We start from the raw sequence: 115343 nt of genomic DNA, 5'->3' as shown, positions 1-115343 counted from the left end.
GCGCAGAAAGGCGATTACCTGGAGTTTTTTGCCGAAATCGATCTGCTGTGTGCGCTCTCGACCTGTCCGGGCGGTGACTTGTCGCTGGCCATGTGGGGGCCGGATGCGCAGGATCCGCTAAGCGTGTGTCGCCCGCTCGGGGTGGAGATTTATCGGTTGGAGGATTCGTTGCTTGAGGGCTGGAGCCAGCCGGAACGCGCGGCCTATAAAGGACTGCATGGCCTGCACATTGCGAAGGCCGATTGGGAGTAACCGCAACGACACCCACCTGTAGCAGCTGGCGAAGCCTGCGTTCGGCTGCGAAGCAGTCGTAATGTCAGCGAACGCGGTACGTCAGGTCGACCGCGTTAACAGGATTTGCGACTGCTGCGCAGCCGAACGCAGGCTTCGCCAGCTGCTACAGGTGAGCCGTCTGGCGATGTTTGTTTTAGCGGTCCTGCGCATCCTTGGCATCCGCTTGCGCGTTGCGTTCAGCGACGCGTTTGCGTTGCTCCTCGGTCAGTTCGACCTTGTTGGCGGTGTCACGCAACATCATCAAACCACCAACGATCGAGCCGATTGCAACGACCAGAATCAACCAGGCATACCAGGGCATAGGGCTCTCCTTGAGGGCAGGCCGATTGGCGGATTTCGCCAATCGATCGTGCATACCACTTTGAGCGATTAATTTTCGCAGTGGTTCCATTCTATGCCTGATCTGACAGCCGCACTTCGCCTGTTTATAGCCCGGTCAGCATCGAGTCCGCCGGTGCATCGGCACGCAGTTGCGCCGTCAGCATGAAGTACACGAACCCCACCGCCATGAAGCCCAGGAAAATCACCCCGATCAGCGTGTTGAACCAGGCCATCGCCACCAGGCAGACCACCGCCAGCACCAATGCAATGAGCGGCACCAACGGATAACACGGCGCGCGAAAGGTGCGCTCCAGATTCGGTTCGGTTTTACGCAGTTTGAACAGGCTGAGCATGCTCATGATGTACATCACGATCGCCCCGAAGACCGCTATCGTGATCATCGCCGCCGTCAGCGTCATGCCGCCGAGGTTGATCAAACCATCGCTATAAATCGCGGCGATGCCGATCACGCCACCGGCGATGATTGCCCGGTGCGGAGTCTGAAAGCGTGACAGCTTGGCCAGCGACGTCGGCAGGTAACCGGCCCGGGCAAGGGCGAAGAACTGCCGCGAGTAGCCAAGGATGATCCCGTGAAAACTCGCCACCAGACCGAACAGTCCGATCCACACCAGCATGTGCAACCAGCCCGAGCTTTCGCCGACCACAGCTTTCATCGCTTGCGGCAGCGGGTCGTTGATGTTCGACAAAGTGCGCCAGTCCCCGACGCCGCCGGCAAAGAACATCACGCCCATCGCCAGCAAAACCAGCGTCAGAATGCCGCTGATGTAGGCCTTCGGAATGGTGCGTTTCGGATCCTTGGCTTCTTCGGCGGCCATGGCGGCGCCTTCGATGGCCAGGAAGAACCAGATGGCGAAGGGAATCGCCGCGAACATCCCAGCAATCGCCGGGGCGCCGAATACATCGGAACCCGCCCAGCCATTCAGTGCGAAATTGCTGAAGCTGAACGCCGGGGCAACCACGCCCATGAACACCAGCAGTTCGGCCACTGCGAGTACGCAGACCACCAATTCGAAGGTCTCCGCCAGTTTTACCCCGAGGATGTTCAGGCCCATGAACACGATGTAGGCACCGACCGCTGCGTGTTTCGGGTCGAGTGCGGGGAATTGCACGTTGAGGTACGCACCGATGGCCAAGGCAATGGCCGGCGGGGCGAAGACAAATTCAATCAGTGTCGCCAGACCCGCGATCAATCCGCCTTTCTCGCCAAAGGCGCGGCGGCTGTAGGCAAAGGGACCGCCAGCGTGAGGAATCGCGGTGGTCAGTTCGGTGAAACTGAAGATGAAGCAGGTGTACATGGTGGCGACCATGAAGGACGTCACCAGAAAACCGAGTGTGCCTGCCACGCCCCAGCCGTAACTCCAGCCGAAGTATTCACCGGAAATCACCAGCCCGACCGCAATGCCCCACAGGTGCAGCGTGCCCAGCGTGGGTTTGAGTTGTGTGTTCATGCGTTGCTCCCTGAACGGATTGGAAAGCTCGGGGGAGGGCGTTTGCAGTGGGCGTGCCAGTGTTGTGATGGCGGTCGTAAAGTGCAGAAAGACGTCGTATCGGGGATGTTTGCCACCGAATGACCGTTTTTTGTGCGCCAGTTGGGGGCAGTGGTGTCTGTTATGCCGCCATCGCGAGCAAGCTCGCTCCCACAATGGACAGCGTCGTCACGACCAACGCATTCCAAATGTGGGAGCGAGCTTGCTCGCGATGAACGCCACAAAACCAAGCTGTAACGAAGCCATAAACCCACTCTTTACGCTTTCTTTATGCACAGCCAACACCCTCGATCTCGTTCCTTTACAGCCTTCCTTCCGACAATGACTCCACACGCGGCAATACGCCGTAACACGGAGAACTTCCATGAGCGTTCTGGACGGGGTGTCACTGCTACTGGCAGTGGGGCTGTTCATTTATCTGTTGGTTGCGCTGTTGCGCGCGGACCGGAACTAGGAGCGGCTATGCACAGTTATGACTATTGGCTGATCCTCGCCTTCTTCGCCCTGGTGCTGATTCCGGCACCGTTTCTGGGGCGCTTCTATTACAAGGTGATGGAAGGCCAGCGCACCTGGCTGACACCGATCCTCGGCCCGGTAGAGCGTGGATGTTATCGGGTGGCCGGCGTTGATCCGCAGGCCGAACAGAGCTGGCAGAAATACACCCTGGCCTTGCTCGCCTTCAACCTCGCTGGCTTTTTGCTGTTGTTCGCGATCCTGCTGTTTCAGGATTACTTGCCGCTGAACCCGCAAAACCTGCCGGGTCAGGAGTGGACGCAAGCGTTCAATACTGCCGTCAGCTTCATGACCAATACCAACTGGCAGTCCTACAGCGGCGAAGCGACCCTGAGCTACCTGAGTCAGATGGTCGGCCTCACCGTGCAAAACTTCGTCAGCGCCGCCACCGGCCTCGCCGTTTTGGTAGCCCTGTGTCGCGGTATTGGTCGCAAGTCGAGCAAGACCCTCGGCAACTTCTGGGTCGACATGACCCGCGCTACCCTCTACGGCTTGCTGCCGTTGTGCCTGCTGCTGGCGCTGTATCTGGTCTGGCAGGGCGTGCCGCAAACCTTCGCGCACTACGTGAATGCGGTGACGATGCAAGGCGTCGATCAGGTGATCCCGCTGGGCCCGGCTGCTAGTCAGATTGCGATCAAGCAACTGGGCACCAATGGCGGCGGCTTCTTTGGCGTCAACTCGGCGCACCCGTTCGAGAACCCGACGGCGTGGAGCAACCTGTTTGAAGTCGGCTCGATCATTCTGATCCCGGTGGCGCTGGTGTTCACCTTCGGCCACTACGTGAAAGACCTTCGTCAGAGCCGCGCGATCATCGCCTGCATGCTGGCGCTGTTCCTGATCGGCGGCGCGACGTCGCTGTGGGCTGAATATCAACCGAACCCGACCCTGAACAATGTCGCCGTCGAACAGACCGCGCCGCTGGAAGGCAAGGAAGCACGCTTCGGCACCACCGCCACGGTGCTGTGGTCGGTGACCACCACGGCGGCGTCCAACGGTTCGGTCAACGGCATGCACGACAGCCTCAACCCGCTGAGCGGGATGGTCGCGCTGGTCAACATGATGGTCGGCGAAGTGATTTTCGGCGGCGTCGGTGCCGGGCTCTACGGCATGTTGCTCAACGTGTTGATCGCGGTGTTCCTCGCCGGCCTGATGATCGGCCGCACCCCGGAATACCTTGGTAAGAAACTGCAAGCCAAGGAAGTCCAATTGCTGGTGGTGACCTTGCTGGTAATGCCGGTCGGTGTGCTGGTGCTCGGCGCGATTGCCGCCAGCCTGCCAGGCCCGGTCGCGGCGGTGAGCAACCCCGGTCCTCACGGTTTCAGCCAGTTGCTTTATGCCTACACCTCGGCCAGCGCCAACAACGGTTCGGCATTCGGTGGCTTCGGTGCCAACACCGCGTTCCACAACCTGATGCTGGGTCTGGGCATGTTGATCGGTCGCTTCGGTTACATCCTCCCGGTACTGGCGTTGGCCGGCAGCCTGGCGATGAAGAAAGCCGCGCCGATCGGCCAGAACAGCTTCCCGACCCATGGCCCGCTGTTCGTGACCTTGCTGACCGTGACCATTTTGCTGGTGGGTGGTTTGACCTTCCTGCCGACATTGGCGCTGGGTCCGATTGCCGAACATCTGAGTATGGGCTTCTAAGGAATCCATCATGAATATGCCTGTAAGCAAAACCGTCGTCGCCAAGGCGCCGGAACAACCGAAAACCGCGATCTCGGCGCTCTGGCGTCCGGCGCTGGTGCAAGCCTTCGTCAAGCTCGACCCTCGGCAATTGCAGCGTGCGCCGGTGATGCTGGTGGTCGAACTGACCGCGATCCTGACCACCGTGCTGTGCTTCATTCCCGACAGCAGCGTGCCGACTTTTGTCGCCGCGCAAATCGCCTTGTGGTTGTGGTTCACCGTGCTGTTCGCCAACTTCGCCGAAGCACTGGCCGAAGGTCGCGGCAAGGCTCGCGCTGACAGCCTCAAGGCCGGTAGTGAAGGCCTGAGCGCTCGGCGCAAAACCAGCACCGGCGCCTTTCAAGTGGTGCCGGCCACCAGCCTGCGCAAGGGCGATGTGGTCCGCGTTGAAGCAGGGGAAATGATCCCCGGTGACGGCGAGGTGATCGAAGGTATTGCAGCGGTCAACGAAGCGGCGATTACCGGTGAATCCGCGCCGGTGATTCGTGAATCCGGCGGCGACCGTTCGGCCGTCACCGGCAACACACGATTGGTGTCCGACTGGCTGTTGGTGCGCATCACCGCCAACCCGGGCGAGTCGACACTGGACCGCATGATCGCCCTGGTCGAAGGCGCCAAACGCCAGAAAACCCCGAACGAAGTGGCGCTCGACATCCTGCTGATCGGCCTGACTCTGATCTTCCTGCTGGTGGTCGTTACCCTGCAACCGTTCGCCCACTTCGCCAACGGCAGCCTGCCGCTGGTGTTCTTGGTGGCGTTATTGGTCACGCTGATTCCGACCACCATTGGCGGTCTGTTGTCGGCCATCGGTATCGCCGGGATGGACCGTCTGGTGCGCCTGAATGTGATCGCCAAATCCGGTCGTGCGGTGGAAGCGGCGGGGGATGTACATGTCCTGCTGCTGGACAAGACCGGCACCATCACCTTCGGTAACCGTCGTTGCACCGCGGTTTATCCGGCACCTGGCGTCACCGCCAAGGAACTCGCCGAGGGAGCGTTGTTCGCCTCGCTGGCCGATGACACGGCTGAAGGTAAATCCATCGTCGAGTACCTGCGCGGCACTCAGCCACAACCTGAGCCGGCGACCGAGTTGCTGACCTCCGTACCGTTCAGCGCCGAGACGCGTCTGTCTGGTGTCGACTATCAGGGCCGTGTTTATCGCAAAGGCGCGGTGGATTCGTTGCTGGCCTTCGTTGGCCTGAAGCGCGCCGATCTGGCCGCGCCGCTGTCCCGGGAAATCGACAAGATCGCCCAGAGCGGCGGCACCCCGTTGCTGGTATGTGCCGATGGGAAATTACTCGGCGTGATCCACCTCAAAGACGTGGTCAAGCCTGGCATCCGCGAGCGTTTCGCCGAGCTGCGCAAACTGGGCATCCGCACCGTCATGGTGACCGGTGACAACCCGTTGACCGCTGCAGCGATTGCGGCTGAAGCAGGCGTCGATGACGTGCTGGCTGAAGCCACACCGGAGAAAAAACTGGCGCGCATTCGCCACGAGCAGAATGACGGTCGCCTGGTCGCCATGTGCGGTGACGGCGCCAACGACGCCCCGGCCCTGGCCCAGGCGGACGTGGGCATGGCGATGAACGACGGCACGCAAGCGGCACGTGAGGCGGCGAACATGGTCGACCTCGACAGCGATCCGACCAAGCTGCTGGACGTGGTGCAGATTGGTAAAGAATTGCTAGTGACCCGTGGTGCGCTGACGACCTTTTCCATCGCCAACGACGTGGCCAAATACTTCGCGATCCTGCCGGCGCTGTTCGCCTCGATCTACCCGCAACTGGGCGTGCTGAACGTCATGCACCTGAGCAGTCCGCAGAGCGCGATTCTGTCGGCGATTGTGTTCAACGCCTTGATTATTGTGGTGCTGATCCCGCTGGCATTGCGCGGTGTGCGCGTGCAGGCGGCGAGTGCGGCGGCGTTGCTGCGACGCAATCTGTTGATCTATGGATTGGGCGGGATTGTGGTGCCGTTTGTGGGGATCAAGGCGATCGATATGTTGCTGACCGCATTGCATCTGGTTTGACGTTCTATCGGGTGACGCGGGCTCTGTGGCGAGGGGATTTATCGGAACGCCGCATCGCCCCGTTCGAGTGCGAAGCAGTCGCCAACCCGATACATGCGGTGCGCCAGAAAAAATGAAGTTGCAGGTTTTGGGGCTGCTGCGCAGCCCAACGGGGATAAATCCCCTCGCCACAGGGTTTGGTGGCGAACTCCAGACCTGAGTTATTTACTGAGTTCGAGGATTTTGAAATGTCCACAATGATACGTCCGGCCCTGAGCCTGCTTGTCCTGATGACCCTGATCACCGGCGTCGCCTACCCACTAGTCGTCACCGGTGTCGCCCAGGTCGCATTCCCCGATCAAGCCAATGGCAGCCTGGTCCACGATGCCGACGGCAAGGTCCGTGGCTCGTCGCTGATTGCCCAGGATTTCGTCGGCGACGCCTGGTTCCATCCACGGCCATCGGCCGGTGCCTTTGCCACCGTGTCGAGCAGTGCCAGCAACCTCTCGCCGAGCAACCCGGCCCTGGCCACTCGGGTGATCGACGATGCCAACAAACTGCTGGTGCCGGGCCAGGGTCCGGTGCCATTGGCGATGGTCACCACCTCCGGCAGCGGCCTCGATCCACACTTGCCACCGGCCGCGATTGCCTATCAACTGGCGCGTGTTGCGGCCGCGCGCAATTTGCCGGTGGCAACCCTTCAACAATTGATGGATGCGCACATCGAGAAGCCGCTCGTTGGCCCGCCGGTGGTGAATGTGCTGGCGTTGAACATCGCGCTGGAAAACCTGTAGATCGGTGGTGCTGCCATCGCGAGCAGGCTCACTCCCACAGGGGGATGCATTCCAAAATGTGGGAGCGAGCCTGCTCGCGATTACGGCAGAACAGTCACCCCATCAACATCTGAATGAAAGAGATCCCCGAACATGAGTGACTCCGGCCGCGCCGACGCGCTGTTAGCAGACCTGCCTCGGGATGGCCGTGGCCGGCTCAAGGTTTTTCTCGGCGCCGCGCCCGGTGTCGGCAAGACCTACGCCATGCTGCAAGCGGCCCACACCCAACTGCGTCAGGGCGTGAAAGTCATCGCCGGCGTGGTCGAAACCCACGGTCGCGCCGAGACCGAAGCGCTGCTCGGCGGCTTGCCGCAGCAGCCGTTGGTGCGCTCGGAATACCGTGGCGTGATGCTCGAAGAAATGGACCTCGACGGCCTGCTCGCAGCCAAACCGAAACTGGTGCTGGTGGACGAACTGGCCCACAGCAACGCCCCCGGCAGTCGCCACACCAAACGCTGGCAAGACATTCAGGAACTGCTCGCCGCAGGCATCGACGTGTTCACCACGGTCAACGTCCAGCACCTGGAAAGTCTTAACGACAAAGTGCGTGGCATCACGGGTGTGCAGGTCCGCGAAACCCTGCCGGACTGGGTGCTGCAAGAAGCCTACGAACTGCTGTTGATCGACCTGCCACCGCGCGAGCTGCTCGAGCGCCTGCGCGACGGCAAGGTCTACGTGCCGGAGCAGGCGAGGGCGGCCATCGACGCCTTCTTCACCCAGACCAACCTCACGGCCCTGCGGGAACTGGCGATGCAAACCGCCGCCGCTCAGGTCGATGATGATTTGGCCCAGGGCTATCGCCAGCTCGGCCAAGCGGCGCCGGCGGTACGCGGTCGCCTGTTGGTCGGCGTCGATGGCGATGCACAGGCCGAGCGTCTGGTGCGTCACGCCAGTCGAGTCGCCCAGCGTCGGCATTTACCGTGGAGCCTGGTGCATGTGGACAACGGCAGCGTGCGTGACGAGCAGTCACGGCTGCGTCTGCAAAGTGCCCAGCAATTGGCCGAACGCCTCGGCGGCGAAGTGGTGCTGCTGCGCGCTGGCGAGGTGGCGAAAACGCTGATTCAGCACGCTGCCGAACGCCGCGCGAGTCTGGTGTTGGTGGGGCCGTCCCGGCGGCGTTTGCATCGACGATTGTTCGGCGGCGGTCTGGCGTCACGTTTGCTGCGCGATGCGCGCGGGCTGGAAATCAACGTCCTCGACAGCGATCAAGAACAGCATCAGCCGCGTCAGCGTTCGGCGCAGGCATTGGTGTGGTTCGACTACGCGCTGGCGTTGGTGGCGACGGTGCTCGCCAGTGCATTGGCCTGGGCGGTGGCAAGTGTCTTGCCGCTGCCCAATATCTCGCTGGTGTTCCTCGCCGCGGTGTTGCTGGTGGCGGTGCGCAGCAGCCTCGGCCCTGCGTTGGCCTGTGCAGCGCTGTCGTTTCTGACCTATGACTTTCTGTTCATTCCGCCGAATTTCTCGTTCGCCATCCAACGCGAAGAAGATGTGCTGACCTTGCTGTTCTTCCTGCTGATGGCGGCGCTCACCGGTAATCTCGCGGCCCGGCAGCGTCGGCAATTACAGGCGCTGCGCGACACCCAGGAAGAGACCACAGAACTGCTCGACCTGTCGCGCAAACTCACCGCTGCCACCGACCGCCAGGCGGTGGTCAGCGCAGCGGCTCAGCACCTCAATGGCTGGAGTGATCTGCAACTCTGCCTGCTCAATCGCGACGGCCAGGGCGACTGGAAAGTCGAAACCGGTGGCCCGCTGGAGTTTTCCGAAGCCGAGCGCGCGGCTGCCGATTGGGCGTGGCAACACGATCAACCGGCCGGCGCGGGCACCGGCACGCTGCCGTTCGGGCGTTGGTGGTGGTGGCCGTTGTCGGTGGAAGACGGGCCGCTGGCATTGCTCGGTGTGTGTGCCAAAGAGGGCCAGACCTTGAGCGGTCAGCGTCGGCGTTTGTTGACCGCGCTGAGCCAACCGCTGGCCCAGGCGCTGGCGCGTGCGCAATTGGCCGAAGACCTGGAAGCCGCTCGGCTGCACGGCGAAACCGAGCAACTGCGCAGTGCCTTGCTGGCCTCGGTGTCCCACGATCTGCGCACGCCGCTGACCTCCATGCGCGGCAGCATCGACAGCCTGTTGGCCCTCGGTGAGGCGATCCCGCTGGAGGATCGCCGCGAACTGCTCGAAGGCACTCGCGATGAAGCCGAGCGCCTTGATCGCTACATTCAAAACCTGCTGGACATGACCCGACTCGGACACGGCGCGCTGAAGCTGGCGCGGGACTGGGTGTCGCCGGCCGACATCGTTGGTAGTTCGCTCAATCGTCTGCGCGCCGTGCTGGCGCCGTTGCAGGTGACCACCGAAGTGCCGCCGCAATTGCCGCTGCTTTACGTCCACGCCGCGCTGATCGAACAGGCGCTGGTCAACGTGCTCGAAAACGCGGCGCGGTTTTCACCGTCTCACGGTCGCCTGCAATTGCGCGCCGGAGCCGACGACAGCGAGCTGTTTTTTTCGGTGAGCGATGAAGGACCGGGGATTCCGCAGGAAGAGCGGGCGAAGATTTTCGACATGTTCTACACCGCCGCGCGCGGTGATCGTGGCGGGCAAGGCACCGGGCTGGGGCTGGCGATCTGTCAGGGCATGGTCGGTGCTCACGGCGGGCGAATCAGCGTTGCCGATGGCATCGAAGGGCGGGGCACCTGCATCACCTTGCACCTGCCGTTGCAGGCTCAGCCGGCCTTTGAAAATTAAGAGCCGAAAGTGAAGCCTGATTGCGCTTGCGCTACTCTCTTGCCACTTCTTTGTGTTGATGTGAATTCATGAGCCAGACCGCGACCATTTTGGTTATCGACGACGAACCGCAGATCCGCAAATTTCTGCGTATCAGCCTTGTTTCCCAGGGCTACAAAGTGCTCGAAGCCGGCACCGGCACCGAAGGCCTGGCCCAGGCTGCGCTGAATAAGCCGGACTTGCTGGTGCTCGACCTCGGCCTGCCGGACATGGACGGCCAGCAAGTGCTGCGCGAGTTTCGCGAGTGGTCGACGGTGCCGGTGCTGGTGCTCTCGGTGCGCGCCAGTGAAGGGCAGAAAGTCGAAGCGCTCGATGGCGGCGCCAACGACTACGTGACCAAACCGTTTGGTATTCAGGAATTTCTTGCACGCGTTCGTGCCTTGTTGCGTCAGGCGCCGGCGGGAGAAGCGCAACCCGCGGCGCTGACGTTCGGCCCGTTGACCGTCGACCTGGCTTATCGCCGAGTGTTGCTCGACGGCACCGAAGTCGCGCTGACCCGCAAGGAATACGCGGTACTGGCACAACTGGCGCGGCATCCGGGGCGGGTCATCACCCAGCAGCAACTGCTCAAGGACATCTGGGGGCCGACCCATACCGAGGACACTCACTATTTGCGGATTGTAGTCGGGCACCTGCGCCAGAAACTGGCGGATGACCCGACGCAGCCGCGGTTTATCGTCACCGAGGCTGGGGTCGGGTATCGGTTGTTGAGTGAGGGTGGCCTTTAGTTCTGAGTTGTCTTCACTGGCCCTATCGCGAGCAAGCTCGCTCCCACAATTGATCTTTGATGGACACAAAATTTGTGTATCACCTAAAACCACTGTGGGAGCGAGCTTGCTCGCGATGAGGCCAGTTGCTGCACTCGAGAACCTCAGGAATCCCGCTCATTCTCATACCGATCCATCGTATCCCGCGCAATCTCCCGCCCCAGCGCGATCAGCTCCGGTGCCTTGTAAAACTCGAAAAACCGGCACACTCGCTTTGGCACGTTGATCAAAACATCCGGCGGATAACCGGCGATCTTGTACTGCGCCAATGAGGTTTGCATCACCTCGAAACTCTGGTTGATCAGGTCCAGCAAAGAAGCTGGGCCGACGTTGTCGATGATGACCGAGCCGGTCGCCGACTTCGGCGCGCCTTCGCGTTCAGGGGCGGCGGCCGGTTGCTGGGCTTCGGGTTCTGCGGATTCGATCCACGGGTTGATCTCGGCCGCTTCTGCCATCAACGCTTCCTTTTCCAGCCGCAGCAATTGTTCCGCCTGTTTGCGGCGGAACGGCAATTTTGAACCGAGCGAGTTGATCAGGCTGTCGAAGCGGGTCTTGAACGCCGCCGGGCGCTGGATCACCGGCAGTTGATAGTGGCGCTGGTTGGTGGAGTTGAGGTTGACCGCGATGATCAGGTCGCAATGACTCGACACCACCGGCACGATCGGCAAAGGGTTGAGGATACCGCCGTCCACCAGCATGCGGTTACCCTGCATCACCGGGGTGAACAGGCTGGGAATCGCCGCCGAGGCGCGCATGGCCTGGTGCAGGCAGCCTTCCTGGAACCAGATTTCCTGTTGGTTGGTCAGGTCGGTGGCTACCGCTGTGTAAGGGATGCGCAAGTCTTCAATATTGATCTCGCCGACGATCTTGCGGATTTGTCCGAAAACCTTTTCCCCGCGAATCGCACCCAGACGAAAACTGACGTCCACCAGACGCAACACGTCGAGGTAATCCAGGCTTTCGATCCAGTTGCGATATTCGTCGAGTTTGCCGGCGGCATAGACTCCGCCGACCACCGCGCCCATGGAACATCCGGCGATGCAAGCGATGTCGTAGCCACGCCGTTCGATCTCTTCAATGACCCCGATATGGGCATAGCCCCTGGCTCCACCTGAGCCCAGCACCAGCGCGACACGCTTTTTCATGAATCGCCCTCGTCTGACAAGGTTCAACAATGCACCCATCGAGGGGCGCGCTTCAATCGCTAAGGTCGTTACGCGAGGCGAGGGCGTCGTTTTTTCGACACTCTTTGGCGGCAGATGGGTATTCTCGCGAACGCTAGAATTTCCGAGGCGGTGCCAAGGCACTTTTCACGCGTCAGACCGTCTTAACTGCACGGATTGTTTACCTATCTTTGAGGTGTGAGTAATGAAAGCCTGGATCTGTGTGCCTTTGATTGCCCTGGCACTTGCCGGTTGCGCCGGCAAAACCGCTTACCGTGACAGCTGCGGCAGCGGGCTTGATGCGGCGTGGCATGAACTGGATCTGGCCAAGGCCGAAGGTTTCGCCGGGACCGTCAGCTACTCCAAGGCCCTATCGCTATTGACGGCGGCCAAGACTCAGCAGCAATTCGAAGGGTTCGAAGGTTGCGCCAAGAAGGCCGAGAAGGCGCGTTTCTATATTCGTGAATCGCGTGCCGGCCGTTGAGGCATGATGTAGGCATTAGCGGCAATTCGATTCCGGGAGCAAGCGATGTCTACCTTGGTTGATCGGTTGGTGGCTCATGTCCTGGGCCTGGAAGTTCGGTTGCTGGTCTGTCAGGCACGCTTGAGTGCGTGCACTGACCCTGAAGCGCTGCACGATCTGCGTACCACGGTTCGCCGTTTACGCAGTCTGCTGCGGCCATTGCGCGGCTTGCCCGGGGTCGAACAGCTGGAAGCGGCGGCGTCCCGGGTCGGCGACTTGACCACGCCGTTGCGCGATCGCGAAGTGCTGGCGGCGTACCTGCTCGAGCATGATCAGCCGGAGGCTGCCCAGCGGCGTATGACGCAGATGGCCGAGGCTTACCCGGCGGTCGCGACGAGTCCTGAAGTGGCGCAGTTGCTGATGATCCTCGACGCTTTTCCGCGTTTTCTGCGGGCCTCCCAACGTCAGCGGTTGCTCAAGGGCTTGCGTCAGTGCATCGAAAAACGTTTGGCCAAACAGTGGGAGAAACTCGACAAAGCCCTGCACGATCCGGCACATGATCGCCACCGTTTGCGCCTGCTGATCAAGCGCGTGCGCTATGGCATCGAAGCCTATCCCGAACTGGATCGACTGCCGAAAGCGGCGATGCCGCGCTTGAAGTCCGCGCAAGGTGCCTTGGGCGATTGGCATGATTGCTTGCAATGGCTGGCCATAGCTGAGCAGGAAGCCGATTTGCAGCCCTGCGTCGCCGCCTGGAAAACTGCCATGGCCAAGGCAGAAGGCCGCGCCGACCGCGTCCTCGACAAACTCAGCGCTACCTGTTTCAAATCCTGAAACTATCTCGGCAGCTCCTACGTAGAGCATGTGGATCCGGCTTATCTGTCAGTCAATTTGGCAGGAATAAGCGCTGTGCCATCCCCGCAGGCTGGTTAAGATCCTTCATCCTTTTCCCGCTCTGAGGTTTTCATGCGCTTTTCCGATCTGCTCGACGCTGTCCGCAGCCAGCCGCTCGAGCTGTCAATCCCGGCCGAATGGGCTCAGGGGCGTGCCAGTTTCGGTGGCCTGGTGGCCGCTTTGCAGTACGAAGCCATGCGCGCAAAAGTCCCGGCGGATCGTTCGGTGCGCTCGCTGGCGATCACCTTTGTCGGCCCGGTCGAGCCAGAAGTACCGGTCAGCTTCGAAGTCGATGTATTGCGCGAAGGCAAAGCGGTCAGCCAGGTGCTGGGTCGGGCGATGCAGAAGGGCCAGGTGGTGACGTTGGTCCAGGGCAGCTTCGGCGCCTCGCGACCGTCGGAAGTGGCGGTGATCGCCGAACCGGCGCCCGAGATGAAGCACTGGGACGATTGCCAGGAATTGCCTTACATCAAAGGCGTGACTCCAGAGTTCATGCGGCATCTGGCGATGCGCTGGAGCGTCGGCGGTCTGCCGTTCACCGGCAACAAATCCCGCGAGATGGGAGGCTGGGTGCGCTTGCGTGGGGACGTGAAGGAAGAGGCCGTCAGCGAGTCGCATATCCTCGCGCTGGTCGACGCTTGGCCTCCGGCACTGTTGCCGCACCTGAAAAAACCGGCGATGGGCAGCACGCTGACCTGGACCATTGAATTCGTCCAGCCGTTGCTTGAACTGAGCACGCTGGACTGGTGCAAATACCTCGTTGAAATCGAACATGCCGCTGACGGCTACGGCCATGCGGCCGCGAAATTGTGGAACGCGGACGGTCAATTGATTGCCATGAGTCGGCAGACGGTGACGATTTTCGCCTGATCAGTGACGACGGTGGCGCTCACGCCAGGCGCGCCACCAGCCGCCGCTCAGGAAGAACCGTGGGAAAGTCAGAAACTGCTCGACCAGCAAGCGCGACATGGCATCTTTGCGATCACTGAATGGCTCGGAGGCTTGCGCCTCCAGGCTGTGACCGTGGCGTTGCAGGCCGAGGGCGGCGAACAGGCCGATGACGCCAATCGCGACATTCGCGAAACTCAGACTGAACACTCCCGAGACAATCAGCAGAAACGCCACGATGAACAGCGGCACGGCAATCAGGTGCAGCACCAGATTGGTCGGGTGCTGGTGATTGTTCGGGTACGCTCGCCATTGCCAGGCGGGGAGGTTGGGGTGACGTTTGCCCATGATGGTAATCCTTGGTTCGTTGAGGCTCGTGAACAAAGAATAGGCCGGCCCAAACCAGTCGGCGAATCAAGGCTGGCTATCGGAGTGATAGGTGGCATGGTCAATATTGATGTTGAACAGGCCCTTACAGCTTCAGTTGCCCGATAGCCTTGCTCAATTCCCCCGCCAATGCCGCCAGCTCATTGCTGGTCGTCGCCGACTCCACGGTCTGCTGCACGGTGTTCTCGGTCACATCCCGAATGCTCACCACTGCCCGATTCATCTCTTCGGCCACGTGGCTCTGCTGCTCGGCCGCCACCGCGATCTGCGTATTGCTTTCGCGCATCTGTGCCACGGCGCTGGTGATTTCCGCCAACGCTGCGCCGGCCTCCTGAGCCTGCTGCACGCAATCGTCGGCCTTGAACGAGCTTTCCTGCATGAAATCCACCGCGTCCCGAGTCCCGGCCTGTAATGCAGAAACCATGATCGTGATCTCGTCAGTGGAGGTCTGCACACGTTTGGCCAGGTTGCGCACTTCATCAGCGACCACCGCAAAACCGCGACCCATTTCACCGGCACGGGCCGCTTCAATCGCTGCGTTCAGCGCCAGCAGATTGGTCTGCTCGGCGATGCTGTGAATCACACTGACCACGCCGTTGATCTTCTGACTGTCCTCGGCCAGACGCTGAATCATCTCGGCAGTCTGTTGCACCCCGCTGGACAGGCCGGCAATCGACTTCTGCACCCGACTGACCACTTCCTGCCCGCTGCCGGCCAAGGTGTCGGCGGTTTGCGAGAGGTCGCGGGTGGCGCCGGCGTGCTGGGCAATGTGATAGACCGTGGCGGTCATTTCGTTGATCGCCGTGGCGGCCTGATCGGTTTCGCTTTGCTGGCCGAGCATGCCGTGACGCACCTCGTTCATGCTCGACGCCAGCCGCGCCGCGCCGACATCCAGTTGCCGGGCGGTGCTGGCGACGGTGTTGACCACTCGCTGGTAACCGGCCTGCATGGCGTTGAAGGCATTGGCCATCTGCCCGACTTCGTCAGTGCAGGCCAGCGGCACGCGGGCCGACAGGTCACCGGTTTTCTCGACGTGGAGCATCACGTCCTTCAACGTATTGAGCTGGCTGAGCAGGAAGCGGATCAACAACTGCGAAGCGCCGAGCATCGCCAGCATCAGGATCGCCACCGCCAAGGCGTAGTTGGGAAAGCGCTCGCCAAATACCTGGGTCAGGCTCGGGCCATAGGCAATCACCGCGACCTGGTTACCATCGGTGCGCGTAAACACTTCGGCGCCCATCAATGGGTTGTCGCCGAACAGCGGCATCGCATTGATCCCGACCCAGCCGTTGGTATCGGCCAGTTCCAGTACCGGTTGCCCGTTCAGCAACGGTGCCTGCCCGCGACTGAAAGTCAGCACGTTATCGGCTTTGGGGAGCGGTTGCCCGGCGGGCCAGGCGTTGAGCAGTCGCGCCTGGGCTTGTGCCGATGCCTGATAAGCATGGCTGCGGGCCTGTTGTTCGAGCTGCACGGCGTACGACACCAGCAGCAAGGTCGTGATGAAGGCGACGGCGTTGACCGCCCAGAATTTGTATTTCAGCGAGATGTTGCTAAGCCAGGCACCCATGGAGGTCTTCTCTGATAGCGGAAACAGTTTTGGCAAGGTGCCAGTATTGTGCCGCTACTCAGGGGGCTGGATCTTGATGTGGGTCAACAATCCCGGCCAGGCTCGCGCGCAGGAATTGCGGGGCGTAATGCGCTATCCTTCGCGCCTTCAAAATTCCCTCGCTACAGGATTCCGCCCCATGAAAGCCGCACTCGTCGAACTCATCAGCAAAATCAGCTCCGGGTGCATGAGCGATGACGAAATCCTGAAAGTCGCTGACGACGCGGCCCAGGCCTACGCCGATCCCGAGGCTTTTCTGACGGCCAATCCGGATATCAACTACGACGAAACGTTCCCGATTCCACTGGGCGAGTGGGTCGTCGTCGGCAGTTTGCCAGAGACCGTGCTGTTCCAGGCCGACACCTATGTGGATCTGTTCGCCCAGATCGTTTCCTCGTTCGGACCCGGCGTTGATTTCAATATCAAACCCAAGCAACTGGCCAAGACTGAAGCCCTGACCGCGCTCAATCGCATTCAGGTGCAGATGGGCAGCATGAACAAGGAAAACGGCGGTTACACGCTGATGAACTTCAGTCAGTTACTCGACGACGAACTGCAAGTGGTGTTGGTCTACGGCAACGACGTGCCGCGCGTACTCGAGTTGTGCGCCAAAGTCGGCATCGCTGCCGCACCCTCGCTGGAAGCCCTGAAAATTGCCGTCCACGTTTAAAAAACGGAACCCTCGCAAGGCCCGGCTATCCTAAGAGTGCAAACCACTCTTTGGGAGCGTCACCATGGGTTCCACGTTCAACGGTCTGATTGGCCTGATTATTCTTGCCCTGGACATCTGGGCAATCATCAACGTGCTCAAAAGTGGCGCCGATACCGGGATGAAAATCATCTGGGTGCTGCTGATCCTGCTGCTGCCGGTGCTGGGCCTGATCATCTGGGCCATTGCCGGGCCACGGGGCAATGTAAGGATTTGACAGACCGCTGGACGGTTCGACCTGTCATGTTCCGCAACGTAGAATGCGCGCCTTACCCGGGGCAATCGAGCTGATCGATTGGCCATCATGGGCGGGTAACCGTCCGTTGCCACCCGCATTCATCGGAGCACTTCCCATGAGCAACACCCCGACCAGCGAGTACCTGGAAACCCTCTACGAAGGCTACGGCCAGCGTTTTCGCATGGAAAAACTGCTGCACGAAGTGCACACCGAACACCAGCACCTGGTGATTTTCGAGAACTCGCGCATGGGCCGCGTCATGGCGCTTGATGGCGTGATCCAGACCACCGAAGCCGACGAATTCATCTACCACGAGATGTTGACCCACGTGCCGATCCTGGCGCACGGCACCGCCAAGCGCGTGCTGATCATCGGTGGCGGCGACGGCGGCATGCTGCGTGAAGTGGCCAAGCACCGCAGCATCGAGCACATCACCATGGTCGAGATCGACGGCACCGTGGTCGACATGTGCAAGGAATTCCTGCCAAACCACTCCAAAGGTGCGTTCGATGATCCACGCCTGAACCTGGTGATCGACGACGGCATGCGTTTCGTCGCCACCACCACCGAAAAATTCGACGTGATCATTTCCGACTCCACCGACCCGATCGGCCCGGGCGAAGTGCTGTTCTCGGAAAACTTCTACCAGGCCTGCCGTCGCTGCCTGAACGAAGGCGGCATCCTGGTGACCCAGAACGGCACGCCGTTCATGCAAATCGAAGAAGTCAAAACCACCGCCGGGCGCCTGCGCAGCCTGTTCCCGGACTGGCACTTCTATCAGGCAGCCGTGCCGACCTACATCGGCGGCGCCATGACCTTCGCCTGGGGCGCGACCAATACCGCCTATCGCAAACTGTCCCGCGAAACCCTGCAGCAGCGCTTCGCCGGCAGCGGCATCATCACCCGCTACTACAACCCGGAAATCCACATCGGCGCGTTCGCCTTACCGCAATACGTCCTGCAGGCTGTGAACAAGCCTAGCAACGACTGATATCGAGCAAGCCAGAAAGGGCCCTCTCAGGTTGTGTGAAAACATACCGGAGATGGCCCTTTTTTCATGCTTCACTTATAGAAGGTCCGGTTGAACGATTGGCCGGGGAAGAATGTCGAGATACATGTAAGCCCATCCATGGGTTTTATCGAGGAGGCACCTGATGCAAAAGTGGAAAGTCACTTTCGTTGATGATCACGGTGAACAAGTTGACGAGGTGTTCGAGAGCGATGAATGCCCGAACAACGAGCAAGCCGCGAAGCTCATTCGCGCCCGGTGTTTGCCTGTGGCTGCCGAACTGGACCTCAACGATCTGGAAGGGCGCACCGATGATCCGACTGTCAAAAGTCTGAAGACCCAGTACAGCATTGAAATCCTCAGCATCACGCCAATCTGAACATCTCCTGTCACATTCCTAACCAGGCCTTGGCAGCGGCTCTGTCTTGGCGCTACTCTGCAATCGAGATCAGCGAACGGATCGCTAAGGTCTGGTCTTGTCAGCTACATGCTTGCTTCCCACCGGCAACGTTGTTGCCGTATCGCTCGCCCCATTCGGTTGCGAGTGCCGGGAATACGGAAAGTCTATCCATCAGTCTGAGGGGGACGTTTCATGAGCACAGCCTATCAAGAAGACATCAGCACCAGCGTCTTGCGCCGCATGAAAGAAGGCGGCTTCGACTTTTCACGATTCCATCCCATCGAGTTCTACGCCATTTTCCCGGACGAGGAGCGGGCGCGCAGGGCGGCAGGGCATTACTGTGGTGAATCCTTGAATGCACAAATCAGCGTGCGCGACGACGGCGCGTGGTACCTGGAACTGAGCAAAGTGATGTACGCCACCTATGACGGTATCGGCGACTTTGAGCAGGATTTCGAGGCGGTGGTCGAGCCTTTGGGTGGCATCATCGAAGGATGGGGCGTCAAGCAGGAGGTACGAGGGCGACTCGCATAACTTATGAACAGTGACAACACTCAGCAACGGCTGACCTCAGGGTTGGCCGTTTTCGTTTTCGCGGTTTGAAAAGGCTTGATCGTGTTTTTGATTCATAACGTTTCAGTAACGCAAAAAAAAGCCGCCTAAACAGGCGGCTAAAGGGAAGTTCGTCAAGATTTTCAGCGAATGCGCGGATTATCCGCGGCAACTCCCGGGCAGTGAAATCAACTCTGGCTATGCTGGTGATAGGGGACAACATTGCTTCGCAATGAAGCGGGGGCGATCAGGTGGGGGCATTTACCGCACAGGATTGGTGCGGTGCGTGAAGTGCGATTATCCAACTGATTGATATCAAAGCGTTTATGCCGATGGCACGGGCTTTGCGAAGCCCAGATGTCCGGGTGACAAGGAGTACGGCATGATCCGCACCTATTTTGATGAGATGTACGATGCCGGCGGCCAGGTCCGCCCGCATTATCGGGAGTTTGCCCGTTGGCTGGCCGAAACGCCTGACGAGCTTTTGGCACAACGGCGACGCGAGGCCGATCTGTTATTTCATCGCGCCGGGATTACGTTCACGCTCTATGGTGATGAGCAAGGGACAGAGCGCCTGATTCCCTTCGACACCATCCCCCGCAGCATTCCCGCCAGTGAATGGCGAGTTGTCGAGCGCGGCTGCATTCAGCGGGTCAAGGCGTTGAACATGTTCCTCGCCGACCTCTATCACGAGCAGCGCATTATCAAGGCCGGCATCATTCCGGCCGAGCAAGTGCTGGCCAACGAGCAGTACCAGTTGGCGATGCAAGGGCTGGATTTGCACCGCGATATCTATTCCCACATCTCCGGGGTCGATCTGGTGCGCGATGGCGACGGCACGTACTACGTGCTTGAAGACAATCTTCGTACACCGAGCGGCGTCAGCTACATGCTGGAAGACCGCAAGATGATGATGCGGTTGTTCCCCGAGTTGTTCGCGGCCCAGCGCATTGCCCCTATCGACCACTATCCGAACCTGTTGCTCGATACCCTGAAAAGCTCCAGCCCGATTGATAACCCGAGCGTGGTGGTACTGACGCCGGGTCGTTTCAACAGCGCGTTCTTTGAACATGCGTTTCTGGCGCGGGAAATGGGCGTTGAACTGGTGGAAGGCGCGGACCTGTTCGTGCGGGATGACAAGGTGTTCATGCGCACCACGGACGGGCCGAAAGCCGTCGACGTGATCTACCGTCGCCTCGACGATGCGTTCCTCGATCCTCTGGCGTTCAACCCGGACTCGATGCTTGGCGTTCCAGGGCTGCTGTCGTCGTACCGCTCCGGCAATGTCGTGCTGGCGAATGCCATCGGCACCGGGGTCGCGGACGACAAGTCGGTGTATCCATTCGTCACGGACATGATCCGTTTCTACCTGGATGAAGAGCCGATTCTGAAGAATGTGCCGACGTGGCAGTGTCGTAATCCCTCTGAACTGTCCCACGTACTGGCCAATCTTCCGGAACTGGTGGTCAAGGAAACCCAGGGCTCCGGCGGTTACGGAATGCTGGTAGGGCCGGCGGCGACGGCCGCGGAAATCGAGTCTTTCCGGGCGCGGATCAAAGCCAAGCCTCACGCGTATATCGCGCAACCGACGTTGTCCCTGTCGACCTGTCCGACCTTTGTCGAAAACGGCATCGCTCCACGCCACATCGACCTGCGTCCGTTTGTATTGTCTGGCCGCGAAACCCGGGTTGTGCCCGGCGGTTTGACCCGTGTTGCCCTGCGCGAAGGCTCCCTGGTGGTGAATTCATCCCAGGGCGGTGGAACCAAGGACACCTGGGTGGTCGAGGATTGAAGGAAGCCTGCCATGTTAAGTAGAACTGCCTCGGATTTGTATTGGATGTCGCGTTACCTGGAGCGGGCGGAAAACCTCGCACGGATGCTCGACATCAGTTATTCGCTGTCGCTGATGCCACAGGATGGCCGTGGTGACGGCCTGCATGAACTCGCCATGCCGTTGTTGATCACCGGCACCCTGGAGGATTACCTGGAACGCCACGGCGAATTGCACGCCGAGCGGCTGCTGCATTTCTTCGCGCTGGACGCGGCCAACCCGGCGAGCATCTACAGCTGCCTCGGCGCCGCGCGGGCCAGTGCTCATGCGGTGCGTGGCCGAATCACCGCCGACATGTGGGAAAACATCAATGCCACCTGGTTGGAAATCCGCGGGATAGCTGATCAAGGCTTGAGTCGCTACGGCATGAGCCGATTCTGCGAGTGGATCAAGGAACGTTCCCACCTGTTCCGCGGCGCGTCCTACGGCACCATCATGCGTAACGACGCGTTCCGCTTCATTCGCCTGGGGACGTTTATCGAACGGGCTGACAACACGTTGCGCCTGCTGGATGCCCGCTACGAAATGGCCGGCGATCAGGCAGAGGCGGTCAGTGATGGCACCGCTCACGCGTATTACCAGTGGAGTGCTTTGCTACGGGCGTTGTCCTCGTTCGAGGCCTACACCGAGATCTACCGCGATGCGCCCGGCGCCCGGCATGTGGCTGAGTTGCTGTTGCTGCGAGCTGACGTTCCGCGCTCATTGCGAGCCTGCACTGAAGAAATCGACCAGATCCTTGCCCAATTGCCGGGGGCCAACGGCCGTCCCGCGCAACGCCTGGCCGCGGAAATTGACGCACGCCTGCGCTACACCGGCATCACCGAAATTCTCGACGAAGGCCTGCACGCCTGGCTGACCGAGTTCATCCCGCTGGTGCGCCAGTTGGGTAACGCCATACACAGTTCCTACCTGGAGGCTGCATGAGACTTTCCATTAGCCACGAGACCACCTATCACTACGAAGATCAGGTGCGGGCGAGCATCCAGTACCTGCGACTGACACCCCACGACAGCGAGCGCCAGCACGTACTCAGCTGGCAGCTCGACCTGCCGCGCCCGGTGCGCGCGCAACTCGATCCGTTCGGCAACATCCTGCACGTGCTGACTATGGATGAGCCCCACGAGGCGATCATCATCGGCGCCCGGGGCCAGGTGGACATCGACGAATTGCGTGAGGCGGAACATGAGAGCCAGTCGGCGCTGCCGTTCCTGCGCTTCACGCGCCTGACCGAAGCCGACGAAGCCCTGCGTGCGTTCGCCGAGAAAGAATGCAAGCAGCGCCGGGATCGCACGGCGTTGATCGACTTGATGCATGGCCTGAACCAGCACATGACCTACACGCCGGGCTCCACCGAAGTGGACACCAGCGCCGCCCAGGCCTTCTCCGGGCGTTCGGGCGTCTGTCAGGATCACACCCACGCCTTTCTCGCCTGTGCCCGCAGCCTGGGCATCCCGTCGCGTTATGTGTCGGGCTATTTGTACAGCGAGAACAGCGAACACCTGGCCAGTCACGCCTGGGCGGAAGCCTGGCTCGATGACGCCTGGTACAGCTTTGACGTGACCAATGAATTGGCGCGGCCCGAGCGTCATCTGAAACTGGCGGTGGGCCTGGATTACCTGGATGCCTGCCCGGTGCGTGGCATGCGGCGTGGCGGTGGGTGCGAGCAGATGCATGCGAAGGTGTTTGTGTCGCCGACACCCATGCCGATTATCTCAGTCCAACAGCAATAATCCGGAACACCACAAAACCCTGTGGGTGATTCTATGTTGCAGGGTTGCCCTGCAACATAGAATCACCCTCAGGGTAATGGGTGTCAGGGCTTAACTTTTCGCCCTGCCATATGCTTCAAATACTCCACTAACCTCTCCAGATCCCCATCCGGCAACACTGCCGCCGTAAACCCCGGCATCTTCGCCTGTGGCCACTGGCGCAAGCTCTGCGGATCACGAATGTAGCGCTTGAGGAAATCCGCGCCGAAATACTCGGTCGGGTTAAACGGAATATTCAGGTCTGGCCCAAACTGCGCATCCCCGGCGCCGTTCAATCGATGGCACGCCAGGCAATTTTTCTGAAACAGCGCAAAGCCCTTGTTCACCGGATCGTCAGCCTTCAACGCCGGATCGGGTAGCAGGGCAGGGAAGCGCTCGGCCACCGGTGCCAAGCGCTTGATGCTGGCCACTTGAAAGGGCCATTGTTCGGGGCTGATGTCGCCGGCCTGCGGATCGGTCCAGACCAGATAGAACGGCCCTGCGCCGGGTTTGCCTTCCGACAGCGGTGGCCACGGCTTGGCGGGTTCTTCAATCGCCAGCCATGCACGCGCACCCTGGGTGTTGAGCAATGGCGCAGCTGACAGTTCTGCGGCAAAACCATCCAGGGCTACCGCCTGTAAATGGTCTTCAGGCTTGATGCCCGTCAACAACGCAGCCACCGGAACTGCGCGATAGCTCATGTCCCGTTTGTAGGAAACGTCGTTGCTGATGGTGATGGTCTGAGCCTGAGGATGTTTGAGCAATTCCTCGGTCTGCCAGGTGCGACTGCTCGCGCCGAGCTCAAGGTTCAGCTGTGCGGCAGACAGAGGCGTGCTGAGCAGCAAGGCCCCGAACAAAATGAGCGTTTTCAAGTGATCGCCGTCCATGTCGTGGAAGTACCGCAAAGATTGGCACACCCACGATGGCCCGGGTAGCGAGCCAGTCACATTTTTAGAGGGCGATATAAAACCTGGCGCCGTATTTTTTAATGACCGACTAGCCGATCACCTTGGTCAGGTTCGGCAAAATCAACAACAGCGTAGTGGCGAAAAGAATGAGCCCGGCTTGACGTACTTTCGATTGTTTGAACATGGCTTGACCGCCTTTATTGTTATTTCCTGATGCCTGCCTGCATTTCTCCATGACGGCAGAGCGTTGCACTTCCTGTTTGACGAGCGCCTCGGCAAAACCCGACGACAACTTCGTACAAGTTCACCTTAGAGCCCGCGTCACGCTTGGTTTAGATCCATTTCGTATGGACTTCACATAAATTGCTCTTAAAAGGACATGAGGCCTAATGCCAGCTTCTTGGGCGCCCGTTTGCTAGACAGCTTGGTGTCCTGAATCGGTTAATCCGGTATTTGCCTACCGTCCGTCTGAGCGTGACCGTCAACGTCTGTGAGCACTGCGGTCATTGAATCCAGGGCCGCTCGGCCTAAGGTGGGAACTCTGAATTTACTCCCCTGCCCAGGTTCGAGAACGTCATGACCCAAGCTTTGATTTTCGACGCGTTACGCACGCCCCGCGGCAAAGGCAAGGCCAATGGCGCCTTGCACAGCGTCAAACCGGTGAACCTGGTAGCCGGGCTGCTCACGGCGCTGCAACAGCGCACGTCTCTCGATACCAGCCAGGTCGACGATGTGGTACTTGGCTGCGTGACGCCCATCGGCGACCAGGGTTCCAACATCGCCAAAACCGCGACCCAGGTGGCGGATTGGGACGTCAGCGTGGCGGGTTTGCAGATCAACCGCTTCTGCGCCTCGGGGCTGGAGGCGGTGAACCTCGGCGCGATGAAGGTGCGCTCCGGCTTCGAAGACCTGGTGGTGGTCGGCGGTGTCGAGTCCATGTCCCGTGTGCCGATGGGCAGCGATGGCGGCGCCTGGGCACAGGACCCGGAAACCAGTTTTCACAGCCATTTCGCCCCTCAAGGCGTGGGCGCTGACCTGATCGCCACGATCGAGGGCTTTAGCCGTCAGGACGTCGATGCCTATGCGCTGCACTCCCAGCAAAAGGCTGCGCGGGCAAGGGCTGACGGTTCGTTCAACAAATCGCTGGTGCCGGTGCAGGACCAGAACGGCATCATTCTGCTCGATCATGATGAATTCATCCGCGCCGGATCGACCATGGAAGGCTTGGGTAAGCTCAAGCCGAGTTTCGAGATGATTGGGCAAATGGGCTTCGATGCCACCGCGCTTCGGGTCTACAGCCATGTTGAGCGGATCAACCACGTGCACACGGCGGGTAACAGTTCCGGGATCGTCGATGGTGCGGCGCTGATGCTGATCGGTTCCGAAGCCAAGGGCCGGGCGCTGGGTTTGCAACCGCGGGCGCGAATCGTCGCCACGGCGGTCACCAGCACCGACCCGACCATCATGCTCACCGGCCCCGCGCCGGCTACCCGCAAGGCACTGGCCAAGGCCGGGCTGCGGGTTGAAGACATCGACTTGTTCGAGGTCAACGAAGCCTTCGCCTCGGTAGTGCTGAAATTCATCAAGGACATGGCGATCGACCCGGACAAGGTCAACGTCAACGGCGGCTCCATCGCCATGGGTCACCCGCTGGGCGCCACCGGCTGCGCGATCCTCGGCACGCTGCTCGACGAACTGGAAACCCGGCGCCTGCGTTATGGCCTCGCGACGCTGTGTGTCGGCGGCGGCATGGGCATTGCCACCATCATCGAACGCCTCTGAGCCCCGACTTCAAGGAAACCTTCCATGACCGCAGCCATCCGTTACGAAAAAGGTCAGGACCAGATCGTGGTCCTGACTATCGACATGCCGGGCCAGAGCGCCAACACCATGAACGCGGACTACCGCGAAGCCATGGCCGCGTGTGTCGCCAGACTCGTTGCCGACAAAGACACCCTCGCCGGCGTGATCATCACCTCGGCCAAGAAAACCTTCTTCGCCGGCGGCGACCTCAATGAACTGATCAAGGTCGGCAAGCCTGAAGCCAAAGCCTTCTATGACATGGTGCTGACGCTCAAAGGGCAGCTGCGCACCCTGGAAACCCTCGGCAAACCGGTGGTCGCCGCGATCAACGGCGCCGCGTTGGGCGGCGGTTGGGAAATCTGCCTGGCGTGCCATCACCGGGTTGCGCTGGACGATTCTTCGGTGCAACTCGGCTTGCCGGAAGTGACCCTCGGCCTGCTGCCGGGCGGCGGCGGGGTGGTGCGCATGGTGCGGATGCTCGGTATTGAAAAAGCCTTGCCGTACCTGCTTGAGGGCAAGAAAGTCCGGCCGCAGCAAGCGTTGCGGGCAGGTTTGATTGATGAGTTGGCGGCGGACCGTGATGAACTGCTGGCCAAGGCTCGCGCCTGGATTATCGCCAATCCTTCGGTTGTGCAGCGCTGGGACGTGAAGGGTTACCAGATTCCCGGTGGAACGCCGTCGAACCCGAACGTCGCGCAAATGCTGGCCATCGCGCCGTCGATCCTGCGCAGCAAAACCCAGGGCTGCCTGCCCGCGCCAGAGAAAATTCTCTGCGCCGCGGTGGAAGGTGCTCAGGTCGATTTCGACACTGCGCACCTGATCGAAACCCGTTACTTCACTGAATTAACCACCGGCCAGGTGTCGAAAAACCTGATCGGCACATTCTGGTTCCAGCTCAACGAAATCAATGCCGGCGGCTCGCGGCCCCAGGGCTTTGCACCTTATGTGACGCGTCGCGTGGGTGTGCTGGGCGCAGGCATGATGGGCGCCGGAATCGCCTTTGTCAGCGCGTCTGCCGGCATCGACGTGGTGCTCAAAGACATCAATCTTGCGGCCGCACAGAAGGGCAAGGCTCATTCGGCGGCACTGCTGGACAAGAAGGTTGCGCGTGGCCAATTGAGCGCCGATCAGCGCGATGCAACGCTGGCGCGAATTCACCCCACTGAAAGCGACGCCGACCTGGCCGGTTGTGATCTGATCATTGAAGCGGTGTTTGAAGATCGCGAGCTGAAAGCCAAGGTCTCTTCGGCGGCGCAAAAAGTCGTTGGCCCGGATGCGGTGATTGCTTCCAACACGTCGACCTTGCCAATCAGCGGCCTCGCGACCGCCGTGCCGGATCAGAGCAAGTTCCTCGGCCTGCATTTCTTCAGCCCCGTGGAGAAAATGCCTTTGGTTGAAATCATCAAAGGCGCCCACACCAGCAACGAAACCCTCGCTCGTGGGTTCGATTTCGTTCTGCAAATCAAGAAAACGCCGATTGTGGTCAACGACAGTCGCGGTTTCTTCACCTCGCGGGTGTTCGGCACATTCACCAACGAAGGTATCGCCATGCTGGGTGAAGGCGTGAGTGCGCCGATGATCGAGACCGAGGCGCGCAAGGCCGGCATGCCGATCGGACCTCTGGCGATTTCCGACGAAGTTTCCCTCAGCTTGATGAGCCATATCCGCCAGCAAACCGCCAAAGACCTGCAAGCAGAAGGGAAACTGCTGATTGAGCACCCAGCGTTCGCCGTGATTGACTTGCTGCTCAACGAATACAAGCGTCCGGGCAAGGCTGCGGGTGGTGGTTTCTACGATTATCCGGCCCGTGGGCAAAAGCATCTGTGGCCAGAGCTGAAAAGCCGTTTCGAGAAGGCTGACGGGCAGATTTCGCCGAAGGACGTGCGTGATCGACTGCTGTTCGTGCAAGCCATCGAAACCGTGCGCTGTGTGGAGGAGGGGGTGTTGACCTCGACGGCGGACGCCAACGTCGGCTCGATCTTCGGGATCGGCTTCGCCGTCTGGACCGGCGGCGCGCTGCAATTCATCAATCAGTACGGCGTGAAAGATTTCGTCGCCCGCGCCCAGTACCTGGCGGAGCAGTATGGCGAGCGATTCGCACCCCCGGCGCTATTGCTGGAGAAAGCGGCAAAAGGGGAGGCGTTCTAGGGGACGGGTGACGCATTCCGGGGCTTGCCTTGCCACTGTGTTTCAAGGCAGGCTCAGGGGTGTGCATTATTCCCATCAAGTGTCAGGTATTTTTTATGTCGTTACGCATCTGCATTCTGGAAACCGACATCCTGCGTCCGGAACTGGTCGATCAATATCAGGGTTATGGGCAGATGTTCCAGCGCCTGTTTTCGCAGCAACCCATCGCTGCCGAGTTCACCGTGTACAACGTGATGCAGGGCGAATATCCCGGTGATGAGCTGACGTTCGATGCCTACCTGGTCACCGGCAGCAAGGCCGATTCCTTCGGCACCGACCCGTGGATTGAAACCCTCAGGACTTACCTGCTGACCCGCTACAAGCGCGGCGACAAACTGCTGGGCGTGTGCTTCGGCCATCAACTGTTGGCGCTGCTGCTGGGTGGCAAGAGTGAACGCGCGACCCAAGGCTGGGGCGTCGGCACCCACAACTACAAACTCGCCGCCAAGGCGCCGTGGATGAGCCCGGTGAGGGAAGAGCTGACCTTGTTGATCAGCCATCAGGACCAGGTCACCGCGCTCCCGGAAAACGCCACGGTCATCGCTTCCAGCGATTTCTGCCCGTTTGCCGCGTACCACATCAACGATCAGGTGCTGTGCTTCCAGGGGCATCCGGAGTTCATTCACGATTACTCGCGCGCGTTGTTGGATATTCGTCAGGAAGCGCTGGGCGAGCAGATTTATTCGAAAGGTATGGCGAGCCTTGAGCACGAGCATCACGGCGCTACCGTTGCGGAGTGGATGATGCGGTTTGTGGCGCACAAGCCTGAAGCTGGGGCGGTTTAAAAGATAAAAGCTTCGCGAGCAAGCCCGCTCCCACAGTGGATCTCCGGTGTTGCAGAGATCATTGTGGGAGCGGGCTTGCTCGCGGATGTCACAGGCACCTCGGTAATGGCTACAACCACCCCGATTTCTTGAAGCTCGCCCACAAAGCCACACACCCCACCGTAATAAATCCCACCACCCCGAAATACCCGTATTGCCACGTCAACTCCGGCATGTTCTCGAAGTTCATCCCGTAGATCCCGGCCACCGCCGTCGGGAACGCCAGAATCGCCGCCCACGCCGCGAATTTACGCTGCACCACGCTTTGGCGTGACGCCTCCAGCAATACCCCGACCTCGATGGTCTGACTGGCAATGTCTGCCAGGGTTGTCAGGTCTTCCATCTGTCGCGTGACATGAATTTGCACATCGCGGAAATACGGTCGCATGTTCTTGTCGATGAATGGAAAGCTCAGTTTCTGCAATTCCTCACCGATCTCCACCATCGGCGCCGCATACCGACGCAAGCGTAATACATCGCGGCGCAGGCTGTGGAGCTTCTGGATGTCGTGTTCATTCAGGTGCCCACACAGCACGTTGCTCTCCAGCGCATCGATCTCTGCATGGATCGCTTCGCCCATTGGCTGGTAGTTTTCAATCACGAAATCGAGGATGGCATAGAGTACGAAATCTTCCCCGTGCTCCAGCAACAGCGGACGCGCCTCACAGCGCTGTCGGACATAGGCGTAGGACGCTGAATGACCATTGCGTGCGGTAATGATGTAACCCTTGCCGGCGAAGATATGAGTTTCGATAAACTCCAGTTTGCCTTCATTGCGGATCGGCGAGTACGTGACGATGAACAGCGCGTCGCCAAAAGTTTCCAGTTTCGGTCGACTGTGTTTTTCCAGGGCGTCTTCAATGGCCAGTTCGTGCAGGTTGAACTGGCGTTGCAGATTGAACAGCTCTTGAGCGTTCGGCTCTTCGAGGCCGATCCAGACAAAGTGGCCGGGCTTTGCGGCCCAGGCAGCGCCTTCGTCGAGGGTGATATTGGTGACTTTCTTACCGGCGCTATAAACCGCAGCAGCAACAACTCTACCCATGATAGTGATTCACTTCTTATTGGCAGCTTTCTATTAGCAAAGATGGCAGTGGCAGGCAGTGTCCAGCTTAGCCCTGTCTGCTGCTTGAGAGTCAGTGAAATCTGTTGAGTTCGCAGGCACAAGCTCGCAGGCAAAAGAAAACCCGCACAAGGCGGGTTTCTTTTACGCGGCTTGTAGTTGCCGATCCATCGAAGCGATGCACTCGCGCATCTGCTCGCGGCACTGGGTAATCAGCAGCGGCATGTCATCCAGGCTCAATCCAGCCGTAGGAATCGCCGGTAACGAGCGGATCAGAATCTTCCCACTGCGCCAACGGTTCAATCGCATGTGTTTAACGTAACTGCTGACACACACCGGAACAATCGGCACCCCGGCGGCAATGGCCATTTGAAAGGCGCCTTTCTTGAACGGCAGCAACTCTTCGCCCAGGTTGCGCGTGCCTTCCGGGAAGACCCAGATCGAAGTGTCTTCATTCTGCAGCGTGTGAGTAGTGGTCAGCATCGACTGGCGCGCTTTCTGCGCATTGCCGCGATCGATCAGCACATTGCCCGCCAGCCAGAACAACTGACCAAACAGCGGCACCCACTTCAGACTCTTTTTGCCAATACACACGGTGCGGCGGGGCACCACGTTGCCGAACACAAACAGATCGTAGTTGGACTGGTGGTTGGCGATGATCACGCAGCTTTCGGGTTTATCCATCAGCGGTCCGACGTCGGCCTTCACCCGCAGACGCAAAATGCACATCGCCGGCCATGCATAAAGACGCGCGCACAAACGGCTGTTGTCCGGATTGAACGGTCGGCACAAGCCGAGAATCACTCCAAGTACACCGGCCAGAATAAAGTGCAGGCCCATCAATAACATACGAAACACAAACAGCATTTACAGGCCCCACCGGGACAAAAGGTGGCGCAGTGTACGGATGTGCACTGTTTTCGGCAATTACCACTATAGAGGTGGGAGATGGACGATGTTTGAGCACATGTTTCCGACTTATGGGTCAGACGTGATCTAGAGCGGTTGTAGGCTTTTCAACGGAGCGCGTAAGAAAAAGCCCGACACGACGGTCGGGCTTTTCGTTGCGGCACGTTTGGGTTTAAACCAAAAAATCCTGATCCTGGATGATCGCGTTGTCCAGCCTCTCCAGCAGCGCCTTGCGCACTTTGAGTTTGGTGTTCTTGTGAGCGGTCATGTTGATCTTCTTCAACTGACGAGCGGCCGCCAGCGCCGCGCCTTGCAGCTCTTCGGCCGACACCACCAGATCGAGGAAACCGGCATCCACGGCGCTTTGCGGATTAAACATCTCAGCGTTGATCACTGAGCGATGGAATGCCGACTTGCGCAGACGATCACGGGCCAGCTCGATACCGGCGTGGTGCATGGTCATGCCGATCTGCACTTCGTTCAGACCAATGCTGAACGGACCATCGACACCAATGCGGTAATCCACCGACAACAGCAGGAACGCACCCTTGGCCACCGCATGCCCAGGGCACGCGACGATCACCGGGAACGGGTGCGCCAACAGACGACGAGCCAGCGTCGAACCGGCAGTCACCAGCGCCACGGCTTCTTTAGGGCCGGAGGTCATCACCTTCAAGTCATAACCGCCCGACAGCATCCCGGGCGTACCGGTAATGATCACCACCGCACGATCAGTCACCGCCTGATCCAGCGCGGCGTTAAACGCAGCAATCACGTCCGGAGAGATGGCGTTGACCTTGCCATTGCTCAAGGTCAGGGTCGCGATACCGTCTTCGAGATGGTAGGAAATCAACTCACTCATGACGCTATTCCTTTCAATAAAGTTGGGCAGACGTTACCCACCGCCGTAGGCGAGGTAAAGCGCCGTGACTGACTGCCCAGTCACCCTTTCCCCGCCCGGCAAGCGTCGCCCGCCACGCCAGCCGCGCATTGCCCTCTATATAGAAGAGGGCGCGAAGCCGGAGATTGGCGGGTTTGCCATGGGCTGGAACCTGCTCGAACGACTAAAACGCTAAGCGCATGAAAATTCTGCAAAAAAAGTTTGCCATCAGAAAAGCTTTCGACTACATTAGCGCGCCTCGACAGACAGAACATGTTTGACGAGATACGGTGAAGTGTCCGAGTGGCTTAAGGAGCACGCCTGGAAAGTGTGTATACAAGAAATTGTATCGAGAGTTCGAATCTCTCCTTCACCGCCAAATTCGATGTAACCAAAACCCCTGATTTCGAAAGAAGTCAGGGGTTTTGTGGTTTCTGGCGTCTGGATTTTGTGGATGGCAATGTTATTGACCCAAGCCCATCGGCGAAGACGCTTCCGAAATTCATGTAGGACGGGTGATAGGCATGTGGGAAGTAATGCTGGAAAGTCAGGTTGTTGGGTGCTTCCATAGGTTTTAGCACCTGACACGAGCCGTTTCGTGAGGGGTATTCGCTTTGCGCCTTTAGGGGACACAATGACTCAACGGGCAAGGCACATGACGCGGCCCATTATCTGGACGGACGAACGCACGTAATTCAGGAATTCACCATGGAACAGGCAGAACTGGAAAGGGTTCATGTGGAGATCGTCAAGCTGATGGTTGAGCAGCGCAAGCTGAACGCCGAGGCCGGGAAGATGACCTGTGAAACTTTTTGGTAGCCGGTGGCTTTGGCGACTGGGTTGATTGGCACGGTGGCTACTGTCACAACTGTGTTCAAGCTGCTCTAACCTGTTGGACCGCCCTAAGCCCCTCGAATGGAATCGACACAATGTCTCACCCTCGCGCCGCTTCCTGCCGCATGGCTATTTCCCTCACTGTCGTGTTGATGAGTACTGTCTCCTTATTCGCCACCGCATCTACAACTAAGACTTTCCCCGATGCCATAGCCAGCGACCCCGAAAAACCAGGCTGGATGGTCCATTGGCACCCCGTCTGCTGACGGCGGCTTGAACACGGGCTTGCTTGACCTGGCACGGTTTGGCGAGATGTTGCGTAATGACGGCCAGTTCACGGTCAGCAAATCGTGCCCGAAGCGGTGGTTGACGACCTCCGTCGCGGTGGCGACATGAAGGCATTCGCCCAGGCGGGTTACGATTTGTTGAAGGGATGGAACTACCGTTCGATGTGGTGGGTGACCAACAAAGAGGGCGGAGCCTTCATGGCGCGCGGGGTCCACGGGCAACGCATTTATGTCGACCCGAAAGCCGAGATGGTGATTGTTCGCTACGCCTCCCATCCGGTCGCCAGTAACTCGGCTAACGATCCGGTCACCTTGCCGGCGTTTGATGCGTTGGCTCAACACCTGTCCAGGTTGCCTTGAGTAATTATCCCCGGGCCATGAAGAAGGAAATTTAATGATCACCACCACAACCCACACCATCGAAGGCCGACAAATCACCGCCTATCTGGACATCGTCAGTGCCGAGTCGGTGCAGGGCGTCAACGTTATCCGAGATATGTTCGCCGGGATGCGGGATTTTTTCGGTGGGCGCTCTCAGACATTGGAGCGGGCGTTGAAGGAGGCGCGGATTCAGGCAACCGACGAGTTGAAGGAACGGGCGCGGGCACTTCAAGCTGATGCGGTGGTGGGGCTTGATTATGAAATCAGCATGCCGGCCGGGAAGGGTGGGATGGTGGTGGTGTTTGTGACCGGGACGGCGGTCAAGTTGAGGTGAATGTGTTACGAGGCCGTTCGTCGGGGACGCAATAATCTGAACTACAAGTCCGGTAATGACTGACTAGTCTCAAAAGCGTTGAAGGTCGATATTTTTCAGGCAAATAGGGCTTGCCGGTGTCGACCCTTTTTTGAGAGGGGAAAGGTATGGCTGATTCGTATATCGAAGACGACGGATCTGAGTTTTCGATCAACAATTGCGTGCAGTGTGGTCAAGCGGAGTATATGCCGGGCTTTGGTGAAAACCGGGTCCAGGTCGCCAAATTGAAATCCAAGTTGCCCCGGACCGAAAAGGCGAATTTCTTGCCCAAGAGGATGCCGCCTTCCAGGAAGTAACCGTCAACCGGACAGCCCCCGCCATTGAGCGGGGTTTTCATTTTCACAAGGTCGGCTGTCGGGATTTGGACTACAGATACACAGCCCGCTGTTAGCGATTTCTTTCACAAACTTTTCACACCCACCTACGTAGGCTCAACTCATCCGTTAGAAAGCAGTACCTGGCCCGTTCCCCAGCGGGCTTTTTTTTGCCTGTCATAAAACCTTTTCTAAAAACGCTGTCCAACCGTCGCCTATTGCGAGGTTGTACCCGTGCGTGTCTGGACTTTGTCTCCTCAAAAGCATTCAATCTCGCCCCTTTCGTTACCCCTTTTTTTGAGGTTCTTGTCATGCGTTTAACACTGCCTGCTTTGGTTCTGGGGCTTTTGGTCGCTCAAGGTGCGATGGCTGCGGGTGATGGCACTGCCGCGATCGGTGGTGGTTTGGGTGGCGCGCTGGGTAATGTGGTCGGCCAGAGCATGGGCGGCAGCACCGGTGCAGCGATTGGTGCTGGTGTAGCGGGCGCGGCCGGCAGTGCTGTTGCCGCACGCAAAGGCAGCCGCACTAAAGCAGCCATTGGTGGTGGTGTCGGCGCGGCCGGCGGTTCGATCATCGGCAACAGCTTGGGCGGCAGGACCGGTTCCACCATCGGTGCAGGCTTGGGCGGCGCATTGGGCGGCGGCGTGGGCAGCAACCTGGCCAAAGGTCACAAGCGTCACTGATCCTGATCGATCAGCTCAAAAAGCCCGGCTTGATGCCGGGCTTTTCGTATCTTTATATTTCTGCTCCACGCTCTTTGACTCTTCCGCTGTCCAACGATCAGCGCTGGTGTGATGAAAAAGGTAGACTCACGCCATCCGTAACGCGTTCTCTTACCCCCGATACGGAATTTAGAGGTTCATATCATGCGTTTGACATTGTCCACGTTGGTTCTGGGACTTTTGGTCGCTCAAGGTGCAATGGCCGCCGGTGACGGCACCGCTGCAGTTGGCGGTGGTATTGGCGGTGCGCTAGGTAACGTGGTCGGCCAGCAAATGGGCGGCAGCACAGGTGCAGCGATTGGCGCCGGTGTAGGCGGTGCGGCAGGTAGCGCGGTCGGCGCGAAAAAAGGCAGTCGCACAGAAGCGGCTATTGGTGGTGGTTTGGGGTCGGCCGGTGGCTCGGTGATCGGCAATAGCCTCGGTGGTTCTACCGGTTCGACCATTGGCGCAGGCCTGGGCGGCGCGGCGGGTGGGGCAGTGGGCAACAACCTGGGCAGCGACAGCGGCAGTTCGCACTCCGGTAGCGGCTACAATCATAAGCATAAAAACAAGCACAAGAACAAACATCACTGATTCAACATCGAACAACACCAGAAACCCGGCCAAGCGCCGGGTTTTTCGTTTCTGGGGGTAGGACATTGGAACGTTTGGTCGTGGGCCGCCTCGAACTTCATACACTCTAGAACGTTGTGAGGCATGCCATGACTCCTGAAACAGAAGGCAAGGAAGAAAAAGGCCCGAGCGGGCTTCCGTTCATTAACGATCCAGGAAACGAAGACCCAGGCTCCCTGATGGATGACGCAACGGTGCCGCTCAATGATTCCGATGATGCGGGCGACGTCGGAAATATCGAGTTCGAAGACGAGGAAGAGGACGAAGATTGACCCTGCTGTGGGACGGACTCGACCGATCGTCTCTCTGATCGAACGCAATGCATTGCGCAATCCTCGAAACTTCAGGGCCTGCTTTTCAGGCCCCACGAGAGGTGCTTTATGAACGCTGATCCGAAAGACGCCGACATCGACGATACCCCTGAATATCCATTGCCCTCACCGACCGATTCCCTGAGTCGCGATCAACGTCCGCCTGATGATGATGCTGGTGTGGAGCAAGTGCCGAGCGACGATGTGAAGCGCTCTGATGTGGAAGCAGACCTGGAAGATCCAGACAATACCGGGGATGGTCGTTCGGGGGGCCGAGTTTAGGTAGATGTATATGAGTCGATGCGTAGTCGTTAATGCGATATCCATGCCCAACTCATTGCTGGGCTTTTGGAAAGCGTTATTTTTTTTGTGCCTGGCACCCCATGCTAGTGCGCTAGCCGACCAAGTTAAGGGGGCGGAGAATAAACCAATTTATTCTGCCAACGAAGTGACCCAGTGATTGTAAAAATCCCTTTGTTGTTGAATGTCATGTGTGATGTCGTTTTCTTCGTAGTCAAAAATGTTGACCACATCTTCATTTTCAGCCGGTTTCCCCATCTGAAGTTCATACGCAACTACGCCGCCAGACATTTGAGATGACATACGTGAAGGATAAACATTGAGTTTGGCGCCTTTGCATAGAAATTTTACTTCTGGAAAATCTGCCCGCAACAGTCCAAGACATGCGTAAAGATCATGGCCTGTGTATGTTCTTCTTAAGCCGTTTTCCATTATGAAAGTTAAGGTTCGCTTTTGCCGGTCGCATTCGATAGTGGCTTTTTTAGTGACTCCGTGGGTGTTGATAGATATTTCTATTATTTTCATGATTACTTCCTGTACGGGTTAGGGGTTGAGTAGCCCTTATAACTACCATCGGCGTTGACGGGGGTAACGCCGATGATGTCGTGGCTGTCTATTCCTCCTGGGAACGCGATTTCAACCTCCTTGCGGTGAGGCGAAATCATGCCGAGCCTTCTATTCACATCTATTCCGCGAATATTTTTTATTACATAGACGAAGCCATCATCAAAACCGTATCCCGTTGCGAACTTTATGGCCTCCTTTTCCGAGGTCGAAGTACTGACAAAAAAACTGGGTGGGCTTCGGTTGTCCAAGGCATGCAAGTAGAGATCCATGCTGTCTCCCAAGGGCTCAAACCCCGTTTCAAAAATCTCCCAGTCTTCTCGGGAGTCTCCGCGGTACAAATACCGATTTATTGGTTTCGTGGATGGAGCGCCGGGCTCCCCCTCATCAACCCCCGTCTTCCCAGTCGGATCCTCATCCCCAAACGATGGCCTCTTACACCCATCCCCCCCAGGACACTCACTCAACCCCAGCGGATCAACCCACCCCGTCGGGTTCCGTGTGTACTGATACCCGTTTAATCCACCCGCCAACCTACTCGGATCCGGCGTCAAATACCGTCCAACATCCGGATTGTAGTAGCGATGCCGGTTGTAATGCAGACCAGTCTCCGCATCGAAATACTGCCCCTGAAACCTCAACGGCTGATCAAGCACCTGATGGGTGTCGCGGTTGAGGCGAGTCAGGCGGCCATAGGCTGTGTATCGGGCGGCCCAGATGATGTCGCCGCTGTAGTCGGTGAGTTCTTGCGGTGTGCCGAGGTGATCGAGTTGGTAGTAGAACGGGCAAGCCTTGTGCGGGCCTTTGCCGTCGAGCATGGCCAGTGGGCGAGAGCTGCCCGGTTCGTAGACGTAGCTGCGGTAATGCTCGCGGCTGCTTTCGGCGACGAGGTGATCGCCCTGCCAGAAGAACTCGGTGGTTTTGCCGTCGACGGTTTTGCTGATGCGGCGGCCGAAGGCGTCGTAGCGGTAGGTCGTCTGGCTGCCGTTGGGCAGGGTGGCGCCGATCAGCCGATGTTGGCAGTCGTAGCGATACTCGGTGACGAGTTTTTGCTCGGTGCCGCGGCGTTCGCGGATCAGGTTGCCGAAGGCGTCGTAATCGTAATGGCGGTCGCCTTGCATCAGCAGGCGGTTGCCTTTGACGGTGGACGGGCCGGCACGATCCTGCATCAGCAGGTTGCCCGCCGGGTCGTGGGCGAAACTTTCCGGTTGTTGATCGCGGGAGTGCCGGACGCGGATCAGGCGGTCGAGTGGATCGTATTGATAACTGCGTTGGCCGTGTCGGGTGTCGGCAATGTAGTCGAGGTTGCCGTTGGCGCTGTAGGCATAGTCGCGGCGATACAGCGCTTGGTGCTGTTGACTGACAGCGTGGGCCTTCAATCGGCCCTGATCGTCGTAGGCATATTCGCTGAGCAGCTGCCCCTGCTGGCGTTGCTGCTCGCGACCGAAGGCAAATTGGTGACTGGTAAGCCGCGCACCGTTGAGGTCGATGGCCGTCAGCGCGCCGCCCTTGGTGTGGTGGTAATCGAGTTTGCTGTTGTCCGGCAGGCGCAGGCGACGGAGCTGACCGCAGGCGTCGTAGCCATAACGCAACGTGCCCCAGCCTTGGTGTTCGGTGATCAGTCGGTCCTGCCGGTCGTATTCGAACTCCAGCGGGTGATCGTGGCCGTCGTTGACGCTGACCAACCGGCCGAGGCTGTCGTAGTGGTATTGAACCTTCATGCCATCGGGCAGGGTCTTGACCAGCAAGCGCCCGGCCGAATCCCGCTGATAACCCGTCACCAGCTGCGAACCGTCCCCACCGAACTCGGTTTTCTCCAGCAACTGGCCGTTGAGGTCGTAGGCATACGCCGTGCGCTGCCCGTCGAAACCGGTTTCCTGTCGGATCAATCCGCTGGACGTGTAGTCCAGGAGATATTTTTCGCCGGATTCGTTTTCGATCTCGGTGAGTAACAGCTGCGCGTTGTCGTAGCGGTACTTCAGCTGGGAGCCGTCGGCATTGAGGCGGCGGCTGACCAGGTGCAGGTCGTCGACGTATTCGTAGCGGGTGATGCGACCCAGTTCATCCCGTTCGGCGGTGATCTTGCCGTAGGCGTTGTAGCTGAAGGCGCGGCTGGCGCCTGTAGGAAGCGTGGTCTGGATCAGTCGTCCAACGGCATCCCATTGGTACTGGGTAACGGCGCCGTGTTCGTCCTGACGGGTAATCTGCCGCCCCAACGCATCGTAGGAAAACCGCCGCACACCACCATCCGGCAGCGTTTCCTCAACCAATTGCCCCAAGGCGTTCCAGACAAACACATGCCGGCTGTTGTCCGGGTAGCGGATCGACAGCAGCTGCCCTTTTTCGTCGTAGTGATAGTGGCTGACATGACCGTCAGGATCGGTCGCTTCCGTGATGTCACCCTGGGCGTTGCGCTGATATTTCCACACGGCTTTGCCGCGAAACCGTGCGTGCAGGAAACCGTTGCGGTACTCGTAGGCCGTCGGTTCGTCTTCCGGCGGAATCAGCGCGATAAGCCGTCCGATTTCGTCGTAACGGTATTCAGTGACGGCGCCGAGCGGATCCTGCTCAGCAAGCAACCGGCCTTTATCGTCGTAGGCCTTGAGGTGTTCGCCGCCGTCCAGCCCGACCTTGCGCACCAGTCGCGCCTGGTCGTCATGGACGTAAACCTCTTCACTGCCGTCGGCGTTATTAACCACCACACTGCCGTAGTCGTCCCAGACATAACGCGTGTCCATCTGCGAAAACGACGCCCAATGGCGGACACATCGGGCAGCCTTGCCGGACCTTTCCCACTCCCAGAAGAAACTCGCCCCACCGGCCAGTTGCCGCTGCAGAATCACGTGCTGATCGTCGTAGTCGTAGCGTTCGCTTTCGCCGGCGGCATTGGTCGCCTCGATCAAGCGATGACGAGCGTCGTAGCGGTAGGCGACCAGTGTTTGCTCGGTACGCCAGGCGTCTTCCAGGGTGTCGGCCGGATGAAAACGCTGATACTCGACGGCGACCATGTGCCGGCGCTCATAGCGCAATAGAAGGGAGCGCCCTGCGCCGTTATCGAGGCGCTTGATCCTGTCAGACGTGTCCCGCTGCACCGTCAGCCGATTGCCATAGGCATCGCTGATCGCCGTCAGACGTCCTGCACGAAAGTGGAAAAAGCGCGATTTTTCGCCAGCCAGGGCGAGGATCAGCTCTTCCGGTTCGTCACCTAGATAAATCGCTGCCCGCGACAGGCTGTTGTGAATCGTCGGGCGCTCGATATTCGGTAGCGGAAAGGTCGTACGACGGTTTTCGTGGTCGATCCAGATGACGGTGTCGCCGTCGATTTCCAGTCGATGGGCGAGGGAATGACTCCAGCCGAATCCGAGCCCGCAATCGATCTCCACTGCACTGGTGCGATAGAGCCGGGTGAAGTCGAACGGCAAAATCCCGTCGAGTGAACCGTCGGTCAGCGTCAGCAGTTCCTCGCCGGTGACCATCGATACCGGACAGCCATTGGTACAGGTCAACGGTCCGCAATCGGCGCTGTCACCGTTGGGGTTTTTCGCTTGATCCGGGGCGTCGTCGCGATGTTCCTGCCTGCCAATTCTGGTCATGGCTTCAGACTTGTCGCGAGCAATGGCCACCGGATTCTTCACCAACAAAACCGGCGCAACCCCCGCTGTGATTTGCAACGACACGGCTGGCGCAGGTTTGATCGGTGCATTCCGGGCATTGACCATCAGCGGTTTGAGCGCGCCAGCGTGGACTGTCAGGTCAGACTTGGCGGTGAGTTCAGCCAATCGCAAACTGGCGGCCGCCAGCCATTGCCGGGACTGCAGGTACTTGATCCTGGACAGCACCTTCTCACTCAGACGCAATTCCAGTCCCGCAGGACCGGTGAGGCACATGAGTAGGAAACCGATCAATATCTCCGTACGGATTTCCGCCACGACCTCGGCGATGTACTGCGGCGGCAGCATCCTCAGCCAACTGGTGAACGCCGCGAGATGAATGAACATCAACGGCTCGTCGCTCAGCATCAACAACACATTGGCGATGGTCTCCGCCGAAGCGTTCAGCAGCGTTTCAAGCTCGGATTGGGTCAGGTATTCAAGGAGTTTTTCGCTGTTGGCCTGCAGGTCAGCGATCAGGGCGTAAATCTGTTTTACGTCATCCCACAAACCGTTCAGCGAGTTCTCGAAACCGCGCCAATCGGCCTGTTGCAGGATGCCGTAGCGCTTGATGAAACTGGCCTGGGAGAACCCGGCCCACACGGGTTCGAACTCGGTCGTCCACTCGTTGCGCAACCAACCTTCCAGCTCGCCGATGATTCCCTTATAGGAGGCATAAAGTGCTTTGACGTGATCCGCGGACACATCGGGAAAGAAGGTGATGCGATAACGCTGGCCGCGCTGGCAACCGGGGATTTCCAGGATGCCGCTGGGGCCGATTTCGTCGTAGATCGGCTCGCCAAATGTCTGTTCACCCGCCACATCGGAAAGCAAAGGTTCAAGCATCACCGGCGTATTGCCGATCGGCACGAAACGCGCAGCCTCGAACATATGCACCAGGGTCAACGGACCGCTGGCCTGGCACGCGGCGACTGTCGCACTGACAGGCGTGGTCGAATGCTTCGGCGCGCTTAGACGGACTTCGTTGCCGACCTTGAACACTTGCTCGACATCCAGTGCCCTACCGGTCCAGAAGCTTTCAGCCCAGGCGTCGTAGTCATTCAGGCAGAGCCGAAAGTCATCGAGCAGCGCTTCGACATTAGGCTGCTCAGGGTCCATGGCGGCGACCACCAGCAGCCCGATGGTGTTGTTCAAGGCCAGGAGGTTGTCAGGTATGAACATTCGCAGTCCCTCGCGCGGATCAATTCAGAGCGCGAGACTTTGCGGGGGATTGGCGGGGAAAGAAGTCGGGAAAGTAAGTGTTTGGTGTAGGGGAAATCGCTAAATGACGGAAAGCACTCAGGCATTGCCCGTTGCCCTATGCCTGCCGCGCTCGCTATGCTGCTGAATCCTTTAATCAATCGCGGACCCGGCCGTACCTGAGCCGCCTCTGGGATGTCATTAGAAAACGGATCAGATGCGATGAATGCACCGCTGAATGAATTCGGCCCGATCAAGGCCGTGATTTTCGATATGGACGGCTTGTTGCTGGACACTGAGGGCATTTACACCGAAGTCACGTCCATGATTGCCGCGCGTTACGGTCGGGTCTTCGACTGGAGCGTCAAACAGAACATCATCGGCCGTGGCGCGGGTGATCTGGCGCGATATGTGGTCGAGGCGCTGGACCTGCCGATCACCGCCGAAGAGTTCCTGGTGATCCGCGAACCGCTGATGCGCGAGCGTTTTCCTACAGCACTGGCAATGCCTGGCGCACAGGAGTTGGTTCGGCATCTGAAGGCCAATAACATTCCGATCGCGGTGGGCACCAGTTCTTCGCGTCAGTCGTTCGGACAGAAAACCACCTTGCACCGCGACTGGTTCGCGCTGTTCGATTTCATCGTGACGGCTGATGATCCGGAAGTCGGCGCGGCCAAACCGGCGCCGGACATCTTCCTCACGGCCGCGCGGCGCCTGGGTGTCGCGCCTGAGGATTGTCTGGTGTTCGAGGATTCGCCGTTCGGTGTCACGGCGGCGAAAGCGGCGGGGATGACCGCGATTGCGATACCGGATGCGGCGATGGCTGACGAAAAGTACGCGCACGCCGATGGCATTCTTCGTACGCTGAAAGCGTTCAAGCCGAGTGCTTGCGGTTTGCCGGCGCTCGAGTGGGCTTAAATCTGCACAGATAAAAACGCCGGCAACCTGATCAGGGTTGCCGGCGTTTTTTTATGCGTGATTCAGAACATCAGGCACCGAAACCACCGTCGATGGTCAGGCTGGCGCCGGTGATGTAGCCGGCTTCGGGGCCGACGAGGTAGGCGACGAAGCTGGCGATTTCTTCCGCTTTGCCGTAACGACCCACCGCCATCAACGGGATCAGGCTATCGGCGAAGTCGCCACTGGCCGGGTTCATGTCAGTGTCGACCGGGCCCGGCTGCACGTTGTTGATGGTGATGCCGCGCGGGCCGAGGTCGCGAGCCAGGCCTTTGGTCAGGCCGACCAGCGCCGACTTGCTCATGGCGTACGGGCCGCCACCGGCAAAGGGCATGCGGTCGGCGTTGGTGCTGCCGATGTTGATGATGCGACCGCCTTCGGTCATGTGTTTGGCTGCGGCCTGGGTGGCGATAAATACGCTGCGCACGTTGATCGCGAGAGTCTGGTCGAAGTCTTCGAGTTTGAAATCTTCCAGCGGTGCAACGGCCAGCACGCCGGCGTTGTTGACCAGAATGTCCAGGCGACCAAAGGCTTTTACGGTGGCGGTCACGGCGTTGCGAATGGCCTCGGCGTCGGCGCTGTCAGCCTTGATGGCGAGGGCTTTGCCGCCGTTACCGGTGATGCTGTTTTGCAATTCTTCGGCTTTGGCCGTGGAGCTGACGTAGGTGAAGGCGACTGTCGCGCCTTCAGCAGCCAGGCGTTTGACAATGGCTGCGCCGATACCGCGGGATCCGCCTTGAATCAAAGCCACTTTGCCGCTGAGGTTCTGAGTAGTCATATCGATCTCCAAAGTCCCGAGGCGAGATGTCTCGGTTGATGGAGCCTAGTATCGATTCAGGATTGCCGGCTGTGTAGACGGTAATTGCGATAGTCTGTGTAAACCAAAAGTTTATAGTGGCGCTTATGGAAACCTTCAGCAGTATCGAATGCTTTGTGCGCAGTGCAGAGGTCGGCAGCTTCGCCGAAGCCGCGCGCCGTCTGAGTCTGACCCCGGCGGCGGTGGGCAAGAGTGTTGCCAAGCTTGAGGCGCGACTGGGTGTGCGGCTGTTTCAGCGCAGCACTCGCAGCCTGACGCTCACTGAGGCGGGTCATCGGTTTCTCGGCGAAGTGAGTTCCAGTCTTCACACGATCCAGAATGCCGTGGCCAATTTGGCCAGCGCCGAGGGGCTACCAGCGGGGACGTTGAAGGTCAGCATGGGCACGGTGTTCGGGCGTTTGTACATCGTGCCGTTGCTCGGGGAGTTTCTGCGGCGCTTTCCGGCGATCAACCCGGATTGGCATTTCGATAATCGTCAGGTCGATCTGATTGCTCAGGGTTTCGATGCGGCGATTGGTGGGGGATTCGAGCTGCCGCAGGGGGTGGTGGCGCGCAAGCTGACGCCGGCGCATCGGGTGTTGGTCGCGTCAGCCGACTATCTTGCAGGGCGTGAGGTGATTGCCGAGCCCGATGATCTCAAACATCATGATGGCATCCTGATTCGATCGCCACAGACAGGTCGTGTGCGTTCCTGGCAATTGACCAGTCGCACCCAGCAACACAGCCCGCTGATGCTCAAGGCGCGGATGACCATGAGCGATTCGGAGGCTGCCTGCGCCACGGCCGCCCAAGGGTTGGGCATTGCGCTGGTGAGCATGCCGTTTGCCGTGGGCTATCTGGAGGCCGGGACCTTGCAGCGGGTGCTACCGGACTGGTATGTCGACGACGGCAACATTTCGATCTACTACGCGGAGCACAAATTGTTGCCGGGCAAGACCCGGGCGTTTGTGGATTTCATCATTGAGCAATTTGCGGAGCAGGGATTGGGGCAGCGGTTTAGTGCGGTTTTAGCCAGCTTCAAAACCGAGGAGCGGCCATCGCGAGCAAGCTCGCTCCCACATTGGATCTGAGGCGTTCACAAATCCCCTGTGGGAGCGAGCTTGCTCGCGATGAACGATGACGCGGTCTACCTGCCAAACCGCGCCGGCCAGCCAATAACTTTCTTCGGCCGCGGCGTCGCATAAGTCCGTACCTTGGACGTCGACAACCCCAACCGCACCAACGACTCGGCGATGGTCACCGCCGCCGTCACACCATCCACCACCGGCACGCCAGTGCGCCGGCGAATCTGTTCATCCAGCCCGGCCATGCCGCCGCAGCCCAGGCAAATCACCTCGGCCTTGTCTTCAAGCACGGCCAATTCCGCCTGACGAATAATTGCCTCCAACGCACGCTCAGGATCGGATTCCAGTTCCAGCACCGCCAAGCCACTGGCCCGCACAGACGCGCAACGGTCCCAGAGTCCGGACAGCTTGAGGCGATCCTCGATCAGTGGGACGGTGCGGTCCAGCGTGGTGACCACCGAGTAGGCATGGCCGAGGAACATTGCCGTGCTGGCCGCCGCATCGGTGATGTCCACCACCGGCACGTTGAGCAACTCCTGCAAACCCTCGCGGCCGTGTTCACCGTAACCGGCCTGGATCACGGCATCGAAGGGTTGGTCGTAGGACATCACCCGGTCCATCACCGCGATAGCGGCCAGGTAACTTTCGAAATTGCCTTCGATGGAGTCAGCACCGAAGTAGGGCGTCAGGCCGATGATTTCCGTGCCTGGCGCGGCCACGGACTGAGCCGAACGGGCGATGGCCTGGGTGATGGACTCGGTGGTGTTGACGTTGACCACGAGAATTCGCATGGGAAGTCCTTATAGCGGGTGGTTCTGCGGCCCGACGGTGCCGGGCCACCGGATTAATGGCTGACGTTATCGACGGCGATGGCTTCACCGCTGACGTCTGCGTAATGAGGCTGCCGTTTGGCGATGATCAGGTAGAGCATCCCGGCAATCCCGGCACCAATCAGCCAGGAGAAGGGCGATACGCTGTCGAAGCCCGGTACCAGCGCCAGGACGATGGCGATCAGCGCGGCAGGAATGAACGCCGCGACGGCGCGTAAATTGACTCCGCGGCTGTAGTAATAAGCGCCGTTAGGGTCTTCGCTGTACAACTGCGGCACGTTGACCTGACCTTTTCGTACGAGCCAGTAGTCGACCATGATCACCCCGTACAAAGGGCCGAGCAGGGCGCCGAGGCCGGACAGGAAATACACGATCACCAGGGGGCTGTTGTAGAGGTTCCACGGCAGGATCAGCACCGCGATGGTCGCGCTGATCAGGCCGGCGCGGCGAAACGTCAGGTATTTGGGCGCCAGGTTGCTCAGTACGAAGGCCGGGGCGACGAAGTTGGCCATGATGTTCACCGCCACGGTGACGATCAGGAACGCCAGGCAACCGAGCACCAGAAAGAAGGTGTTGGGAATCGAGGCGATGATCTCGGTCGGGCTTTCGATAATCCGGCCATTGATCTGAAATTGCGCGCCACAGAGCAGGACGGTGATGCTGGCGAACACCAGAATATTCACCGGCAGGCCCCAGAAATTGCCGACCTTGATGGTCTTGCGGCACGGCGAAGAACGGGCGAAGTCGCAGAAGTTGAGGATCAGCGTGCCGTAGATCGACAGCCACAACGCACCACCGGCAAAGATGTTGCGCCACATCTCGCCGCCGGTCAGAGGTTCGCGGATCGACCAGGCGATGGTCGCGTTGGCCTGAAAGTACATCCATGCGGCGAGGGCGGCGACGGTCAGCAGAATCACCGGCCCGGCAAACGCCTCGTAACGCCGCACCATCTCCATGCCATAGGCGAGAATCGCCAGTTGCACGAACCAGATCGCCACGAAGCACACCCAGCCCAGGCTCGATAGACCGAGGATCGAGTTGTGGTCGTAGTCGGCGAAGCCGGGATGCACCGCGGTCAGCAGTACGCGAAAGACCACTGAAGCCAGGTAGGTCTGAATCCCGAACCAGGCGATGGCGATAACGGCACGAATCAACGCAGGAATTTGCGCCCCGTGAATGCCGAAACTGATCCGGCTGATGACAGGAAACGGCACGCCGGTCTTTTGCCCCATGTAGCCGGAGAGGTTCATGAAGCAATACACCAACGCCGCACCGATCCCCAAGGACAGCAGGATTTGCCAGCCGCCCAGTCCGAGCGCATACAGCCCGATGGCGAAGGAGTAATTTGCGATGTTGTGAACGTCGTTGGTCCACAGGGCGAAGATGCTGTAGCGGCCCCAGCGTCGACCTTCGGCCTTGGTCGGCGCCAGGTCCTTGTTGTGCAGGCGAGGGCTGAGTACGACGGGTTCTTCAAGCGTTTGGTCGTGAGGGGTTGAAGTGGGTGGGAAGGAGGGCAGATCCAGCGCGATGTTGTTATTGGAGAGGCTAGTACGCATTCCGGCAGGCTCCGAGCTTGGCGTCGCGATGACTGTGCATGAGCGTTGGCTCGACAAATCTTCGTCGCGGGCAGTCAGCATCATTGGTTACGGGGCATCTGCAGCCTGTACGGGATAGGGCGCTTCAGGCTTGCGGATCTAAAGTGTGTGTATGTTTTGATTTGATTGTATACAAAACATGTATGCACTTAAGCCAGATCCATGCCACTCAACGATCTATGGATTTCGCCACTAATTTCGTTTTGTTATCTATTGGCGATAAGTGACTGAAATGAAAACGATATAAATTGACTGTTTGAACAGGTATTTTTTTCAGTGGGATTTGTACAAAGGATCGACTGAGGAAGTCTGGGCGGGGGCGTGTAACTTTTTGGGGCGCTGAAATAAAAAGTGCACACACAAATGGCACCTATGGTGACATTCGTGTGTACACATTTATTGAGACGGTTTTTAAGCCTTGGATTTGCTGATGATATTGCCCGCATGCAGACCGCATTCTTTCTGCGTCGCTTCTTCCCACCACCAACGACCTTCGCGCTCGTGCTGGTTCGGCAACACCGGACGGGTGCAGGGCTCGCAGCCGATGCTGATGAACCCGCGTTCGTGCAGGCTGTTGTACGGCAGCTCCAGCATGCGGATGTAGCCCCAGATCTCTTCACTGGTCATTTGCGCCAGCGGGTTGAATTTGTACAGGGTACGTTCCGGGGTGGAGAACGCGGTGTCGATTTCCAGCACCGCGACGGCGCTGCGAGTTCCAGGACTCTGATCCCGACGCTGACCGGTGGCCCAGGCCGTCACACCCGAGAGCTTGCGACGTAGTGGCTCGATCTTGCGGATGCCGCAGCATTCGCCATGGCCGTCCTTGTAGAAACTGAACAGGCCTTTTTCCTTCACGAAAGGTTCGAGCTTGGTGTAGTCCGGCGACACCAGTTCGATATCGATCTTGTAGTGCTCACGCACCTGATCGATGAAGCGATAGGTCTCGGGGTGCAAGCGGCCAGTGTCGAGGCTGAACACCTTGACGTTCTTGTTCAGCTTCCAGGCCATGTCTACGAGCACCACGTCTTCGGCGCCGCTGAAAGATATCCACAGGTCATCGCCAAACTCGGCGAACGCGAGTTTCAGGATGTCCTGGGCGGATTTGTTGGCATAGGTCGTGGCGAGTTCCACGACATCGAACGATGGGCTCATCAGGGCGGCTTCCTACAGGTCAGTGGCGCTGGGCGCTCTATATGTGGCTGATGGTAACAAAATCCTGCAGCCGCTGGCGCGCCCTCTGCGTTGCACCGGCCAGCCTGAGTCGCTAGAGTTCGGCAGTCCTTTTGCTCGCTCGACTCAATAATCAATACAAATGGGAGTGTCTTGTGGAAATTGCTTGTCTGGATCTTGAAGGTGTACTGGTCCCTGAAATCTGGATCGCCTTCGCCGAAAAAACCGGGATCGAGTCCCTGAGGGCTACCACCCGGGATATTCCCGACTACGACGTGCTGATGAAGCAGCGTCTGCGGATTCTCGACGAGCACGGCTTGAAACTCACCGACATCCAGGAAGTGATCGCCACGCTGAAGCCGCTGGATGGCGCCATCGAGTTCGTCAATTGGCTGCGTGAACGCTTTCAGGTGGTGATTCTGTCGGACACGTTCTACGAGTTCTCCCAGCCGTTGATGCGTCAACTGGGCTTCCCGACCTTGCTCTGCCATCGTCTGATTACTGACGATTCCGGTCGGGTGACGAGCTATCAATTGCGTCAGAAAGATCCCAAGCGCCAGTCGGTTTTGGCCTTCAAGAGCCTTTACTACCGGGTGATCGCGGCGGGGGATTCCTACAACGACACCACGATGTTGGGTGAGGCAGATGCAGGGATTCTGTTCCATGCGCCGGACAATGTGATTCGCGAGTTTCCGCAGTTCCCGGCGGTGCATAGTTTTGAAGAGCTGAAGCAGGAATTCATCAAGGCTTCGAATCGGGCGTTGAGTTTGTAGTCGTCTGGGAGGACGTCATCGCGAGCAAGCTCGCTCCCACAGGGATCGGTGATCACCTGTGGGCGCGAGCTTGCTCCGGGCGGCGTTCCGACGATGCTTTTAAAGGCTCTGCAAGGTATCGAGCAGTACTTTTACCTTGGTAATCGATTCCTGATACTCGGCCTGCCACTCGGAATCCGCGACGATCCCGCCACCGCCCCAGCAACACACCTGCCCATCCTTGACCAGCAAACTGCGAATCGCGATGGAACTGTCCATCTCGCCGCGCACGTCCAGATACAACAAAGACCCGCAGTACAACCCCCGACGCGTTGGCTCCAGCTCGTCGATGATCTGCATCGCGCGAATTTTCGGCGCGCCGGTAATCGAGCCGCCAGGGAAGCTGCCAGCGATCAGGTCCAGCGCGTCCCGGTCATCCGCCAGTTCTCCGGTGACACTGCTCACCAAGTGATGCACGTTCGGGTAGCTTTCCAGGCTGAACAACTCCGGCACCCGCACCGAACCGATACGGCACGTACGGCCGAGGTCGTTGCGCAGCAGGTCAACGATCATCAGGTTTTCCGCGCGGTCTTTGGGGCTGGCCAGCAGTTCGGCGGCGTTTGCCGCATCTTCGGCAGCGGTCAGTCCGCGAGGGCGGGTGCCTTTGATCGGGCGGGTTTCCACATGGCGTTCGCTGACTTTGACGAAGCGTTCTGGCGACAGACTCAGCACCGCACCGCCGTCGGGCAGACTCTGAAAACCGGAAAACGGCGTCGGACACGCCGCCCGCAGCGCGCAATAGGCAGCCCACGGATCGCCTTGGCACTGAGTGCGGAAACGCTGGGCGAAATTGACCTGATAGCAGTCACCGGCCTGGATGTAGTGCTGAATGCGTTCGAGCGCGTGGCGATACTCGTCAGCGCTCAGGTCGGCCTTCATCGGGGCTTTCAGCTTGAAAGGCTCGACCGCTAGAACCGGAGGTTCATTGAATAGTGCGATCAGACGCTGACGTTCGCTGTCGATCAGCGACGGGTGGAAGACCAACTGACTTGTACTCAGTTGGTGATCGCTGATCAGTGCCCAGTCGTACAGTCCGAAACGTGCGTCGGGCAATTGCAGATCGTCCTGCGCCTGACTCGGCAGGTTTTCCAGATGCCGACCGAAGTCGTAGCTCAGGTAACCGATGAGGCCACCCGCGAAGGGCAGGTCAACAGGCACTGTCGCTTCACCGAGTCGTGTCAGATTGTCGCGAAGGCGTTGCAGGAAATCGCCGCCACTTTCGTCAGGCAATACGGCTAACTGCTCCAGCGGCCAGGCACTGAGCAGGTCATAACGTCCACGCTCGGCACTCGGCCGGCCACTGTCGAGCAGCACGGCACCGGGGGCATGACGAATCGCCGCGAAGTACTCGGCGGGGTTGGCGCGATAGGGGAGCGGGTGTACGGAACAGGTCAACATGGGCGGGGCAGATCAGCCATCGAGGCGGGGGGGCGATTGTAATCCCCTCGGGGAATTGCTCCTAGAGGGGATGTCGGGGATCAGCCTTCAACCGCAGGAATATGCCCAAACATCTCCTGAACAAACTCCACCCGTTCCCGCACGGTCTCGGTAATCCCGCGAGCCTTCAACTCTTCCAGCCGCGCCTCGACCGCATGGGTGCGCAACGTCAGCCCGCAATCATTGGCAATCTGAATGTTCAACCCCGGCCGGGCGTTGAGCTCAAGAATCAGCGGCCCTTTCTCCTGGTCCAGCACCATGTCGACACCGATGTAACCCAGCCCGCACAGCTCGTAGCAGCCGGCGGCAAGCTTCATGAAACCGTCCCAGTAGGGCAGTTGCACGCCATCCACCGCGTTAGTGGTGTCGGGGTGTTTGGTGATGATGTTGTTCAGCCAGGTGCCGCGCAACGTCTGCCCGGTCGCGAGGTCGACGCCGACGCCGATGGCACCCTGGTGCAGGTTGGCCTTGCCGCCGGACTGGCGCGTCGGCAGGCGCAGCATGGCCATCACTGGGTAGCCCATCAGCACAATGATGCGGATGTCCGGCACGCCTTCGTAGCTGATGCTTTTGAAGATCTGGTCCGGGATCACCCGGTATTCGATCAGCGCCCGGTCGCGATGCCCGCCCAGGGAATACAGGCCGGTGAGAATGCTCGAGATATGGTGCTCGAGTTCCTCATGGTCGATGATCTTGCCGGACACTGTGCGATAGCGGCCCTCGAACCGGTCGGCAACCACAATGATGCCGTCGCCGCCCGCGCCTTGGGCCGGTTTGATCACGAAGTCATTGCGCCCGCCGATGATTTTTTCGAGGTTGTCGATTTCTTTTTCGGTGGAGATCACGCCATACATTTCCGGCACATGAATGCCGGCGGCGATGGCGCGTTCCTTGGTGATGATCTTGTCATCAACGATCGGGTACAGACTGCGCTTGTTGTACTTGAGCACATAATCCGCGTTACGCCGATTGATCCCCATGATCCCCCGGGCTTCCAGGGCCTTCCAGGTCTTCCAGAAACCGAACATTACGAATCAGCCTTGAGGAACGCCTTGAAACGCACCAGTTCGGTCAGGCGGTAGCCGCGATAGCGACCCATGGCCAGCATGAAGCCCACCAGAATCAGCAGGATCGCCGGGAAGGTAAACACGAAGTAAATCAGCTCTGGCACGGTCATGATCAGGTGCGCCACAGACGCAGCGAACAGCGTACCGATCGCCACTTTCATGGCATGGCCGGAACCGCGTTCTTCCCAGGTAATCGACAGGCGTTCGATGGTCATGGTCAGAATCACCATCGGGAACAGCGCTACCGACAACCCGCGTTCCAGGCCGAGTTTATGGCTGAGCAGGCTGATCGTCGCGATCAGCACCACCACGAAGGTCAGTACCACTGACAGCCTCGGCAGCATTTGCAGCTTCAAGTGTTCAAGGTAGGAACGCAGCGACAGGCCCAACGCCGTGATGATCGTAAACAGCACGATGCCGAAACCGAGCTGGGTTTCCCGGAACGCCAGGGCGATCAGCACCGGAGTAAAGGTGCCGAGGGTCTGAATGCCGATCAGGTTGCGCACGATCAGGATCACCAATACGCCGATCGGGATCATTACCATGATCATGAAGGTCTGCTGGGTTTGCAGCGGCAGGCCGTACAACGAGTATTCAAGGAAGTTGGCGTCGGAGTTTTCGTCGGTCAGTTTGGCCAGACGAATGGCATTCATTTCGCTGTTATTCAGGCTGAAAGTCACGTTGGCCTTCTTGCCACCATCGACCGTGATCAGGTTTTCATCGCCGGTCCACCACAGCAGGCGGTCGGTCGGCAGGCCCTGTTCGCCGGTTTCCGGGTTGAAGTACAGCCAGTCGGTACCGTTGAAGCTGCGCAGCCAGAGTTCAGGTATTTGCGGTTGGTCGGCCACCAGGCGAATGGTGTGGACCTTTTCGACCGGCACGTGGGCGATGGACAGTACCAGCTCGACGATTTTGGCTTTGCTCGCAGTGGACGGATCGCCACCCAACAGCAGTTTCACATTGTCGTCGTTAAGGTTGTTGACGCGCTTGATGGCTTCGCCGATGAAGGTTTCGACGTCAGCCGAATGCTGGCGGATCGGCGCGAGCAGGGCTTCGGCAGCGATTTTTTCCGGGCCTTCGACGGCGATGCTGTCGCGGAAGGTCGGACCTTTGATCTTGGATTTTTCGCCGGTGTAACGCTTGGTCAGCACCAGACGGTAATAAAGGGTCTGGTTGCCCTTGGCCCGACGCGCCGACCAGGTGACCTTGCGGTTGCCGTCGACCCGATTCACGGCTACGCCGTAATTGTTGGAGATGAAGCTCTCGTTGAGGCTGACGTAATCGCGGCTCAGCGGCGGCACGAACATCTGAATCTTGACCGGGTCCTTGGCACTGGCGACGAACTCGACCTTGGCGTCGATGTTCCACAAGTCGTCGGTGGCGTCTTCGGTCACGGGAATGCCGAGCACGAAGATTTGATAGGCCGTAACTGAAATGCCCAGCACCACCAGAATGGCGATCAGGAATTTCAGGTGAAGGGTAAGAGAGCGCATTGGAATTACTCTGCGGTATGAGCGTCGGTGGCGCAGGCGGGTTTGCCAGCTGCGTATTTAAGACTGGGGTCGACCAGCGCATCGAAGCGTTTCAGCGCTTCGGAGCCGATCAGGAGCGGGTATTGGAAGGCGCTGCGGTCGGTTAGGTTCACTTCGATGCTGCGTAAAGCCGAACCCATGCAGATATCCAGCTCGATCACCGGACGGGCGGTGTACTTCTTGCCTGCTTCCGGGTCGTAGTCGCCGGCCCTGCGCTTGATCTTGCTGACACGGGCCAGTGGCCGTTCGATTGGATGCGAATGCGCGGCGTCGATGGCCAGGTAAAAACGCACCCAGGACTCGCCATTGCGTTTGAAGCGTTTGATGTCACGGGCGCTCAAGGACGCGGTTTTCGCCCCGGTGTCGAGTTTGGCGGCGACCTCCAGGTTGATACCGTCCAGGGAGGCGTACTCATTGAGGCCGTACACGGTCTTTTCCCCTGCCGCGGCTACACCTGGCAGGCAAAGAAGATAAAGGAAAGTGGGGAAGGGCTTGAGTCTCATAAATCCTGGTGCGCAGCGGTCCGTACTTCGATTCAAGGCCCTGGCATCGCTGCGCAAGCTCCCACGTATGCCTATCAACTATTTATGACAAGCAGTGCAGATGTCACAAACAAATGCGGCCGGCATTCTAGCACGGTGGTTTTATGGTGCCAGCGCCGGGAGGCGGCTATAAACAGAAGGCTGCATTGTTCTGGTGCAGTCGGTTATTAGACGATTGTCGACAATACCTATTTATCCTTTGACTAAAAGGTCCTTATTCGCTAGTTTTTGCGGCATCAGCTTTAAAGGTGTCGACAATATGCTGGATCAACTCGATCCCCCGGTCATTGCCCAAGACGATTCGGAGACACTTTCCGAGAACGTCTTCCGGCGCATTCAGGCGGCCATCGTCAAGGGCGAGATCGCCCCGGGTAGCAAGATCTCCGAGCCCGAACTGGCGCGCACCTATGGCATCAGCCGCGGGCCGCTGCGTGAGGCGATCCACCGGCTGGAAGGCCAGCGCCTGCTGGTTCGCGTGCCGCACGTCGGGGCGCGGGTGGTTTCGTTGAGCCACGCGGAGTTGCTGGAACTCTACGAAATCCGCGAATCCCTCGAAGGCATGGCCTGCCGTCTGGCGGCCGAGCGCATGACCCTCGAAGAAATCGACGAGCTTCGCCGGGTCCTCGAAACCCATGAGCGCGATGCGGCGTTTCAGGCCGGTGTCGGCTACTACCAGCAGGAAGGCGATTTCGACTTCCATTACCGAATCATCCAGGGCAGCGGCAACCGCACCCTGACGCAGATGCTCTGCGGCGAGCTCTATCAACTGGTGCGCATGTACCGCATCCAGTTTTCCACCACGCCCAATCGTCCGCGTCAGGCCTTTGCCGAGCACCACCGAATTCTCGACGCCATCGCCGACCGTGACGGTGAACTGGCCGAGTTGTTGATGCGCCGTCACATCGGCGCCTCCAAACGCAATATCGCCCGTCACTACCAGGACGGCGCTAACCCGACAGCCACTGAACGAGGTGAGTCATGAGTTTGAACAAGAGCACTCCAGGCCAGCGTTTCCGCGATGCGGTCGCCAGCGAGCATCCCCTGCAAGTCGTCGGCGCGATCAACGCCAACCATGCGCTGCTGGCCAAGCGCGCCGGTTTCAAGGCTATTTATCTGTCGGGTGGCGGGGTGGCTGCCGGCTCCCTCGGCGTGCCGGACCTGGGCATCACCGGTCTGGATGACGTGCTGACCGACGTGCGCCGCATCACTGATGTCTGCGACCTGCCGCTGTTGGTGGACGTGGACACCGGTTTCGGTTCCTCGGCGTTCAACGTCGCGCGTACCGTCAAGTCGATGATCAAGTTCGGGGCGGCGGCGATTCACATCGAAGACCAGGTCGGCGCCAAGCGCTGCGGTCACCGTCCTAATAAAGAGATCGTGTCCCTGCAGGAAATGGTCGACCGCATCAAGGCTGCCGTCGATGCGCGCACCGATGACAGCTTCGTGATCATGGCCCGCACTGACGCCCTCGCAGTGGAAGGTCTGGAATCCGCTTTGGATCGCGCCGCCGCGTGCATCGAGGCCGGCGCCGACATGATCTTCCCGGAAGCCATCACCGAACTGGACATGTACAAGCTGTTCGCCAGCCGCGTGAAAGCGCCGATCCTGGCCAACATCACTGAATTCGGCGCGACGCCGCTGTACACCACCGAGCAGCTTGCCGCCGCCGATGTGTCGCTGGTGCTGTACCCGCTGTCGGCGTTCCGCGCGATGAACAAAGCCGCAGAAAACGTCTACACCGCGATCCGCCGCGATGGCACGCAACAGAACGTCATCGACACCATGCAGACCCGCATGGAGCTTTACGATCGCATCGACTACCACACCTTCGAGCAGAAGCTCGATGCGTTGTTTGCGGCGAAGAAATAAAGATCAAGAGATCGCAGCCTCGTTTCACTCGACAGCTCCTACAGATTCCCTAATAAATTCAAGATTGGAGACAGCAATGGCCGAAGCAAAAGTACTCAGTGGCGCCGGGCTCCGTGGCCAGGTTGCCGGGCAAACCGCACTGTCCACCGTGGGCCAGTCGGGCGCAGGCCTGACCTATCGTGGCTACGACGTTCGCGAACTGGCGGCTGACGCACAATTCGAAGAAGTGGCCTACCTGCTGCTGTACGGCGAACTGCCGACCAAAACCCAACTCGCCGCTTACATCAGCAAACTGGGCAAGTTGCGCGACCTGCCGCAAGCGCTGAAAGAAGTGCTGGAGCGCATCCCCGCCGACGCCCACCCGATGGACGTGATGCGCTCCGGTTGCTCGTTCCTGGGCAACATCGAGCCGGAGAAAGACTTCTGCGAACAACACGACGTGACTGACCGTTTGCTCGCCGCGTTCCCGGCGATCATGTGCTACTGGTATCGCTTCAGCCATAACGGCAAACGCATCAGTTGCGTGAGCGACGAACAAACCATCGGTGGCCACTTCCTACACCTGCTGCACGACAAGAAGCCTAGCGAGTTGCACGTCAAAGTGATGAACGTTTCGCTGATCCTCTACGCGGAGCACGAGTTCAACGCCTCGACGTTCACCGCACGGGTTTGCGCCTCGACCCTGTCGGACATGTATTCCTGCGTCACGGCCGCCATTGGCTCGCTGCGTGGTCCGCTGCACGGCGGCGCCAACGAAGCGGCGATGGAAATGATCGAGCGCTTCTCGTCGCCAGAAGAGGCGGTCGAGGGCACCCTCGGCATGCTGGCGCGCAAGGACAAGATCATGGGCTTCGGCCACGCGATCTATAAGGACAACGATCCGCGCAACGAGGTGATCAAGGGCTGGTCGAAAAAACTCGCTGACGAAGTGGGCGACACCGTGTTGTTCCCGGTTTCCGAAGCCATCGACAAGACCATGTGGGAACAGAAGAAGCTGTTCCCGAACGCCGACTTCTACCACGCGTCGACGTACCACTTCATGGGTATCCCGACCAAGTTGTTCACACCGATTTTCGTCTGCTCGCGCCTGACCGGCTGGGCGGCGCACGTGTTCGAGCAACGTGCCAACAACCGCATCATCCGTCCGAGCGCCGAGTACGTCGGCGTCGAACAGCGCAAGTTCGTGCCAATCGAACAACGCTGAATGGTGGGGATGCTGGCGCAGGGATCTGAATAAACAAAGATCCCTGTGGGAGCGAGCTTGCTCGCGATAGCGGTGGGTCAGTCGACTTCAATGTCGGATGTGACTCAGTCATCGCGAGCAAGCTCGCTCCCACAGTGGAGTGTGTTTACTTCAGGTCCGTGCCAGGCCCCACCCTTTTGAAATTACCGTGACCGAGTCCTGACGATGAACACTGAATTCCGTAAACCGCTGCCCGGCAGCCATCTGGATTACTTCGACGTCCGTGCGGCTGTCGAAGCCATCCAGCCTGGCGCCTACGACACTCTGCCGTACACCTCCCGCGTGCTGGCGGAAAACCTGGTGCGTCGCTGCGACCCGGCCACGCTCACCGAATCCCTGAAGCAATTCATCGAGCGCAAACGCGACCTCGACTTCCCGTGGTTCCCGGCCCGTGTGGTGTGCCACGACATTCTCGGCCAGACCGCTTTGGTCGACCTCGCCGGTCTGCGCGACGCCATCGCCCTGCAAGGTGGCGACCCGGCGCAAGTGAACCCGGTGGTGCCGACGCAATTGATCGTCGACCACTCCCTGGCCGTCGAGCGCGGTGGCTTCGATCCGGAGGCGTTCGAGAAGAACCGCGCCATCGAAGACCGTCGCAACGAAGACCGTTTCCACTTCATCAACTGGACCAAAAAAGCCTTCAAGAACGTTGATGTGATCCCGCCGGGTAACGGGATCATGCACCAGATCAACCTGGAGAAAATGTCTCCGGTGATCCAGGTGCGCGACGGCGTGGCGTTCCCCGACACCTGCGTCGGTACCGACAGCCACACCCCGCACGTCGATGCGTTGGGCGTGATCGCCATCGGTGTTGGTGGCCTGGAAGCTGAAAGCGTGATGCTTGGCCGCGCGTCGTGGATGCGTCTGCCGGAAAGCGTCGGCGTCGAATTGACGGGCAAGCTGCAACCGGGCATCACCGCCACCGACATGGTGCTGGCGCTGACCGAGTTCCTGCGTCAGCAAAAAGTCGTCGGTGCGTGGCTGGAGTTCTTTGGCGAAGGCGCCTCCGCGTTGACTCTTGGTGACCGTGCGACCATCTCCAACATGGCCCCGGAATACGGCGCCACCGCCGCGATGTTCTACATCGACCAGCAAACCATCGACTACCTCAAGCTCACCGGCCGCGAAGACGAGCAGGTGCAGTTGGTCGAGAGTTACGCCAAGACCACGGGCCTGTGGGCTGATAGCCTGAAAGGCGCGCAATACGAGCGCGGGTTGACCTTCAACCTGTCCTCGGTGGTGCGCAACATGGCTGGCCCGAGCAACCCGCATGCCCGCGTCGCCACCTCGGATCTCGCGGCTCAAGGCATTTCCGGTCAGTGGACCGAAGTGCCCGGCCAAATGCCGGATGGCGCGGTGATCATCGCCGCCATCACCAGTTGCACCAACACCAGCAACCCGCGCAACGTCATCGCCGCCGGCCTGCTGGCGCGCAATGCCAACAAGCTCGGCCTGACCCGCAAACCGTGGGTCAAGTCGTCCCTGGCGCCGGGTTCGAAAACCGTGGCGCTGTACCTCGACGAGGCCGGCCTCACCAGCGAACTGGAGCAACTCGGTTTCGGCATCGTCGCCTTCGCTTGCACGACGTGCAACGGCATGTCCGGCGCGCTGGATCCGGCGATTCAGCAAGAGATCATCGACCGCGACCTCTACGCCACTGCCGTGTTGTCCGGCAACCGCAACTTTGACGGGCGGATTCACCCTTACGCCAAGAACGCCTTCCTCGCGTCGCCGCCGCTGGTGGTCGCTTACGCCATCGCCGGCACCATCCGTTTCGACATCGAAAAAGATGTGCTGGGTGTGGTCGACGGCAAAGAAATCCGCCTGAAAGACATCTGGCCGAGCGACGAAGAAATCGACGCGGTGGTGAAAGCGTCGGTCAAGCCGGAGCAGTTCCGTCAGGTCTACATCCCGATGTTCGCCATCCACGAAGACACCGGCCCGAAAGTGACGCCGCTGTACGACTGGCGCGAGATGAGCACCTACATCCGCCGTCCACCGTACTGGGAAGGCGCGCTGGCCGGGGCTCGCCCGCTCAAGGGCATGCGCCCGCTGGCGGTGCTGCCGGACAACATCACCACCGATCACCTGTCGCCGTCGAACGCGATCATGCTCGACAGCGCTGCCGGTGAATACCTGGCGAAAATGGGCTTGCCGGAAGAGGACTTCAACTCTTACGCGACCCACCGCGGTGACCACCTGACTGCACAGCGCGCCACCTTCGCCAACCCGAAACTGTTCAACGAAATGGTTCAGGAAAACGGCAAGGTCAAACAGGGTTCGCTGACCCGCGTCGAGCCGGAAGGCAAAGTAATGCGCATGTGGGAAGCCATCGAAACCTACATGGAACGCAAGCAGCCGCTGATCATCATTGCCGGCGCCGACTACGGTCAGGGTTCGTCCCGCGACTGGGCAGCCAAAGGTGTGCGTCTGGCGGGTGTGGAAGCGATTGCCGCTGAAGGTTTCGAGCGCATTCACCGCACCAACCTTGTGGGCATGGGCGTGTTGCCGCTGGAGTTCAAACCGGGCACCGACCGTCACACGCTGAACATCGACGGCAGTGAAACCTACGACGTCATCGGCGAACGCACCCCGCGCGCCGAACTGACGCTGGTGATCAACCGCAAGAACGGCGAACGCGTCGAAGTGCCGGTGACCTGCCGTCTCGACACCGCCGAAGAAGTGTCGATCTACGAGGCTGGCGGCGTGTTGCAGCGTTTCGCTCAGGACTTCCTGGAATCGGCCGTCGCCGTTTAAAACTTAGAGCCACAGGGGATTTCGAATCCCCTGTTGGCCAATAGAGGAATGACATGGCTCACGCACCTCAAATCAAAATCCCCGCCACCTACATGCGTGGCGGCACCAGTAAAGGCGTGTTCTTCAGCCTGCAAGACCTGCCCGAAGCGGCACAGATTCCCGGCCCGGCTCGGGACGCCTTGTTGCTGCGCGTGATCGGCAGCCCTGATCCATACGACAAGCAAATCGACGGCATGGGCGGCGCGACCTCCAGCACCAGCAAAACCGTGATCTTGTCGAAAAGCATCAAGGCCGATCACGACGTCGATTACCTGTTCGGTCAGGTGTCCATCGACAAGCCTTTCGTCGACTGGAGCGGCAACTGCGGCAACCTGTCGGCAGCGGTCGGTTCGTTCGCCATCAGCAATGGTTTGGTGGACGCCAGCCGTATCCCGCAGAACGGCGTTGCCGTGGTTCGGGTGTGGCAGGCCAACATCGGCAAGACCATCATCGCCCACGTGCCGATCACCAACGGTGAAGTGCAGGAAACCGGCGATTTCGAGCTCGACGGCGTGACCTTTCCGGCCGCTGAAGTGCAGGTCGAATTCATGGACCCGGCAGCGGAAGAAGAGGGCGGCAGTGGTTCGATGTTCCCTACCGGCAATTTGGTGGATGACCTCGAAGTACCCGGCGTCGGGACTTTCAAGGCGACCATGATCAATGCCGGTATTCCGACGATTTTCGTCAATGCCGAAGACATCGGTTACACCGGCACCGAGCTGCAAGGTGCGATCAACAGCGATCCGAAAGCGTTGCTGATGTTTGAAACCATTCGGGCTTACGGCGCATTGCGCATGGGCCTGATCAAGGATCTGGACGAAGCGGCCAAGCGTCAGCACACGCCTAAGGTGGCCTTTGTGGCCAAGCCTTCGGACTACGTTGCTTCGAGTGGCAAAGCAATTGCGGCGGGCGATGTCGATCTGCTGGTGCGAGCGCTGTCCATGGGCAAGTTGCACCACGCGATGATGGGCACGGCGGCGGTGGCGATTGGTACGGCGGCGGCGATTTCCGGCACGTTGGTGAATCTTGCAGCGGGCGGTATCGAACGCAATGCCGTGCGCTTCGGGCATCCGTCCGGCACCTTGCGCGTGGGTGCTGAAGCCAGCCAGGTCAACGGCGAGTGGACTGTGAACAAGGCCATCATGAGCCGCAGTGCGCGGGTGTTGATGGAAGGTTACGTCCGCGTTCCGGGTGATTCTTTCTGAAGAAACACAAAACCCTGTGGGAGCAAGCTCGCTCCCACAGGTGACCGCGTTCCAAAATAAGAAAGTAGTAACTGACTGAGATTGCCCCCTGAACCGAGGTCCCATCAACGAACCACTTCAAGAGTGAATCGAACATGAGCACCAACGTCGACCAGAACAACCGCCCCGACTACGACACGGTCCTGCAGGACATTGCCGACTACGTCCTCAACTTCAAGATCCAATCCGTCGAAGCCTTCGACACCGCCCGCAACTGCCTGATGGACACGTTGGGCTGTGGCCTGCTGGCCCTGCGCTTTCCCGAATGCACCAAACACCTTGGCCCGATCGTCGAAGGCACCGTCGTCCCGTTCGGCGCGCGCGTCCCCGGCACCAGTTATCGCCTCGACCCGGTCAAGGCGGCGTGGGACATCGGCTGCATCGTTCGCTGGCTCGACTACAACGACACCTGGCTCGCCGCCGAATGGGGCCATCCGTCCGATAATCTCGGTGGCATTCTCGCGGTGGCCGATCACCTGTCGCAAAAACGCCTGGCCAATGGCGACGCGCCGCTGACCGTTCGCGCGGTACTCGAAGCCATGATCATGGCCCACGAGATTCAAGGCGTGATCGCGCTGGAAAACTCCTTCAATCGTGTAGGCCTTGATCACGTCATCCTGGTGAAAGTCGCCTCGACCGCTGTCACCGCCAAGCTGATGGGCGCCAATCGCGAGCAATTGTTGTCGGCGTTGTCTCACGCCTTCGCCGACGGACAGGCGCTGCGCACTTACCGTCATGCGCCGAATGCCGGATCGCGTAAATCCTGGGCGGCTGGCGACGCGTCCAGCCGTGGCGTGCGTCTGGCAGACATCGCAATGCGTGGCGAGATGGGCATCCCCGGCGTACTGACAGCCAAACAATGGGGTTTCTACGACGTGCTGTTCAGCCACACCAACAACGACCTGGCGCTCAAGCCCGAAGATAAACGCGCGTTTAGCTTCTCCCGACCATACGGTAGCTACGTGATGGAAAACGTGCTGTTCAAAATCAGCTTCCCGGCCGAATTTCACGCACAAACGGCCTGCGAAGCGGCCGTGACGTTGCATCCGCAAGTCAGAAATCGTCTGCACGAAATCGACAAAATCGTCATCACCACCCACGAATCGGCGATCCGCATCATCTCCAAAGTCGGACCGCTGGCCAATGCTGCGGACCGTGACCATTGCATCCAGTACATGACGGCCGTGCCGCTGGCGTTCGGCAATCTGGTGGCCGAGCAGTACGAAGACGACTTCCACGCGGCGCACCCGATCATCGATGTGCTGCGCGAAAAAATGGTCATCGTCGAAGACCCACGCTACACCCGCGAGTACCTGGAGGCCGACAAACGCTCCATCGCCAATGCGATACAGGTGTTCTTCAAAGACGGCTCCAGCACCGAAAACGTGTTGGTGGAGTACCCGATCGGCCATCGCCGTCGCCGCACCGACGGCATTCCGCTGCTGGAAGACAAGTTCAAGGCGAACCTGGCGACGCGATTCACCGCCCAGCGATGCGCCGAGATCTTTGCGTTGTGCAAGGATCAGGTTGCCCTTGAAGCAATACCGGTCAACCGTTTCATGGACTTGTTTGTCATCTAAGCCACTTTTCCACAGGCAATTTGGAGATCGCAAACCCCGTCAGCAAAATCGCCGAGTACATCATCAGTTCCTGGGACAAGGTTTGCCCCTCGTACCAGGCACCGATGATGACCGCGAACACCGGAAAAATGATGAACACAAACGACAGAATGATCGGGCTCAGCCGCTTGAGCAGCAGGAAGTAAACGATAAACCCGCCCACCGATGCCACCAGCCCCAGATAGAGCAGGGCGCTCCACGATCGCGCGGTGATGGCATCGAACACCGGTGCTTCGACACTCAATCCGGCGACAAACAGCATCAGCCCGGCGATGCCAATGGGCAGCGTGTTGTAGGTGATGACGCTGATCGCCGTACCGTGTTTTTTCGTCACCACGTAACACAGCGCATGCATCACCGCGGCGCAGAGAATTGCCAACACCCCGAACAACTCGGCATGGTCCAGATGCAGCCCTTGGCTGCGGATGATCATGAACAGGCTGCCGAAACCGATGGCGATGCCGAGTACTTGCGAGGGGTAGATTTTCTCCCGCAGAAACAGCGCGGAAAACAGCAGGATGAACACCGGCATGCAGCTGAACAGTAGCGCTGTCAGACCGGATGAAACGTGCATTTCCCCGTAGTTGAGCAAGTAGTACGGCAGGCTGAAATACGACAGCGTGACAAAGACAAAGAACCAACGGCTTTCCCTGGGAAACAGCAGCGGCTCACGACGTATCAGGGCGAAACCGAGAAACAGCGGGAAGGCGATGAGGAACCGCAGGCCGGCAGCGGTCAGCGGCGGCACGCTTTCAACGGCAATCTTGATCCCGAGCCACGTGGTGCCCCAGCTCAGGCACACGATCAGGAACAGCGCGCTGGTGATCAGGGCGGCCAGCCAGGGTTTTGCAGTATTTGAAGGCGCGCTGACGGCAATGGACATGATCGAGCTCCTGTTATTGTCGGAATTGACCTTCATCTGCAAAAGGTCTATCCCTGATTGAACCTGTTTCAAGCACGCTATTCGGGGTTGTAATGACTGTCAAAACAAGTATTGCCATGGTGTCAATCCTGCGCGACGTCCTCGCAAACGGTCTGGGGGTTAAATACAAACGCCTCGCCAACGCGATCGAAAAAGGCATCGCTGAAGGGCTGATCGAGCCCGGCTGCAAATTGCCGCCTCATCGGTTGCTGGCGGATAGCCTTGGCGTGACCATCGGTACCATCAGCCGCGCTTACGGTGAGCTCGAACGTGTGGGGTTGGTGGTCGCGCGCGTAGGAGACGGCACGTATGTGCGTCAGCGCGGGATGGAACGACCGCGGGACGGTGGCTTTCGCAATGTCAGCGATGAACCTCGGGCGTTTTTTGACATGAGCCGCAATCAGCCGATTCCGGGGCAGGAAGCGCTTTTTTTAAGTCAGAGCCTGCAAGCGTTGTCCCTTGATCCTGAGGCGTTGCAACACATCAGTGGCTACACCGTCGATGTCGGTTTGTCACGCTATCGTGCGGCGGGCGCGCACTGGCTCAGGCATGAAGAGTTTGTCCCGAACGCCGAGCAGATCGTTTGCGTGAACGGCGGCCAGCACGGTCTGTTGTGTGCCTTGATGGGGTTGCTCAAGGCGGGCGATACGTTGGTGACGGAGCACCTGACCTACCCGGGGTTGATCAGCGTCGCACGCCAGCTCGGGATAAAACTCATCGGCGTTGGGATGGATGATGAAGGACTGATGCCCGATGCCCTGGATGAGGTTTGCCGCAACCATCGTGTGTCGGCGCTGTATTGCACACCGACGATCCAGAATCCTACGGCTGCAGTGATGTCCGTCGCACGGCGGGAAGCGATTGCAGAGATCTGTCGGCAGCACAATCTGTTGATCTTTGAAGACGAAGCCCACGCGGTATTGGCTCTACAGCGACCGTTACCCTTGAGCCATTTCGCCCCGGAGCGCTCGGTGCTGATCGGCAGCCTGAGCAAGGCGGTGTCGGCAGGTTTGCGGGTCGGTTACCTGCATGCGCCGCAACCGTTGATCGGACGCTTGAGCGCAGCCGTGCGCGGGACGTGCTGGATGGCCAGCCCGTTGTCGCTGGAGGTGGCGAGTCTGTGGATAGAAAGCGGCATTGCCGAGCAGTTGCTGGGCCAGCAGATTGCCGAGATCGGTCGACGCAAGGCGTTGGTGAGGGGTGTGCTGGAGGGCTTGGCGTACAAAACCCATCCCAATAGCCCGCACTTCTGGATCGAAGTGCCCGAGCCGTGGCGGGCCTCGCAGATTGCGGAGGAGCTCAAGGCCAATAATTATCTGGTGGCTACTGCCGAGATGTTTGCGGTCGGGCACGGGGCGGTGCCGCAGTTCATCAGGGCGAGTGTGTGTAATTCGGCGGGGGATGACAGGTTGTTGCTGAGAGGATTTGAAGCGTTGGCCGGGGCACTCGCAGAGACTGCGTAATCGTTCATCGCGAGCAGGCTCACTCCTACAGGGGACTTCTGTCGTTCACAAATGTTGTGTCCACTGAAGATCCCTTGTGGGAGTGAGCCTGCTCGCGATGACGGTAGAACAGGCGCTAAAGAACTACTTGAATCGCCGCTCCACGCCTTTCTCCACCAGAATCTTCGCCGAAATCTCTTCCACCGAAAAATGCGTGGAATTGATGTGCGGAATGTTCTCGCGGCGGAACAGATTCTCCACCTCGCGCACTTCGAATTCGCACTGGGCGTAGCTCGAATAGCGGCTGTTGGGCTTGCGCTCGTTGCGGATCGCGGTGAGGCGATCCGGGTCGATGGTCAGGCCGAACAGCTTGTGCTGGTGGGCGCGCAGGGTGGCAGGCAGTTGCAGGCGTTCCATGTCGTCTTCGGTCAGCGGGTAGTTGGCCGCGCGGATGCCGAATTGCATGGCCATGTACAGGCACGTCGGCGTCTTACCACAACGCGACACGCCCACTAGGATCAGGTCCGCCTTGTCGTAATAATGCGTGCGCGCACCGTCGTCGTTGTCGAGTGCGAAGTTCACCGCCTCGATGCGTTCCATGTAATTGGAGTTGCTGCCAATCGAGTGGGATTTGCCGACGGTGTAGGAAGAATGCTCGGTCAGTTCCTGTTCGAGAGGCGCCAGGAAGGTCGAGAAAATGTCGATCATGAAACCATTGGACGTTGCGAGGATCTCACGGATGTCCTGATTGACAATGGTGTCGAAGATGATCGGCCGAAAGCCGTCGGTTTCGGCGGCTTTGTTGATTTGTTGTACCATGGCACGCGCTTTATCCACGTTGTCGATGTAGGGCCGCGTGAATTTGCTGAAGGTAATGTTTTCGAACTGCGCCAGGAGGCTTTGGCCTAGGGTCTCGGCTGTGATGCCGGTGCCATCGGAGATAAAGAAAGCAGATCGTTTCATTTGCACCTTGGGCCTTAAGCTAGTGACGAATCTTGGATATGATAGGCGCGATTTGCCGGCCGCCAGTGGCCCGCATTCTCACTTATTTTCCAGGTCCAGGCCATACAGCTGGCAAACGCTCCTTTGAGCCGCCGGCTTCTGAGCTTTTCCAACACAGTTAGTGGAGAGATCACCTTGGTAGAGTACGTAGTTTCCCTCGATAAGCTCGGCGTCCATGATGTAGAGCACGTAGGGGGCAAGAACGCATCCCTGGGCGAGATGATCAGTAACCTTGCAGGTGCCGGTGTATCGGTGCCCGGTGGCTTCGCCACGACAGCTCAGGCTTATCGTGATTTTCTCGAGCTGAGCGGCCTGAACGATCAGATCCACGCCGCCCTCGACGCCCTGGACGTCGACGATGTCAATGCCCTGGCCAGGACCGGCGCCCAGATCCGTCAATGGATCATGGAAGCCGAATTCCCCGAGAAGCTCAACGCCGAAATCCGCACCGCGTTCGCCACGCTGTCGGCCGGCAACCCTGACATGGCCGTTGCCGTGCGTTCTTCCGCTACCGCCGAAGACCTGCCGGACGCTTCCTTCGCCGGTCAGCAGGAAACCTTCCTGAACATCCGTGGTGTCGAAAACGTTATTCGCGCCGCCAAAGAGGTGTTCGCTTCGCTGTTTAACGACCGCGCCATTTCCTACCGCGTCCACCAGGGCTTCGACCACAAGCTGGTTGCCCTGTCGGCCGGCGTGCAGCGCATGGTCCGCTCTGAAACCGGCACCGCCGGCGTGATGTTCACCCTCGATACCGAATCGGGCTTCCGTGACGTGGTGTTCATCACCGGCGCCTACGGCCTGGGTGAAACCGTCGTACAAGGCGCGGTGAACCCGGATGAGTTCTACGTCCACAAAGGCACGCTGGCAGCCGGTCGTCCGGCCATCCTGCGTCGCAACCTGGGCAGCAAAGCCATCAAGATGATCTACGGCGAAGTGGCCACGGCCGGTAAATCGGTCAAGACCATCGACGTCGACAAGGCTGATCGCGCACGTTTCTGCCTGAGCGACGCCGAAGTCAGCGAGCTGGCCAAGCAAGCAATGATCATCGAGAAGCACTACAAGTGCCCGATGGACATCGAATGGGCCAAAGACGGCGACGACGGCAAGCTCTACATCGTTCAGGCCCGCCCTGAAACCGTGAAGAGCCGCACCTCGGCCAACGTCATGGAACGCTACCTGTTGAAAGAAACCGGCACCGTGCTGGTTGAAGGTCGCGCCATCGGCCAGCGCATCGGCGCCGGCAAGGTCCGCATCATCAAGGACGTGTCCGAGATGGACAAGGTCCAGCCAGGCGACGTGCTGGTTTCCGACATGACCGACCCGGACTGGGAACCGGTCATGAAGCGCGCCAGCGCCATTGTCACCAACCGTGGCGGTCGTACCTGTCACGCGGCGATCATCGCTCGTGAGCTGGGCATTCCGGCCGTGGTCGGTTGCGGCAACGCCACCCAGCTGTTGAAAGACGGCCAGGGCGTGACTGTTTCCTGCGCTGAAGGCGACACCGGTTACATCTTCGAAGGTGAACTGGGCTTCGACATCAAGAAAAACTCCGTAGACGCCATGCCTGATCTGCCGTTCAAGATCATGATGAACGTCGGTAACCCGGACCGCGCCTTCGACTTCGCACAGCTGCCGAACGCCGGTGTGGGCCTGGCCCGTCTGGAGTTCATCATCAACCGCATGATCGGTGTTCACCCCAAAGCGCTGTTGAACTACGCCGGGCTGCCGCAGGACATCAAGGACAGCGTCGACAAGCGCATCGCCGGTTACGACGATCCGGTTGGCTTCTATGTCGACAAACTGGTTGAAGGCATCAGCACCCTGGCCGCTGCGTTCACCCCGAAAAAGGTCATCGTGCGTCTGTCGGACTTCAAGTCCAACGAATACGCCAACCTGATTGGCGGCAAGCTCTACGAGCCGGAAGAAGAAAACCCGATGCTGGGCTTCCGCGGTGCTTCGCGTTACATCAGCGAAGCATTCCGTGACTGCTTCGAACTCGAGTGCCGTGCTCTCAAGCGCGTTCGCAATGAAATGGGTCTGACCAACGTCGAAATCATGGTGCCATTCGTCCGTACCCTCGGCGAAGCCAGCCAGGTCATCGACCTGTTGGCGGAGAACGGTCTGAAGCGCGGCGAAAACGGTCTGCGCATCATCATGATGTGCGAACTGCCGTCTAACGCGATCCTCGCTGAAGAATTCCTCGAGTTCTTTGACGGCTTCTCCATTGGCTCCAACGACCTGACCCAACTGACCCTGGGCCTGGACCGTGACTCCGGGATCATCGCGCACCTGTTTGACGAGCGTAATCCGGCGGTCAAGAAGCTGCTGGCCAACGCGATTCAGGCCTGCAACAAGGCGGGCAAGTACATCGGTATTTGCGGTCAGGGTCCTTCGGACCACCCTGATCTGGCCAAATGGCTGATGGAGCAGGGCATCGAAAGCGTTTCGTTGAACCCCGATTCCGTACTGGAAACCTGGTTCTTCCTGGCTGAGGGTCAAGCGCAGGCTTGATCGGTGAGTGAAGAGACCGGTCAGTGACCGGTCTCTTTTGATTCAAGTAGGGCGGGCTCCTCTGGAAGCCGCCCTTTTTTGTGCAAGAGCATTATGCAAAGCAGCAGCAACCTATTTCCTGTCGCCCTGATCAGCGCCGAGCGGCGCGGCGATCTGAGCGAAGACGTCTATCGTCTGAAACCCGGCAACAGCCCTGACGGCACCGTCGAGCTGGCTGTGACACGCCTGGGCATGGCGGATGGCTCAGACGCGCGTGGCGTTCCCGTTATTTTGCTTCACGGCAGCTTTTCCAATCGCCGGTTCTGGTTTTCCCCAAAGGGGCTTGGGCTGGGCGCCCATCTGACGCGTTTGGGATTCGATGTATGGATTCCCGAAATGCGTGGCCACGGCCTGTCCCAGCGTAATCAGAACTACCGCAAGAACCGCGTTGCCGACTACGCCCGTTACGATTTGCCGTCCATTGGCGCGTTCGTGCGCGAGCAGAGCGGCCAGATCCCGCACTGGATCGGTCACTCGCTGGGCGGGATTACCCTCGCGGCGGCATTGGGTGGCGAGTACATCGGCGAGCCGGTGGTGGCTTCCGCGGCGTTTTTCGGTACGCAGGTCAGCCGCACCTATTGGCCGTTGAAAATTCCGCCGGTGGAGTGGAGCGGGCGCTTCATTCTCAAACGCTTTGCCCAGCTGTCCGGTTCCCGGCTCAAGCGCGGCCCGGAAGACGAGCCCATTGGCCTGGCCCTGGAAAGCATGCGCTGGTATGGCCTGTTCGGGCGCTTTGGCGATGCTGACAAGGATTGGTGGGCCGGATTGGCCGACGTTCAGTTACCGGTATTGGCCGTGAGTGCCGCAAGTGACCATCAGGACCCGAGCTGGGCTTGCCGCAAGCTGTTCGACCAAGTTGGCAGTGAGCACAAGCAGTTCATCAACCTGGGACGCGAGCAGGGTTTCGCGGATAATTTCGGTCACGTTGAAATGCTGGTCAGCAAAGCCGCGCAGGTTGAAGTCTGGCCGTTGGTGGCTCGCTGGTTGGCCGATCAACAAACACCGTTGCTGGGCGAGAAGGCCGATTTGGCCATGGCCGTCTGAGCCCGATGCTCTAACAAGGGCATTTCGCTCCGGTCGGCATGCGGCTAAGATATGACGCATTGAGCTTTTCCGGTCACTTTGCGACATCCTCGATTGTCTTCCTCTTTACAGGAGTTTCTCGATGAACCATTACGTTACGCCTGACCTGTGCGACGCCTACCCGGAACTGGTGCAGGTGCTGGAACCGATGTTCAGCAATTTCGGCGGCCGTGATTCCTTCGGTGGCGAAATCGTGACCATCAAGTGTTTCGAAGATAACTCGCGGGTTAAAGAGCAAGTCGAACTCAAGGGTGACGGCAAGGTGCTGGTGGTCGACGGTGGCGGTTCCCTGCGTCATGCGTTGCTGGGTGACATGCTGGCCGAGAAAGCCTCGAAAAACGGTTGGGAAGGGCTGGTGATCTACGGGTGCATCCGCGACGTCGATATCCTCGCGCAGACCGATCTGGGCGTGCAGGCCCTCGCTAGCCACCCGAGGAAATCCGACAGGCGCGGGCTTGGCGACATTAACGTTCCGGTGACTTTCGCCGGCGTGACGTTCCATCCAGGCCATTATATTTACGCGGACAACAACGGCGTGATCATCTCGCCAAGCCCGCTGAAGATGCCTGAATAAAGCGCTACACCAACAAAGGGGTGAGGATGTTCGAGGAAGAAAACGCGCAGTGGGGGCTGGTGCATGCCCTGGTGCTGGACGGTAAAGGCGGTGCGCGTTCGATAGCCCGGACTGAACTCGATGACTTGCAGTTGCAGGCTCATGAAAGCCTGTGGCTGCACTGGGATCGCAGTCACCCGCAAACCCAGACCTGGTTGCGAAAATCCAGCGGTCTTAGCGAATTCAGCTGTGATCTTTTACTTGAAGAAAACACCCGACCGCGTCTTTTACAGCTTTCAGACAGCGAGCTGCTGCTATTTTTGCGTGGGGTCAACCTGAACCCGGGCGCCGAGCCGGAAGACATGGTCTCGGTGCGGATTTTTGCGTCGGCCCAGCGGGTTATTTCCCTGCGTTTGCGTCCATTGCGCGCCACCGATGATTTGCTGGTGCAGCTCGCCGAAGGCAAAGGACCGAAAACCGCCTCGGAACTCATCCTTTATATGGCTCAGTACCTTACTAATAAGGTGCAGGATCTGGTCAGTTGCCTCTCGGAAGTGGTCGATGAGGAAGAAGAAAAGCTGGATGCCGACGAACGGTATACACCCGAGCACGGCGCCATTTTGCAGATCCGTCGCAGGGCCGCTGCGCTGAAACGTTTTCTTGCGCCGCAGCGGGAAATATTCGGACAACTGACACGGATAAAACTGCCTTGGTTCGTCGAAGACGACGGTGATTACTGGAACGAATTGAACAACAGCCTGACCCGGTATCTCGAGGAGCTGGAATTGACCCGGGAGCGGGTGGGGTTGGTCCTCGAGGCCGAAGATAGACGTTTGAGCGTGCGCATGAACCGCACGATGTACCGTTTCGGAATCATCACCGGGATCTTTTTGCCGATGAGTTTTCTGACGGGGCTTTTGGGTATCAATGTCGGCGGGATTCCGTTCTCTGCAAGCCCCTATGGCTTCCTGATTGCGTGTCTGATGATGGTCTCGGTGGCGTTGGGGCAGTGGTGGTTATTCCGACGTTTGCGCTGGGTCTGAGGGTGAAGCATGTGACCCGAGCAAATTTGACCGCGTCTTTCACTGATATCACGAGAGGTGCGTATGCACGATCCGTTTGAACAGTCTTTGCGTGACATGCTCAAGGCATCACCGTCCACCCGGGACGACGATGCGTGCCTTGGGCGTGTACTGAAAACCGCCAACCGCCAGGTCGGCGCCGGTGATCTGTTCAGCCTGCTGGGCCGCTGGCTGCCCGCGCTGATGATCGCCCTGAATAACGGATCGGCCCATGTCGCTCCGGTTTCCCGCCACCGTAAACCTACCGTTCGCACTGCTGATAAGGCTGATTGAATATGGAACTTGATCTCTGGACTCAGAGCCTCGTCACTGCAATGACTGCGTTATGGACCAAGGTTGCAAATTTCATCCCGAACCTGTTCGGCGCACTGGTTGTGCTGCTGTTGGGTTTCGTCGTTGCGAAACTTTTGGACACTTTGTTGTCCAAATTGCTCGCCAAGCTGGGGCTCGATCGCCTGATGGGCGGCACTGGTCTGACAAAATTGCTGTCCCGGGCCGGCCTTCAAGTGCCGATCTCGACCTTGATTGGCAAGATTGTCTATTGGTTCGTCCTGTTGATTTTTCTGGTTTCTGCTGCAGAATCCCTTGGACTTGAGCGAGTTTCGGCTACGCTTGACATGCTTGCGCTGTATCTGCCGAAAGTATTCGGCGCCGCGCTGGTGCTGCTGGTGGGTGTTTTGCTCGCGCAATTGGCCAATGGGCTGGTGCGGGGTGCAGCAGAGGGCGTAGGGCTGGACTACGCTGCGGGCCTGGGGAGAATTGCCCAGGGCCTGGTGATTATCATCAGTATTTCGGTCGCAATCAGCCAGTTGGAGGTCAAGACAGACCTGCTTAACCACGTGATTGTGATCGTATTGATTACCGTTGGTCTGGCGGTCGCGCTGGCCATGGGGTTGGGAAGCCGGGAAATTGCCGGTCAGATTCTTGCGGGAATCTATGTACGTGAGTTGTATCAGGTTGGGCAACAAGTGCGTGTTGGCGAGGTCGAAGGTCAGATCGAAGAGATCGGCACGGTTAAAACCACATTGCTGACCGATGAGGGTGAGCTAGTCTCTCTCTCCAATCGGATCCTCCTGGAACAGCATGTGAGTAGCCGCTAACCCGGCAAACCCTGCTAATCTATGCCGCCGCAAAATTGCCCTGAAAAGGGTTGCGGCGGACATTGACCTGACTGTCGGCCCGACTTGTTTTGAATAAAGCTCAATCGCTGTCCACGCGCTACGACCCCCGCGAGCTCTCTGATGAGGAGTTGGTCGCGCGCTCGCATACCGAGCTGTTTCACGTAACGCGCGCCTATGAAGAACTGATGCGGCGTTACCAGCGAACATTATTTAACGTCTGTGCGCGATATCTTGGGAACGATCGCGACGCAGACGATGTCTGTCAGGAAGTGATGTTGAAGGTGCTGTATGGCTTGAAGAACTTCGAGGGCAAATCGAAGTTCAAGACATGGCTATATAGCATCACGTACAACGAGTGCATCACGCAGTATCGGAAAGAACGGCGAAAGCGTCGCTTGATGGATGCTTTGAGTCTGGACCCCCTCGAGGAAGCGTCTGAAGAAAAGGCGCCGAAACCTGAGGACAAGGCTGGACTCGATCGCTGGTTAGTGTATGTGAACCCGATTGACCGTGAAATTCTGGTGCTACGATTTGTCGCAGAGCTGGAGTTTCAGGAGATCGCAGACATCATGCACATGGGTTTGAGTGCAACAAAAATGCGGTACAAACGCGCTCTAGATAAATTGCGTGAGAAATTTGCAGGCATTGCTGAAACTTAGTTCGGCGCAAATATCTCTTACGCGTAGGCAAGTTCTGATAGAATTGCCGCCGAGTTGTCCCCCGGTTTGCGGGACTGCTTCACAATCACCAGATGGGGATTTAACGGATGAAACTGAAAAACACCTTGGGCTTTGCCATTGGTTCTCTTATTGCCGCTACTTCGTTCGGCGCGCTGGCACAAGGCCAAGGCGCAGTTGAAATCGAAGGCTTCGCCAAGAAAGAACAGTACGACAGCGATCGTGACTTCAAAAACAACGGCAACCTGTTTGGCGCTTCCGTAGGCTACTTCATCACCGATGACGTTGAACTGCGTCTGGCTTACGACGAAGTGCACAACGTGCGTTCCGATGACGGTCGTAACGTTAAGGGCGCTGATACCGCTCTGGACGCTCTGTACCACTTCAACAACCCAGGCGACATGGTTCGTCCATACGTTTCGGCCGGTTTCTCGGACCAGAGCATTGGCCAGAACGGCGGTGGCGGTCGTAACCATTCCACCTTCGCTAACGTTGGTGGCGGTGCCAAGCTGTACTTCACCGAGAACTTCTACGCCCGTGCTGGCGTTGAAGCTCAATACAACATCGACCAGGGCGACACCGAGTGGGCTCCAAGCGTCGGTATCGGTGTGAACTTCGGTGGTGGCTCCAAGCCTGCTGCTGCTCCAGTTCAAGCACCAGCTGAAGTCTGCTCCGACAGCGACAACGATGGCGTTTGCGATAACGTTGACAAGTGCCCGGATACCCCAGCCAACGTAACTGTTGATGCTGATGGCTGCCCAGCAGTTGCTGAAGTTGTTCGTGTTGAGCTGGACGTGAAATTCGACTTCAACAAGTCGGTAGTCAAGCCTAACAGCTACGGCGACATCAAAAACCTCGCTGACTTCATGAAGCAGTACCCATCCACCAGCACCACTGTTGAAGGTCACACTGACTCCGTCGGTCCTGACGCTTACAACCAGAAACTGTCCGAGCGTCGTGCAAGCGCCGTTAAACAAGTTCTGACCAACCAGTACGGTGTTGAATCGTCCCGCGTTCAGTCTGTTGGCTACGGCGAATCCCGCCCAGTTGCTGACAACAAAACTGAAGCTGGTCGCGCTGTAAACCGTCGCGTAGAAGCGAAGGTTGAAGCCCAAGCTAAGTAATTAGTTTGCAGCTCTGAAAAGCCCGGCTTAGGCCGGGCTTTTCTTTGTCTGCGATTTGGTAAAGAAGGGTTGAATCAGACAGATTCAGGCTGACTGATCGGCTGCCATCGCGGCAAATGGAACGCCGTCCGGTCGCTCCCACAGGGATGACGTTGCACGGGCTGCCACGGTTCCAATCACCAAAATGGCTGGGCTTTTCAGTTGGAAGGCGTAGGCATCGTCTTCCATCGCTGTCAGATCGCTCCGACATTCCCGTTGGTGTGGCAGCGAAGCATTTTCAATCATCGCCACTGGTGTATCCGCCGCCATTCCGCCGGTTAGCAACTGCTCACGAATCTCGCTCAGTTTTGCGACACCCATATACACCACCAGCGTCGTGCCACCTTGGGCCAGTGCTTGCCAGTTCAGGCTGCTGCCATCCTGAGTGTGGGCGGTGACCAGTGTCACGCCACGAGCAACACCCCGCAGGGTCAACGGAATATCGCATTGCGTTGCGCCGGCAAGCCCGGCGGTGATGCCATTGACCAGTTCCACTTCGACCCCATGTTCACGCAGCCACTGCGCTTCTTCGCCGCCCCGGCCAAAAATGCACGGGTCGCCACCCTTGAGCCGCACCAGGCATTTACCGTGGCGGGAATAACGCAGCATCAGGCGATGAATGAATGCCTGAGGCGTGGAACGACAGCCGCCGCGCTTGCCCACGGGAATGATCCGCGCCTGGGGGCAATGCTCCAGCACCGCGTCGTTGACCAGGTCATCGATCAGCACCACATCTGCTTCGCTCAACGCCCGCACGGCCTTGAGGGTCAACAATTCCGGATCGCCAGGACCCGCACCCACCAGCCAGACTTTTGCGCTCATAGTGTTTTTCCTCACGAGGTGACGGCGACCGGCTGCGCAGTGGCGGCCAGCAAACGCTTGATTTCCGGGACGCAGGAGCCGCATTGCGTGCCGCAGCCCAATTCTTGTTTCAAACCCTGCAGGTCCAGGCCGCGGCTAATGCCGGCGCAGACCGCGCTTTGGCTGACGTTTTTGCAGTTGCACAGGGTTTTGTTACCGGCGGTCGGCGTATTGGCGTTGCCCGGTGGGGCGCTCAGAGGTGCCAGCAGCCAGCGCCGCAGTTGTCCGTCAGCGCGACCTTCCAGCCACAGGTTTTGCAGCCAGTGTTGGGCAAGGGTTTCACCGGCCAGGCGAATTGCAGTGATCCGGCCGTTCTCGATCCGCACCCGTTTACCGATGGAGCGCCGTGGGTCGTCGTAGGCCAAAACCGGGCCATCGTTGAGTCCCAGGCATTGATCGATATCACGCAGCAATTGCGGGTCGGGCGCGACGGCGCTGGCAGCGCGTATCAGCAGCGCGGGGCGTTCGCGGCCGGCCAGGCTGAGGCTGACGTAGGAAAACGCCTCACAGAGCGGTCGTAGCGTCTCAAAATTCTGTTGAACATTGCCCTCGATCAGGGCGAACAGGTTCCACGGCAGTTGCACCGGTTCCAGGCGTACGCCGCTGTGCTTGAGTTCGGGTTGTTTCGACAAAGGGTCGAAAGCCGGTTGGGTGAGCGCATTTACGCCGCCCTTGAGGAAGCGGTCACCCCAATGCATGGGCAGAAAGGCCTGACCAGGTCGCACGCTGTCGTCACTGCCGACGGCGACAATCACTGCGCCACGGCGACTTTTCAGGCTGACCAGGTCGCCCGATTGCAGCCGATGACGACGCAGTTCATCCGGGTGCAAACTCAACACCGCTTCGCTGACATGGCCGAATAGCTGTGCGGCGGTACCGGTGCGGCTCATGCCGTGCCATTGATCCCGCAGACGGCCGGTGATCAGGGTCAGCGGGAAGCGCGCATCGCGTTGTTCCTTGGCGGCGCGATACGGATCGGCCACGAATTGCGCTCGTCCACTGGCCGTCGGGAAAACTCCGTCCAGGTACAGCCGGGCTGTCCCTTCGGTGGCACCAGTGGGGAAGGGCCATTGCTGAGGACCGAGCCGGTCAATCAACGCATGACTGATACCGGACAAGTCCAGATCACGCCCGCGGGTCAATTGCTTGTACTCGTCGAAGACCTGCGCCGGATTTTCAAAGGCGAACAGGCTGTTTTGCCCGGGACGCAGATGTTTTTCCAGACGCTGTGCGAAATCCACCGTGATCGCCCAGTCAGAGCGGGCTTCGCCGGGTGCGACGACGGCTCGGCGAACGTGGGAAATGCGCCGTTCGGAGTTGGTCACCGTGCCGTCCTTTTCGCCCCAACTGGCAGCGGGCAGCAACAGGTCGGCAAACGCAGCGGTTTCGGTGGCGCGGAAGGCTTCCTGTAACACCACGAACGGGCAGGCTTGCAGTGCCGCGCGCACGGCGGTTTGATCCGGCATTGATTGCGCAGGGTTGGTGCAGGCGATCCACAGTGCCTTGATTTTTCCGCTGCGCACCTGCTCAAACAACTCGATAGCGGTGAGCCCGGTGTTTGCAGGCAGTTGATCCACGCCCCAATACGCCGCCACTTCCGCGCGATGTTCGGCATTGGCAGCCTCGCGATGGCCTGGCAGCAGGTTCGACAAGCTGCCTGTTTCGCGGCCACCCATGGCATTCGGCTGACCGGTCAGCGAGAAAGGTCCTGCACCGGGGCGGCCGATTTGCCCGGTGGCCAGATGCAAGTTGATCAGTGCGCTGTTTTTCGCGCTGCCGGCGGTGGACTGGTTCAAGCCCATGCACCAAAGCGACAGGAAACTCGGCGAGGTGCCGACCCATTTGGCACATTGCTGCAGTTGCTCGACGCTGATCCCGCAGAGCTGCGAGACCATCTGCGGCGTGTAATCGCGCACCAGGTTTTTCAGCTCGGCCAAGCCTTCGGTGTGGGCCTTGATGAAGTCGCGGTCGACCCAGTCTTCCCACAGCAGCAGGTGCAAAATCCCATGGAACAAGGCGACATCGGTGCCTGGCAGAATCGCCAGGTGCAGGTCCGCCAGATCGCAGGTGTCGGTACGACGCGGGTCGATGACGATGACTTTCATCTGCGGCCGGCGTGATTTCGCTTCCTCCAGGCGACGGAAAAGTATCGGGTGGGCGTAGGCCATGTTGCTGCCGACGATCATCACGCAGTCGCTCAATTCCAGGTCTTCGTAGCTGCACGGCGGTGCGTCGGCGCCCAGGCTGCGCTTGTAACCGACCACTGCCGAAGACATGCACAGGCGCGAGTTGCTGTCGATGTTGTTGGTGCCCACCAGCGCTCGCGCCAGTTTGTTGAAGGCGTAGTAATCCTCGGTCAGTAATTGCCCGGAGATATAGAACGCCACGCTGTCCGGACCGTGTTCGGCGATGGTCTCGGCAAAAACGCTGGCGGCATGATCGAGGGCGGTGTCCCAGTCGGTGCGGCTGCGGGCCAGGCCTTTGCCCAGGCGCAGTTCGGGATACTGCGCCCGGGCCGCGAGGTCGCCGGTCAGGTGTAATGTAGAGCCTTTACTGCACAGTTTGCCGAAGTTGGCCGGGTGGGCCGGATCGCCGCTGACGCCGAGAATGCGCTCGCCGTCATGCTCGATCAGCACGCCGCAGCCGACCCCGCAATAGCAGCAGGTGGAAGCGGTGATCTGGTTCATTAGCTTGCTTCCCGCAGGGCCAGCAACACCCGGCCATTCTCGACCCGTGCTGAATGGTGGTGAGCGCAACCGATGTCCGGGGCCTGGGCTTCACCGGTTTCCAAGTCGATCTGCCAGTTATGCAGCGGGCAGGCGACTCGTTTGCCGTAGATCAAACCTTGGGACAGTGGCCCGCCCTTGTGCGGGCAGCGGTCGTCGAGGGCGAAAACCTCATCGTCGCTGGTACGAAAAATCGCGATGTCGCCTTTCGGGCCAGCAATGATCCGCGAGCCGAGGGCATTGATTTCTTCCAGTGCGCAGATATCCAGCCAGTTCATGCCGACACCTCCAGGTTCTTCACTGCGATGACGTCGAATTCTTTCTTCAGCAGTGGTTGTTCCAGGCGTTCCTTCCACGGGTCCTGTTCGAACGACAGGGAGAATTGCAAGCGATCGTTGAGCGCCTTGCGCCGCTCCGGGTCTTCCAGCACGGCTTTCTTGATGTGTTCCATGCCGACCCGTTGCAGGTAATGGACGGTGCGTTCAAGGTAGAAAGCTTCTTCGCGATAGAGCTGCAGGAACGCGCCGTTGTATTCACGCACTTCTTCGGCGGTTTTCAGCTTGACGAAGAATTCCGCGACTTCGGTTTTGATCCCGCCGTTGCCACCGATGTACATCTCCCAGCCCGAATCCACGCCGATAATTCCGACGTCCTTGATGCCTGCTTCCGAACAGTTGCGTGGGCAACCGGAGACGGCCAGTTTCACTTTGTGCGGCGACCACATGTTGAACAGGTCGTGCTCAAGCTCAATGCCCAGTTGCGTGGAGTTCTGGGTGCCGAAGCGGCAGAACTCACTGCCAACGCAGGTCTTCACGGTGCGGATGGATTTGCCGTAGGCGTGGCCGGACGGCATGTCGAGGTCCTTCCAGACGCCCGGCAGGTCCTGCTTCTTGATCCCCAGCAAATCGATACGCTGGCCGCCGGTGACCTTGACCATTGGCACGTTGTATTTGTCGGCCACGTCGGCAATGCGCCGCAGTTCTGAAGGATTGGTCACACCGCCCCACATCCGTGGGACTACAGAGTAAGTGCCGTCTTTCTGAATGTTGGCGTGGGCACGTTCGTTGATCAGGCGCGATTGCGGGTCGTCCTTGGCTTCGCCCGGCCAGGTGGAAATCAGGTAGTAGTTGAGCGCCGGGCGGCACGTGGCGCAGCCGTTCGGCGTGCGCCAGTTTAAATAGCTCATGGTGCCGGCGATGGTCAGCAGATGCTGCTCGCGGATGGCATGGCGGATTTGCCCGTGGTTCAAGTCGCTGCAACCGCAAATGGCTTTTTCGCTTTTCGGTTTGACGTCTGCTGCGCCGCCCACGGTGTTGATCAGGATCTGTTCCACCAACCCTGCGCAGGAGCCGCAAGAGCTGGCAGCCTTGGTGTGTTTCTTGACGTCATCGACGCTGAACAGCCCATGTTCCTGAATCGCCTTGACGATGGTGCCTTTGCACACACCGTTGCAGCCGCAGACTTCGGCGGTGTCGGCCATGCTCATGGCTTTGTCCTGGCCTTGATGTCCTACGTCGCCCAAGGCGTTTTCACCGAACATCAGGTGATCGCGGATCTCGTCGATGGCGTGGTTCTCACGGATCTGCCGGAAATACCAGCCACCATCTGCCGTATCGCCGTACAGACAGGCGCCGACCAGCACGTCATCCTTGATCACCAGTTTTTTGTAGACCCCGCCGATAGGGTCGGAGAGGGTGATGGTTTCGGTGCCTTCGCCGCCCATGAAGTCGCCGGCGGAGAACAGGTCGATGCCGGTGACTTTCAACTTTGTCGACGTCACCGAACCTTTGTAGGTGGCGAAGCCCAGTTGGGCGAGGTGGTTGGCGCAGACCTTGGCCTGTTCGAACAGCGGCGCCACCAGGCCGTAAGCGATGCCGCGGTGGCTGGCGCATTCGCCGATGGCGTAGATGCGCGGGTCGTAGGTTTGCAGGGTGTCGTTGACCAGAATCCCGCGGTTGCAGGGGATGCCGGATTTTTCCGCGAGTTCGGTGTTGGGTCGAATACCGGCGGCCATCACCACCAGGTCGGCGGGGATGATGTCGCCATTCTTGAACTCAACCGAGCCGACCCGGCCATTGCCGGCGTCGTGCAGGGCCTGGGTTTGCTCGCAAAGACGAAAGTGCAGTCCGCGGGCCTCCAGGGCGGTTTGCAGCAACTGGCCGCTGGTTTTGTCCAGTTGCCGTTCCAGCAACCATTCACCGATGTGCACCACAGTGACGAGCATGCCGCGCAGCATCAGGCCGTTGGCGGCTTCCAGGCCGAGCAGGCCACCGCCGATCACAACGGCGTGCTTGTGGGTTTTCGCGGTGTCGATCATTGCCTGGGTGTCGGCGATGTCGCGGTAGCCGATCACGCCGTGCAAAGTGTTGCCGGGGATCGGCAGGATGAACGGAGTCGAACCGGTGGCGATCAGCAGGCGGTCGTATTCGGCTTCGGTGCCGTCTTCGGCGATGACCCGGCGTTTGACCCGGTCGATCTCTACCACTTTGCGGTTGAGTAGCAGCTTGATGTTGTTTTCCAGGTACCAGTCCAGATCGTTCAGCACGATCTCTTCGAAGGTCTGTTCGCCGGCCAGTACGGGTGACAGCAGGATGCGGTTGTAGTTGGTATGAGGTTCGGCGCCGAAGACCGTGATGTCGTACAGCTCATTGCTCAGCTTGAGCAGTTCTTCCAGGGTGCGAACCCCGGCCATGCCGTTGCCGATCATCACCAGTTTTAGTTTTTTCATCAGGTTCTCCGGGGGAGCTCAGACCCGCCTCATCAGGGCTTTCAGGTCTTGCTCGACAAATTCGCGCAAACAAAAAAAGGCGTCCCGCTAGTTGCCTAGCGAGGACGCCTTTGTCCTGGTCCCGTTCTCTCGGGCAGCGCATCCTTCGTCGTTGAAGGCTGGGCTTTATGTAATGGTGGGAAAGGTAATGCAGTGGTTGTGCCAAGTTCTTCATCACCCCGTATTTGCTGGGTTAGTCGCGGTCTCGGCGTTTGATTGGGATGTTTTTGCACCGAATCAATGCACGTTGCCCGCAATTGGCGCGGTCTCTGTAGCAGCTGGCGAAGCCTGCGTTAGGCTGCGAAGCAGTCGTGAAATCAGGCAACTCGGTTTTTCAGATACACCGCGAGTACCGCATTTGCGACTGCTTCGCAGCCGAACGCAGGCTTCGCCAGCTGCTGCAAGGGATCGGTGTTAGCCATGAAACAGCAAAATCAGCAGCACCAGATTCACCACCAGCGACACGAGCGCCAAGGTCCGCCAGACCTTCAACGGTTCGCGCTCCAGCAGCGGTCTGGGTCGCACGCTCAAACTGCGCCGCTCGCCCTGTTCCAGCAGCAGTAACCATTCCTCCGCCGTTTCAAAGCGTTGACCCGGATCCGCCGCCACGGCGCGCTCCAGACTTTGCGCAATCCATTCCGGCAGGTCAGGTCGATAGCGACTGGCGCTGACAGGAACCCCGAACCGCGGGCGCTGGAAGGCTTCGATTTCGCCGTAGGGATAATGCCCGGTGAGCAGGAAATGCAAGGTCACGCCGACGGCATACAGATCTTGCTGCGGTGTCGGTGCTTCCCCGCGAAAGGCTTCCGGCGCGATATAGCTGGGCGTTCCGGGCAGGGCAGAAGGCTGGTCTTCGGAGAGGCCGGGGCAGTAGGCGAGACCGAAGTCCAACAGGCGTAATTCGCCGTCGTCCCCCAGTAGCAGGTTCTCCGGTTTGATATCGCGATGGAGAATCTGTCGTCGATGCAGCATGCCAACGGCTCGCAGCAGGCGTTCGGCCAGATCCTGCCATTGGGGCAGAGGCAACGGTCCAACATCGGCATGCAACTCCGCCAAGGTAAATCCGGAATATTCCCGCATCACGTAGTACAAATGCTGACGTTGACTGGCGGCATGGACTTCAGGGAAATGCCGCCCGGCCACGCGCTTGAGAAACCATTCTTCCGACAGCAACGCCTGCCCAGCCAAGTGATCGTCGCGCAGCGCACCGGGCAAGGTTTTCAGCAGCCAGGGTTGTTGTTGCCCATCGCGTACCCGATAGAGCAACGACTGCTGGCTCTGGCCGAGTATCCCTTCGACCTGCCAACCTTCGAAAGCCTGGCCTGGTTTCAAGGCGGGCGGCAGCGGCCATTGCTGCAAATGAATCAACGCATCGCCAATGCTAGTTTCACCGAGGGCATCGACCCGCACCAGCAAGGCGCTGGCGTTGTCCTGGCTGCCGGCCAGATGCGCCGCGTTGACCAAGGTCTGCGCAGCGCTGTTCAAATCCGGTTGATCGCGCAGAATGGCCGCAATCGCGGTATCGCCCAGCACGGCCCAAATGCCGTCGCTGAGCAGTACGAAACTTTCGTTCAACCGCAGTTCGCCATCGAGAAAATCCAGCACCAAATGCTGATCGAGCCCCAGCGCTCGTTTGAGCACATGCTGCATGCCCGGCTGGTCCCAGACGTGATCCTCGCTGACCCGTTGCAAGGTGTCGGCGTGCCAGCGATAAACCCGGCAATCGCCGACATGGGCCAAGGTAAAACGCCTACCGCGCATGACCAAAGCACTGACAGTGGTGAGCAACGGTTGCCCACCGCCATTGGCCTGCAACCAGCGATTTTGTGCCAGTAGCAGGCGATCCAATGCCTGCGCGACGCCCCAGGTTTCCGGCGTGGCGTAGTAATCCAGCGCCAGGGCCTGCAACGTCGAGCGGGCGGCGAGGCCACCATCGGCGCACTGGCTGACACCATCCGCGATGGCGAACAGGTAACCCTTGCTCGCCGCCAGCGCCGGGGCCGGAGTGACCAGGCGCAGGGCGTCCTGATTCTCCTCGCGAGGGCCAATGGCGCTCGCTTCGGCAAAACTCAGTTGCAGGCTCATTCAGCCCTCACACCCGCGCAGCGGTCACGGCCGCCGAACCCCAAGTGGTTCTCCAGCGACGTTTCACGCCGTGCAGACCGAACCAGGCGAGCACGCCAAGGCTGGCGAACAACCACAAGGCCAGTTGATAGCTGCCGGTGCTTTGCTTGATCGCGCCCATGCCCGCTGCCAGTGCAAACCCACCGATACCGCCGGCCATGCCGATCAAACCGGTCATCACCCCGATCTCGCGACGAAAACGCTGCGGGACCAATTGGAAAACCGCACCGTTACCTGCCCCCAAACCGAGCATGGTGCAGACGAAAAGCGCCAGTGCCGCGTAGGAACTCGGCAGATTGAAACCCACCGCTGCGATGCAGACCGCCGCCACCGTGTACATCCCCAAGAGGGTGCGAATGCCACCGAAACGGTCGGCCAGAGCGCCGCCCAACGGACGCATCAAGCTGCCACCGAACACACAGGCTGCGGTGTAGTAACCAGCGGTCACCGGGCTGAGGCCATATTGGTCGTTGAAATAGCCGGGCAGGGCGCTGGCCAAGCCGATGAAGCCGCCGAAGGTTACGCTGTAGAAAAACATGAACCACCAGCTGTCGCGGTCGCCCAAGGCCTTGAAGTAGTCGGACACGGACTTGGCTTTCGGCCGCTCAGGCGCGTTTTTGGCCAGCCAGGCGAAGACGATGATGGTCAGAATCAGCGGGATCAGGGCGAAGCCGAACACGTTGCTCCAGCCAAATGCAGCGGCCAGCACCGGGGCGATCAGTGCCGCGAGCACGGTGCCCGAGTTACCGGCACCGGCGATGCCCATGGCTTTGCCTTGGTGTTGTGGTGGATACCATTGCGAGGCCAGCGGCAGGGCGACGGCGAAGGATGCGCCGGCCATGCCGAGGAACAGGCCCAGCACCAACGCTTGTTCGTAACTGTGAATGCCGAGTTTCCAGGCACCGAACAGGGCGCAGATGACGATCACCTGGCCAATCAGCCCGGCGGTTTTCGGCGACAGGCGATCAGCCAGCAACCCCATTACAAAGCGCAATACCGCCCCGGCCAGAATCGGCGTGGCCACCACCAGCCCGCGCTGTTGGGTGGTCAGATGCAGGTCGGCGGCAATCTGCACTGCCAGTGGGCCGAGCAGGTACCAGACCATGAAACTCAGGTCGAAATAGAGGAAGGCCGCGAACAATGTCGGGGTATGGCCAGATTTCCAGAAGCTTGATTTCATCGCGCACCTCAGCTGTTAGGAGTCTCGAGAAGGAGTCATGAGCTTGCAGGTGGGGCGCCCCATCGGCCGCACCACCGGCCCCGGTCTGTGGGGCCAAAACAAAAAAACGCCGCCACCGGATTCGCCAAAAGGCAAATGAGGTGAGCGACGTCTTTGTCGTAGGTGGGGCAACCGCCGTTGGTTACCTGTAGCGATTACCTAGCGAGATCTGTGCCACATTCACGCGGAGCGTGGGAACGATCGGTTAGCCGAGCAGCTCGCTCATGGCGATGATCTGCTCCGCCACCTGAATCAGCTTCTGCTGCCGGCTCATGGCCTGCCGGCGCATCAGGGTGTAGGCCTCTTCCTCGTTGCAGTCCTTCATTTTCATCAGCAATCCTTTGGCCAGCTCGATGCGCTTGCGCTCGGCCAGTTGCTGGTCACGGGCGTTGAGTTGGGCGCGCAGGGCCTGGTCGCTTTCAAAGCGCGCCATGGCCACGTCGAGAATCGGCTGCATACGCTGTGCGTGGATGCCTTCGACGATGTAGGCACTGACCCCGGACTTGATCGCCTGACGCATCACATCGGGGTCATGTTCATCGGTAAACATCACGATCGGCCGCGGTTGATCGCGGCTCACCAGCACCACTTGCTCCATCACATCGCGGCTCGGTGACTCGGTATCGATCAAAATCACGTCCGGACGCACCGTTTCGACGCGCGCGGGCAGGTCGATGGTCAGACCCGACTCGTCGATCACCTCGAACCCGGCTTCGGTCAGGGCCGCCTTAAGGCGACCGACTTTCTTTGCGGTGTCGTTGATCAGCAGGATACGCAACATATTTGCAGTCTCCTGTCAGCGGCTGGCGAGAAGGGGCGAGCTGTCGCTCATGGCGTGCAGCTTGAAACTGCGGGCATAGCCGACGGGGTCCAGGCCGTCCCAGACCTTGCCTTCGATCAATTGGCTGCTGCGCATTGGTTGATCACTCACGGCCACACCTACGGCGGTGGCGGCCTCTCGATACAAGTCTAGTTGCTGGACCTGACGGGCCACGCCCAGGTAGTCCGGGTCGTCGCGCAACAACCCCCAACGGCGGAACTGGGTCATGAACCACATGCCATCGGACAGATACGGCAAGTTGACCTCGCCATCACCATGGAAGCGCAGTGCGTGTGGGTCCTGCCAGCGATTACCCAGGCCATCGGCGTAGTCGCCAAGCAACCTCGGCTCGATGCAATCGAGTGGCGCGTCGAGGTATTCGGGCGCGCTCAACAGCTTCGCGGTACTGCGGCGATTCTCGGTGCTTTCTTCGATGAAGCGGCTGGCCTCCAGAATCGCCATCACCAGCGCCCGGGCGGTGTTGGGATAGTGCTCGACAAAGGCGCGGGTGCAACCGAGGACTTTTTCCGGATGATCGGGCCAGATGGTCTGGGTGGTTGCCATCGTGAACCCCAGATTTTGCTGCACCGCGCTGGCGGACCATGGCTCACCGACGCAGAAGCCGTCGATGCGCCCGGCTTGCAGGTGCGCGACCATTTGTGGCGGCGGCACCACCACGCTGTCGACGTCCTGCAACGGGTGGATGCCCTGACTCGCGAGCCAGTAATACAGCCACATGGCGTGGGTGCCGGTTGGAAATGTCTGGGCGAAGGTGAGTTTTGGGCGACTTTGGTGCACGTGCCGGTCCAGTGCTTCAGGACTGGTCACACCCAGCGCCTGCAAGCCATGGGAGAGGTTGATGCTCTGGCCATTCTGATTCAGGCCCATGAGCACCGCCATGTCGGTCGACGCGACACCGCCGATGCCCAAATGCACGGCGTAGATCAAACCGTACAGGCTGTGGGCGGCGTCGAGTTCGCCACTGACCAGTTTGTCCCGCAGGTTGGCCCAGGACGACTGGCGCTTGAGGTTCAGGGTCAGGCCATAAGGTTGGGCGAAGCCCTGCGTGGCCGCGACCACTACCGAGGCGCAGTCACTCAGGGCCATGAAGCCGAGGTTGATTTCGGTCTTTTCCGGGGCATCGCTGCCGTTGACCCAGGCCAGAGGGTTGGCTGGAACTTCAATCATCTGTAAACACCTTCCATAAAAAAGCGCCGTACCGGACTGCTTGCCAGGGCAAGGCCAAGTGACGACGCCTTTGTCTTTCGACTCATCCCGCCGTTGGCATGAGTGCTGATGTCAGTGACGGTGCAAGGCATATGCCATCGCTCGCTGATTTTGTCGCGCGCCTCGCCTGCAACCCCGATGCCCGGCTATAATCGCCGCCACTTTTCGTAGCCCAGAGTCAAACCCGCCCATGTACACCCTGGCCCGTCAGCTGTTGTTCAAACTTTCCCCGGAAACCTCCCACGATCTGTCCCTGGACCTGATCGGCGCGGGCGGGCGTTTGGGCCTCAACGGCTTGCTGTGCAAGGCGCCGGCGAAAGTGCCGGTGACCGTCATGGGGCTGGACTTCCCGAACCCGGTCGGACTGGCGGCCGGTCTGGACAAGAACGGCGCGGCCATCGACGGTTTTGCGCAACTGGGTTTTGGTTTTGTCGAAATCGGCACCATCACCCCGCGTCCGCAGCCGGGCAACCCGAAGCCACGCATCTTCCGTCTGCCGGAAGCCGAGGCGATCATCAACCGCATGGGGTTCAACAACCTCGGTGTCGATCACCTGCTGGCTCGAGTGGCGGCGGCCAAGTTCAAGGGCGTGCTGGGCATCAATATCGGCAAAAACTTCGATACCCCGGTTGAGCGGGCGGTCGACGACTACCTGATCTGCCTGGACAAGGTCTATGCCCACGCCAGCTACGTGACGGTCAACGTCAGCTCGCCGAACACCCCTGGCCTGCGCAGCCTGCAATTTGGCGATTCGCTGAAGCAATTGTTGGCCGACCTGGCCACGCGCCGCGCTGAACTGGCGCTGCGCCATGGCAAACATGTACCGCTGGCGATCAAGATTGCGCCGGACATGACCGACGAAGAAACCGCTCAGGTCGCGCAAGCGCTGATCGAAACCGGGATGGACGCGGTGATCGCCACCAACACCACCCTGAGCCGCGTCGGCGTTGAAGGCATGGAACACGGTGACGAGGCGGGCGGTTTGTCCGGCGCACCGGTTCGCGACAAGAGCACCCACACCGTGAAGGTGCTGGCGGCCGAGTTGGCCGGTCGCTTGCCGATCATCGCCGTGGGCGGCATCACCGAAGGCAAGCACGCGGCTGAGAAAATCGCTGCGGGTGCCAGCCTGGTGCAGCTCTATTCCGGCTTCATCTATAAAGGCCCGGCGCTGATTCGTGAATCCGTAGACGCCATCGCCGCCCTGCGCTGATCCCTGTGGGAGCGAGCTTGCTCGCGATGACGGACTTGCAGCCAACGTCATTGTTGAATGTTAAGCCGCTATCGCGAGCAAGCTCGCTCCCACAGAGATGTATGCTGCTCAAGGTGAGATTTTGGCAGGCATAAAAAAGGGCTCCTCGAAGGAGCCCCTGGGCCGAAGCCCGCCGCCCGGATGGGGCGTGCGTGGTAAGTCGTTACGTAATCAGATTGTCGTGTCGGAGTGTGCCCTGTGTTAGCCGACGGCGTGAAGTTCGTTGAGTCTATGGATTCCCGCAGTGCCGGTCATACCGTCCCAGTTGTCGCCGCGTCCTTCTCGCCAGCCGTTAATCCAGGCTTGGCGTACCGACGGTAGAGTAAATGGGCAAAGCTCACGGGATTTGCCACCAACGCCATATTGATATCCGCGCAAAAATGCTCTTTCCAACGGATCACGCTTAAGTCTTCTCATAGGGTGTTGCCCTCACTTGTTGACTGTATTTATCGCGTTGACCTCAATTGAGGTCTGGCAGAAAAACTCCTGCCGTTGGGGCTCGCTGCCGGCGTCGCGAGCCAAGGTGTTGACGTCATTGCGGCGTCAACCTGTGTTGAGTTCTAACCAATGCGTCACATCGAGGGAATGATCGTTTTGTCATAAGAACGTAACGATAAAGATGGTATGGCCATAAGTAACACGATGTTTGCCCGTGTTTATTGGCCAAACCCCGGTATGATCAGCCCCGCGCTGGATGATGGGATTAATCCTTTGCTGAGAATGGCTCGCGTTGCAGTGGGGCATTATTCGACGAAGGGTCGACTTATGACATTTTGTTGCATCAACTTTTTTATCTGTCTTTGCATCTAAGCTCTTTTAACCCGAGCTTGCAGGGGTGGGACGGCACACCTTCGTGCCACGCGGGCGCTCTTTTAGAAAAGCGCCTGATTGAAAACCGGGCCGGCAATGCGTTGCCGGTTCACTTAGCTAAAGGCTCTGGAATTACCATGTCCGATCGTTTCGAACTCTTCCTCACTTGCCCAAAAGGCCTTGAAGGCCTGCTCATCGAGGAAGCCGTCGGGCTTGGCCTTGAGGACGCGCGTGAGCACACCTCGGCTGTGCGTGGCATGGCCACCATGGAAACCGCTTATCGCCTGTGCCTGTGGTCGCGTCTGGCGAACCGGGTGCTGCTGGTGCTCAAGCGTTTCCCGATGAAGGACGCCGAAGACCTTTATCACGGCGTGCTCGATATCGAGTGGCAAGACCACATGCTCAACGATGGCACCCTGGCCGTCGAGTTCAGCGGTCACGGCTCGGGCATCGACAACACCCACTTCGGCGCCTTGAAGGTCAAGGACGCCATCGTCGACAAACTGCGCACGCCGCAGGGCGATCGTCCGTCCATCGACAAGCTCAACCCGGACCTGCGCATTCACCTGCGCCTGGACCGTGGCGAAGCGATCCTGTCCCTCGACCTGTCCGGCCACAGCTTGCACCAGCGCGGTTACCGTCTGCAGCAGGGCGCGGCGCCGCTGAAGGAAAACCTCGCGGCCGCGATCCTGATCCGTTCCGGCTGGCCACGCATTGCGGCCGATGGCGGCGCGCTGGCTGACCCGATGTGCGGTGTCGGTACGTTCCTCGTCGAAGCCGCGATGATCGCCGCCGACATGGCGCCGAACCTGCGTCGCGAACAGTGGGGCTTCACCGCCTGGCTTGGTCACGTCCCGGCCCTGTGGAAAAAGCTTCACGAAGAAGCCACTGAGCGTTGCGCGGCCGGTCTGGCCAAGCCACCGCTGTGGATTCGCGGTTACGAAGCCGATCCGCGCCTGATTCAACCGGGCCGCAACAACGTTGAACGTGCCGGCCTGAGCGAGTGGATCAAGATCTATCAGGGCGAAGTCGGGACGTTCGAGCCACGTCCGGACCAGAACCAGAAAGGCCTGGTGATCTGCAACCCGCCGTACGGCGAGCGTTTGGGTGACGAAGCGAGCTTGCTCTATCTCTACCAGAACCTCGGCGAACGTCTGCGTCAGGCCTGCCTGAACTGGGAAGCTGCGGTATTCACCGGCGCCCCGGACCTGGGCAAGCGCATGGGCATCCGCAGCCACAAACAGTATTCATTCTGGAACGGCGCATTGCCGTGCAAATTGCTGCTGATCAAGGTCACGCCAGACCAGTTCGTGACTGGCGAACGTCGCACCCCGGAACAGCGTCAGGTCGAGCGTGAGCAAGCTGAAGTCGAAGTCGAAGTCGCCGACAACGATGTGGCACCGGGCAAGTACGAGAAGTACAACAAGAACGGTAACCCGATCAAACCGGCACCGGTGGTGATCGAGCAACCGCGCTTGAGCGAAGGCGGGCAGATGTTTGCCAATCGCCTGCAGAAAAACCTCAAGGCGCTGGGCAAGTGGGTCAAGCGTGAAGGCATCGACTGCTATCGCGTCTACGATGCCGACATGCCGGAATACTCGATGGCCATCGACCTGTATCAGGATTGGGTCCACGTCCAGGAATACGCCGCGCCGAAGTCCATCGATCCGGAAAAAGCCTCGGCGCGCATGTTCGATGCCCTGGCCGCCATTCCGCAGGCCCTGAACATCGACAAGAGCCGCGTGGTGGTCAAGCGTCGCGAGCGTCAGAGCGGCACCAAGCAGTACGAACGCCAAGCGGCACAGGGCAAATTCGTCGAGGTCAATGAAGGCGGCGTGAAGCTGCTGGTGAACCTCACGGATTACCTCGACACCGGGCTGTTCCTCGATCACCGGCCAATGCGCATGCGGATTCAGAAAGAGGCAGCCGGCAAGCGCTTCCTCAACCTGTATAGCTACACCGCAACCGCCAGTGTTCACGCAGCCAAGGGCGGCGCGCGCAGCACCACCAGCGTTGACCTGTCGAAAACCTATCTGGACTGGGCGCGTCGCAACCTGTCGCTGAACGGTTTCTCCGACAAGAACCGCCTGGAGCAGGGCGACGTGATGGCCTGGCTCGACGCCTGCCGTGACGAATACGACCTGATCTTCATCGATCCGCCGACGTTCTCCAACTCCAAGCGCATGGAAGGGATCTTCGACGTGCAGCGTGACCAGGTGCAATTGATCGACCTGGCCATGGCGCGTCTGGCCCCGGGCGGCGTGTTGTACTTCTCCAACAACTTCCGCAAGTTCCAGCTCGAGGAAAACCTCACCGAGCGTTATGCGGTCGAGGAAATCACCGCCCAGACCATCGATCCGGATTTCGCCCGTAATGGCAAAATCCACCGTGCCTGGAAAATCACGGCTCGTTGACGCTTGAAGGGATTGGATCCACAGAGCCTTGATTTTTAAAGGCTCTTGGCTTCTTTCTGTGCTGGTCAAATTGATGGCTAATAGCTATAACTCAACGCATGGCCAATGGGCTTTCCCGCACCTGGCGTTTTGAGTTGCGTCTATGTCGTTGCACGCCGTGCGCCCCAAAATCCTGGGTTTTATCAGTGAAGATGTCTCGGCCTGGCTGGTCGCACTGCTGGTATTGATCGTCGGCGGGATTCTCACGGGATTGCTGGCATGGTCGACGCTGAATTTGTTTCACCAACAATTGCGGCAACGTTTCCAGCTGCTGGCCAGTGAACGTTACAGCCGTATCGAAGAACGCTTCGAAGATCAGGAGCAGCGCCTCGATGGCCTGCGCCGGTTCTTCACCAATTCCGATTCGGTCTCCCGCGCGGAGTTCGACGGTTACACCCAACCGCTGCTGCACCGGACTCAGGCGTATTCCTTCGCCAAGCGGATAACCGGTGCCGAACGGGCGGAATTTGAACGCCAGGTGCGTGCAGAGGGTTTACCCGACTTCACCCTGCGTGAACTCAATGCCGACGGCCAGCTGCAACTGGCGGCTGAGCGGGATGAGTACGTGGCGGTGGTGTATAGCCAGACCCAAAGCAAACTCGGCTCGCCGCTGGGCTACGACTTGTGGGCTCAACCCTTGCGCCGTGCCACCCTTGAACGGGCCGATCAGCACGGCTGCATAGCGGTATCGGAGCCAATGCATCTGGTCAATATCGAGCCGGCCTATGCGCGCGGTGTGTTGCTGGCCGCACCGGTGTTGCTGCGCAATAGTCCGGCTACGGCGGGGGTGAAACCGTACGGTTATGTCATGGCCGTGATCAGCATGCATCAGTTGCTGGCGGACGGGCTGCCGGAGGCTGGCCGTGACTACCTTTCGGTGCGCATCCTCGACTTATCCACAGACGATCGGCACGAAGTGCTTTATGAGTCCCCCAACACCCCAGCTCCCAGTGAGTTGGCCGCGACCCAACTGTTACGGCTTGCCGACCATGACTATCAAGTCGACATTCAGCCCAGTGATGCCTTCCTGCGAGCCAATCACTCTTCGGTGACCACCCTGGTGGTGCTAGGCGGTTTGCTCAGTCTGTTGCTCAGTGCCTTGCTTTATGTGCTGGTCAGTCAGCGTCAACGGGCGCTGAAAATGGTCGAGCAACGGACCCAGGAACTGCGCGCCCGCGAGCAGGAGTTGCGCGGCACCCATGGCCAGTTGCGTGGCGTGCTGAATGCCGCGACCCAAGTGGCGATCATCGCCACTGACCTGCGCGGGGTTATCCGCACCTTTAATGCCGGGGCAGAGCAAATGCTTGGCTACACCAGCAACGAGGTGGTGGGTCACATGACCCTGGAAAACCTGCACCTGCCCCGAGAACTCCTGGCACGTTCGGCGGAGTTGAGCGCGTGCTATGGCAAACCGATTCCGACCTGCCAGGCGATGTTGGTCGAGGGCGGCGAAGAAGGCGGTCACGAAGCGCGGGAATGGACTTTGCTGCGTGGCGACGGCAGCCATTTGACGGTGAACATGCTGGCGACCCCGGTCCTCGACGAGCAAGGCTTGTGGGTCGGGCACCTGGCGATCTGTATCGACATCACTGAGCGCAAGCGGGTCCACGAGGCCTTGGCGGCACGGGATTTGTTGCTGAAGAAACTCAGCGCTCATGTACCCGGCGGGATTTATCAGTTCAAGATGGAATTCGATGGGCGCTTCAGCGTGATCTACGCCAGCGACGGTATTCGCGAGATCTACGAACTTGAACCGGATGTGCTGTTGCTCAACGCGGAAGCGATTTTCACGCGGATTCATCCGCAGGACACCACCCGCGTCCGCGCTTCGATCCGGGCGTCGGCGGACACCCTCAGCCCTTGGCGCGAGGAGTACCGCGTGGAGCTGCCCCTGCGCGGCCTGCGTTGGGTTCGTGGCGAGGCGACTCCGGAGGAATTGCCTGGTGGCGGCGTGCTCTGGCACGGCTATGTCTCGGACATCTCGGACTTGAAACGGGTGGAAGAGGAATTGCGGGCGCTATCGATCACCGACTCGCTGACCGGGATCCACAACCGCCGCTATTTCCAGGAACGCCTGACCACCGAAATGGTCCGGGTCGAACGCGGTGGCGGCGAGCTGTCGGTGATCATGCTCGATATCGACCATTTCAAACGCATCAATGACCAGCATGGCCACGCGGTCGGCGATCGGGTGTTGCAGATCGTGTGCGAACGCATCGGCCATCGGCTGCGCCGTACCGACGTGTTCTGTCGCCTGGGTGGCGAGGAGTTCATGGTGCTTTGCCCGGACATCAACGGCGAGCATGCCCATGTCCTGGCCTTGCAGCTATGGCAAGGGTTGCGCAGTTCGCCGATCGAAGGCGTCGGGACAGTGACCGCCAGTTTCGGGATTGCCAGTTGGCGAGTCGGGGAGGGCGCCGATGCGCTGCTGCTGCGGGCGGATTCGGGGGTGTATGCGGCGAAACTGGCAGGACGGGATCGGGTAGAAGGAGAGATGAGCTAAACGGCATGCGGAGCCCTGTGGGAGCGAGCTTGCTCGCGATTGGGTCTTCACATTCAACATTGATGTCGACTGTTACACCGCTATCGCGAGCAAGCTCGCTCCCACATTGGATCTGTGGTGTTTTGTAGATCCGGTTACAACACCGAAGCCGTTTCCGGCACTTTCGGCTGGCGATACAGGTCCAGCAGCACCTGATCCAGCACCGACGACGCGCCAAACGGTGCCTTGTCGTTGAGGATCGCCACCACCGCCCAGGTATTGCCGTTGATGTCGCGGCTGAAGCCGGAGATGGCGCGCACGGTGTTCAGGGTGCCAGTCTTGACGTGGGCTTCACCGCGCATCGCGGTGGTCTTCAGGCGTTTGCGCATGGTGCCGTCGGTGCCGGCAATCGGCATCGAGCTGATGAACTCGGCGGAGTAGGGGCTGCGCCACGCGGCTTGCAGCATCGCCGCCATTTCACGGGCGCTCACCCGTTCAGCGCGGGACAGGCCTGAACCGTTCTCCATCACCAGGTGCGGCGCGGTAATGCCTTTCTTCGCCAGCCACTGACGTACCACACGCTGGGCAGCCTTGGCGTCGTCACCGTCGGCATCGGTGCGGTATTTCTGGCCCAGGCTCAGGAACAGCTGCTGAGCCATGGTGTTGTTACTGTATTTGTTGATGTCGCGAATGATTTCCGCCAGATCCGGCGAGTAGGCCCGGGCCAGCACCTTGGCGTTGCTCGGCGTCGGCGCCAGCACATCCTTGCCCTGGATGCTGCCGCCCAGTTCCTTCCAGATCGCGCGCACGGCACCGGCGGTGTAGGTCGCGTGGTCGAGCAGCGACAGGTAAGTCTGGGAGCTGCAGCCCTCGCCCAACTGGCCGCCAACCGTCACGGTCACACTGCCATCGGCCTGGGTCACCGGGTTGTAACGCACGCCACCGGTGCATTGCTTGGAGTTGACGGCTTTGACCTGGTTTTCGATGCGAATGCTGGCAATCGGCGGTTCTACCGACACCAGCACCCGGCCGTTGTCGTTGCGTGCCACGAAGCGCAGGGCCTTGAGGTTGACCATCAGCGAGTCGGGTTTGACCAGGAACGGTTTGTTCTCGTCATTGCCGTCGTCGTTGAATTCGGGCAGTTGCGGTTGCATGAAGAAGCCGCGGTCCAGCACCAGGTCGCCGGTGACTTGGGTCACGCCGTTGGCGCGCAGGTCACGCATCAGCAACCAGAGTTTTTCCATGTTCAGTTTCGGATCGCCGCCACCCTTGAGGTAGAGGTTGCCGTTGAGGATGCCGCCACTCAGGGTGCCATCGGTGTAGAACTCGGTTTTCCACTGATGGTTCGGGCCGAGCATTTCCAGCGCGGCATACGTGGTCACCAGTTTCATGGTCGAGGCCGGATTGACCGAAACGTCAGCGTTGAAAATGGTCGGGGTGCCGGGACCGTTCAGCGGGATCATCACCAGCGACAAGGCGCTGTCCGGCAGTTTGCTGGCCTTCAGGGCTTTTTCGACGTTGGGCGACAGCCCGGTGTTGATTGGCGCGGCGGAAATGGAGAAGGCCAGAGGAAGAAGGAAACCGGCCAGCAGCAATGGACGCAAAGATTTGATCATGTGAAATAAAACCCTACAGCCGAGGGGGAAAAGACGAGGGCATGAAGATAAATTCCCTCAGTGGTCATGAAAGTGTCGGCATTATGCCCCAAGGTGTAGCGGCTTGTGCCGTACCCTGGTCCTCTAATCCGCTATTTTTTACCGACGGTAGGGCCTGCAACCCAGAGAGACGGGCAATCGGCGCCTTAAACTGCTAAAGTGCCGCCCGTTATTACTTATGAGGATTGTTCCAATGGCGACTAACCGTTCCCAGCGTCTGCGCAAAAAGCTGTGCGTCGATGAATTTCAAGAGCTGGGTTTCGAACTGAACCTGGATTTCAAAGAAGATTTGGCTGATGAAGCCATTGATGCTTTCCTCGATGCGTTCCTCAAAGAAGCCATGGAAGCCAACGGTCTGGGCTATGTTGGCGGCGACGACTTCGGTCTGGTTTGCCTGCAGAAGCGTGGCTCGGTCTCCGAAGAGCAGCGTGCCGCTGTTGAAGCCTGGCTCAAAGGCCGCAGCGAACTGACTGAAGCAACCGTCAGCCCGCTGATCGACGTCTGGTACCCGGAAAAGCCGATCAATCCGGTAGCTTGATGTAATGAAAAACGGCGACCCAAGGGTCGCCGTTTTTTTGCTTCAGGCGTTGCGCCAATTCAGAATCACCAACGTCAACACCCCCGCCACAATCCCCCAGAACGCCGAGCCGATGGAAAACAGCGTCAGCCCCGACGCCGTCACCATAAAGGTAATCAGTGCTGCTTCACGTTCCTTCACTTCGCTCATGGCGATGCTCAAGCCGTTGATGATCGAGCCGAACAGCGCCAGTGCCGCAATCGACAGCACCAACTCTTTCGGCAGCGCAGCAAACAGCGCCGCCAGCGTCGCGCCGAACACCCCGGCAATCCCGTAAAAAATCCCGCACCAGACGGCCGCCGTGTAGCGCTTGTTGCGATCCTCATGGGCATGCGGCCCGGTGCAAATCGCCGCGCTGATGGCTGCGAGGTTGATCCCGTGGGAACCGAACGGCGCCAGCAGCAACGAAGCGATGCCGGTGGTGGTGATCAGCGGCGAGGCCGGCACGGTGTAACCGTCGGCGCGCAGCACGGCAATGCCCGGCATGTTCTGTGAGGTCATCGCCACGACAAACAGCGGGATGCCAATGCTGATGGTCGCGGCCAGGGAGAAGTGCGGCGTGGTCCAGACCGGCGTCGCCACTTCCAGATGGAAGCCGCTGAAATCCAACAGCCCCATGAACCCTGACAACGCCGTGCCGATCAGCAACGCGGCGAGTACGGCATAACGTGGCGACAGGCGTTTGACCACCAGATAAGTGAAGAACATGCCCAATACCAGCGCGGTGCGATGCTGCGCGGCGACGAAGATTTCGCTGCCGATCTTGAACAGAATCCCCGCCAGCAAAGCCGCCGCCAATGACGCCGGAATCTTTTTCACCAGCCGTTCGAAGCTGCCGGTCAGGCCACAAATCGTCACCAGCACCGCGCAGGTAATGTAGGCGCCAATGGCTTCGCCGTAGGTCACGCCGCCCAGACTGGTGATCAGCAACGCCGCGCCGGGTGTCGACCATGCGATGGTGATGGGGGTGCGATAACGCAAAGACAGGCCGATCGAGCACACTGCCATGCCAATCGAGATCGCCCAGATCCACGACGAAATCTGCCCGCTGGTCAGGCCCGCCGCTTGCCCGGCCTGGAACATCAGGACCAGCGAACTGGTGTAACCGGTCATCATCGCAATGAAGCCGGCGACGATCGCAGAAGGCGACGTATCGGCAAAAGGGCGGAGCTGCGTGTGCGTGACGTCGTTCATGACAGCGGTGTTCCTTATACTTTTGAAAGGTAAAACCCGGGTTCAAGCCTAAACTCAAAAGTAACCAGTCGTTGCAATACAGCGGAAGTGACAAACAGCCGTACAGTCGTGTTGCCACCCTCCATTGTGTACAATCGCAGTGTTTTTTACGCGATACTTGCCAGCGACCCACTGTGCCGTATTACAGTCACGGTCAATTCGCCGCAGTTCTTCCGACTCGAGTGCCCATGAACGAACAGTTGCAACCCCTAAAGAAACAACCGCGAGCAGGCAAAGCCGGCCGCAGCGGTACCCAGGACGATATTGTCTATGCGCATATCTTCGAGGCCATCCTCGAACAGCGTCTGGCGCCCGGTACCAAGTTGAGCGAAGAAGCGCTGGGGGAAATTTTCGGGGTCAGTCGCACCATCATTCGCCGCGCGCTGTCGCGCCTGGCCCATGAAGGCGTCGTGCTGCTGCGGCCGAACCGTGGCGCTGTCGTCGCCAGCCCGAGTGTCGAAGAGGCTCGCCAGGTGTTCATGGCCCGGCGTCTGGTGGAGCGCGCGATCACTGAATTGGCGGTGCAGCACGCCACTGCCGAGCAGATTGCCGAGTTGCGCCAGATGGTCAACGACGAGCGCGACAGCTTCTCCCGCGGTGATCGCGGCGCCGGTATTCGTCTGTCGGGCGAGTTCCACTTGAAGTTGGCCGAAGCGGCAAAAAACGCGCCGCTGATCAGCTTCCAGCGCAGCCTGGTGTCCCAGACGTCGTTGATCATTGCCCAGTACGAAACCGGCAATCGCTCCCACTGTTCCTACGACGAGCACACCCAGCTGATCGACGCCATCGAAGCGCGCAACGCTGAGCTAGCGGTGGACCTGATGATGCATCACATGGATCACATCGACAGCAAACTCAACCTCGACGAAGAAAGCGCGTCGGATGATTTGCATGCGGTGTTCTCGCATTTGTTGCAGACCAAGAAACCAGGGCGGCCGGTCGCCAAACTCTGATAGTCCGAGGCTTGCCCGCGAAGGCGGCATCAAAGACACAAAAAATCCCCCGCAACCAACGATTGCGGGGGATTTTTTTGTGTCCGGAAAAACCTAGCGCTGATGCACCTGATTCCCCGCCGCATACGTCTGCAACACCGTCCGGTCATCCCCCAGCGTCATCAACACAAACAACGTCTCGGCAATGTTATTGGCCTGCTTCAAGCGATAGCTCAGCAGCGGTGTGGCGTTGTAATCCAGCACCAGGAAGTCCGCGTCGGTGCCCGGTTGCAGGGTGCCGATCTTGTCTTCCAAGCGCAGCGCGCGAGCGCCGCCGAGGGTGGCCAGGTACAGCGATTTGAACGGGCTCAGTCGCGCACCTTGCAGCTGCATGACCTTGTACGCTTCGTTCAACGTTTGCAGCAGCGAAAAACTGGTGCCGCCACCGACGTCCGTACCGATGCCGACATTCAACTTGTGCTTCTCGGCCATCGGCAGGTTGAACAGGCCGCTGCCGAGGAAGAAGTTCGACGTCGGGCAGAAGGCGATCGCCGAGCCGGTTTCCGCCAGTCGCGCGCACTCGTCATCGCACAGGTGCACGCCGTGGGCGAATACCGAACGTTCGCCGAGCAGTTTGTAGTGGTCGTAGACGTCCAGGTAGCCCTTGCGCTCCGGGAACAGCTCCTTGACCCACTCGACTTCCTTGAGGTTTTCGCTGATGTGGGTCTGCATGTACAGGTCTGGGAATTCGCTGAGCAACTGGCCGGCGAGGGTCAGCTGTTCCGGGGTGCTGGTCGGGGCGAAGCGCGGGGTGACCGCGTAGTGCAAGCGACCCTTGCCGTGCCAGCGCTCGATCAGCGCCTTGCTTTCGACGTAGCTGGATTCAGCGGTGTCGGTCAGGTAGTCCGGCGCGTTGCGGTCCATCATCACCTTGCCGGCGATCATCCGCAGGTCCAGCTGTTCGGCGGCCTCGAAGAACGAATTCACCGACTGCGGATGCACGCTGCCGAACACCAGCGCCGTGGTGGTGCCGTTGCGCAACAGTTCCTTGATGAAAATGTCCGCGACTTCGTCAGCGTGAGCCTTGTCGGCGAACTGGCTTTCGCACGGGAAGGTGTAGGTGTTGAGCCAGTCCAGCAGCTGCTCGCCGTAGGCGCCGACCATGCCGGTTTGCGGCAAGTGAATGTGAGTGTCGATGAAGCCGGGGGTGATCAGTGCGTCCTGATAATGGGTGATCTCGATGTCGGCTGGCAGGGTCGGCAGCAAGTCGCTGGCGTGACCAAGGGCGCTGATCTGGCCGTTATCGACCACCAACAGGCCATCTTCGAAATACTCGTAAGAGGCTTCGATACCGACTTCGGCAGGATCGGCGATGCTGTGCAGAATGGCGGCGCGGTAGGCTTTGCGAGTCAGAGGCATAAAATTTCTCAATTCGTGGCTTGGCTGCGGCGTGAAGCAGGCAGCAGTTTGGCGATCGATGATCCGGCGCTGGCGGTGTGCTGGCCGAAATTGGCGTTATAGGTGGCGATGATTTCGCCGGCGATGGAGATGGCGATTTCCACAGGCAACTTGCCTTTGACTTCGCCGATGCCCATCGGGCAGCGCATGCGTTGCAGCACGGCGCTGTCGAATCCACGGTCACGCAAGCGGTGTTCGAACTTCACCCGTTTGGTCTTCGAACCGATGAGGCCGAAGTAGGCGAAGTCGTTGCGCTTGAGGATCGCGGCGGTGAGTTGGAGGTCGAGCTGGTGATTGTGGGTCATGACGATGCAGTAGCTGCCGGCGGGCAGGTCGTCGATTTCGTCCACCGGTTCTTCGGTGACGATTTTACGGACACCGTGGGGGATCTGTTCCGGGAATTCGGCTTCCCGCGAATCGATCCAGCGCACCCGGCAGGGCAGGCTGGCGAGCAGCGGCACCAGCGCCCGGCCGACGTGGCCGGCACCGAACACGGCGATCTGCGCCTGGACCTGACCCATCGGTTCGAACAGCAACACCGTCACGCCGCCGCAGCACTGACCCAGGCTGGCGCCGAGGCTGAAGCGCTCAAGGTGGGTGTCCTGCTTACCGCTGGCCAGCATCTCGCGACCGATCTGCATGGCCTTGTATTCCAGATGCCCGCCACCGATGGTGTCGAAGGTCTGGCTGGCGCTGATGACCATCTTCGAGCCGGCGTTACGCGGCGTCGAGCCGAGCTCTTCGATGATGGTCACCAACACGCAGGGTTCACCCTGGGATTGCAGGTCGGCGAGGGCGTCGATCCAGTTGTACATGTTTCACCTCGACATCTTTGTTGTCTGTTCGGGCCTCTTCGCGAGCAGGCTCGCTCCCACAGGTTCAGCGCGATCCTTGTGGGAGCGAGCCTGCTCGCGAATGGCCGCGCCTCGGTCCTTAAAGCGAAGCCAACTCCGGCTCAGCCTCGGCAGCCTTCGCCACCTTCAACTGACGCATCTGCTCACAGCCCCACAGCACCCGCTCCGGGGTCGCCGGTGCGTCGATTTTCGGTTGATGCTTGTAGTCGCCAAGGCTCGCCACGGCGTCCTTGATCGCACACCACGCCGCGATGCCGAGCATGAACGGCGGCTCGCCCACGGCCTTGGAGTGGAACACCGTGTCTTCCGGGTTTTTGCGGTTTTCCACCAGCTTCACCCGCAGGTCCAGCGGCATGTCCGCCACCGCCGGGATCTTGTAGCTGGCCGGGCCGTTGGTCATCAGTTTGCCCTTGTTGTTCCACACCAGTTCTTCCATGGTCAGCCACCCCATGCCCTGGATGAAACCACCCTCGACCTGACCGATGTCGATCGCCGGGTTCAGTGAGTCGCCGACGTCGTGGAGGATGTCGGTGCGCAGCATTTTGTACTCACCGGTCAGGGTGTCGATGATCACCTCGCAGCACGCTGCGCCGAAGGCGTAGTAATAGAACGGCCGGCCCCGCGCCTGGCTACGGTCGTAGAAGATTTTCGGGGTCTTGTAGAACCCAGTGCTCGACAGCGAAACCTGAGCGAAATACGCCTGCTGGATCAGCGATTCAAACGTCAGGATGTGATCACGAACCCGCACGTGACCGTTGTGGAATTCCACGTCTTCTTCGCTGACCTTGTACTGCCGCGCGGCAAATTCAACCAAGCGTTTCTTGATGATTTCCGCCGCGTTCTGTGCGGCTTTACCGTTCAGGTCGGCACCGCTGGAAGCGGCGGTCGGCGAGGTGTTCGGCACCTTGTCGGTGTTGGTCGCGGTGATCTGCACGCGGTCCATTTCCACCTGGAACACTTCAGCCACGACCTGCGCGACTTTGGTGTTCAGGCCTTGGCCCATTTCGGTGCCGCCATGGTTCAGGTGGATGCTGCCGTCGGTGTAGATATGGATCAGCGCACCGGCCTGGTTGAGGAAGCTGGCAGTGAAGGAAATACCGAATTTCACCGGGGTCAGCGCCAGGCCTTTTTTCAGGATCGGGCTGTTGGCGTTGTAGCGACGAATCGCTTCGCGGCGCTCGGCGTACTGGCTGCTTTCTTCGAGTTCGGCGGTCATTTCCTCGAGCATATTGTGCTCGACGGTCTGGTAGTAATGGGTGACGTTGCGCTCGGTCTTGCCATAGTAGTTGGCCTTGCGCACGGCCAGCGGATCGAGGGCCAGATGGCGGGCAATCGCGTCCATCACTTCTTCAATGGCGACCATGCCTTGCGGGCCACCGAAACCACGGTAAGCAGTGTTCGATGCGGTGTTGGTCTTGCAGCGGTGACCGTTGATGGTCGCGTCGCCCAGGTAGTACGAGTTATCGGCGTGGAACATCGCACGGTCGACAATCGATGCCGATAAGTCCGGTGAGCAACCGCAGTTGCCGGCCAGCTCCAGGGCAATACCGTGCAGGCGGCCGGTGCTGTCGAAGCCGACGTCGTACTCGACGTAGAACGGGTGACGCTTGCCGGTCATCAACATGTCTTCGACGCGCGGCAGGCGCATTTTTGTCGGCTGGCCGGTGAGGTGGGCGATGACTGCGCAGAGGCACGCCGGACTGGCAGCCTGGGTTTCTTTACCGCCGAAACCACCGCCCATGCGGCGCATGTCGACGACGATTTTGTTCATCGACACGTCGAGCACTTCGGCGACGAGCTTCTGCACTTCGGTGGGGTTCTGCGTCGAGCAGTAGACGATCATGCCCCCGTCTTCAGTCGGCATCACCGAAGAGATCTGGGTTTCCAGATAGAAGTGTTCCTGGCCGCCAATGTGCAACGTGCCCTGGATACGATGCTCGGCGGTGGCCAAGGCACCGGCCGAATCACCGCGCTGATGCGTGTGGCTGTCGAGCACGAAGTGGCGTTTGCGCAGGGCTTCAACCACGTCCAGCACCGGCTCGAGATCTTCGTATTCGATGATCGCGGCCATGGCGGCTTTGCGCGCGGTTTCCAGATCTTTCGCCGCGACGGCGAGCACCGGTTGACCGACGAATTGCACGTCGTCGATGGCCAGCAGCGGATCGCCCGGCAGCAATGGGCCGATGTCTTTCAGGCCCGGTACGTCTTCGTGGGTGATAGCGATGCGTACGCCGTCGAAGGCGTAACAAGGCCGGGTGTCGATGCTGATGATTTTCGCGTGAGCGCGGTCCGACAGCCGAGCGTAAACGTGCAACTGGTTAGGAAATTCCAGCCGGTCATCGATGTACTGCGCTTCACCGGACACGTGCTTGGCGGCGCTGTCGTGCTTGACGCTGCGGCCGACACCGGTGGTCAGGTCCTTGGCGAACAGTTCAGCCAGTTCGGCCTGGGTCTTCTCTACGGCGTGATGATTAGACATAAGCGGTCACCCGAGTCTCGATGTGCGGTGTTTGCAGTTCGATGAAGTATTTACGCAGCAGGTTCTGGGCGCTAAGCAGGCGGTATTCCTTGCTGGCGCGGAAGTCCGAGAGTGGCGTGAAATCTTCGGCCAGTGCGACGCAGGCGCGTTCGACGGTGTCGTTGTTCCAGGTGGCGCCGAGCAATATGGCTTCGCAGCTTTTGGCGCGTTTTGGCGTTGCCGCCATGCCGCCGAAGGCGACGCGGGCGTCGGCGATCACGCCGTTGTCGATGCGCAGGTTGAACGCGGCGCAGACAGCGGAAATGTCATCGTCCAGACGTTTCGACACCTTGTAGGCGCGGAACAGTTGTTCAGCTCTGGCGCGAGGCACGATGATCTTTTCGATGAACTCGCTTTCCTGACGTGCGGTAACCCGGTAATCGATGAAGTAGTCTTCCAGGGCCATGGTGCGGCGGGTATCGCCCTTGCACAAAACGATCTGTGCACCCAACGCAATCAGCAGGGGAGGTGAGTCACCGATCGGCGAAGCGTTGCCGATGTTGCCGCCGAGGGTGCCTTGGTTGCGGATCTGCAGGGAAGCAAAGCGTTGCAGCAATTCGCCGAAGTCCGGGTACTCGGCTTTCAACGCTTCATAGCAATCGGAGAGTGCGGTGGCGGCACCGATTTCCAGGCGATCATCGAAACGTTCGATGCGTTTCATCTCGGCGACGTTGCCGACGTAAATCATCACCGGCAGGGTGCGGTGGAACTGCGTGACTTCCAGCGCCAGATCCGTACCGCCGGCCAGCAGGCGGGCTTGTGGATAAGCGTCGTAAAGGTCAGCCAGATCGGCAACGGTCAACGGCACCAGGCAGCGCTTGTCGCCACTGTTGAGTTCGCCGATGTCGGTAGGGGCGATGGCCTTCAGGCGAGCGATGGTGTCGGCTTCACGCGCATCGAACTGGTCTGTTTGCTTGCCGCAGCAGGATTGTTCGGCGGCAGCCAGAATCGGCCGATAGCCGGTGCAGCGGCAGAGGTTGCCGGCCAGTGCTTCGTGAGCTTTATGAGCATCCGGCTGATCGCTGTTCTTTTGCAGCGCGAACAGCGACATCACGAAGCCGGGTGTGCAAAAACCGCATTGCGAGCCGTGGCACTCGACCATGGCTTTCTGCACGCTGTGCAGCTCGCCTTGGTGCTTGAGGTCTTCAACGCTGATCAATTGTTTGCCGTGCAATGACGAAACGAACGTCAGGCACGAGTTGAGGCTGCGATAGCGAATGTGTTCGCGGCCATCGTCATCCGTTTGCAGCTCGCCAACCACCACGGTACAGGCGCCGCAGTCACCGCTGGCGCAGCCTTCTTTGGTGCCGGGTTTGCCCACATGGTCGCGCAGATAATTGAGCACGGTCAGGTTTGGGTCCAGGGCGTGCTCGCTACGGAGTTCCTGGTTAAGTAAAAACTGGATCACGGAAGGCCTCGCAGACTCATTATTGTTGTTAACCGACTTGAACCGAATTTATCAGGTCTGACTTTGCGGTCAATGATTTTCTGACTTGAAGGTCAGGAAATAGCGTTTTGTCGATCAACGACTCGTTCCTTTATTATTGACCCTCACGGGATAGCCTGCTTTTTGCTTGAATCGTGCCAAAAACCGCCGAGTGGGCACTCCGCCATGACCCTTCATGTGCGCTACACTGCGCCGCTTGTGCAAATCGAAGAGTTTGAAGGACAACCATGACGTTCAAGGCGCCGGACAGCCTCGCCGAGCAAATTGCTCACCACCTCGCCGAACGCATCATTCGTGGCGAAATGAAGCCCGGGGAGCGCATCCAGGAACAGAAGGTCACACTGGCCCTCAATGTCAGCCGCGGTTCGGTCCGTGAAGCCTTGCTGATCCTCGAACGCCGCCACCTGATCGCGATCCTGCCGCGACGCGGCGCCCACGTGACCGAGCTCACGGTCCACAAGGTCCAGAGCCTGTGCACGCTCATGAGTGAGCTTTACATTCTGCTGGGCAATGCAGTGGCCAGCGGCTGGCAAGTCCAGGCCGACATGGCGCCATTCGTGCAAATCCAGCAGCGTCTGACCGCCAGCTACGAGCGTCAGGACATTCGCACCTTCGTCGACGACAGCTTCAGTGTGATGCGCGCCGCGTACCCGTTCGCCAACAACCCGTACTTGCAGGAAACCGTCGAGAATCTGCAGCCGGCCATGAGCCGCGCGTATTTTCTCGCCCTGGAACAGCGCAAGGCCTCAATGAGCGAGTTCCTCGAACTGTTCGAACGCTTGCTCGCCGCCGTGCTGGCCCGTGACTTTCCGCAGATCCGCATCGTGCTGACGGCATATGCCCAGCGCAGCTGCGATCTGGTGGTTTCTGCCCTGACGGACGCTTAAGCGTGCGGCTAAAGTGCATCAAACTGGCGGGGTTCAAATCCTTCGTCGACCCGACCACGGTGAACTTCCCCAGTAACATGGCGGCGGTGGTCGGGCCCAATGGTTGCGGCAAGTCGAACATCATCGACGCCGTCCGCTGGGTGATGGGCGAGAGTTCGGCCAAGAACCTGCGCGGCGAGTCGATGACCGACGTCATCTTCAACGGTTCGACCAGCCGTAAACCGGTGAGCCAGGCGAGCATCGAGCTGGTGTTCGATAACTCCGACGGCACCCTGCTTGGCGAATACGCGGCCTACGCGGAAATTTCCATTCGCCGCAAAGTGACCCGCGACAGCCAGACCACTTACTACCTCAACGGCACCAAATGCCGCCGCCGCGATATCACCGACATCTTTCTGGGTACAGGCCTGGGCCCGCGCAGCTATTCGATTATCGAGCAGGGGATGATCTCCAAGCTGATCGAGTCAAAGCCCGAAGACTTGCGCAACTTCATCGAAGAAGCGGCGGGTATTTCCAAGTACAAGGAGCGCCGGCGCGAGACTGAAAACCGCATTCGCCGCACCCACGAAAACCTGGCCCGCCTGACCGACCTGCGCGAAGAGCTTGAGCGTCAGCTCGAACGCTTGTACCGCCAGGCCGAGGCCGCCAAGAAGTATCAGGAATACAAGGGCGAGGAGCGTCAGCTCAAGGCCCAACTATCGGCCCTGCGCTGGCAGGCTTTGAATGAGCAGGTCGGTCAGCGCGAAGCGATCATCGGCAATCAGGAAGTCACCTTCGAAGCGCTGGTGGCCGAGCAGCGCAACGCCGATGCGGCTATCGAACGCTTGCGGGACGGGCACCACGACCTGTCCGAACGATTCAATCTGGTGCAGGGGCGCTTCTATTCGGTCGGCGGCGACATCGCCCGGGTCGAGCAGAGCATCCAGCACGGTCAGCAGCGTTTGCGCCAATTACAGGACGACCTGAAAGAAGCCGAGCGCGCGCGACTGGAAACCGAGTCTCACTTGGGTCATGACCGCACCTTGCTGCTGACCCTGGGTGAAGAGCTGGACATGCTCACCCCCGAACAGGAAGTCACCAGCGCCGCCGCCGAAGAGGCTGCCGCGGCGCTGGAAGAATCCGAAACCACCATGCACGGCTGGCAGGAGCAATGGGACACGTTCAACCTGACGGCCGCCGAGCCGCGTCGCCAGTCCGAAGTTCAGCAGTCGCGCATCCAGCAGCTGGAAACCAGCATGGAGCGGCTGGCCGATCGTCAGAAGCGTCTTGGCGAGGAGCGCACGTTGCTCTCGGCGGACCCGGAAGACGCTGCAATCATGGAACTCAGCGAGCAACTGGCCGCGAGTGAAGCGACCCTCGAAGATTTGCAGGCCAGCGAAGAAGCCCAGGTCGAACGCCTCGAGCAACTGCGTCAGGAATTGCAATTAGCGCTGCAAAATCAGCAACAGGCTCAGGGTGATTTGCAGCGTCTGAACGGTCGCCTCGCCTCCCTTGAGGCCTTGCAGCAAGCCGCGCTCGATCCGGGCACCGGCACCGCTGAATGGCTGCGCGAACAACATTTGGCGGATCGTCCGCGTCTGGCCGAAGGCCTGAAAGTCGAAGCCGGTTGGGAGCTGGCGGTGGAAACCGTGCTCGGCGCCGACCTGCAAGCGGTGCTGGTGGATGACTTCGGCGATTTCGATCTGGCCGGTTTTGCCCAAGGCGATTTGCGCTTGCTCAGCCCGGCCACTGATGGCGTGCGCGTGCCCGGCAGCCTGCTTGATAAAGTTGAAGCGCAGATCGATCTGGCGCCATGGTTGGGGCAGGTTAAACCGGTCGACAGTCTTGAACAGGCTTTGGCCTTGCGTGGTCAATTGGCGGCCGGCGAAAGTCTGATCAGCCGCGATGGTTATTGGGTCGGTCGGCACTTCTTGCGCGTGCGTCGGGCCAGCGAAGCGGAAAGCGGTGTGCTCGCCCGGGGTCAGGAAATCCAGCGTCTGGGCCTTGAGCGCGAAGAGCGCGAAGCCACGGTCGAAACCCTGGAAACCCAATTACAAAACCTGCGGGCGCAACAGCGTCAGCAGGAAAACGGCCGCGAACATCTGCGCCGTCTGCTGCAAGACGAAGCCCGTCAGCAAGGTGAGTTGAAAGCCCAGTTGTCCGCCGGTAAAGCCAAGGCCGAACAACTGACCTTGCGCCGTACACGCCTGGACGAAGAACTCACCGAGTTGGCTGAACAACGCGCTCTGGAACACGAAAATATCGGCGAGGCGCGTCTGCAATTGCAGGAAGCCCTCGACAGCATGGCGCTGGACACCGAGCAGCGCGAGTTGCTGCTGGCTCAGCGCGACAGCTTGCGCGAGCGACTCGATCGGGTGCGGCAGGAAGCCCGGCAGCACAAGGATCACGCCCATCAACTGGCGGTGCGTCTGGGTTCGCTCAAGGCCCAGCACGATTCCACACGTCAAGCGCTGGAACGTCTGGAAATGCAATCCGAGCGCCTGACCGAGAAGCGCGAACAGCTCAGCCTCAACCTGGAGGAGGGGGAGGCTCCGCTGGAAGAGTTGCGCCTCAAACTCGAAGAGTTGCTCGACAAACGCATGACCGTCGACGAAGAACTCAAGACTGCGCAGATCGCTCTGGAAGACGCTGACCGTGAATTGCGTGATGCGGAAAAACGTCGCAACCAGGCCGAGCAGCAATCGCAGTTGATTCGCGGCCAGATGGAAACCCAGCGCATGGAATGGCAAGCCCTGACCGTGCGCCGCAAGGCGCTCGAAGATCAATTGCTGGAAGACGGCTACGACCTTCACGGCGTACTCGCAACGCTGGTGGCCGAGGCCAACGAGAAAGACGCCGAAGAAGAACTCGAACGCATTGCCGCGCGGATTCAGCGCCTCGGTGCGATCAACCTGGCGGCCATCGACGAATACCAGCAACAATCCGAGCGTAAACGTTATCTGGATGCGCAGAACGATGATCTGGTGGAAGCACTGGACACGCTCGAGAACGTGATTCGCAAGATCGACAAGGAAACCCGAAACCGCTTCAAAGATACCTTTGATCAGATCAATGGCGGTTTACAGGCCCTTTTCCCAAAAGTTTTCGGTGGAGGACGCGCCTATTTGGAACTGACGGGCGAAGATCTACTCGATACAGGGGTAACGATCATGGCGCAGCCGCCAGGAAAGAAGAACAGCACCATCCATTTGCTCTCCGGTGGCGAAAAAGCCCTGACTGCCTTGGCTCTGGTTTTTGCCATCTTCAAGTTGAATCCGGCGCCGTTCTGCATGCTCGATGAAGTTGACGCACCATTGGATGACGCTAACGTTGGACGCTACGCACGGCTGGTCAAAGAGATGTCGCAGACGGTGCAGTTCATCTATATCACCCACAACAAGATCGCCATGGAAATGGCCGAGCAACTGATGGGGGTGACGATGCACGAACCGGGTTGCTCGCGTCTGGTGGCAGTGGATGTCGAGGAGGCGATGGCGATGGTGGATGCCTGAGTCGGCGCTTGTAGGGGAGGTGTTTTTGAGTTGTAGGACCTATTTACCCGCCCTGACTTGCTGGCCAATCGACATATTCGCGCAAGCCGTTGTGACAGACGGTGTAAAGTTGCCTTTGGTCGTGCTAGTTTAATGTCAATTTATTGTATGCGTGGGCAAAACGCCTGTCAGAACATAGAGTTGGCGCCACGTTTTAAAGCGGTTTACGAGTTGTAAACCTCTTATTTTTCAGCATTTTTTATAGAGGCACGGGATTACATGGAAATCGGTCTGCGCGAGTGGCTGATCGTCATCGGCATTATTGTCATTGCCGGTATTCTTTTCGATGGCTGGCGTCGCATGCGCGGCGGTAAGGGGAAACTGAAATTCCGTCTTGACCGAAGTTTGTCCAACTTGCCGGACGAGGACACCAGTGCCGAGCTGTTGGGCCCGCCCCGCGTGCTGGATACCCATAAAGAACCGCAACTGGACGAGCACGATCTGCCGTCGGTGAGCATGTCTGCTCGTGAGCCGCGTGAGTCGGGTTCCAAGCGCGGCAAGCGTGGCCATGGCGAGCCTTCCCAGGGCGACATGAACCTCAGTCTGGATCTGGACGGCGGCCCGAGCTTCAGCAGCCGTGACGACGATTTCCCGGATGACACCAAGGCTTCGAGTTCGGCCAGCGACAAGGAACAACCGCAAGCCGAAGAAGTGCTGGTGATCAGCGTGATCTGCCGCGACGCTGCTGGCTTCAAAGGTCCGGCGTTGTTGCAGAATATTCTGGAAAGCGGTCTGCGTTTCGGCGAGATGGACATCTTCCACCGCCACGAAAGCATGGCTGGCAACGGCGAAGTCCTGTTCTCGATGGCCAATGCGGTCAAGCCGGGCGTCTTCGATCTGGACGACATCGACCACTTCAGCACGCCGGCAGTGAGCTTCTTCCTCGGTCTGCCAGGTCCGCGTCATCCGAAGCAAGCCTTCGACGTGATGGTGGCCGCGGCGCGCAAACTGTCCCAGGAGCTGAACGGCGAGCTGAAAGACGACCAGCGCAGCGTGCTGACCGCCCAGACGATCGAGCATTACCGTCAGCGCATCGTTGAATTCGAACGTCGCGCCCTGACCCAGAAGCGTTGATTCAAAAGGTTGCTCCCGCGCCGTGCGCGGGACGATCAGCAAAATAGATTGAGCAGCCTCGGCTGCTCTTTTGCTTTATGAGAGAACACCCATGACCGCCGCCAAAAACCGCATTCTAGAGCTGCGTGCTGAGCTGGATCAGCACAACTATCGCTACCACGTGCTGGACGAGCCGAGCATTCCGGACGCCGAATACGATCGGTTGTTCCACGAGCTCAAGGCCCTCGAAGCGGCCCATCCCGAACTGATCACCAGCGACTCGCCGACCCAGCGCGTCGGCAGTGCGGCGTTGTCGGCGTTCACACAGGTGCGTCACGAGGTACCGATGCTCAGCCTCGGCAACGCCTTCGAAGAAACCGATATGCGCGAGTTCGATCGCCGGGTAACTGAAGGTCTCGACCTGCCAGCCGGCGACTTGTTTGGCGGCGGGGCGGCGGTGGAATACAGCTGCGAACCCAAGCTCGATGGCCTGGCGGTCAGCTTGCTGTATCAGGACGGCGTGCTGGTACGCGGCGCGACTCGCGGCGACGGCACCACGGGCGAAGACATCAGCGTCAACGTCCGTACCGTGCGCAACATTCCGCTCAAGCTGCAAGGCGCGGGCTGGCCGGCGACCCTGGAAGTGCGCGGCGAAGTGTTCATGTCCAAGGCCGGTTTTGAGCGTCTCAACGCCACGCAGCTGGAAGTCGGCGGCAAGACCTTCGCCAATCCGCGCAACGCGGCGGCGGGCAGTTTGCGCCAGCTCGATTCGAAGATTACGGCCAACCGTCCACTGGAGTTCTGCTGCTACGGCATCGGTCAGATTTCGGCCGATATTGCCGACACGCACATTGGCAACCTGCAGCAACTCAAAGCCTGGGGCATGCCGATCAGTCATGAGTTGAAACTGGCTCGCGGCATTGTTGAATGCCTGGATTACTACCGCGACATCGGTGAACGCCGAAATTCGCTGCCCTACGAAATTGATGGCGTGGTGTTCAAGGTCAACAGCATTGCCTCTCAGCGTGAGTTGGGTTTCCGCGCGCGCGAACCGCGCTGGGCGATCGCGCACAAATTTCCGGCCATGGAAGAGCTCACCGAGTTGCTCGACGTGGAATTCCAGGTTGGCCGCACTGGTGCGGTGACGCCCGTGGCGCGCTTGAAGCCGGTTAAGGTGGCCGGTGTGACTGTGGCCAACGCGACGTTGCACAACATGGACGAAGTGGCGCGTCTGGGCCTGATGATTGGCGACACCGTGATCATCCGCCGCGCCGGCGATGTGATTCCGCAGGTGGTGCAAGTGGTCATCGAGCGCCGTCCGGACAACGCACGGCCAGTACAGATTCCCGAGAAATGCCCGGTCTGCGGTTCCCATGTCGAGCGCACGCAACTGGTCAAACGCAGCAAAGGTCGCGAGACCGTCAGCGAAGGCGCGGTGTACCGCTGCGTCGGTCGTCTGGCCTGCGGTGCGCAACTCAAGCAGGCAATCATTCACTTTGTCTCCCGTCGCGCCATGGACATCGAAGGCCTGGGCGAGAAGAGCGTCGAGCAGCTGGTGGACGAAGGGCTGGTGAGTTCGCCGGCTGATTTGTACGCGCTGACGTTCGAGCAGATTGTCGATCTGGAAGGTTTTGCCGAGTTGTCGAGCAAGAACTTGCTCAGCGCCATCGAAGACAGCAAGCAGCCGAGCCTGGCACGCTTTATCTACGCCCTCGGGATTCCCGATGTCGGTGAAGAGACGGCGAAGGTGCTGGCGCGTTCTCTCGGCTCGCTGGAGCGGGTTCAGCAAGCCTTGCCGCAAGTGCTCACGTATTTGCCGGACGTTGGTCTGGAAGTGGCTCACGAGATTCACAGCTTCTTTGAAGATGCGCATAACCAGCAGGTGATCAAGGATCTGCTCAAGCACGGCATGCAGATTCAGGATCAGGGCGAGTTGGGCGCCGAGTTTGCCGCCAGCACTACGTTGGGTGGCTTCCTCGACAAACTGCACATACCTTCGGTCGGGCCGGGTGGGGCGCAGAAGCTGGCGGATAAGTTTGGTTCGCTTGACGGGGTTTTCAGCGCCGACTGGCTGGATATGCGCCAGGCGCTGCCGGAAAAACAGGCCACTTCGGTTCGCGAGTTCTTTGCGGTTGCGCAAAATCGCCACATTGCTGAAGCCGCCGAGAAACAGCTGCGTGAATTTGGCATGCACTGGCAGAGCGAGAAGAAAGTCGTTGAGGGCTTGCCGCTGGCCGGGCAGACCTGGGTGCTGACCGGTTCGCTGGAGTTGATGAGCCGCGACATCGCCAAGGACAAACTTGAAAGCCTCGGTGCCAAGGTGGCGGGCTCGGTATCGGCCAAGACCCATTGTGTGGTCGCTGGACCGGGTGCCGGTTCGAAGTTGACGAAGGCTAATGAGCTGGGATTGAAGGTTCTGGATGAAGAGGCATTTGTTGAGTTTCTGAGTAAGCACGGCATCACGGTTTAGTCGTGATCGTTCCTACGCAGAGAGCGTGGGAACGATCATTCGCGAGTAATGATCTAGTCTTGGCAAGCCCCAGGGAGAGATCGCCATGTACCGCTTCTTCGAACAGCTCAGTACACGCATCGCCGCGCCCTTCATCGGCGAAAGCTCGCGCAACAGCAAGGTCTGGCAATGCCGCTGCGGGCAGTCACTGTTTTTTCGCAACAGCCAGTGCCTGGCGTGTTCGGCAGCGTTGGGGTATCAACCGGAGGAGAGTCGCCTATCGTCGCTGCAGCCCGGCTTGCAGGCTGATACCTGGTTGCTCGACGCCGATCCCGAAGCCGGTGTCTTGCGCCGCTGCGCCAACCTCGATTCCCCGGCCGCGTGCAATTGGCTGCTCCCCGCCAATGACCACGATGCGTTATGCATCGCTTGTAGCCTGAACCACACCATTCCCGACCTGTCGATTGCCGAAAACCACGAACGCTGGCGCAAGGTCGAAACGGCCAAGCGTCGACTGGTCGCACAGTTGGTCAGCCTGGGTTTGCAGGTGATTTCCAAAACCGTTGACGAAGAGGCTGGCCTGGCCTTCGATTTCATTGGTGTCGACCTCGAAGGCAAGCCGCCGACCACCGGTCACTCTAACGGTCTGATCACCCTCGATATCAAAGAAGCCGACGACGCCCATCGCGAGCAGATTCGGGTGCAGATGCACGAACCTTATCGCACGCTACTCGGGCATTTTCGGCATGAAGTCGGGCATTACTACTGGGATCGGTTGATCGCCAACAGCCATTGGCTGGAACCGTTCCGAGGCTTGTTCGGCGACGAACGCGCCAGCTACACCGGCGCTCTCGAGCGGCATTACCAGCAAGGCGCACCGCTTGACTGGCAGCAACATTACGTCAGCGCCTACGCGACCATGCACCCGTGGGAGGATTGGGCCGAAACCTGGGCTCACTACTTGCACATGATGGATGCGGTGGATACGGCGTTGGGGTTCGGAATGAGTGCCAGGGAGATGGATTTCGACTATCAGCCGTTTCCCCCAAGTACTCTCTATGATCCACAGCATCCCGGCGGCGCGGCGTTCCTGTCGTTCGTCAATGCGTGGATCGAACTGGCCGGCATGCTTAATGAGTTGTCGCGCAGCATGGGGCAGCCGGATTTCTATCCGTTCGTCCTGCCGCCGGCAGTGATCGCCAAGCTGCACTTCATCCACCTGGTGATCCAGCAGGAGGGTGGCAGGGCAGATGAGGTGTTGCAGGACTTGTAGCCGCCTGCGTCCGCTTGTAGCAGCTGTCGAGCCTGCGAGGCTGCGTTCGGCTGCGAAGCAGTCGTGAAATCAGGCAACGCGGTTTTTCAGGTAAACCGCGTGCGACGGTTTTCGACTGCTGCGTCCGAACGCGGCCCGAGCCGAACGCAGGCTTCGCCAGCGGCTACAGGACTGCGGTGTCCCGCAGACTTTGCATGTCCTTGAAGCAGCACATATTTTTTAATCCGCCCGAACGGTTGTAACTTCGTCTCAGACAGGTACAATGGCGCGGCTCGCCGTCAGGTGAGCGTCGTTATGGTGATCCCATCGGTCCCCCCGCAACGATTACCCGTGAACCTGGTCAGATCCGGAAGGAAGCAGCCACAGCGGGAACATTGTGTGCCGGGGTGTGGCTGGTGGGGGCACCACCTATCTCTAAATCCTTGATTCTACAAGGATTTGTCAGTCAAAAAACTCGAAGTGTGACAGCGTTTAAGTACACCTAAGTGGTGCACTGTGCTGACGATCTTACCTTGACCATTTTACTCTCGCCATCGTTGCCGTTCAGGTCGCATCGTTTTATTCAAGCATCCTTGGGGGGTGCGAGGAAAGTCGAAGTTCTTCCGCGCTTTTCTCAGCCCTTAATGGCACATCGACATAATTGATTGCCATGCGACTTGGCGAGGGGTATAAGGAAGTCGCTGGGCGTACCGTCCAGGTGCTCTTTAAACATGGTGAATATTCTCTGGGCTTGCAGTTGGTGGTCGGGAAACTGACCAGCTTTGGTGTTCTTCAAAGCTACCTCTCCGCAACGACTCAGTCCCCTAGGTCGTCCTATGTGTGTGTCCTGTGCTTGGGCCGCGCGTCATCGAGGTGTTCCGCGTTAGCGTTTGCTTTATGCGCTGGCGAAGTGTTCCTCGTTAACGTAAAGCTGTTCGGTTTACGCAATTGGCATGTGTTGACGGATGAATTCTACGGTGACGAAGTTTGTGGCGGCGACGGCTTATCGATATTGATAAATCAATATCAATAAGCAGAACTGTGGTTTGTAGTGGTGTCTTGGAAGTTCCATTCGGCCCGGAATGCTTTGGCGGCGGCAATTTCGCCGGCGAAGGAGCTACAACCATGCGTAAGAAGAAAGCAGTCCGTTCTCGGACTATTCTGAAAAAGCACAATATCCAAGACACCCGCGTTACAGTTGATAGTGAACGTTCTCATAGCAACGAAGGAAGAAGCAGTCGGTTGAAACGAATCCGCTATGCGGTGGAGGGACTTCTGATTCGCCAAGTGCTTTTGGAGATATGGGAACGTAAGCAGGAGTACTGGGACGGAGCCTGCGAGGTTGTAGGCAAACTCCTTGAGGTTGTTCTCTCATGACGCAACAAATCACATCATTCGAATTCTGAAAGGCCGATCTGAGTATCGGCCTTTCTTCATTTTAGGGATCGGAATATGGACGCTCCTACGTACCCTTTCAAGCCTATTCACAGTATCCAGGCATTAGCCTTGGCGCTGGGCGAGAGCGAACGTCTGCTAGAGCGCCTTGCGATCCGTGCTGACCGAATGTACCGCCATGTACCTCAAGAGAAGAAAGGAAAGAAGCGAGATACTTATGATGCTCACGAGCCACTCAAGCGGGTTCAGCGAAAGCTCGTTGACCGGGTGTTATCCAAAGCTATCTTCCCCGCGTATCTTCACGGAGGCATAAGGGACCTTAAGTCCCCGAGGAGCATTCATAGCAATGCGACCGTGCATGCGGGAGCAAGGTTCGTCATCCTCCAAGATATCCGGAACTTCTACCCATCCATATTGGAAAGCCAAGTGGACGCCTTGTTTCGCGGGCTGTTCGGATTTGGAGCGAGTGTAGCGGCCCTGCTATCGTCAATTTGTACTCGTGAAGGGAGTGCGCCCCAAGGGGCTAGTACGAGTGGCTACATCGCCAACCTGGTTTTCTGGGATGTTGAACCAAAGATCGTAAAGGACCTTTTGGACCGAGGCTTCCAGTATTCACGATTTGCTGACGATATCACTATCTCCTGTAGCCGCGAGCCATCGTCGAGCGAGCTTTCCGGCATTGTTTCGACCATCACTGGGATGTTGGCTGCTAAAGGCTGTCATCAGAAGCGTACGAAGCTCCACATGCGTGTTCGTGGGCAAGGCATCAAGACTGATGAGGCTACTTTTCAGCCGGTCACGGTAACAGGGTTGAGCGTCTTCAATAGCACTCCAGGCCTAACTAAGTTGGAACGTAAGCGTATACGTTCAGCGGTCAGGGAGTTGGAAGTGATGAGCGAGTCGATACCGGGCTGGGCTGTCCTTGAACCGATGTATCACCGTTCGATGGGGCGCGTAGGAAGGCTTCTGGCGTGCGGTCATCCTGACGGTGAGGCATTAAAGGCTCGCCTCAATGTGGTTAAGCGGTCGTACCAACCACCGTTGCTCGAACGGTATCAGCAAACAATCACCGCATGCTTGGCTACAACGGCTGATTCCCTCGGTAGCGCTTCTTCCTGTCCTGATCAGTCTGCGGAGCGAAATGGCCCTTTACCTTGGGAGAATTGCCGCCCATCACCCACGGATTGAACCGTATCGTATGTCAGTATACTGTTTTTATATACAGTATTCGGTGCGTGCGGGATGAAAGACGATTTGATCGACGACAGCGGGTTTGAACTGGGATTGCCCTCCCGCGAGGAAATGCTCAAGCACCAGTGTGATTTGCTTTGTGCCGAGCTGGAGACAACAAGGCGAGACTTGCGTAGAGCCCACAAAACCATCGCTGGAATGATCGTTATGTACCGGGAAAGCTCGACGGAGCTGGCCGCCCTGAAGATTGAACACGAACGGCTGAAGTGGACGCTGACGGACATGTACAGCCGGGAGCGGGAACAAGGAACGACCCAGCTAGGGTGCGCCTACGGTGACTACGCACCCAAAGACAAGGCCTAGCTCCATGTCACAGTAAGCAGTAGCATCTGGGATATACAGGAGGCCCACATGAAACTTAGCAGGTTGTTAACCAGAGGCGTGCAACATGCCAACTAGTGACGAATGGACGGAATGGCACCTAACATCCAGAGGCTGGCTGTGTGGAACCGAGCAGAAGGATTATCGACGGGTGGACCGATCACCACCAGCAGACCGAGTATTAACCAGCAAATACAGGGTGTACTTGAGATCATCGAATGCGATGGTGGACAAAGGCAGTGAAGATATCTGGAGGTCTCCTGATAACGATGTAGTGGATGAGCTTCTCAAGCTATACGGCAAGCCGCCTGAACACTTGTAAGAAACTAAGGACCACTTTCCACAGATGCCTTAGCCCCCGCCGCGAATCGGGGTGCAACTCTTCAGACGATCCAGAATCAGCTGGAAAAATAATGATGGGGCTCACCCGGCGTGACGTACTGCATCCAGCGAGAATGGGCACTGTCCACACCGGGCGAGCGGGACAGATTGTAGGTTGCTGCTCTCTGGCTGTCAGCGATCAAAGGCGTATTCGCATGATTGCGTCAGTGATCCCTTGAGCATTTGTGTCCAGCGTTCCCAATGCCGCTGCTGCGTTGTCGGCGACACTTCCTGCCCCGTTCTCTGAGAGCAATTTAGTTATTTCTTCAATCGCTGCGGCTAACGCATGTTGATTATGGAGCAGCAGTGTCAGTGCGTCCGCCGTAGCGATCTTGCTTTCTGGGCTATCTGACATGGCTATCGTCCTTGAGTGAGATTGCGGCAAGCCTAGTTCATCTCACCACTGGCTGGGGCCACTTTTCCAGCTCCGCTGACACCACGGTAATTGCACTGACTTGTAGTGGTCAACTGATCCCGGACACGGTTTTAAGGTTTTCTTCGGTTTTTGCCG

Annotated in this window: 96 protein-coding genes, 1 tRNA gene, 1 other RNA gene and 2 pseudogenes (1 of these 100 running past the window's edge); 63 read left to right on the top strand and 37 right to left on the bottom strand. The window is 59.3% G+C overall.

Going from position 1 to position 115343, the window contains the following annotated elements; all coding sequences use genetic code 11:
- Positions 1-252, top strand: partial view of a DUF1989 domain-containing protein gene (locus MO767_RS05385; protein ID WP_282479693.1) — the final stretch only. The gene continues 597 nt to the left of window position 1, outside the view; 252 of the gene's 849 nt are visible here — the last part of the coding sequence; its start codon lies off the left edge, out of view; its stop codon occupies positions 250-252.
- Between the two features lie 175 nt (positions 253-427).
- On the opposite strand, the gene MO767_RS05380 is transcribed toward MO767_RS05385, so the two are convergent.
- A complete protein-coding gene (locus MO767_RS05380; protein ID WP_064678955.1) occupies positions 428-595 on the bottom strand; it encodes a DUF2897 family protein in 168 nt (55 codons plus the stop codon).
- Positions 596-719: 124 nt separating this feature from the next.
- Entirely contained in the window at positions 720-2084 is a 1365-nt protein-coding gene (eat, locus tag MO767_RS05375) for an ethanolamine permease (protein ID WP_282479692.1), read from the bottom strand.
- 403 nt (positions 2085-2487) lie between these two features.
- Between eat and kdpF the strand changes: the two genes are divergently transcribed.
- The 6 genes from kdpF to MO767_RS05345 all read left to right on the top strand — a co-directional run bounded on the left by kdpF (position 2488) and on the right by MO767_RS05345 (position 10666).
- Complete coding sequence (gene kdpF / locus MO767_RS05370) at positions 2488-2577, top strand: K(+)-transporting ATPase subunit F (RefSeq protein WP_007899818.1); 90 nt, start codon at positions 2488-2490, stop codon at positions 2575-2577.
- An 8-nt stretch (positions 2578-2585) separates the two neighbouring features.
- Positions 2586-4280 carry a potassium-transporting ATPase subunit KdpA gene (gene kdpA, locus MO767_RS05365; protein ID WP_282479691.1) on the top strand — a complete coding sequence of 565 codons (1695 nt, stop codon included), beginning with the start codon at positions 2586-2588 and terminating at the stop codon, positions 4278-4280.
- 10 nt (positions 4281-4290) lie between these two features.
- Positions 4291-6348, top strand: coding sequence for a potassium-transporting ATPase subunit KdpB (gene kdpB / locus MO767_RS05360; RefSeq protein WP_282479690.1), 2058 nt, complete (start codon positions 4291-4293; stop codon positions 6346-6348).
- A gap of 227 nt (positions 6349-6575) precedes the next feature.
- Positions 6576-7121 carry a potassium-transporting ATPase subunit KdpC gene (kdpC, locus tag MO767_RS05355; protein ID WP_282479689.1) on the top strand — a complete coding sequence of 182 codons (546 nt, stop codon included), beginning with the start codon at positions 6576-6578 and terminating at the stop codon, positions 7119-7121.
- Between the two features lie 132 nt (positions 7122-7253).
- Entirely contained in the window at positions 7254-9899 is a 2646-nt protein-coding gene (locus tag MO767_RS05350) for a sensor histidine kinase KdpD (protein WP_282479688.1), read from the top strand.
- A gap of 68 nt (positions 9900-9967) precedes the next feature.
- Positions 9968-10666, top strand: a complete 699-nt coding sequence (locus MO767_RS05345) for a response regulator (protein ID WP_282479687.1) — start codon at positions 9968-9970, stop codon at positions 10664-10666.
- Between the two features lie 143 nt (positions 10667-10809).
- Here the strand turns inward: MO767_RS05345 and MO767_RS05340 are convergent, their stop codons facing one another.
- Entirely contained in the window at positions 10810-11850 is a 1041-nt protein-coding gene (locus tag MO767_RS05340; RefSeq protein WP_282479686.1) for a patatin-like phospholipase family protein, read from the bottom strand.
- Between the two features lie 223 nt (positions 11851-12073).
- On the opposite strand from MO767_RS05340, the gene MO767_RS05335 reads away from it, so the two are divergent.
- The 3 genes from MO767_RS05335 to MO767_RS05325 all read left to right on the top strand — a co-directional run bounded on the left by MO767_RS05335 (position 12074) and on the right by MO767_RS05325 (position 14095).
- Positions 12074-12352, top strand: coding sequence for a hypothetical protein (locus MO767_RS05335; protein WP_046047942.1), 279 nt, complete (start codon positions 12074-12076; stop codon positions 12350-12352).
- 45 nt (positions 12353-12397) lie between these two features.
- Entirely contained in the window at positions 12398-13165 is a 768-nt protein-coding gene (locus MO767_RS05330) for a CHAD domain-containing protein (protein WP_282479685.1), read from the top strand.
- A gap of 132 nt (positions 13166-13297) precedes the next feature.
- Positions 13298-14095 (top strand): acyl-CoA thioesterase domain-containing protein, encoded by a 798-nt coding sequence (locus MO767_RS05325; RefSeq protein WP_282479684.1) that lies wholly within the window; start codon positions 13298-13300, stop codon positions 14093-14095.
- Here the strand turns inward: MO767_RS05325 and MO767_RS05320 are convergent, their stop codons facing one another.
- Positions 14096-14461, bottom strand: coding sequence for a terminase (locus MO767_RS05320; protein ID WP_282479683.1), 366 nt, complete (start codon positions 14459-14461; stop codon positions 14096-14098). It lies immediately after the preceding gene.
- 124 nt (positions 14462-14585) lie between these two features.
- Positions 14586-16067: a methyl-accepting chemotaxis protein gene (locus MO767_RS05315; RefSeq protein ID WP_282479682.1), complete on the bottom strand. Its 1482-nt coding sequence runs from the start codon at positions 16065-16067 to the stop codon at positions 14586-14588.
- A 178-nt stretch (positions 16068-16245) separates the two neighbouring features.
- On the opposite strand from MO767_RS05315, the gene MO767_RS05310 reads away from it, so the two are divergent.
- The 8 genes from MO767_RS05310 (at position 16246) to MO767_RS05275 (ending at position 22575) form a co-directional block, all read left to right on the top strand.
- Complete coding sequence (locus tag MO767_RS05310) at positions 16246-16776, top strand: hypothetical protein (RefSeq protein ID WP_282479681.1); 531 nt, start codon at positions 16246-16248, stop codon at positions 16774-16776.
- 64 nt (positions 16777-16840) lie between these two features.
- Positions 16841-17032, top strand: coding sequence for a PLDc N-terminal domain-containing protein (locus MO767_RS05305; protein ID WP_008148797.1), 192 nt, complete (start codon positions 16841-16843; stop codon positions 17030-17032).
- 136 nt (positions 17033-17168) lie between these two features.
- Positions 17169-18044, top strand: a complete 876-nt coding sequence (gene speE / locus MO767_RS05300) for a polyamine aminopropyltransferase (RefSeq protein WP_282479680.1) — start codon at positions 17169-17171, stop codon at positions 18042-18044.
- Between the two features lie 163 nt (positions 18045-18207).
- Positions 18208-18441, top strand: a complete 234-nt coding sequence (locus MO767_RS05295; RefSeq protein ID WP_129442539.1) for a hypothetical protein — start codon at positions 18208-18210, stop codon at positions 18439-18441.
- A gap of 213 nt (positions 18442-18654) precedes the next feature.
- Complete coding sequence (locus tag MO767_RS05290; protein WP_008148805.1) at positions 18655-18996, top strand: ribonuclease E inhibitor RraB; 342 nt, start codon at positions 18655-18657, stop codon at positions 18994-18996.
- A 400-nt stretch (positions 18997-19396) separates the two neighbouring features.
- Complete coding sequence (locus MO767_RS05285; protein ID WP_074874854.1) at positions 19397-20806, top strand: circularly permuted type 2 ATP-grasp protein; 1410 nt, start codon at positions 19397-19399, stop codon at positions 20804-20806.
- Between the two features lie 12 nt (positions 20807-20818).
- The gene (locus MO767_RS05280; RefSeq protein WP_282479679.1) at positions 20819-21769 is read left to right on the top strand and encodes an alpha-E domain-containing protein; all 951 of its coding nucleotides are present in this window, start codon (positions 20819-20821) and stop codon (positions 21767-21769) included.
- Positions 21766-22575 carry a transglutaminase family protein gene (locus tag MO767_RS05275; RefSeq protein ID WP_282479678.1) on the top strand — a complete coding sequence of 270 codons (810 nt, stop codon included), beginning with the start codon at positions 21766-21768 and terminating at the stop codon, positions 22573-22575. Before MO767_RS05280 ends, MO767_RS05275 begins: the two co-directional genes overlap by 4 nt.
- Positions 22576-22658: 83 nt before the next feature.
- Here the strand turns inward: MO767_RS05275 and MO767_RS05270 are convergent, their stop codons facing one another.
- Positions 22659-23480, bottom strand: coding sequence for a cytochrome c (locus MO767_RS05270; RefSeq protein WP_282479677.1), 822 nt, complete (start codon positions 23478-23480; stop codon positions 22659-22661).
- 597 nt (positions 23481-24077) lie between these two features.
- Between MO767_RS05270 and MO767_RS05265 the strand changes: the two genes are divergently transcribed.
- The 3 genes from MO767_RS05265 (at position 24078) to MO767_RS05255 (ending at position 28276) form a co-directional block, all read left to right on the top strand.
- On the top strand, positions 24078-25283 hold the full coding sequence (locus MO767_RS05265; RefSeq protein ID WP_282479676.1) for an acetyl-CoA C-acetyltransferase: 1206 nt from the start codon (positions 24078-24080) through the stop codon (positions 25281-25283).
- A 24-nt stretch (positions 25284-25307) separates the two neighbouring features.
- Complete coding sequence (locus tag MO767_RS05260; RefSeq protein ID WP_282479675.1) at positions 25308-27452, top strand: 3-hydroxyacyl-CoA dehydrogenase NAD-binding domain-containing protein; 2145 nt, start codon at positions 25308-25310, stop codon at positions 27450-27452.
- A 95-nt stretch (positions 27453-27547) separates the two neighbouring features.
- The gene (locus MO767_RS05255) at positions 27548-28276 is read left to right on the top strand and encodes an amidotransferase (RefSeq protein ID WP_282479674.1); all 729 of its coding nucleotides are present in this window, start codon (positions 27548-27550) and stop codon (positions 28274-28276) included.
- Positions 28277-28385: 109 nt separating this feature from the next.
- Here the strand turns inward: MO767_RS05255 and MO767_RS05250 are convergent, their stop codons facing one another.
- The 3 genes from MO767_RS05250 to MO767_RS05240 form a co-directional block, all read right to left on the bottom strand.
- Positions 28386-29357 (bottom strand): magnesium and cobalt transport protein CorA, encoded by a 972-nt coding sequence (locus MO767_RS05250; protein ID WP_282479673.1) that lies wholly within the window; start codon positions 29355-29357, stop codon positions 28386-28388.
- A 162-nt stretch (positions 29358-29519) separates the two neighbouring features.
- On the bottom strand, positions 29520-30242 hold the full coding sequence (locus tag MO767_RS05245) for a 1-acylglycerol-3-phosphate O-acyltransferase (RefSeq protein ID WP_282479672.1): 723 nt from the start codon (positions 30240-30242) through the stop codon (positions 29520-29522).
- Positions 30243-30456: 214 nt separating this feature from the next.
- Positions 30457-31146: a crotonase/enoyl-CoA hydratase family protein gene (locus MO767_RS05240; RefSeq protein WP_282479671.1), complete on the bottom strand. Its 690-nt coding sequence runs from the start codon at positions 31144-31146 to the stop codon at positions 30457-30459.
- Positions 31147-31210: 64 nt separating this feature from the next.
- Here MO767_RS05240 and MO767_RS05235 point away from each other — a divergent pair, with 64 nt between their 5' ends.
- The 10 genes and pseudogenes from MO767_RS05235 to MO767_RS05190 all read left to right on the top strand — a co-directional run bounded on the left by MO767_RS05235 (position 31211) and on the right by MO767_RS05190 (position 35280).
- A complete protein-coding gene (locus MO767_RS05235) occupies positions 31211-31360 on the top strand; it encodes a hypothetical protein (RefSeq protein ID WP_282479670.1) in 150 nt (49 codons plus the stop codon).
- A gap of 93 nt (positions 31361-31453) precedes the next feature.
- Positions 31454-31543 (top strand) — tRNA-Ser (locus MO767_RS05230).
- Positions 31544-31872: 329 nt separating this feature from the next.
- Positions 31873-32052 (top strand): annotated as a pseudogene (locus MO767_RS05225) (hypothetical protein).
- Positions 32053-32233: 181 nt separating this feature from the next.
- Positions 32234-32645, top strand: a pseudogene (locus MO767_RS05220) (6-aminohexanoate hydrolase); the annotation flags it as partial.
- Between the two features lie 34 nt (positions 32646-32679).
- Positions 32680-33000, top strand: coding sequence for a YbjQ family protein (locus MO767_RS05215; RefSeq protein ID WP_095130296.1), 321 nt, complete (start codon positions 32680-32682; stop codon positions 32998-33000).
- Between the two features lie 146 nt (positions 33001-33146).
- Positions 33147-33335 carry a hypothetical protein gene (locus MO767_RS05210; RefSeq protein ID WP_129442596.1) on the top strand — a complete coding sequence of 63 codons (189 nt, stop codon included), beginning with the start codon at positions 33147-33149 and terminating at the stop codon, positions 33333-33335.
- 329 nt (positions 33336-33664) lie between these two features.
- Entirely contained in the window at positions 33665-34036 is a 372-nt protein-coding gene (locus MO767_RS05205; protein WP_033055724.1) for a hypothetical protein, read from the top strand.
- A 183-nt stretch (positions 34037-34219) separates the two neighbouring features.
- Entirely contained in the window at positions 34220-34648 is a 429-nt protein-coding gene (locus MO767_RS05200; RefSeq protein ID WP_282479669.1) for a glycine zipper domain-containing protein, read from the top strand.
- Positions 34649-34776: 128 nt separating this feature from the next.
- Positions 34777-34959, top strand: a complete 183-nt coding sequence (locus tag MO767_RS05195) for a hypothetical protein (protein WP_282479668.1) — start codon at positions 34777-34779, stop codon at positions 34957-34959.
- A gap of 108 nt (positions 34960-35067) precedes the next feature.
- On the top strand, positions 35068-35280 hold the full coding sequence (locus tag MO767_RS05190) for a hypothetical protein (RefSeq protein WP_282479667.1): 213 nt from the start codon (positions 35068-35070) through the stop codon (positions 35278-35280).
- A 150-nt stretch (positions 35281-35430) separates the two neighbouring features.
- Here MO767_RS05190 and MO767_RS05185 read toward each other — a convergent pair whose 3' ends face one another.
- Both MO767_RS05185 and MO767_RS05180 read right to left on the bottom strand, forming a co-directional pair.
- Positions 35431-35823 carry a hypothetical protein gene (locus MO767_RS05185; protein WP_282479666.1) on the bottom strand — a complete coding sequence of 131 codons (393 nt, stop codon included), beginning with the start codon at positions 35821-35823 and terminating at the stop codon, positions 35431-35433.
- A 2-nt stretch (positions 35824-35825) separates the two neighbouring features.
- Positions 35826-40694 (bottom strand): RHS repeat-associated core domain-containing protein, encoded by a 4869-nt coding sequence (locus MO767_RS05180; protein ID WP_282479665.1) that lies wholly within the window; start codon positions 40692-40694, stop codon positions 35826-35828.
- Between the two features lie 240 nt (positions 40695-40934).
- Here MO767_RS05180 and MO767_RS05175 point away from each other — a divergent pair, with 240 nt between their 5' ends.
- The gene (locus MO767_RS05175; RefSeq protein WP_056744180.1) at positions 40935-41630 is read left to right on the top strand and encodes an HAD-IA family hydrolase; all 696 of its coding nucleotides are present in this window, start codon (positions 40935-40937) and stop codon (positions 41628-41630) included.
- A gap of 70 nt (positions 41631-41700) precedes the next feature.
- Here MO767_RS05175 and MO767_RS05170 read toward each other — a convergent pair whose 3' ends face one another.
- Positions 41701-42447, bottom strand: coding sequence for a 3-oxoacyl-ACP reductase family protein (locus MO767_RS05170; RefSeq protein ID WP_282479664.1), 747 nt, complete (start codon positions 42445-42447; stop codon positions 41701-41703).
- Between the two features lie 125 nt (positions 42448-42572).
- Here MO767_RS05170 and MO767_RS05165 point away from each other — a divergent pair, with 125 nt between their 5' ends.
- The gene (locus MO767_RS05165; RefSeq protein ID WP_282479663.1) at positions 42573-43556 is read left to right on the top strand and encodes a LysR family transcriptional regulator; all 984 of its coding nucleotides are present in this window, start codon (positions 42573-42575) and stop codon (positions 43554-43556) included.
- A 56-nt stretch (positions 43557-43612) separates the two neighbouring features.
- Here MO767_RS05165 and MO767_RS05160 read toward each other — a convergent pair whose 3' ends face one another.
- From MO767_RS05160 to MO767_RS05150, 3 genes are all read right to left on the bottom strand, one after another.
- Complete coding sequence (locus tag MO767_RS05160) at positions 43613-44341, bottom strand: aspartate/glutamate racemase family protein (RefSeq protein WP_282479662.1); 729 nt, start codon at positions 44339-44341, stop codon at positions 43613-43615.
- A 53-nt stretch (positions 44342-44394) separates the two neighbouring features.
- Positions 44395-45936: an NCS1 family nucleobase:cation symporter-1 gene (locus MO767_RS05155; protein ID WP_282479661.1), complete on the bottom strand. Its 1542-nt coding sequence runs from the start codon at positions 45934-45936 to the stop codon at positions 44395-44397.
- Positions 45937-46386: 450 nt separating this feature from the next.
- Positions 46387-47127: a phosphoadenylyl-sulfate reductase gene (locus MO767_RS05150; protein WP_008042297.1), complete on the bottom strand. Its 741-nt coding sequence runs from the start codon at positions 47125-47127 to the stop codon at positions 46387-46389.
- Positions 47128-47300: 173 nt separating this feature from the next.
- Here MO767_RS05150 and thrH point away from each other — a divergent pair, with 173 nt between their 5' ends.
- On the top strand, positions 47301-47918 hold the full coding sequence (gene thrH / locus MO767_RS05145) for a bifunctional phosphoserine phosphatase/homoserine phosphotransferase ThrH (RefSeq protein WP_056744191.1): 618 nt from the start codon (positions 47301-47303) through the stop codon (positions 47916-47918).
- A 99-nt stretch (positions 47919-48017) separates the two neighbouring features.
- Here thrH and pabB read toward each other — a convergent pair whose 3' ends face one another.
- The 4 genes from pabB to MO767_RS05125 all read right to left on the bottom strand — a co-directional run bounded on the left by pabB (position 48018) and on the right by MO767_RS05125 (position 52496).
- Positions 48018-49355 carry an aminodeoxychorismate synthase component I gene (gene pabB, locus MO767_RS05140; RefSeq protein ID WP_282479660.1) on the bottom strand — a complete coding sequence of 446 codons (1338 nt, stop codon included), beginning with the start codon at positions 49353-49355 and terminating at the stop codon, positions 48018-48020.
- Positions 49356-49435: 80 nt separating this feature from the next.
- Complete coding sequence (locus MO767_RS05135) at positions 49436-50422, bottom strand: alpha-L-glutamate ligase-like protein (protein ID WP_282479659.1); 987 nt, start codon at positions 50420-50422, stop codon at positions 49436-49438.
- Complete coding sequence (locus MO767_RS05130) at positions 50422-51954, bottom strand: inactive transglutaminase family protein (RefSeq protein ID WP_282479658.1); 1533 nt, start codon at positions 51952-51954, stop codon at positions 50422-50424. Before MO767_RS05130 ends, MO767_RS05135 begins: the two co-directional genes overlap by 1 nt.
- Before the next feature lie 5 nt (positions 51955-51959).
- On the bottom strand, positions 51960-52496 hold the full coding sequence (locus tag MO767_RS05125) for an ATP-dependent zinc protease (RefSeq protein WP_282479657.1): 537 nt from the start codon (positions 52494-52496) through the stop codon (positions 51960-51962).
- A 301-nt stretch (positions 52497-52797) separates the two neighbouring features.
- Here MO767_RS05125 and MO767_RS05120 point away from each other — a divergent pair, with 301 nt between their 5' ends.
- From MO767_RS05120 to prpD, 6 genes are all read left to right on the top strand, one after another.
- A complete protein-coding gene (locus MO767_RS05120) occupies positions 52798-53517 on the top strand; it encodes a GntR family transcriptional regulator (protein ID WP_178122757.1) in 720 nt (239 codons plus the stop codon).
- Positions 53514-54404 (top strand): methylisocitrate lyase, encoded by an 891-nt coding sequence (gene prpB, locus MO767_RS05115; protein ID WP_149420202.1) that lies wholly within the window; start codon positions 53514-53516, stop codon positions 54402-54404. Before MO767_RS05120 ends, prpB begins: the two co-directional genes overlap by 4 nt.
- Positions 54405-54480: 76 nt before the next feature.
- Complete coding sequence (prpC, locus tag MO767_RS05110; RefSeq protein ID WP_282479656.1) at positions 54481-55608, top strand: 2-methylcitrate synthase; 1128 nt, start codon at positions 54481-54483, stop codon at positions 55606-55608.
- Between the two features lie 204 nt (positions 55609-55812).
- Positions 55813-58404: a Fe/S-dependent 2-methylisocitrate dehydratase AcnD gene (gene acnD, locus MO767_RS05105; RefSeq protein WP_282479655.1), complete on the top strand. Its 2592-nt coding sequence runs from the start codon at positions 55813-55815 to the stop codon at positions 58402-58404.
- Positions 58405-58457: 53 nt separating this feature from the next.
- On the top strand, positions 58458-59648 hold the full coding sequence (gene prpF, locus MO767_RS05100) for a 2-methylaconitate cis-trans isomerase PrpF (protein WP_282479654.1): 1191 nt from the start codon (positions 58458-58460) through the stop codon (positions 59646-59648).
- Positions 59649-59782: 134 nt separating this feature from the next.
- Positions 59783-61267: a 2-methylcitrate dehydratase gene (prpD, locus tag MO767_RS05095; protein ID WP_282479653.1), complete on the top strand. Its 1485-nt coding sequence runs from the start codon at positions 59783-59785 to the stop codon at positions 61265-61267.
- Here prpD and MO767_RS05090 read toward each other — a convergent pair.
- Entirely contained in the window at positions 61260-62144 is an 885-nt protein-coding gene (locus MO767_RS05090; protein ID WP_282479866.1) for an EamA family transporter, read from the bottom strand. The genes prpD and MO767_RS05090 overlap by 8 nt on opposite strands.
- Before the next feature lie 137 nt (positions 62145-62281).
- Between MO767_RS05090 and MO767_RS05085 the strand changes: the two genes are divergently transcribed.
- Positions 62282-63691 (top strand): PLP-dependent aminotransferase family protein, encoded by a 1410-nt coding sequence (locus MO767_RS05085; protein ID WP_282479652.1) that lies wholly within the window; start codon positions 62282-62284, stop codon positions 63689-63691.
- Positions 63692-63814: 123 nt separating this feature from the next.
- On the opposite strand, the gene MO767_RS05080 is transcribed toward MO767_RS05085, so the two are convergent.
- Positions 63815-64633 (bottom strand): pyruvate, water dikinase regulatory protein, encoded by an 819-nt coding sequence (locus tag MO767_RS05080; RefSeq protein WP_033055694.1) that lies wholly within the window; start codon positions 64631-64633, stop codon positions 63815-63817.
- A 174-nt stretch (positions 64634-64807) separates the two neighbouring features.
- Here MO767_RS05080 and ppsA point away from each other — a divergent pair, with 174 nt between their 5' ends.
- The 8 genes from ppsA (at position 64808) to MO767_RS05040 (ending at position 72862) form a co-directional block, all read left to right on the top strand.
- A complete protein-coding gene (gene ppsA / locus MO767_RS05075) occupies positions 64808-67183 on the top strand; it encodes a phosphoenolpyruvate synthase (RefSeq protein WP_282479651.1) in 2376 nt (791 codons plus the stop codon).
- Positions 67184-67276: 93 nt separating this feature from the next.
- Complete coding sequence (locus tag MO767_RS05070; RefSeq protein ID WP_282479650.1) at positions 67277-68266, top strand: alpha/beta fold hydrolase; 990 nt, start codon at positions 67277-67279, stop codon at positions 68264-68266.
- 121 nt (positions 68267-68387) lie between these two features.
- The gene (gene rraA, locus MO767_RS05065) at positions 68388-68879 is read left to right on the top strand and encodes a ribonuclease E activity regulator RraA (protein WP_282479649.1); all 492 of its coding nucleotides are present in this window, start codon (positions 68388-68390) and stop codon (positions 68877-68879) included.
- Positions 68880-68905: 26 nt separating this feature from the next.
- Positions 68906-69901, top strand: coding sequence for a zinc transporter ZntB (locus MO767_RS05060; RefSeq protein WP_282479648.1), 996 nt, complete (start codon positions 68906-68908; stop codon positions 69899-69901).
- A gap of 63 nt (positions 69902-69964) precedes the next feature.
- A complete protein-coding gene (locus MO767_RS05055; RefSeq protein WP_008146303.1) occupies positions 69965-70213 on the top strand; it encodes a hypothetical protein in 249 nt (82 codons plus the stop codon).
- Positions 70214-70215: 2 nt separating this feature from the next.
- Positions 70216-71040, top strand: a complete 825-nt coding sequence (locus MO767_RS05050; RefSeq protein ID WP_008027407.1) for a mechanosensitive ion channel domain-containing protein — start codon at positions 70216-70218, stop codon at positions 71038-71040.
- 89 nt (positions 71041-71129) lie between these two features.
- Positions 71130-71720, top strand: coding sequence for an RNA polymerase sigma factor SigX (sigX, locus tag MO767_RS05045; RefSeq protein WP_282479647.1), 591 nt, complete (start codon positions 71130-71132; stop codon positions 71718-71720).
- A 107-nt stretch (positions 71721-71827) separates the two neighbouring features.
- A complete protein-coding gene (locus tag MO767_RS05040) occupies positions 71828-72862 on the top strand; it encodes an OmpA family protein (protein ID WP_282479646.1) in 1035 nt (344 codons plus the stop codon).
- Positions 72863-72946: 84 nt separating this feature from the next.
- Here MO767_RS05040 and cobA read toward each other — a convergent pair whose 3' ends face one another.
- From cobA to MO767_RS05000, 8 genes are all read right to left on the bottom strand, one after another.
- Complete coding sequence (gene cobA, locus MO767_RS05035) at positions 72947-73723, bottom strand: uroporphyrinogen-III C-methyltransferase (RefSeq protein WP_282479645.1); 777 nt, start codon at positions 73721-73723, stop codon at positions 72947-72949.
- Between the two features lie 11 nt (positions 73724-73734).
- Positions 73735-76449 (bottom strand): nitrate reductase, encoded by a 2715-nt coding sequence (locus tag MO767_RS05030; protein WP_282479644.1) that lies wholly within the window; start codon positions 76447-76449, stop codon positions 73735-73737.
- Entirely contained in the window at positions 76449-76766 is a 318-nt protein-coding gene (gene nirD / locus MO767_RS05025; protein ID WP_008146292.1) for a nitrite reductase small subunit NirD, read from the bottom strand. The genes MO767_RS05030 and nirD overlap by 1 nt, the downstream gene beginning before the upstream one ends.
- Positions 76763-79216: a nitrite reductase large subunit NirB gene (nirB, locus tag MO767_RS05020; RefSeq protein WP_282479643.1), complete on the bottom strand. Its 2454-nt coding sequence runs from the start codon at positions 79214-79216 to the stop codon at positions 76763-76765. The genes nirD and nirB overlap by 4 nt, the downstream gene beginning before the upstream one ends.
- Before the next feature lie 453 nt (positions 79217-79669).
- Positions 79670-81340, bottom strand: coding sequence for a bifunctional protein-serine/threonine kinase/phosphatase (locus MO767_RS05015; protein ID WP_282479642.1), 1671 nt, complete (start codon positions 81338-81340; stop codon positions 79670-79672).
- Between the two features lie 7 nt (positions 81341-81347).
- Positions 81348-82559 carry a nitrate/nitrite transporter gene (locus MO767_RS05010; protein ID WP_129442812.1) on the bottom strand — a complete coding sequence of 404 codons (1212 nt, stop codon included), beginning with the start codon at positions 82557-82559 and terminating at the stop codon, positions 81348-81350.
- Positions 82560-82803: 244 nt separating this feature from the next.
- Positions 82804-83379, bottom strand: a complete 576-nt coding sequence (locus MO767_RS05005; RefSeq protein WP_282479641.1) for an ANTAR domain-containing protein — start codon at positions 83377-83379, stop codon at positions 82804-82806.
- A gap of 15 nt (positions 83380-83394) precedes the next feature.
- Positions 83395-84606: a CmpA/NrtA family ABC transporter substrate-binding protein gene (locus MO767_RS05000; protein WP_282479640.1), complete on the bottom strand. Its 1212-nt coding sequence runs from the start codon at positions 84604-84606 to the stop codon at positions 83395-83397.
- 229 nt (positions 84607-84835) lie between these two features.
- Here MO767_RS05000 and MO767_RS04995 point away from each other — a divergent pair, with 229 nt between their 5' ends.
- A complete protein-coding gene (locus MO767_RS04995; RefSeq protein ID WP_282479639.1) occupies positions 84836-85855 on the top strand; it encodes a quinone-dependent dihydroorotate dehydrogenase in 1020 nt (339 codons plus the stop codon).
- Positions 85856-86095: 240 nt separating this feature from the next.
- Here the strand turns inward: MO767_RS04995 and MO767_RS04990 are convergent, their stop codons facing one another.
- Positions 86096-86311: a ribosome modulation factor gene (locus tag MO767_RS04990; RefSeq protein WP_003223300.1), complete on the bottom strand. Its 216-nt coding sequence runs from the start codon at positions 86309-86311 to the stop codon at positions 86096-86098.
- Between the two features lie 530 nt (positions 86312-86841).
- On the opposite strand from MO767_RS04990, the gene rlmKL reads away from it, so the two are divergent.
- On the top strand, positions 86842-89118 hold the full coding sequence (gene rlmKL / locus MO767_RS04985; RefSeq protein WP_282479638.1) for a bifunctional 23S rRNA (guanine(2069)-N(7))-methyltransferase RlmK/23S rRNA (guanine(2445)-N(2))-methyltransferase RlmL: 2277 nt from the start codon (positions 86842-86844) through the stop codon (positions 89116-89118).
- 142 nt (positions 89119-89260) lie between these two features.
- Complete coding sequence (locus MO767_RS04980) at positions 89261-91660, top strand: GGDEF domain-containing protein (protein ID WP_282479637.1); 2400 nt, start codon at positions 89261-89263, stop codon at positions 91658-91660.
- A gap of 134 nt (positions 91661-91794) precedes the next feature.
- Here MO767_RS04980 and dacB read toward each other — a convergent pair whose 3' ends face one another.
- Positions 91795-93255, bottom strand: a complete 1461-nt coding sequence (gene dacB, locus MO767_RS04975) for a D-alanyl-D-alanine carboxypeptidase/D-alanyl-D-alanine-endopeptidase (RefSeq protein ID WP_282479636.1) — start codon at positions 93253-93255, stop codon at positions 91795-91797.
- 232 nt (positions 93256-93487) lie between these two features.
- Between dacB and MO767_RS04970 the strand changes: the two genes are divergently transcribed.
- Positions 93488-93832 (top strand): YggL family protein, encoded by a 345-nt coding sequence (locus MO767_RS04970; RefSeq protein ID WP_007896965.1) that lies wholly within the window; start codon positions 93488-93490, stop codon positions 93830-93832.
- Positions 93833-93874: 42 nt separating this feature from the next.
- Here the strand turns inward: MO767_RS04970 and MO767_RS04965 are convergent, their stop codons facing one another.
- Positions 93875-95065: a benzoate/H(+) symporter BenE family transporter gene (locus tag MO767_RS04965; RefSeq protein ID WP_282479635.1), complete on the bottom strand. Its 1191-nt coding sequence runs from the start codon at positions 95063-95065 to the stop codon at positions 93875-93877.
- A 227-nt stretch (positions 95066-95292) separates the two neighbouring features.
- Here MO767_RS04965 and MO767_RS04960 point away from each other — a divergent pair, with 227 nt between their 5' ends.
- Positions 95293-96057 carry a GntR family transcriptional regulator gene (locus MO767_RS04960; protein ID WP_282479634.1) on the top strand — a complete coding sequence of 255 codons (765 nt, stop codon included), beginning with the start codon at positions 95293-95295 and terminating at the stop codon, positions 96055-96057.
- 93 nt (positions 96058-96150) lie between these two features.
- Here the strand turns inward: MO767_RS04960 and guaD are convergent, their stop codons facing one another.
- The 4 genes from guaD to xdhA all read right to left on the bottom strand — a co-directional run bounded on the left by guaD (position 96151) and on the right by xdhA (position 102274).
- Positions 96151-97455 (bottom strand): guanine deaminase, encoded by a 1305-nt coding sequence (guaD, locus tag MO767_RS04955; protein WP_282479633.1) that lies wholly within the window; start codon positions 97453-97455, stop codon positions 96151-96153.
- A gap of 8 nt (positions 97456-97463) precedes the next feature.
- Entirely contained in the window at positions 97464-98309 is an 846-nt protein-coding gene (xdhC, locus tag MO767_RS04950; RefSeq protein ID WP_282479632.1) for a xanthine dehydrogenase accessory protein XdhC, read from the bottom strand.
- Between the two features lie 118 nt (positions 98310-98427).
- Entirely contained in the window at positions 98428-100827 is a 2400-nt protein-coding gene (gene xdhB, locus MO767_RS04945) for a xanthine dehydrogenase molybdopterin binding subunit (RefSeq protein ID WP_282479631.1), read from the bottom strand.
- Positions 100820-102274, bottom strand: coding sequence for a xanthine dehydrogenase small subunit (xdhA, locus tag MO767_RS04940; protein ID WP_282479630.1), 1455 nt, complete (start codon positions 102272-102274; stop codon positions 100820-100822). Before xdhA ends, xdhB begins: the two co-directional genes overlap by 8 nt.
- A gap of 266 nt (positions 102275-102540) precedes the next feature.
- Between xdhA and MO767_RS04935 the strand changes: the two genes are divergently transcribed.
- The 9 genes from MO767_RS04935 to MO767_RS04895 all read left to right on the top strand — a co-directional run bounded on the left by MO767_RS04935 (position 102541) and on the right by MO767_RS04895 (position 114433).
- Entirely contained in the window at positions 102541-103200 is a 660-nt protein-coding gene (locus MO767_RS04935) for a GntR family transcriptional regulator (RefSeq protein ID WP_134421778.1), read from the top strand.
- A 2-nt stretch (positions 103201-103202) separates the two neighbouring features.
- On the top strand, positions 103203-106691 hold the full coding sequence (smc, locus tag MO767_RS04930) for a chromosome segregation protein SMC (protein WP_282479629.1): 3489 nt from the start codon (positions 103203-103205) through the stop codon (positions 106689-106691).
- A 258-nt stretch (positions 106692-106949) separates the two neighbouring features.
- Positions 106950-107804: a cell division protein ZipA gene (gene zipA, locus MO767_RS04925; protein ID WP_282479628.1), complete on the top strand. Its 855-nt coding sequence runs from the start codon at positions 106950-106952 to the stop codon at positions 107802-107804.
- Between the two features lie 91 nt (positions 107805-107895).
- Entirely contained in the window at positions 107896-110253 is a 2358-nt protein-coding gene (gene ligA, locus MO767_RS04920) for an NAD-dependent DNA ligase LigA (protein WP_282479627.1), read from the top strand.
- 85 nt (positions 110254-110338) lie between these two features.
- Positions 110339-111505, top strand: a complete 1167-nt coding sequence (locus MO767_RS04915) for a putative zinc-binding metallopeptidase (protein ID WP_282479626.1) — start codon at positions 110339-110341, stop codon at positions 111503-111505.
- Positions 111506-111809: 304 nt separating this feature from the next.
- An RNA gene (ffs, locus tag MO767_RS04910) (signal recognition particle sRNA small type) lies at positions 111810-111906 on the top strand.
- A gap of 703 nt (positions 111907-112609) precedes the next feature.
- Positions 112610-112861 (top strand): hypothetical protein, encoded by a 252-nt coding sequence (locus MO767_RS04905; RefSeq protein WP_130211607.1) that lies wholly within the window; start codon positions 112610-112612, stop codon positions 112859-112861.
- Positions 112862-112936: 75 nt separating this feature from the next.
- The gene (locus MO767_RS04900; RefSeq protein ID WP_282479625.1) at positions 112937-114067 is read left to right on the top strand and encodes a reverse transcriptase family protein; all 1131 of its coding nucleotides are present in this window, start codon (positions 112937-112939) and stop codon (positions 114065-114067) included.
- 54 nt (positions 114068-114121) lie between these two features.
- Positions 114122-114433: a hypothetical protein gene (locus MO767_RS04895; protein ID WP_282479624.1), complete on the top strand. Its 312-nt coding sequence runs from the start codon at positions 114122-114124 to the stop codon at positions 114431-114433.
- A gap of 538 nt (positions 114434-114971) precedes the next feature.
- Here MO767_RS04895 and MO767_RS04890 read toward each other — a convergent pair.
- A complete protein-coding gene (locus MO767_RS04890) occupies positions 114972-115187 on the bottom strand; it encodes a hypothetical protein (RefSeq protein ID WP_282479623.1) in 216 nt (71 codons plus the stop codon).
- Positions 115188-115343: the final 156 nt, after the last annotated feature.

The organism is Pseudomonas sp. UYIF39, assembly GCF_029963765.1.
Lineage (GTDB): Bacteria > Pseudomonadota > Gammaproteobacteria > Pseudomonadales > Pseudomonadaceae > Aquipseudomonas.
Note: the sequence above shows the minus strand (reverse complement) of the source record. Positions and strands in the feature narration are given on the sequence as shown.

Coding starts and splice junctions, on each gene's coding strand:
- MO767_RS05380 (WP_064678955.1), bottom strand. CDS start 595: ATGCCCTGGTATGCCTGGTTGATTCTGGTCGTTGCAATCGGCTCGATC.
- eat (WP_282479692.1), bottom strand. CDS start 2,084: ATGAACACACAACTCAAACCCACGCTGGGCACGCTGCACCTGTGGGGC.
- kdpF (WP_007899818.1), top strand. CDS start 2,488: ATGAGCGTTCTGGACGGGGTGTCACTGCTACTGGCAGTGGGGCTGTTC.
- kdpA (WP_282479691.1), top strand. CDS start 2,586: ATGCACAGTTATGACTATTGGCTGATCCTCGCCTTCTTCGCCCTGGTG.
- kdpB (WP_282479690.1), top strand. CDS start 4,291: ATGAATATGCCTGTAAGCAAAACCGTCGTCGCCAAGGCGCCGGAACAA.
- kdpC (WP_282479689.1), top strand. CDS start 6,576: ATGTCCACAATGATACGTCCGGCCCTGAGCCTGCTTGTCCTGATGACC.
- MO767_RS05350 (WP_282479688.1), top strand. CDS start 7,254: ATGAGTGACTCCGGCCGCGCCGACGCGCTGTTAGCAGACCTGCCTCGG.
- MO767_RS05345 (WP_282479687.1), top strand. CDS start 9,968: ATGAGCCAGACCGCGACCATTTTGGTTATCGACGACGAACCGCAGATC.
- MO767_RS05340 (WP_282479686.1), bottom strand. CDS start 11,850: ATGAAAAAGCGTGTCGCGCTGGTGCTGGGCTCAGGTGGAGCCAGGGGC.
- MO767_RS05335 (WP_046047942.1), top strand. CDS start 12,074: ATGAAAGCCTGGATCTGTGTGCCTTTGATTGCCCTGGCACTTGCCGGT.
- MO767_RS05330 (WP_282479685.1), top strand. CDS start 12,398: ATGTCTACCTTGGTTGATCGGTTGGTGGCTCATGTCCTGGGCCTGGAA.
- MO767_RS05325 (WP_282479684.1), top strand. CDS start 13,298: ATGCGCTTTTCCGATCTGCTCGACGCTGTCCGCAGCCAGCCGCTCGAG.
- MO767_RS05320 (WP_282479683.1), bottom strand. CDS start 14,461: ATGGGCAAACGTCACCCCAACCTCCCCGCCTGGCAATGGCGAGCGTAC.
- MO767_RS05315 (WP_282479682.1), bottom strand. CDS start 16,067: ATGGGTGCCTGGCTTAGCAACATCTCGCTGAAATACAAATTCTGGGCG.
- MO767_RS05310 (WP_282479681.1), top strand. CDS start 16,246: ATGAAAGCCGCACTCGTCGAACTCATCAGCAAAATCAGCTCCGGGTGC.
- MO767_RS05305 (WP_008148797.1), top strand. CDS start 16,841: ATGGGTTCCACGTTCAACGGTCTGATTGGCCTGATTATTCTTGCCCTG.
- speE (WP_282479680.1), top strand. CDS start 17,169: ATGAGCAACACCCCGACCAGCGAGTACCTGGAAACCCTCTACGAAGGC.
- MO767_RS05295 (WP_129442539.1), top strand. CDS start 18,208: ATGCAAAAGTGGAAAGTCACTTTCGTTGATGATCACGGTGAACAAGTT.
- MO767_RS05290 (WP_008148805.1), top strand. CDS start 18,655: ATGAGCACAGCCTATCAAGAAGACATCAGCACCAGCGTCTTGCGCCGC.
- MO767_RS05285 (WP_074874854.1), top strand. CDS start 19,397: ATGATCCGCACCTATTTTGATGAGATGTACGATGCCGGCGGCCAGGTC.
- MO767_RS05280 (WP_282479679.1), top strand. CDS start 20,819: ATGTTAAGTAGAACTGCCTCGGATTTGTATTGGATGTCGCGTTACCTG.
- MO767_RS05275 (WP_282479678.1), top strand. CDS start 21,766: ATGAGACTTTCCATTAGCCACGAGACCACCTATCACTACGAAGATCAG.
- MO767_RS05270 (WP_282479677.1), bottom strand. CDS start 23,480: ATGGACGGCGATCACTTGAAAACGCTCATTTTGTTCGGGGCCTTGCTG.
- MO767_RS05265 (WP_282479676.1), top strand. CDS start 24,078: ATGACCCAAGCTTTGATTTTCGACGCGTTACGCACGCCCCGCGGCAAA.
- MO767_RS05260 (WP_282479675.1), top strand. CDS start 25,308: ATGACCGCAGCCATCCGTTACGAAAAAGGTCAGGACCAGATCGTGGTC.
- MO767_RS05255 (WP_282479674.1), top strand. CDS start 27,548: ATGTCGTTACGCATCTGCATTCTGGAAACCGACATCCTGCGTCCGGAA.
- MO767_RS05250 (WP_282479673.1), bottom strand. CDS start 29,357: ATGGGTAGAGTTGTTGCTGCTGCGGTTTATAGCGCCGGTAAGAAAGTC.
- MO767_RS05245 (WP_282479672.1), bottom strand. CDS start 30,242: ATGCTGTTTGTGTTTCGTATGTTATTGATGGGCCTGCACTTTATTCTG.
- MO767_RS05240 (WP_282479671.1), bottom strand. CDS start 31,146: ATGAGTGAGTTGATTTCCTACCATCTCGAAGACGGTATCGCGACCCTG.
- MO767_RS05215 (WP_095130296.1), top strand. CDS start 32,680: ATGATCACCACCACAACCCACACCATCGAAGGCCGACAAATCACCGCC.
- MO767_RS05210 (WP_129442596.1), top strand. CDS start 33,147: ATGGCTGATTCGTATATCGAAGACGACGGATCTGAGTTTTCGATCAAC.
- MO767_RS05205 (WP_033055724.1), top strand. CDS start 33,665: ATGCGTTTAACACTGCCTGCTTTGGTTCTGGGGCTTTTGGTCGCTCAA.
- MO767_RS05200 (WP_282479669.1), top strand. CDS start 34,220: ATGCGTTTGACATTGTCCACGTTGGTTCTGGGACTTTTGGTCGCTCAA.
- MO767_RS05195 (WP_282479668.1), top strand. CDS start 34,777: ATGACTCCTGAAACAGAAGGCAAGGAAGAAAAAGGCCCGAGCGGGCTT.
- MO767_RS05190 (WP_282479667.1), top strand. CDS start 35,068: ATGAACGCTGATCCGAAAGACGCCGACATCGACGATACCCCTGAATAT.
- MO767_RS05185 (WP_282479666.1), bottom strand. CDS start 35,823: ATGAAAATAATAGAAATATCTATCAACACCCACGGAGTCACTAAAAAA.
- MO767_RS05180 (WP_282479665.1), bottom strand. CDS start 40,694: ATGTTCATACCTGACAACCTCCTGGCCTTGAACAACACCATCGGGCTG.
- MO767_RS05175 (WP_056744180.1), top strand. CDS start 40,935: ATGAATGCACCGCTGAATGAATTCGGCCCGATCAAGGCCGTGATTTTC.
- MO767_RS05170 (WP_282479664.1), bottom strand. CDS start 42,447: ATGACTACTCAGAACCTCAGCGGCAAAGTGGCTTTGATTCAAGGCGGA.
- MO767_RS05165 (WP_282479663.1), top strand. CDS start 42,573: ATGGAAACCTTCAGCAGTATCGAATGCTTTGTGCGCAGTGCAGAGGTC.
- MO767_RS05160 (WP_282479662.1), bottom strand. CDS start 44,341: ATGCGAATTCTCGTGGTCAACGTCAACACCACCGAGTCCATCACCCAG.
- MO767_RS05155 (WP_282479661.1), bottom strand. CDS start 45,936: ATGCGTACTAGCCTCTCCAATAACAACATCGCGCTGGATCTGCCCTCC.
- MO767_RS05150 (WP_008042297.1), bottom strand. CDS start 47,127: ATGAGCCCATCGTTCGATGTCGTGGAACTCGCCACGACCTATGCCAAC.
- pabB (WP_282479660.1), bottom strand. CDS start 49,355: ATGTTGACCTGTTCCGTACACCCGCTCCCCTATCGCGCCAACCCCGCC.
- MO767_RS05135 (WP_282479659.1), bottom strand. CDS start 50,422: ATGTTCGGTTTCTGGAAGACCTGGAAGGCCCTGGAAGCCCGGGGGATC.
- MO767_RS05130 (WP_282479658.1), bottom strand. CDS start 51,954: ATGCGCTCTCTTACCCTTCACCTGAAATTCCTGATCGCCATTCTGGTG.
- MO767_RS05125 (WP_282479657.1), bottom strand. CDS start 52,496: ATGAGACTCAAGCCCTTCCCCACTTTCCTTTATCTTCTTTGCCTGCCA.
- prpB (WP_149420202.1), top strand. CDS start 53,514: ATGAGTTTGAACAAGAGCACTCCAGGCCAGCGTTTCCGCGATGCGGTC.
- prpC (WP_282479656.1), top strand. CDS start 54,481: ATGGCCGAAGCAAAAGTACTCAGTGGCGCCGGGCTCCGTGGCCAGGTT.
- acnD (WP_282479655.1), top strand. CDS start 55,813: ATGAACACTGAATTCCGTAAACCGCTGCCCGGCAGCCATCTGGATTAC.
- prpF (WP_282479654.1), top strand. CDS start 58,458: ATGGCTCACGCACCTCAAATCAAAATCCCCGCCACCTACATGCGTGGC.
- prpD (WP_282479653.1), top strand. CDS start 59,783: ATGAGCACCAACGTCGACCAGAACAACCGCCCCGACTACGACACGGTC.
- MO767_RS05085 (WP_282479652.1), top strand. CDS start 62,282: ATGACTGTCAAAACAAGTATTGCCATGGTGTCAATCCTGCGCGACGTC.
- MO767_RS05080 (WP_033055694.1), bottom strand. CDS start 64,633: ATGAAACGATCTGCTTTCTTTATCTCCGATGGCACCGGCATCACAGCC.
- MO767_RS05070 (WP_282479650.1), top strand. CDS start 67,277: ATGCAAAGCAGCAGCAACCTATTTCCTGTCGCCCTGATCAGCGCCGAG.
- rraA (WP_282479649.1), top strand. CDS start 68,388: ATGAACCATTACGTTACGCCTGACCTGTGCGACGCCTACCCGGAACTG.
- MO767_RS05060 (WP_282479648.1), top strand. CDS start 68,906: ATGTTCGAGGAAGAAAACGCGCAGTGGGGGCTGGTGCATGCCCTGGTG.
- MO767_RS05055 (WP_008146303.1), top strand. CDS start 69,965: ATGCACGATCCGTTTGAACAGTCTTTGCGTGACATGCTCAAGGCATCA.
- MO767_RS05050 (WP_008027407.1), top strand. CDS start 70,216: ATGGAACTTGATCTCTGGACTCAGAGCCTCGTCACTGCAATGACTGCG.
- MO767_RS05040 (WP_282479646.1), top strand. CDS start 71,828: ATGAAACTGAAAAACACCTTGGGCTTTGCCATTGGTTCTCTTATTGCC.
- cobA (WP_282479645.1), bottom strand. CDS start 73,723: ATGAGCGCAAAAGTCTGGCTGGTGGGTGCGGGTCCTGGCGATCCGGAA.
- MO767_RS05030 (WP_282479644.1), bottom strand. CDS start 76,449: ATGAACCAGATCACCGCTTCCACCTGCTGCTATTGCGGGGTCGGCTGC.
- nirD (WP_008146292.1), bottom strand. CDS start 76,766: ATGAACTGGCTGGATATCTGCGCACTGGAAGAAATCAATGCCCTCGGC.
- nirB (WP_282479643.1), bottom strand. CDS start 79,216: ATGAAAAAACTAAAACTGGTGATGATCGGCAACGGCATGGCCGGGGTT.
- MO767_RS05015 (WP_282479642.1), bottom strand. CDS start 81,340: ATGAGCCTGCAACTGAGTTTTGCCGAAGCGAGCGCCATTGGCCCTCGC.
- MO767_RS05010 (WP_129442812.1), bottom strand. CDS start 82,559: ATGAAATCAAGCTTCTGGAAATCTGGCCATACCCCGACATTGTTCGCG.
- MO767_RS05005 (WP_282479641.1), bottom strand. CDS start 83,379: ATGTTGCGTATCCTGCTGATCAACGACACCGCAAAGAAAGTCGGTCGC.
- MO767_RS05000 (WP_282479640.1), bottom strand. CDS start 84,606: ATGATTGAAGTTCCAGCCAACCCTCTGGCCTGGGTCAACGGCAGCGAT.
- MO767_RS04995 (WP_282479639.1), top strand. CDS start 84,836: ATGTACACCCTGGCCCGTCAGCTGTTGTTCAAACTTTCCCCGGAAACC.
- MO767_RS04990 (WP_003223300.1), bottom strand. CDS start 86,311: ATGAGAAGACTTAAGCGTGATCCGTTGGAAAGAGCATTTTTGCGCGGA.
- rlmKL (WP_282479638.1), top strand. CDS start 86,842: ATGTCCGATCGTTTCGAACTCTTCCTCACTTGCCCAAAAGGCCTTGAA.
- MO767_RS04980 (WP_282479637.1), top strand. CDS start 89,261: ATGTCGTTGCACGCCGTGCGCCCCAAAATCCTGGGTTTTATCAGTGAA.
- dacB (WP_282479636.1), bottom strand. CDS start 93,255: ATGATCAAATCTTTGCGTCCATTGCTGCTGGCCGGTTTCCTTCTTCCT.
- MO767_RS04970 (WP_007896965.1), top strand. CDS start 93,488: ATGGCGACTAACCGTTCCCAGCGTCTGCGCAAAAAGCTGTGCGTCGAT.
- MO767_RS04965 (WP_282479635.1), bottom strand. CDS start 95,065: ATGAACGACGTCACGCACACGCAGCTCCGCCCTTTTGCCGATACGTCG.
- MO767_RS04960 (WP_282479634.1), top strand. CDS start 95,293: ATGAACGAACAGTTGCAACCCCTAAAGAAACAACCGCGAGCAGGCAAA.
- guaD (WP_282479633.1), bottom strand. CDS start 97,455: ATGCCTCTGACTCGCAAAGCCTACCGCGCCGCCATTCTGCACAGCATC.
- xdhC (WP_282479632.1), bottom strand. CDS start 98,309: ATGTACAACTGGATCGACGCCCTCGCCGACCTGCAATCCCAGGGTGAA.
- xdhB (WP_282479631.1), bottom strand. CDS start 100,827: ATGTCTAATCATCACGCCGTAGAGAAGACCCAGGCCGAACTGGCTGAA.
- MO767_RS04935 (WP_134421778.1), top strand. CDS start 102,541: ATGACGTTCAAGGCGCCGGACAGCCTCGCCGAGCAAATTGCTCACCAC.
- zipA (WP_282479628.1), top strand. CDS start 106,950: ATGGAAATCGGTCTGCGCGAGTGGCTGATCGTCATCGGCATTATTGTC.
- ligA (WP_282479627.1), top strand. CDS start 107,896: ATGACCGCCGCCAAAAACCGCATTCTAGAGCTGCGTGCTGAGCTGGAT.
- MO767_RS04915 (WP_282479626.1), top strand. CDS start 110,339: ATGTACCGCTTCTTCGAACAGCTCAGTACACGCATCGCCGCGCCCTTC.
- MO767_RS04905 (WP_130211607.1), top strand. CDS start 112,610: ATGCGTAAGAAGAAAGCAGTCCGTTCTCGGACTATTCTGAAAAAGCAC.
- MO767_RS04900 (WP_282479625.1), top strand. CDS start 112,937: ATGGACGCTCCTACGTACCCTTTCAAGCCTATTCACAGTATCCAGGCA.
- MO767_RS04895 (WP_282479624.1), top strand. CDS start 114,122: ATGAAAGACGATTTGATCGACGACAGCGGGTTTGAACTGGGATTGCCC.
- MO767_RS04890 (WP_282479623.1), bottom strand. CDS start 115,187: ATGTCAGATAGCCCAGAAAGCAAGATCGCTACGGCGGACGCACTGACA.